The following is a 115,343-nucleotide window of genomic DNA, read 5'->3' on the forward strand; positions in this document are numbered from 1 at the left end:
CTTGACCGAAACCCTTGCTGGCAAAGAGCTCCAGCACCTTGTCCCGGTATTCGGCGAAGCGTGAGCACCGCTCAGGCATAGGCATGGAAGCCACGCCCCGTTTTGCGTCCCAGGTAACCGGCGGCGACCATTTCCTTGAGCAGCGGAGCGGGGCGGTATTTGCTGTCGTTGAAGCCGTCATAGAAGGCTTCAAGGATTGCCAGCACGGTGTCCAGGCCAATCAGGTCCGCCAACGCCAGCGGGCCGATCGGCTGATTGCAGCCCAGGCGCATGCCGGCATCGATGTCGTCGACGCTGGCCAGGCCTTCCTGAAACACCAGGATCGCTTCATTGATCATCGGCACCAGAATCCGGTTGACCACGAAACCCGGACGGTTGCCGGCGGTGATCGCGGTTTTACCGAGTGTGGTCGCCATGTCCAGCGCCAGGGCGTGGGTGGCATCGCTGGTTTGCAGGCCACGAATCACTTCGATCAGGCCCATCACCGGCACCGGATTGAAAAAGTGCAGACCGATGAAACGTTCAGGCTGGCTCACGCTGGCGGCGAGCTGGGTAATGGACAGCGACGACGTGTTGGAGGCGATCACGCAGTCAGCGCTGACTTGCGCGGCGATTTGTTGCAGCAAGCGCAGTTTCAGGTCGAGGTTTTCGGTGGCGGCTTCGATCACCAGTTGCACGTTTTGCAGGCTGTTGTAGTCGGTGCTGGTGCGAATCTTGTCGAGGGCAGCGAGCTTTTGCTCAGGCGTCAGCGTGTTTTTGGCGACCTGCCGATCAAGGTTTTTATCGACGGTCGCGATTGCCTTTTGCAAGGCACTCTCGGCAATGTCGATCAAAGTCACGTTGAAACCGGCCAGGGCGCAGACTTGCGCGATGCCATTGCCCATGGTGCCGGCGCCGATGACGCCAATGTTCTGAAGATTCATGCGCATGTCCTTATCAAACCCGCTCGAACAACACGGCGATGCCTTGGCCGCCGCCGATGCACATGGTCGCCAGGGCATAACGGCCTTGGCAGCGATGCAGTTCGTGAATCGCTTTGGTGGCGATGATCGCGCCAGTGGCGCCCACCGGATGGCCCAGCGAGATGCCCGAACCGTTGGGGTTGACCTTCTGTGGATCGAAGCCCAGTTCTTGCGCTACGGCACAGGCTTGGGCCGCGAAGGCTTCGTTGGACTCGATCACATCAAGGTCGGCAACGGTCAGGCCGGCGCGCTTGAGCACCAGGCGGGTGGCGGGAATCGGTCCCAGTCCCATCATCGACGGTTCAACGCCTGCGTGGGCATAACCGACCAGTCGGGCCATAGGCTTGAGGCCTTGTTCCTGAACAGTCTGGCCCGTGGCCATGATCAGTGCGCCGGCACCATCATTGAGGCCGGACGCGTTGCCGGCGGTGACGCTACCGTCCTTTTTGAAGGCGGGTTTCATACGGCTCAATTGCTCGGCATTGACCTCGGCCCGCACATGCTCATCCGTCGCAAACGTAACCGTTCCTTTGCGGGTTTCAATTTCGATCGGCACGATCTGCCCGGCAAAACGCCCTTCGGCAATCGCCCGGGCAGCACGCTGCTGGCTGAGCAGCGCCAATTCATCCTGGGCCTGACGCGTGATGCCATAGTGCTCGGCGATATTTTCAGCGGTGATACCCATGTGGAAACCGGCAAACGGGTCTTGCAGTACCCCAAGCATGTAGTCGATGGCCTGCATGTCGCCCATGCGTGCGCCCCAGCGCGCCTGCGGCAACAAGTACGCGCCTCGGCTCATGGACTCGACGCCGCCTGCCAGTGCAGCGCCCGCATCCCCCAGCATCAAACTTTGCGCGGCACTGACAATCGCCTGCAAACCCGAACCGCACAGGCGGTTGACGTTGAAGGCAGGCGTCTCTTTCGTCAGGCCGGCATTGATCGCTACGGCTCGGGAGATGTAGGCATCGCGTGCCTCGGTCGGGATCACATGTCCCATCACTGCATGACCGATGTGCTCGGGCGCCAGGCCTGAACGTTCGATGGCGGCGCGGCAAACGTCAGTTGCCAACTGAATAGGTGGCACATCCTTGAGTGAACCGCCAAAACTGCCGATGGCAGAACGAACGGCGCTCACTACAAAAATATCGGAATGGTTCATGTTGGCTCTCTGAATAGGTCTTTTTTGTTGGGCACGAGTCTAGAATCAGCAGCGCCACTGGCCTATGCCAAAACTGTTCAAGGGTGATGGCGTTTTTTGCCATATTCAGATGTGACGAGAGAGGCATTCAAATGCGGGAAACGGATTCGGTGGCGGTTTACTTCATGTACCCCATGATCCATGCACTACGTGAAGAACCGCAGCGTCTGCGGTCAGTGCTTGAACAAGTGGGAATTGATCCGGCACTGATGGACCAGCCGACGGCACGGGTGCCGGCCACGGCTTTCGCCGCGTTGTGGCTGGTGCAGATTCGTGAGTTGAACGACGAATTTTTCCAGTTGGACTCCCATGGAATGCCGCCGGGCAGTTTTGCCTTGATCTGTCGGGCATTGATTCAGGAGCCAACGCTGGAAAAAGCCATGCGTCAGTGCCTGGCCAATTTCGCCCTGTTCCTGAGTGATTTTCGCGGCACGTTGAGCGTGCGTGGCAAGCGTGCGGTCATCAGCTTGCAGACCCGTGCGCAGAACAGCGAGGTCAGCCGGTTGGGCGAAGAAACGTTTCTGGTGTTGATGATCAGCCTGCTGTGCTGGCTGGGTGGGCGGCGCATTCCGATCGATCGTGCGGACTTTCGTCATCAGCGTTTGTCGCTGCGTGATGATGCCATGCTCTGGGGGCCCAACCTGACCTTTGGCACCGAACGCACTGAAATCGAGTTCGCCAGTCACTACCTGCGCCTGCCGGTGATTCAAGACCTTGCTTCGCTGAAAGTGTTTTTACGCACCGCACCGCAATGGCTGGTGATCCGCTTCCGCAACCAGCATGGGCTGACCTCGCAGGTTCATCAGCGTCTGCGCCACAGTCATTACAGCGAATGGCCGACCTTACAAGCCTTCGCCCTGGAACAGCACCTGAGCCCCAGCACCTTTCGCCGCAAACTGGGACGTGAAGGCTGTTCGTATCAGGAGATCAAGGATGAAGTGCGGCGCGCGGTGGCGTTTGAACGGTTGCGCCAGAGCAAGGCGAGCATCAGCGATATTGCCGAGCAGTTGGGGTTTCAGGAGCCGAGTGCGTTCCATCGCGCGTTCAAGAAGTGGACAGGGGAGAGCCCGGGGCGGTATCGGGCGCGGTTTCAGACATCGGAGGCAACTGATTCATGAATTGCGCTCAGCAGTCCATGCGGATTTTTGATCTTAATCGATGTGCTCAGGGCTTGTAGCATGCCTATCAAGAGGTCAGCTTTCAAAGTCCTGTTTTTTAGTGCCGAGCGGCGCAAGGGAAGAGCGCTCAGGCGAGAACATGCGATTGGCTTTGCATCGCTCGTTCAAGAAAGTCGATGAACGCGCGCACCTTTGCATTCAAAGCCGATCGCTCGGTGACGCAGGCATAGATGTGCATCGGCTCAGGCTCCGCGCAAGCTGCGTTGCGACTGCCCGGCTCGAACAACGGTAGAAGGCGGCCGCTGTCGATCAATGGTTGAGCGATAAAGCTCGCCAGACGTGCGATCCCGCCGCCGTTTACAACAATCTGCGCGATAGTGTCGATGTCATCGCAGATGAAGCCCGGGTTGACTTTGGCCTCGAAGCGGCTGCCGTTGAGTACAAAGGTCCAGGGCAGAAAACGACCATCCGTTGGATAGCGAAAGACAAGGCAAGTGTGTTGCTTCAGTTCCTCAGGTGTTGTCGGTATGCCCGCGCGGTCGAAATACGCGGGCGCCGCGCAGAAAACGAAAGGAAACGAAGCGATTCGCCGGACAATGAGCTGATCGTTCAGCTGCGCTTCGATGCGGATACTGACGTCGACGCCCTCCAGCCGATGATCAACGCTGCGATCTGTATTGATCAGTTCGATGTCGATGCGCGGATAGGCGTCCTTGAACGCGGGCATTAATGGCGCGAGTACATGCCGACCAAATGCCGCGGTGGTGGCGATGCAAAGCGGCCCCTGCGGTTTGGTGGCGACCGTGGCAGCTTGCGAGGCCAGATCGATATCGCCCGGGATGTGACGCACTTTCTCGAAATAGCGAGTGCCGCTTTCGGTGAGCGCCATACTTCGGGTTGTACGAGAGAGCAGGCGCACGCCCAAGTGGGCTTCGAGTCGCGTGATGCTCTGGCTGACCGCTGCGGCGCTCATGCCTTGGGCACGGGCCGCCGCCACGATGCTGCCGTTTTCTACCACACGGATATAGGTATTGATCAAACCAAGAATATCCATCGGGCCCTCATACTCGATTCGTTGATTTTTCTTAAGAAAGATTCAAGCGCAACGCGTCTACCGGCGCGTTTGGCAGCTTGCTAGGTTAGCCGCTCTTTCGCCACTCAAGATTGACAAGGCTTAAATCGATGTCCGACAGAACAGCTAAAAATACCGTGCGTTTTCGCTTGCCTAAACATGCCACGCCTTACGTCTTTGCTCTTTACATGGCAACGATCATGGCGTTTCTCATGTGTCTCGTCATTACCCTAGCGGAATTCGGAATAGGTGAACATTACATGGAAAATGTGATGAATGCGTACCGGGTGGCAATGCCTTCGGCATTCATCTGCGTGCTCGTCGTGCGCCCATTGGTTGCCCGACTTGTAGCGTGGACCGTGCAGGGGCACTGAGGGAAAGTCACTGCCATAAGGAGGTTGAGCGCAAGTGATCGTATGACTATGGTTGAACCCGGTACCTTGCCGTCATACCGGGAAATTGAAGGTCCATCGGCCAGCGTTCCCCTGGTTCTCTTGATTTAATCCTGATAGTGGCCGGTGTCTCTTTGAGACAGACGGCCATTTTTCAGATTGACAGCGGGGTAGGGGTATCGATATAAAAAGCCAAGTTGTACGACGACAGACGATCAATCGGCTGCTCAACCCTTAACAATAAAAAAGTGTCGGCCCCTATCATGAACTCAGCCTGTTTTCTCACCTCCCTAAACGCCCCTTCCAAAGATGCAATCCTGGTTGCCGGCACCTGCGCGCAGCACTCCGATTGCACGTGCATCGTTGCACCAGTTAATCGCAAACACCCAGAAGTCTGAATGGCCTTGGCGCGGACCCGTCGCGTTGTGGCGATGCTCTACGACAATTGATCTCGCTTAAAACCGAGACTTCATCACCCTAATCCAACAATAAAGTGATGCCATGAATCTGAACGAGCCCATCAACGCTCAGCGAATCGGCCAGGCCGTCGGCAACTATCGCTGGACTATCTGGCGCGCTGTTGTTCTTTGCCACTACCGTCAATTACCTCGACCGCCAGGTATTGAGCCTGTTGGCGCCGGATCTATCGACGCAATTTGGCTGGAGCAATAGCGATTACGCCAACATCGCCTCTGTTTTCCAGTTTGTGTACGCTATTTCCATGCTGTTCGCCGGTCGCGTGGTCGACAAGATCGGCACCAAGACCGCCTATGTGGTAGCGATCTGCATCTGGTCGACCGGCGCGGTCATGCACGCCTTTGCGGAGCCGATGGGTGAGGGTATTGCCGGCATCAGCAGCGCCTTGGGCCTTGCCGTCATCCCTGTTTCGATAGCAGGTTTCATGCTGTCGCGCGCCGTGCTGGCGATAGGCGAAGCGGGCAACTTCCCGATCGCAATCAAGGCCACCGCAGAATACTTCCCGAAGAAAGAGCGTTCCATTGCCACCGGCATTTTCAATTCCGGTGCCAATGTGGGCGCGATCCTGGCGCCGATCTGCGTGCCGCTGATCGCCAGTCTATGGGGCTGGGAAGCGGCTTTCATCGTGATCGGTATGTTGGGCTTCGTTTGGGTGGGCGTATGGATTGCGCTGTACGAGAAGCCGGAGCAGCAAAAACGCCTCTCGGCGCAGGAACTGGCCTACATCCGCAGCGACCAGGTCGTGCAGGCGGTCACTCGCCCGGTACCGGGTGTTGCCGACAAAAAAGTATCCTGGTTCAAATTGCTGACCTACCGCCAGACGTGGGCTTTTGCTTTCGGTAAATTCATGACCGACGGCGTGTGGTGGTTCTTCCTGTTTTGGCTTCCCACCTATTTGTCGGCGCAATACGGCATGAAAGGCCAGGCCATCGTGATGCCGCTGGCCGTGCTGTACAGCATGACCATGATCGGCAGTATCGGCGGCGGCTGGTTCCCCAGCTATTTCATGTCACGCGGTGACGCGCCGTATGACGGTCGCATGAAAGCCATGCTGGTGATCGCATTCTTTCCGTTGCTGGTGTTACTGGCGCAGCCATTGGGTTACATCAGTTTCTGGGTGCCGGTGCTGCTGATTGGCGTGGGCGCGTCGGCGCACCAGGCATGGTCGTGCAACATTTTCACCACGGTGTCTGACATGTTTCCGCAAAAATCCATCGCTTCGGTGGTCGGTATCGGCGGTTTGGCAGGTGGCTTGGGCGGCGTAGTGATGACCAAGATCGGCGGTTGGGTGATCGATCACTACAAACTGATCGGCGATATTCATACCGGCTACATGATCATGTTTGCCATCTGCGCCTTGGCCTATCTGGTGGCATGGAGCGTCATGAAGGCGCTGGTACCACGCCATAAGGAAATCACCGATCTGTAAACGGCTGGCACCCGTCAGCCAGCGAGGGATACGCACTGCGACGCATTTTGTCGCAGTGCGTGACTTGACCGCCTTCCTCTGAGCCTGCGCCACTCATGTGAACAGGTTGATCGGGTCGACGAAGTCCGGCCTGTCGGTGCCGACTATCGGATTGCCATAAGCGAAGGAGGGCGCACGACGCGTGTGCCTGGCGATCCGCTATTTGGCCAATAACCTGCACCAGAAACCTCTCCCAGCCCGTGATAAGGGCGACAGCTCGTCATAGCGCGTCCTGGCCTCATCGCCGATACCTTGCGCTCCTCACCGCCGGGTCGTTGCAGGGGGGAGGCGATCCGGCCGATTGCTACACACAGTCGTTCGGCATGATCTAAGCTCCAGAAGATGGTTTTTGCGAGCAGGGGTTTCAATGCGAAGCACACCTGAAAACAGCCTGAAAAATGCGTTGAAAGCCTGTAGAGATAGCTTTATTTCTGTTGGTTTTTTCAGCTTTTTCATCAACGCGCTCATGCTCGTTCCCACCTTCTATATGCTTCAGGTGTATGGGCGCGTGATGGCCAGCGGAAGCCTGACAACCCTGGCAATGCTGACGCTGATCATGACCGGGCTGATCATCACGCTCGGCTCCCTGGAATGGATCCGTTCGCGCATCATGGTTCGGGTCAGTACCCGACTGGATGTGTTGCTGAGTCGCCAGGTCTATAAGGCCAGTTTCAAACGGGCGCTGGACAGCGGTGGTATGGATGCCTCGGCCCAGTCGCTCAACGACCTGACGGGTTTGAGACAGTTTCTCTCCGGTAATGGTTTGTTCGCCTTTTTCGATGCGCCCTGGTTGCCTATCTACATCGCTGTGATGTTCATGTTTCACCCCTGGTTTGGCTGGGTAGCGACGGGCAGTGCACTGCTGTTGTTATTGCTCGCGTTTATCAATGAGAGGCTGACGGGGCCAACTCTGGCTCAGGCGAACAAGGAACATATCGGCGCGACGCTCTACACCACGAAAAATCTGCGCAACGCTGAAGTCATCGAGTCCATGGGCATGCTTGAAACCCTGATGGATCGTTGGGGGCATCGGCAAAGAAATGTTCTGTTGCTACAGGCCCAAGCCAGCGATAGAGGTGCCATCGTCAGCACGCTGTCCAGGACGTTCCGGATCCTGGTGCAATCATTGATCCTGGGGCTGGGGGCGTACCTGGCCGTGGATCATCAAGTGGGGGCAGGCTTGGTGTTTGCCGGGGCCGTGCTGCTAGGGCGTGCATTGGCCCCCATCGATCTGATCATCGGCAGTTGGAGAGGCTTTATTGCGGCTCGCTCGCAATACGGCCGTCTCAACGACATCCTCGACAAACAACAGGCTCAGCCCGAGCGTATGTCATTGCCTGCGCCTCAGGGGCACGTGCAGGTAGAGAATCTGGTGGTTGCGGCACCTGGTTCGAGAACCCCGATCATCAACAACATGAGTTTCAACGTACCTGCCGGCTGCGTTGTCGGCATCATCGGTCCCAGTGCCGCGGGCAAATCGACCCTGGCCAGGGCGTTGATGGGGGTATGGGCACCGCTGCATGGCGTGGTCCGGCTCGATGGCGCGGACATCAGCGCGTGGGATAAAGATGAACTTGGACCGTATATAGGTTACTTGCCCCAGGACATTGAGCTGTTCGAAGGCAGCATCAGCGAGAACATTGCCCGCTTCGCCGAGGTCGACTCGGTAAAAGTCATTCAGGCTGCCAGGACCGCTGGCGTTCACGAAATGATTTTGCAGTTGCCCGATGGCTACGACACCGTCATTGGCAGTGAGGGCCTCACGCTGTCCGGAGGGCAGCGCCAGCGCATTGGACTGGCCCGCGCCCTGTATGGCAGCCCGCGCCTGATTATTCTCGACGAGCCCAACTCCAACCTTGACGAAGTCGGCGATCGCGCCCTGGTGGCAGCCATCCAGCAGATCAAACAGAGCGGCGCGACCCTGTTTGTCATTACCCACCGAACCAACATCGTGTCGCAACTGGACCGGCTCATGGTGATGAACGCAGGGGCTATCAGTCTCTACGGGCCACGCGAGCAAGTGCTCGCCGAACTCGCGCAGAAACAGCAGGCACAAAAGCACGCCATGTCGGCAGGCGCCACCATGGCTTCGGTCAAAACCAGCAAGGGCGATGCCGATGAACCCTACGATGCCCAGTCGTCAAATTGAAAGCTTCGCCGGCCTGCCGATATCTGATCGTAAAGCACGCCGCCTGGGCATTGGTATTATCGGGGTGACCTTCGGCCTGTTCGGCACCTGGGCGGCGCTCGCGCCCCTGGACGGTGCCGCTTTCGCGCCGGGGGTGGTCACCGTGCAGACTTACCGCAAAACGGTCCAGCATCCTGAAGGCGGCATCGTCAAAGAGGTACTGGTCCATGACGGTGACATCGTCAAGCGTGGTGATCCGCTGATCATTCTTGATGATGCCCAGTTGCGCTTCGAATACGAGATAAGCCGAGGTCAGTTGGTCGCAACCAGAGCCATGGAGGCAAGACTCAGGGCTGAGCGCGACACACTGTCGGCGATCAGCTTTGGCGAGATAGCCGATCCAGACAGTCTGCGCGGAGTGGAGGCGCGCCAGGGCGAGACCCAGGTATTCAACGCCCGGCAGGGCTCGCGGCTGGGTCAGATCTCGGTGTTGCGCGAGCGCATTGGCCAGTTGAGTCAACAGATCAAGGGACTGGAGTCGATGATTGCTGCCAAGGTTCATCTGGAGAAATCCTACAGCGGTGAAATCGTTGAATTGACCGACCTGCTCAAGCAAGGGTTCGTTGACAAACAACGTCTGCTCGATCAGGAACGCAAGCTGGGGATGCTCAGGTCGGAGGTGGCTGATCACCGGTCCGCTATTAACAAGACCCGTCTGCAGATCAACGAAACACAGCTGCAGATTCTGCAAATCGACAAGGATTTCAATACCGAGGTGGTCAAGGAGCTGGCCGAGGTGCAGACCCGGATGTACGACTTGCAAGAGAAAACCTCGTCCCTGGAAGACCGGCTCAGTCGTATCGTCATCCGCGCACCCGACGCAGGCATGGTGATTGGCATGACTGTGCACACCATTGGTGGTGTGGTGAGCCCGGCGACGCCGCTGCTGGATATCGTTCCATCGGTTTCCGAGCTGGTCATAGAGGCCCAGGTGGCGCCTGTGGATATTGATCGTGTCGCCATCGGCAAGCGCGCCGATATCCGTTTCGGCGCCTTCAACAGCTCGACCACTCCCGTGATTGAAGGCGAGGTCAGCAGCGTATCGGCTGACCGGCTGGTCAACGAAAAGGCCGGGACGGCCTATTACCTGGCGCGGGTGCGGGTAACCGAGGAGGGCGTGCGCACCTTGGGTGAGCGCAAGTTGTTGCCGGGGATGCCGGCGGACGTATTAATCATCACCGGGCAACGCACGTTGTTGCAGTACTTGATGCAGCCGGCTCGCGATGCCATGGCTCAATCGATGATCGAGGAATAACCATGAGCGCGTCGGCAGTTTTGCTGGGCGGTGTGTTCATGCTTGCAGCGGGTGCCGCCCTGGCGCAAACCACTGCAGCCACGCCTGCCGGGGTCAGTGCCTCGACGTTTTCCACCGACCTCATGCAGTTGTACCGTGAGTCACGGCTGGAAGATCCGAGGGTATTGGCCTCCTATGCACAAGCGCAGGCGGGTAAGGAGCATCAGCGCGAGGCTATGGGTGCGCTGTTCCCGCAGGTATCGCTCAACGCCGGGACGAACCGGATTCATCAGGAGAGCGACCTGGTGCAGCAAAGTTACGATAGCGAAAACTACAGTCTGGTGCTGCGTCAGTACCTCTACAACAAGACCGCGTGGGAGAACTACCAAAAATTCAAAAGCCTGGCCAGGCAGTCCGAATCGCAAGCGCTGGATGCCCAGGCCGAGGCCACAGTGGACTTGGCGCAGCGTTACTTCACTGCGTTGGCGGCCGAAGATGAACTGGAGTTGGTGAGGGCGGAGCGTCGAACCACGCAAAAGAGTCTGGACCGGGTCAATGCGTTGTACGAAAAGCAGCTGGCAATGATTACTGATCAGCTCGACCTCAAGGCCCGGGTCGATTTGCTGGCGGCGCAGGAGCTGGATGCCCAGAACCAGGCCAGTATCAGTCGTGAGGCACTGGCGGAGATCGTCGGCCGTCCGGTCAAGGAGAAGCTCAACCGGATTCGCGATGACGTGCAACTACGGGTTTCGGCGCAGAGTCTGGAATCCTGGGTGCGCGAGGGTATAGCGCTAAACCCGGCGCTCAAGGCCAACGAGAGCGGTGTGGAAGCCGCGGGCGCAGCCTTGCGCAGCGGCAAGGGCGGGCACTATCCGACCTTGAGCCTTACGCTGAGCGCGCAGCAGACCAACGAGGGCTACAACAACGCCCTGGCGCCGCGCACCGACAGTTATGTCGCCGGTATTGGCGTGCAGGTGCCGCTGTACAGCGGCGGTTCGACCTCGGCGCGGGTCCGTGGGCTTTACCAGGATCAGATTACCGCCGAGCAGGAACTGGAAGCGATCCGGCGCCGGGTGGTCAAGGAGATCACCAGCGCTTACCTGACCGCCAATTCGAGCGGAGAAAAGATCAGTGCGAGCCGAAACGCCCTGGCCTCGGCACAGCTGTCCAGAGTGGCGGCAGAGAAAGCGCTCGATTACGGAATGGTCAATGCCGTCGATGTACTGACCACCGTACGCAACGAATTCCGGGCGCGTCGTGACCTGCTCAAGACGCAATACGAATTCGTCACGAATGTCCTCACGCTCAATCGTTGGGCGGGAAAGCTGCCTGCCGAAAGTGTCGAAAGCGTTAATGGCTGGTTGAGCTCCGGCAGTTCCAGCCAAAACTTCACATCCCCCTGATCCTGCCGCAACACCTACTGTCTCGCCGATAAATTGACGCCAATATCGCGGTTACACCTGTGTGCGAACCATTTGTCGGTTAATTGACGATTTCGATCGCGGTCAGACCTTGATCGCTGGTCGGCCAAGGAGAGCCTAAGGTTTTGATTTTCAAGGGATAAATTGGCATTTTTGACAACAGCCTGGCTATCCGCATGAGGCGTGAGTCGACGACTGGCGGATGGGCGTGCTGGCAGTGTGCTGGTCTGGCCTAGACTCAGTTGAACAGATCGAGGGAGCACGTCATCACGCGCAAGTTATTGATGATTATTCCTATTTATGTTGCCTCGATGGCTTTGCCCGGCTTTCGGAAACGCCCGCAACCCCTGCTTGTGAAGCCAGTGGAAGGGGCTCCAAAAAATGAATACCCGGGCAGGCACCGTTAAGGCCTGTCGGCGTTCGCATCCGTCCTTCGATCACGGTGGGCAGGTGAGCGAGCTGCTGATTCAGGAAGGCCAAGGGAGGGAGGTCATTAATTCTTCAAGGGAGTCAGGAAAATATGACGACCCACAAAAAAACAATACGTGTGATGCTGATCGATTGTCGTCCCCTCGTTCTCATGGGTCTTCAAGACTTGATCAATGCCAGGAAGCCTCAGATGGAAGTGAGCGGCCAGGCCACCACCTATACCAATGCGCTGGATCTTGCCGATCAATTGCGCCCCAATGTGATTTTTTTCAGTTTTTTTCCAGATGCGTTGAACCCTTTGGAAGTCGTTGCGGGACTCACCCGCAACGCCGAAATGAAAGTGCTGGTGCTCAAGGGTTTGTACGAAGCCATCCCCGTTGCCCAGGCAATAGAGGCGGGCGCACGGGGCATCGTGCTGGCGGAAGACCCGACGGAATCGATCATCCAGGCCATCATCACAGTCCATCATCGCGACACCGGACTGGATAGAGCCTGGGCCGGTGGGCTTTCCGGCTATGCCGCGACCGGGAATATCCATTTGAAATGCAATCTGGAGCAGGCAAAACAGGCGCGGCTGACGCTACGCGAGAGGGAATTGATTCGCGCCATTGTCGGGGATCCGTCCGCCAAATACATGAGCATCGCCGGGCGTCTGGGCATCAGTGAGCACACCGTGCACAACCACCTCAGCAACATCTATCAAAAGCTTGATCTGATCAACCGCATCGATTTGCTGATGTATGCGCTGAAGCACGGGCTCACCAACAACGAAAAACCACCCGAGTCCACGTGGGTGGAACTGGATTTGGTTTCACGTCAAAAAAAGACGTTTTGACACCCGTGGGCGCGTCTGCCGCAGGGTGCTGGGGTTGATACGAGCATGCGGATCTGAATATTGGAACTGACAAAAGAATGCGAGGGTGGTTTGCGCCACCCTCGCATTTTTTTACTACGCGCGTTTCTCAGACGCTGCCGTAAACAATGTCGCTACTCAGAAGATCGACCCCGACCAAGGTGATGGTCGTGACTTGTCCGCCCGTTTCAGCAACCGTCACGATGCTGTCGGCGCCGGTGTTGTCGATCGATTGGACAACCGCACTCTGGTCGCCGTTGAGTACCAGTGTGTCTCGCAGGCTTGCGTTCGCATCGAAGCCGGTAACCTGGTACAGGTTCTCATCGACCGACAAATCGACGTTGAAGGCATCACGTTCACCGCCCGTGCCCGCCAGCGAGAAGTCGAAGGTGCCGGACAGGTCGTTGGCGAACAGGTTGGCGTCGAACGTACTCGTCGCCGAGTCCCCATCCTTGTCGGTCAGCGTCGCGTTGAACGTCAGCTGGACATCGCTGGCCAGGCTCTCGCTCTCCTGAATGAACTGGATCGTCGGGATCTTGATCTCGCCTCGGGCCATCGTGAGCTGAACAGCGTCAATCAGATTCGTGCCATCGCTCTCAATGAGGAAGGATACCTGTCCGCCTGCCTCCGGAGTCAGGGTGTTCACTTCGATGAGGTTCGAGAACGTGCCGTCCTCGTAGAAGGCCCTGTAGTACAGGTCCTCGGTCGCCGTGTTGTAACCTCCCACGGAGTTGTCGATGAAGACCCTCATGCCCGTCAGCAAGCTCTCCGGATTGACGACGAAACTTTCATCGGCAGCGCCGATTGCCGCCAGGTTGTCTCCCTGGAACAGGTTATTGGCGACGCCGATACCGGCGGTGCTGACGTTCATGGCCCTCGGGTCGATGTACGAGGGCAGGGGGTTGGTTTGTAGCGTTGTTTCGGTGGGGTCGGGTTCTCCAAGCCCGATTCCGCTCAGGATGTCCGCAGTCGACGCAAGCGCCTTCGCGGTAAAGAACACAATCTCCTCAGATGGCGAAGGAATAGTCGGTGGATCCTGCTCTGGAATTAACAATGTACGCACTGGATCCGGACCGCCGGCACCGAGCGCGCCATCGGCAGTGCTGAGCACGATCTCCGAACTGAAGCCTTGCACCAGATCCAGTGCATAGCGGCCATCGGCATAGGCGGTCAGCGTGTAGTCGACGCTGGTGTCCGCCGTTGCGGCGTTGTTGTCGAAATCACCGGTTAACGTCCCTGCGAATTGGTACGCGCCATTGCCGTCCGGTGAGGGCGACTGCTCGGTGAGCGTGGCGGTCCCGGTGGTGGTCGTGTTGTCTGGCCTGACGAGGGTGAACTGGCTATTCACCGAGATATCCAGACCAGCCGCACCCAGCCCGTCGGCGCCCGCCGAATGGTCCCAGAAGCCGAATTGCGGCAGGACACTACCGGTACCGATCAGGTTGCCGAATGCAAGTGACGGGCCGTCGTCCTTGAACACCAGGTTCTGCCCGATGTTGAGCGTCGCCTGAGCGCTGTCGCCGTCCTTGTCAGTGATGGTTGCCGTCAGCGTCACCAGATTGTCCGCCGATAGCGTCGTCGAATCATCGGGATCGGTGGCGTCGGGATGCACCACGGCGCGCAGCTGATCGAGGGTGACGTCACCGTTGGCGGCGACGCTGACCGTGAACACCAGCAGGTTGGTGGTGGCCGTGCGGCCTTGCACCACGCCACCGTTAAGCGACAGGTTCACTGCCTCGCCGGTGGCCGTATCCGTCAGCCCGGAAGGACCGGCGGTCATGCCCAACGCATAGGTCAGGGTGCCGGCGCCATCAGCGCCAAACGCCGAGCTGAAGTTGGCGGTGAAGCTCTGGGTGGCATCGGTCGCCAGTACCGTTTCGTCTACCGTCAGCGTTGGCTCGTCACCGGTGGTGGTGATGCTTGGCCCGTCGTCCTCGAACACCAGGTTCTGGCCGATGTTGAGGGTCGCCTGGGCACTGTCACCGTCCTTGTCAGTGATGGTTGCCGTCAGCGTTACCAGATCGTCCGAGCTCAGGCTCGTCGCATCATCCGGATCGGTGGCATCGGGATGCACCACGGCGCGCAGCTGGTCGAGGGTGACGTCACCATTGGCGGCGACGCTGACCGTGAACACCAGCAGGTTGGTGGTGGCCGTGCGGCCTTCGACCACGGCGCCGTTGAGCGACAGGTTGACCGCTTCGCCGGTGGCCGTGTCGGTCAGCCCCGAAGGGCCTGCCGTCGCGCCCAGCGCATAGGTCAGCGTGCCAGCGCCATCAGCGCCAAACGCGGAGCTGAAGTTGGCGGTAAAGCTTTGGGTGGCGTCGGTCGTCAGCACCGTTTCGTCCACCGTCAGTATTGGCTCGGTGCCGGTGGTGTGGATGCTCGGTCCATCGTCCTCGAACACCAGGTTCTGGCCGATGTTAAGCGTCGCCTGGGCACTGTCACCGTCCTTGTCGGTGATGGTGGCCGTCAGCGTCACCAGATCGTCCGAGCTCAGGCTCGTCGCGTCATCGGGATCGGTAGCATCGGGATGCACCACAGCGCGCAGCTGGTCGAGGGTGACGTCACCGTTGGCGGCGACGCTGACCGTGAACACCAGCAGGTTGGTGGTGGCCGTGCGGCCTTCGACCACGGTGCCGTTAAGCGACAGGTTGACCGCTTCGCCGGTGGCGGTGTCGGTCAGCCCCGAAGCCCCCGCCGTCACGCCCAGCGCATAGGTCAGCGTACCGGCGCCATCAGCGCCAAACGCCGAGCTGAAGTTGGCGGTAAAGCTCTGGGTGGCGTCGGTTGTCAGCACCGTTTCGTCGACCGTCAGTATTGGCTCGTCACCGGTGGTGTGGATGCTCGGTCCGTCGTCCTCGAACACCAGGTTCTGGCCGATGTTGAGGGTCGCCTGGGCACTGTCACCGTCCTTGTCGGTGATGGTGGCCGTCAGCGTCACCAGATCGTCCGAGCTCAGGCTCGTCGCATCATCGGGATCGGTAGCATCGGGATGCACCACGGCGCGCAGTTGGTCGAGGGTGACGTCACCGTTGGCGGCGACGCTGACCGTGAACACCAGCAGGTTGGTGGTGGCCGTGCGTCCTTCGACCACGGCGCCGTTGAGCGACAGGTTGACTGCCTCGCCGGTGGCCGTATCGGTCAGCCCGGAAGGGCCTGCCGTCGCGCCCAGCGCATAGGTCAGCGTACCGGCGCCATCAGCGCCAAACGCCGAGCTGAAGTTGGCGGTAAAGCTCTGGGTGGCGTCGGTTGTCAGCACCGTTTCGTCGACCGTCAGCGTCGGTTCGTCGCCGGTGGTGTGGATGCTCGGTCCGTCGTCCTCGAACACCAGGTTCTGGCCGATGTTGAGGGTTGCCTGGGCACTGTCACCGTCCTTGTCGGTGATGGTGGCCGTCAGCGTCACCAGATCGTCCGAGCTCAGGCTCGTCGCATCATCGGGATCAGTGGCATCGGGATGCACCACGGCGCGCAGTTGGTCGAGGGTGACGTCACCGTTGGCGGCGACGCTGACCGTGAACACCAGCAGGTTGGTGGTGGCCGTGCGGCCTTCGACTACACCGCCGTTGAGCGACAGGTTGACCGCTTCGCCGGTGGCCGTGTCGGTCAGCCCCGAAGGGCCTGCCGTGACGCCCAGCGCATAGGTCAGCGTACCAGCGCCATCAGCGCCAAACGCGGAGCTGAAGTTGGCGGTGAAGCTCTGGGTGGCGTCGGTTGTCAGCACCGTTTCGTCTACCGTCAGCGTCGGTTCGTCGCCGGTGGTGTGGATGCTCGGTCCGTCGTCCTCGAACACCAGGTTCTGGCCGATGTTGAGGGTTGCCTGGGCACTGTCACCGTCCTTGTCGGTGATGGTGGCCGTCAGCGTCACCAGATCGTCCGAGCTCAGGCTCGTCGCATCATCGGGATCAGTGGCATCGGGATGCACCACAGCGCGGAGTTGGTCGAGGGTGACGTCACCGTTGGCGGCGACGCTGACCGTGAACACCAGCAGGTTGGTGGTGGCCGTGCGGCCTTCGACCACGGTGCCGTTGAGCGACAGGTTGACCGCTTCGCCGGTGGCCGTGTCGGTCAGCCCGGAAGGGCCTGCCGTCGCGCCCAGTGCATAGGTCAGCGTGCCGGCGCCATCAGCGCCAAACGCTGAGCTGAAGTTGGCGGTAAAGCTCTGGGTGGCGTCGGTCGTCAACACCGTTTCGTCTACCGTCAGCGTTGGCTCGTCGCCGGTGGTGTGGATGCTCGGTCCATCGTCCTCGAACACCAGGTTCTGGCCGATGTTGAGGGTCGCCTGAACGCTGTCGCCATCGCCATCGGTTATGGTCGCCGTCAGGGTCACCAGATCGTCCGAGCTCAGGCTCGTCGCATCATCGGGATCAGTGGCATCGGGATGCACCACAGCGCGCAGTTGGTCGAGGGTGACGTCACCGTTGGCGGCGACGCTGACCGTGAACACCAGCAGGTTGGTGGTGGCCGTGCGGCCTTCGACCACGGTGCCGTTGAGCGACAGGTTGACCGCTTCGCCGGTGGCCGTGTCGGTCAGCCCGGAAGGGCCTGCCGTCGCGCCCAGCGCATAGGTCAGCGTGCCAGCGCCATCAGCGCCAAACGCGGAGCTGAAGTTGGCGGTAAAGCTCTGGGTGGCGTCGGTTGTCAGAACCGTTTCGTCTACTGTCAGTATTGGCTCCGTGCCGGTGGCGCTGACGCTTGGTCCGTCATCCTCGAAGATCATCTTGGAGCCGATTTCGGCGATCGTCGTAGAGGTATCGCGCAGCGTGAAGCCACCGATATCAAAATCGGCGTGGTTATCGCCCCTGGCGTCGAGGGCCGCCCCGTTCTCGATGAGCACGCGGTTGTGGTCTGACGTTGTGGTGTATTCAATCTGGTAGCCGGCCAAAACGCCGGTGACGGTTGCAACCCCACCAGTAAAGGTGATGGCAATGGACGGATCATTCACCGAACCGTCTGAATTCTCGATCACCTGCCCGGTGCTGATGTTGGTGACGAGCACATTGGTGATGGCAACCGCCGTATCACCTGTATAGCCGTTGACGAAGTTCACGCCAGGTTCAGCAGCGGTGTTGAATGCGCTGATTTTGACCACTGCACTCTTGCCGCCTTGCAACTGCACGACGTCGAAACTGGCCGACGTCGAATTGAAGACGCCGGTAAAGTCGATGTTGGATTCAACATCTGCTTCGGTCTGACTCAGGTTGGGAACAGTCACATCCTGCCTGGCGCCCGTGACGAACGTAAAGCGGATGCCTTCCTGTTCCGTAATCATCTGGTTGTTGGTGCCGATGGTGGTCGGGCCACCACCCTGGCTGGTATTGATCGTGTCGCCAGTGTTGATATTGGCGCCGCTCGATTGGTCTGCGGGGTTCTTGCCGGTGGCGATGATGGTGGTATCGGTGATCCGCACGACACCATCGACCGTTTCAGTTGTCGGGTTCGCTTTCGTGAACATCAAAAAGAGGTTCTGACCGGAGGGCGCACCGGCGAGACTGAATCCCTGGTCCTGGGTAGCTCCGATGAACACCTTATCCAGCAGATTGAGCGAATCATCGGGGTTTGTAGCATCTGGGTGCTTGAGCGGTTGGTATTCCACGGTCCAGATCTTGCCGCCGGTGACCGGCGATCCGGTTTCTTCAATGTAGGCAGCGAACACGATCGCGCCATCTGCGCCCCCGGCTCGGCCCAGAAGAATGTTGTTGTTCGTATCGGTATAGAGAAGGATGCTGGTGCCATCGAGGGTATCCAGTCCACTGTCCAGACCATCGAGTGGTGCACCAGCGCTGTCGACGAAGCTGATGTCGCTAGTGCTTCCTCCACCGGTGATAGTGAACGCATTGGTGCCCGTGGTGCCCGCGGCACCGGTATAGCCACTCAAGGCCGCACCCGTTGCGGTACCGGCTCCAAGTGCGGTCAAGCGGGTAGAGAAGGAAGCGGGCAGGGATGCCACAAGAATGTCGTTGTCGTCAGCGTCTCCTGCAGGGGTTGGCGTGGCGGTGGCGTTCTGTAACCCGGCCGTCTCGTCCAGCACAACGTCCTCGCCTGTGATTGCAATAGCCATGATTTTTCTCCCGAGCAATTGCGGTCATTGAGGTCTGACCATTGACCTCTACAACTATGACCAAGCGCCGGAAATTGCGCATCGGCCGAAACTCCCAAGTGGGATGGGAGTTTCGGCCTAGTCGTCCTCGTCGGTAGTCTGTCGCAGGGCGCCCAGGTTGATGTGAGCGTGCGGATCGCCTATTGGAAGTGCAAAAAAATGCGAGGGTGGCTTGCGCCACCCTCGCATCCTTTCACGCGCGTTTCTCAGACGCTGCCGTAAACAATGTCGCTACTCAGAAGATCGACCCCGACCAAGGTGATGGTCGTGACTTGTCCGCCCGTTTCGGTGACCGACACAATGCTGTCTGCGCCAGTGTTGTCGATCTGGACAACCGCGTTCTGGTCGCCGTTGAGCACCAGCGTATCTCGCAGGTCTGCGCCCGCATCGAAGCCGGTGACCTGGTACAGGTTCTCGGTGAATGACAAATCGACGTTGAAGGCATCCTGCTCACCACCCGTGCCCACCAGCGTGTAGTCGAAGGAGCCGGTCAAGTCGTTGGCGAACAGGTTGGCGTCGAACGTACTCGTCGCCGAGTCCCCATCCTCGTCCGTCACCGTCGCGTTGAATGTCAGCTGGATATCACTGGCCAGGCTCTCGGTCTCCTGAATGAACTGGATCACCGGGATCTTGATCGTGCCCAGGCCCATCGTGAGCTGAACAGCGTCGATCAGCGTCGCGTCCGCCTTCTCGATAACGAAGGACGTCTGTCCTCCGGCCTCCGCGGTCAGATCAGCGGCAAGAACCTTCGTCGGCGAACCCGACGTGGTGCCGTCCGCGTAGAAGATCGTGTAGTACAGCTCTTCCGTTGCCGGGTTGTACCCCTGCACCGAGTTGTCGATGAACACTTTCATGCTCGACAACAAAGACTCGGGATTGATGACGAAACTCTCGTCACCCACGGATTTGGAGTCATTGGGGTCAGCGCCATTGATGCCTGGTACTGTGTTTCCATCCAGGTTGTTGTTGCCAATACCGATGCCGGACGTGCTGACGTTCATGTTCGCGGCGCCGATGAACGCAAACCCGCCACTTTCTATCTGTGCTTCGGTGAGGTCGGGCGCACCCAGCCCGATGGCGGAAAATATGTCGCTGGAGGAAGTGGTTGCGTTAACACCAAAAAAAACAATCTCCTCAGATGGCGAAGGAATAGTTGGTGGATCCTGCTCTGGAATCAACAATGTGCGCACTGGATCCGGGCCGCCGGCACCGAGCGCGCCATCGGCACTGCTGAGCACGACCGTCGAACTGAAGCCTTGCACCAGATCCAGTACATAGCTGCCATCGGCCAAGGCACTCAGCGTATAGTCGATGGTGGTATCCGTCGTGGCGGCGTTGTTGTCGAAATCGCCGGTCAAGGTCCCGGCGAATTGGTACGTGCCATTGCCATCCGGTGAGGGTGACTGCTCGGTGAGTGTGGCGGTCCCGGTTGTGGTGGTGTTGTCTGGCCTGACGAGGGTGAACGAGCTATTCACCGAAATATCCAGACCGTCCGCATCCAGCCCGTCGGCGCCGGCCGAATGACTCCAATATCCGGTTTGTGGCAGGACGCTACCGCTGCCGATCAGGTTACCAAAGGCGAGTGCTGGGCCATCATCTTCGAAAAGCATCTTGGAGCCGATTTCGGCGGTCGAAACAGCGGTTTGGAGCAGCGTGAAACCACCGATATCAAAGTCGGCGTGGGTATTGCCCCTGGCGTCGAGGGCCGCACCGTTCTCGACGAGCACGCGGTTGTGATCCGACGCTGTGGTGTATTCAATCTGGTAGCCGGCCAAAACGCCGGTGATGGTAGCAACCCCACCGGAAAAGGTGATGCCAATGGCCGGATCATTCACCGATCCGTTTGAATTCTCGATCACCACCCCGGCGCTGTTGAAGACGCGCACATTGGTGATGGCAACCGGCGTATCGTTCGCATAGCCGTTGATGAAGTTCACGCCAGGTTCAGCAGCGGTGGTGAATGCGCTGATTTTTACCACGGCACTCTTGCCGCTTTGCAACTGCACGACCTCGAAGCTGGCCATCTTCGCGTTGAAGACGGCGGTAAAGTCGATGTTGGATTCAACATCTGCTTCGGTCGGACTCAGGTTGGGAATGGTCACATCCTGCCTGGCACCGGTGACGAACGAAAAGCGGATGCCATCCTGTTCCGTAATCATCTGACTGTTGGTGCCGAAGGTGGTCGGGTTAGCCGCCTGGCTGGTAATGATCGTGTCGCCAGTGTTGATATTGGCGCCGCTTGACTCGTCTGCGGGGTCCTTGCCGGTGGCGATGATGGTGGGATCCGTGATCCGCAAGACACCACTGTCGTCGACAACTGTCGGGTTCGTCTTCGTGAACATCAGGAAGAGGTTCGCACCGGAAGGCACACCGGCCAGGCTGAATTCCAGGTCCTGACTGGTTCCGACGAATACCTTATCCAGCAGATTGAGTGAATCATCGGGGTTCGTATCATCTGGATGCTGGAGCGGTTGATACTCCACGGTCCAGATCTTGCCGCCCGAGACCGGCGATCCGGTTTCTTCGATATAGGCGGCGAACACGATCGCGCCGGTAGCGCTCCCGGCCCGGCCCAGAAGGATGTTGTTGTTCGTATCCGTGTAGAGAAGGATGCTGGTGCCATCGAGGGTAAACAGTCCGCTTTCCAGACCATCAAGCGGTGCGCCATTGCTGTCGACGAAGCTGATATCGGTAATGCCGGACGCGTCGGTGAGAGTGAATGCATTGCTGCCCGTGTCGCCCACGTCACCGGTATAGCCACTCAAGGCCGCACCCGTTGCGGTACCGGCATTCAGTTCGGTCAAACGGGTTGAGAAGTCCGAGGGCAGGGACGCCACCAGAATGTCGTTGTCGTCAGCGTCTCCCGCAGGGCTTGGCGTGGCGGTGGCGTTCTGTAAACCGGCCGTTTCGTCCAGCGTAACGTCCACGCCGGTGATTCCAATAGCCATGGTTTTTCTCCCGAGCAATTGCGGTCATCGAGGCCTGACCGTTGACCTATCGCTGCAACTATGGCTAAGCGCCGGGGATCGCGCATCGGCCGATACTCCCAAGCGGGATGGGAGTTTCAGACTACCTGGATGGGGGAACAGCACGAGGGCGTTAAGGAACGGTGCCGCCTATTCCGTTTGTGAATGAGGACATGCCGCAAGGCTCGCAGTGGCCATAAAAAACGGCCTGGTCCCTTGCGGGAGCCAGGCCGTGTACCTGCAGCGGTTTTCAGACAATGTCAGTGCTTGCGATGTCGGTCACCGGATCAAAGCACCAAATCTGTCGGTGCCAAGTTAGTCACTCCCACCAGTTCGACCACGACAGGATTTTCGATATCAATCGTCTGTACAGCGGTGAAATCGCTATCGCTATCGACGACTTTGAAATCCAGCGTTAGATCAAGGGTAGCGGGTGTAGTCGTGGTGGTGGAGAAACCAGCATCGATGATCTTCAGCGGATTCGTACTCGTATCCTCCGCAATCGTGTTTCCAGGCCCGACGAGACCAACGACCGGCTGTGCGGCAGTGCTGCTTGCGCCATCGGCACCGACATCGCGATTCAGATTTATCGCGCTGCCCGTAAGGCCAGCATCATTCGAAAGAATCTGAATACCCTTGATGAGCCAGTTATCACCGGTCTGAATGTTGAAGTCATTGCTTTCAACAATCAATAGAGCATCATTATTGTCCAGGAACGGGTCGTTCGGATCGGCCGGGTCGTTGACGATAAGGGCCTCGTACTTGGTTCCAACAAGATCGGTGTTGACCGTATCGTTCTCGTACACATCGCCTTGGTCGACGTAGATGGCCCGTGTTGTAGTGATGGAGGGATCATTTGCATCAGCAAGGCTGACTATAAGCAAAAGATCATCGCTTTCAGTCTCATAGCCATCGAACTTGATAAAGAAATCGGTCGCGTAACTAAAATCGTCGGCGCCCAGATCTCCTTTCGGATCAGTCTGGAAGAAGTTGATGTTGGCCGCTTCACCCGCCTGGATCGTATTTCCGGAGACGCCCAGAGCAGTGCTGGACAAGGTTACAGGGGCCTGCGTGCCGCTCACCAGCTCACCCGCCGCCACGGCAGTATTGCCGCCGGCACTAAGTGGTGCCTCGAAGCCCGTGATCTGGATGTAGAAACCTTCCCCAAGCTTCCCGGTAGCCACAGGTGATGGGCCACTGGAAGGGCTCGTGCCACCCACGTCATACGTTTCGTATCCAGTGCCTTCGCCCAGCGTGACGTCTTGCGTCGTTTGCAGCGCATCCATCTCGAAGGTGTAGGTGTCATTGACTTTGTCAAACACCAGCGTGCCTTCCACCAGTTCAGGATCGGTAGCAGCGTTGCGGTCGTGATCGTATTTGAACGACACATCAAACGTGGCAGCGTCGAGATTCTCTGAATCCCAGGTGACCGTTGGATCAACGATCGCAACATCGTTCGCCGAACCAGAGAGGGCGAGTTCGGCAAAATCGCTGTCCGCTGCCGAAGAGTAGGTCGGCCCGCGCTTGTCCGCACCTATCGAGTAGGCGAAGTCACCCGAAAAGGTCCATGACGTCGCACCCAAAGTGGGATCGACATCCTGCACAGGGGCTGTCTCGATAACGGGGGTATCGTCATCGACGTTGATCCCCAGCGTGCCGTCGGCCGTATCGCCATCACCATCGGTCACCCGGTAGCTGATGGTGAACGCCTGGTTGTTCTCGTTCAGACCCGCCGCATGAGCGATCGGATTGTTTTGCACCACCGAGTAGGCACCTGTTGCCGCAACCATCGTCAGGGTCAGCACCGTGGTCGTGCCCTGCTTGACCAACAAGCTGGTGCCATCGGCCACATAGGTGAAGCCTGTGGGTGCGCCGCTGGTCAGATAGGCCACCGTGCCGGCCCCGTCCTGACCAAAGTCGTGGCCCAGCGTGCCGCTTGCGTTAGCCGCGTTTACATCGTCGTCCGTACCGCCGGGATTGCCACCGGTTAGTGCATCGTCGTCGAGCAGCACCGTGCTGTTGGCTGACACCGTAGGCCCATCGTCGTCGAAGTTGATGTCGCCGCCGATACCGACGCTGTCGATGCTGGTGTCGCCGTCGCCGTCGGTCACCGTCACCACTGCGTTGATCAGGCCGGCCAGATTGACCTGATCGTCATGGGCCGCCGCCGAGCTGCCGGCGATAGGGTGCGTGAGCGAGACATACTGCGCCACTGCCACGTTGCCGTCCTGCAGCAGCGCAATCGCGAACGCCGCCGGATCGGCTCCCGTGACCGTGCCATTGGCTACGTCATAGCGGCCGATAATCAGATCGCCTTCCTTGAACAGCTTGATGTCCTTGCCATCGGTGGTGTTGAGCAGCGAGTCGGTGCCGTCGCCGCCCACAATCGCCAGTGACAACACTTTCGTCGCACCCTCCTGGTCCTGGCCAAAGCTGCTGAGCGCCGTAGTGGCCAAAGGCGTGGTGCTGATCGCGAACTCCGCTGGACTCAAGTCCGTGCCCTTGTTCAGCACTTCCGTGTCGAACAGCGCCAGAACTGCCGCCGCATCGCTGTCGTTATCCTGGTTGCCTGCCGTCTCGTCGATTGTTACTGAACCGCCGCCATCGGCCACGTCCGCGCTCGGCCCGTCGTCGTCGAAGTTGATGTCGTCGCCGATGCCGACGCTATCGGTGCTGGTGTCGCCGTCGCCGTCGGTCACCGTCACCACCGCATTGACCAGGCCGGCCAGATCGACCCGGTCGTCATGATCCGCTGCCGAACTACCGGCGACAGGGTGCGTGAGCGAGACATACTGCGCCACCGCCACGTTGCCGTCCTGTTGCAGTGCAATCGCAAACGCCGCCGGATCATCCGCCGTGACCGTGCCATTGGCCACGTCATAGCGGCCGACAATCAGATTGCCTTCCTTGAACAGCTTGATGTCCTTGCCATCGGTGGTGTTGAGCAACGAGTCGGTGCCATCACCGCCCACAATCGCCAGCGACAGCACTTTCGTCCCGCCCGCGGCGTCCTGGCCAAAGCTGCTGAGTGTTGTGGTGGCCAAAGGCGTGGTGCTGATCGCGAACTCGGTTGGATTCAAGTCCGTGCCTTTGTTCGTTACTTCTGTGTCGAACAGTGCGAGAACCGCTGCCAGGTCGCTGTCGTTATCCTGGTTACCAGCCGTCTCGTCGATCGTCACCACGCCGCCGCCATCAACCACGTCCGCGCTAGGACCATCGTCGTCGAAGATCATCTTGGAACCGATTTCGATGGCCGAGGTACTGGTCTGCAGCACCTCAAAGCCGCCGATGTCGAAGTCGGCGTGCGTCTTGTCGCTGTTCTTGGCGGTCAGTAACCCGGCGTTCTCGATCAGCACACGGTTGTGGTCGGTCGCCGTGCCGTAGGTGATCTGCGAATCGGTCGGAATGCCGGTGATCAGCACCGTGCCGTCGGCGTTGTAGGTGATGACGGCGCTGCTGATAGTGACACCCGCGAACGTCTTCACGGTAACACTGCCAACGGTGATATCGACCTTTTCGGTGCCGTCGTCGGCGTAGCTGTCGATGAAGTTGACGCCGCTCTGCGACCCGTTGAGGTCGTTGTCGACGTTCTTGAAGGCGGTGAGCAAGATCTTCGCGGTCGTGCCACCCGTCTCCTGCACGACCTGGAAGGTCGCGGCGCGGGCGCCGAAGTACTGGGTGAAGTCGATGTTCGCTTCGATACCTGCTTCGCCTGGGCTCAGGTTGGGGATCGTGACGTCCGCCCTGGCACCAGTGACGAAGCTGAAACGCAGGCCTTCCTGTTCGGTGATCGCCTGATTGTTGGTGCCCAGGGTCGTGTTGCCGCCGCCCTGGCTGCTATTGACCGTGTCGGCGCTAGTGATGGCAGCGTCGCTTGCCGACTGATTCAGCGGATTCTTGCCGGTGACGATGATCGAGACACCGGGAATCCGCCCGTCCACATCGGCCGTCGCGCCCTCGGTGGTGAACATCAGGAATAACTGCTGGCCAGATGGTGCCCCGGCCAGGCTAAAATTCGCGTCCTGAGTGGCTCCGATGAAAACCTTACCGGCCAGATTGAGCGAATCATCGGCGTTCGTCACAACTGGATGCTTGAGCGGTTGGTACTCAACGGTCCAGATCTTGCCGCCGGTGACCGGCGATCCAGTTTCTTCGATGTAGGCTGCGAACACGATCGCGCCAGTTGGCCCCCCGGCTCGGCCCAGAAGAATGTTGTTGTTCGTGTCCGTATAGAGAAGGATGCTGGTGCCATCGAGGGTATCCAGCCCGCTATCCAGGCCATTGAGCGGTGCGCCTTCACTGTCGACGAAGCTGATATCGGTAATGCCTGCTCCGGGGTCAGATGTGAGGGTGAACGCATTGCTGCCCGTGTCGTTTACGTCACCGGTATAGCCACTTAAGGCCGCACCCGTTGCGGTCCCGGCACCCAGTGCGGTCAAACGGGTAGCGAAGGTCGAGGGCAGGGAGGCCACCAGAATGTCATTGTCGTCAGCGTCTCCCGTAGGGGTTGGCGTGGCGGTGAGATTCTGTAACCCGGACGTTTCGTCCAGCGAAACGTTCACACCGGTGGTTCCAATAGCCATGATTTTTCTCCAGAGCAATTGCGGTCATCTTGGCCTGACCGTTGACCATTGGCCGCAACTATGGATAAGCGCCGGGTATTGCGCATCGGCCGATACTCCCAAACGGGGTGGGAGTTTCAGACTACTTGGAAGGGGGAGACGGGATGAGGACGCGAAGGAGCGGCGCGATGAGTACAGGGTCCATGGATCAACCATAAGCCCTGATCAGAGAGGGTGTTGGGGACTCGATTCCGTTTGGCCGCCGACATTGGATACCGGGAGGTAGACCGGAAATGGAAAGCCCCGCTGCCTTGTGGGCCGCGAGGCTAACCAATAAACACCTCCTGAAGAAGTCATGCAAATTAAGGGGTCAGACGTAGTCTCCCGGTGCAACTTCGGTTGCAAGATTGACACCGACCAATACGATCACCGTGTCGCCAGCATTACCGCGCGCGACAGGTTTTACATCCTGTCGCGCGCGTACTCTTCCTGGCGGATCAAAGCACCAAATCTGTCGGTGCCAGGTTAGTCACTCCTACCAGTTCGACCACGACAGGATTTTCGATATCAATCGTCTGGACATCGGTGAAATCGCTATCCCTATCGACGACCTTGAAATCCAGCGTCAGATCAAGGGTAGCGGGTGTAGTCGTGGTGGTGGAAAAACCAGCATCGATGATCTTCAGCGGATTCGTACTCGTATCCTCCGCAATCGTATTTCCAGGCCCGACGAGACCACTGACCGGCTGCGCGGAAGTGCTGCTTGCGCCATCGGCACCGACATTGCGATTCAGATTTATCGCGCTGCCCGTAAGGCCAGCATCATTCGAAAGAATCTGAATACCCTTGATGAGCCAGTTATCACCGGTCTGAATGTTGAAGTCATTACTTTCAACAATCAACAGAGCATCATTATTGTCCAGGAACGGGTCGTTCGGATCGGTTAGGTCATCGAGGATAAGGGCCTCGTACTTGGTTCCAACAAGATCGGTGTTGACCGTATCGCTCTCGTACACATCGCCCTGGTCGACGTAGATGGCCCGTGTTGTAGTGATGGAGGGATCATCTGCATCAGCAAGACTGACTATAAGCAAAAGATCATCGCTTTCAGTCTCGTAGCCATCGAACTTGATAAAGAAATCGGTCGCGTAACTAAAATCGTCGGCGCCCAAATCTCCTTTCGGATCAGTCTGGAAGAAGTTGATGTTGGCCGCTTCACCTGCCTGGATCGTATTTCCGGAGACGCCCAGAGCAGTGCTGGACAAGGTTACAGGGGCCTGCGTGCCGCTCACCAGCTCACCCGCCGCCACGGCAGTATTGCCGCCGGCACTAAGGGGGGCCTCGAAGCCCGTGATCTGGATGTAGAAACCTTCCCCAAGCTTCCCGGTAGCCACAGGTGATGGGCCACTGGAAGGGCTCGTGCCACCCACGTCATACGTTTCGTATCCAGTGCCTTCGCCCAGCGTGACGTCTTGCGTCGTTTGCAGCGCATCCATCTCGAAGGTGTAGGTGTCATTGACTTTGTCGAACACCAGCGTGCCTTCCACCAGTTCAGTCGCGGTGGCAGCATTGCGATCGTGATCGTATTCGAACGACACGTTAAACGTGGCAGCGTTGAGATTCTCCGAATCCCAGGTGACCGTTGGATCAACGACCGCAACATCGTTCGCCGTACCAGAGAGGGCGAGTTCGGCAAAATCGCTGTCCGCTGCCGAAGAGTAGGTCGGCCCGCGCTGGTCCGCACCTAGCGAGTAGACGAAGTCACCCGAAAAGGTCCATGACGTCGCACCCAAAGTGGGATCGACATCCTGCACAGGGGCGGTCCCTATAACGGGCGTGTCGTCGTCGACGGTGATGACCAGTTTGTCGGCCGCGGTCGTCACCGTGTCGCCGTCCTTGTCGGTGGCTTGCAGCAGCGAGCCCAGGTTGATGGTGATGTCGTTCTCGTCGTTGCCAGCCGCGTGATCCAGCGGCTTGAGCAGCGTGAAGGTGTAGGCACCCGCTGTGGTGAGGCTGAACGTGAAGACGTCGGCACCGGCTACGCCGGCCTTGGCGGTGAGCGTGCCGCCCGCGACGCTGTACACCAGCGCCACCCCGCCCGAGCTCAGCACCGGCAAGCCGCTGGTATCACTCGACAAGGCATAGCTCAGCGGCGTGTCGGCGCCGGACTGGAAGATGCCGGTCACGCTGCCGGTGGCCGTAGTCGCCACGCCATCCACATCGCCCACACCACCGGCAATGCCATTGGCCAGGCCGTCCTCGTCGACGGTTCCCGTCACGGCGGTACCGGTCGCGGTCGGCGTGTCGTCGTCGACAGTGATGACCAATTTCTCGGCCGCGGCTGTCACCGTGTCACCGTCCTTGTCGGTGGCCTGCAGCAGCGAGCCCAGGTTGAGGGTGATGTCATTCTCGTTGTTGCCTGCCGCGTGATCCAGCGGCTTGAGCAGCGTGAAGGTGTAGGCACCCGCTGCGGTGAGGCTGAAGGTGAACACATCGGTCGCCCCGGCCGTGGCGGTGAGCGTGCCGCCCGCGACGCTGTACACCAGCGCCACTCCGCCCGAGTTCAGCGCCGGCAAGCCGCTGGTGTCACTCGACAAGGCATAGCTCAGCGGCGTGTCGGCGCCGGACTGGAAGATACCGGTCACGCTGCCGCTGGCGGTGGTCGCCTCGCCAGCCACGTCGCCCGTACCCCCGGCAATGCCATTGGCCAGACCGTCCTCGTCGACGGTTCCCGTTGCGGCGGTGCCGGTCGCCGTCGGCGTGTCGTCGTCGACGGTGATGACCAGTTTCTCGGCTGCGGCCGTCACCGTGTCGCCGTCCTTGTCGGTGGCTTGCAGCAGTGAGCCCAGGTTGAGGGTGATGTCGTTCTCGTTGTTGCCGGCCGCGTGATCCAGCGGCTTGAGCAGGGTGAAGCTGTACACGCCCGCGGCGGTGAGGCTGAAGGTGAACACGTCGGCACCGGCTACGCCAGCCTTGGCGGTGAGCGTGCCGCCCACGACGCTGTACACCAGCGCCACTCCGCCCGAGCTCAGCGCCGGCAAGCCGCTGGTGTCACTCGACAAGGCATAGGTCAGCGGCGTGTCGGCGCCGGACTGGAAAATGCCGGTCACGCTGCCGCTGGCGGTGGTCGTCTCGCCGGTCACGTCGCCCGTACCGCCGGCAATGCCGTTGGCCAGGCCGTCCTCGTCGACGGTTCCCGTTGCGGCGGTGCCGGTCGCCGTCGGCGTGTCGTCGTCGACGGTGATGACCAGTTTCTCGGCCGCGGCCGTCACCGTGTCGCCGTCCTTGTCGGTGGCTTGCAGCAGCGAGCCCAGGTTGAGGGTGATGTCGTTCTCGTTGTTACCGGCCGCGTGATCCAGCGGCTTGAGCAGCGTGAAGGTGTAGGCGCCCGCTGCGGTGAGGCTGAAGGTGAACACGTCGATCGCGCCGGCCTTGGCGGTGAGTGTGTCGCCCGCGACGCTGTACACCAGCGCCACTCCGCCCGAGTTCAGCGCCGGCAAGCCGCTGGTATCACTCAACAAGGCATAGCTCAGCGGCGTGTCGGCACCGGACTGGAAGATGCCGGTCACGCTGCCGCTGGCGGTGGTCGCCTCGCCGGTCACGTCGCCCGTGCCACCGGCAATGCCATTGGCCAGGCCGTCTTCGTCGACGGTTCCCGTTGCGGCGGTCCCGGCCGCGGTCGGCGTGTCGTCGTCGACGGTGATGACCAGTTTCTCGGCCGCGGCCGTCACCGTGTCGCCGTCCTTGTCGGTGGCTTGCAGCAGCGACCCCAGGTTGAGGGTGATGTCGTTCTCGTTGTTACCGGCCGCGTGATCCAGCGGCTTGAGCAGCGTGAAGGTGTAGGCACCCGCTGTGGTGAGGCTGAACGTGAACACATCGGTCGCGCCGGCCGTGGCGGTGAGCGTGCCGCCCACGACGCTGTACACCAGCGCCACCCCGCCCGAGTTCAGCGCCGGCAAGCCGCTGGTGTCACTCGACAAGGCATAGGTCAGCGGCGTGTCGGCGCCGGACTGGAAGATACCGGTTACGCTGCCGCTGGCCGTAGTCGCCTCGCCAGCCACGTCGCCCGTACCCCCGGCAATGCCGTTGGCCAGGCCGTCCTCGTCGACGGTTCCCGTTGCGGCAGTGCCGGTTGCCGTCGGCGTGTCGTCGTCGACGGTGATGACCAGTTTCTCGGCCGCGGCCGTCACCGTGTCACCGTCCTTGTCGGTGGCTTGCAGCAGCGAGCCCAGGTTGAGGGTGATGTCGTTCTCGTTGTTGCCAGCCGCGTGATCCAGCGGTTTGAGCAGCGTGAAGGTGTAGGCACCCGCTGCGGTGAGGCTGAACGTGAAGACGTCGGCACCGGCTACGCCGGCCTTGGCGGTGAGCGTGCCGCCCACGACGCTGTACACCAGCGCCACCCCGCCCGAGCTCAGCGCCGGCAAGCCACTGGTGTCACTCGACAAGGCATAGCTCAGCGGCGTGTCGGCGCCGGACTGGAAGATGCCGGTCACGCTGCCGCTGGCCGTGGTCGCCTCGCCGGTCACGTCGCCCGTACCCCCGGCAATGCCATTGGCCAGGCCGTCCTCGTCGACGGTTCCCGTCACGGCGGTACCGGTCGCCGTCGGCGTGTCGTCGTCGACGGTGATGACCAGTTTGTCGGCCGCGGCCGTCACCGTGTCGCCGTCCTTGTCGGTGGCTTGCAGCAGCGAGCCCAGGTTGAGGGTGATGTCGTTCTCGTTGTTGCCTGCCGCGTGATCCAGCGGCTTGAGCAGCGTGAAGGTGTAGGCACCCGCTGTGGTGAGGCTGAACGTGAACACGTCGGCACCGGCTACGCCGGCCTTGGCGGTGAGCGTGCCGCCCGCGACGCTGTACACCAGCGCCACTCCGCCCGAGTTCAGCACCGGCAAGCCGCTGGTATCACTCGACAAGGCATAGCTCAGCGGCGTGTCGGCGCCGGACTGGAAGATACCGGTCACGCTGCCGCTGGCCGTGGTCGCCTCGCCAGCCGCGTCGCCCGTACCCCCGGCAATGCCGTTGGCCAGGCCGTCCTCGTCGACGGTTCCCGTTGCGGCAGTACCGGTCGCCGTCGGCGTGTCGTCGTCGACGGTGATGACCAGTTTTTCGGCCGCGGCTGTCACCGTGTCACCGTCCTTGTCGGTGGCTTGCAGCAGCGAGCCCAGGTTGAGGGTGATGTCGTTCTCGTTGTTACCTGCCGCGTGATCCAGCGGCTTGAGCAGCGTGAAGGTGTAGGCACCCGCTGCGGTGAGGCTGAACGTGAACACATCGGTCGCGCCGGCCGTGGCGGTGAGCGTGCCGCCCACGACGCTGTACACCAGCGCCACCCCGCCCGAGCTCAGCGCCGGCAAGCCGCTGGTGTTACTCGACAAGGCATAGCTCAGCGGCGTGTCGGCGCCGGACTGGAAGATACCGGTCACGCTGCCGCTGGCGGTGGTCGCCTCGCCAGCCACGTCGCCCGTACCACCGGCAATGCCATTGGCCAGGCCGTCCTCGTCGACGGTTCCCGTTGCGGCAGTGCCGGTCGCCGTCGGCGTGTCGTCGTCGACGGTGATGACCAGTTTTTCGGCCGCGGCTGTCACCGTGTCACCGTCCTTGTCGGTGGCTTGCAGCAGCGAGCCCAGGTTGAGGGTGATGTCGTTCTCGTTGTTACCTGCCGCGTGATCCAGCGGCTTGAGCAGCGTAAAGGTGTAGGCACCCGCTGCGGTGAGGCTGAAGGTGAACACATCGGTGGCGCCGGCCGTGGCGGTGAGCGTATTGCCCACGACGCTGTACACCAGCGCCACCCCGCCCGAGCTCAGCGCCGGCAAGCCGCTGGTATCACTCGACAAGGCATAGCTCAGCGGCGTGTCGGCGCCGGACTGGAAGATGCCGGTCACGCTGCCGCTGGCCGTAGTCGCCACGCCATCCACATCGCCCACACCACCGGCAATGCCATTGGCCAGGCCGTCCTCGTCGACGGTTCCCGTCAAGGCGGTTCCGGTCGCCGTCGGCGTGTCATCGTCGACGGTGATGACCAGTTTTTCGGCCGCGGCTGTCACCGTGTCGCCGTCCTTGTCGGTGGCTTGCAGCAGCGAGCCCAGGTTGAGGGTGATGTCGTTCTCGTTGTTGCCTGCCGCGTGATCCAGCGGCTTGAGCAGCGTGAAGGTGTAGGCACCCGCTGTGGTGAGGCTGAACGTGAACACGTCGGCACCGGCTACGCCGGCCTTGGCGGTGAGCGTGCCGCCCGCGACGCTGTACACCAGCGCCACTCCGCCCGAGTTCAGCACCGGCAAGCCGCTGGTATCACTCGACAAGGCATAGCTCAGCGGCGTGTCGGCGCCGGACTGGAAGATACCGGTCACGCTGCCGCTGGCCGTGGTCGCCTCGCCAGCCGCGTCGCCCGTACCCCCGGCAATGCCGTTGGCCAGGCCGTCCTCGTCGACGGTTCCCGTTGCGGCAGTACCGGTCGCCGTCGGCGTGTCGTCGTCGACGGTGATGACCAGTTTTTCGGCCGCGGCTGTCACCGTGTCACCGTCCTTGTCGGTGGCTTGCAGCAGCGAGCCCAGGTTGAGGGTGATGTCGTTCTCGTTGTTACCTGCCGCGTGATCCAGCGGCTTGAGCAGCGTGAAGGTGTAGGCACCCGCTGCGGTGAGGCTGAACGTGAACACATCGGTCGCGCCGGCCGTGGCGGTGAGCGTGCCGCCCACGACGCTGTACACCAGCGCCACCCCGCCCGAGCTCAGCGCCGGCAAGCCGCTGGTGTTACTCGACAAGGCATAGCTCAGCGGCGTGTCGGCGCCGGACTGGAAGATACCGGTCACGCTGCCGCTGGCGGTGGTCGCCTCGCCAGCCACGTCGCCCGTACCACCGGCAATGCCATTGGCCAGGCCGTCCTCGTCGACGGTTCCCGTTGCGGCAGTGCCGGTCGCCGTCGGCGTGTCGTCGTCGACGGTGATGACCAGTTTTTCGGCCGCGGCTGTCACCGTGTCACCGTCCTTGTCGGTGGCTTGCAGCAGCGAGCCCAGGTTGAGGGTGATGTCGTTCTCGTTGTTACCTGCCGCGTGATCCAGCGGCTTGAGCAGCGTAAAGGTGTAGGCACCCGCTGTGGTGAGGCTGAACGTGAACACGTCGGCACCGGCTATGCCGGCCTTGGCGGTGAGCGTGCCGCCCGCGACGCTGTACACCAGCGCCACCCCGCCCGAGCTCAGCGCCGGCAAGCCGCTGGTGTTACTCGACAAGGCATAGCTCAGCGGCGTGTCGGCGCCGGACTGGAAGATACCGGTCACGCTGCCGCTGGCCGTGGTCGCCTCGCCAGCCACGTCGCCCGTACCCCCGGCAATGCCATTGGCCAGGCCGTCCTCGTCGACGGTTCCCGTTGCGGCAGTGCCGGTCGCCGTCGGCCCGTCGTCCTCGAAGATCATCTTGGAGCCGATTTCGGTTTTCGAAATGGAGGCCTGGACCAGCGTGAAACCACCGATATCAAAATCGGCATGGGCAGTGCCCTTGGCATCGAGGGCCGCTCCGTTCTCGATGAGCACGCGGTTGTGATCCGACGTTGTGGTGTATTCAATCTGATAGCCGGCTTTAACGCCGGTGATGGTTGCAACCCCACCGGAAAAGGTGATCAAAATGGTCGAATCATTCACCGATCCGTTTGAATTCTCGATCACCACCCCGGCGCTGTTGAAGACGCGAACATTGGTGATGGCAACCGGCGTATCACCCGCATAGCCGTCGATGAAAGCCGCTCCAGATTCAACAGCGGTGCTGAATGCGCTGATTTTTACCACAGCACTCTTGCCGCTTTGCAACTGCACCACATCGAAATTGGCCATCTTCGCATTGAAGACGCCGGTAAAGTCGATGTTGGATTCAACATCTGCTTCGTTCTGATCCAGGTTAGGAATGGTCATATCCTGCCTGGCACCTGTGACGAACGAATAACGGATGCCTTCCTGTTCCGTAATCATCTGGCTGTTGGTGCCGAAGGTGGTAGGGCCACCCGCCTGGCTGGTATTGATCGTGTCGCCAGTCGTTATACTGGCGCCAGTTGACTGATTCGCCGGATCTTTGCCGGTGGCGATGATGACGGGATCCGTGATCCGCACGACACCATCGACCGTTGCAGTTGCCGGGTTCGCTTTGGTGAACATCAGGAACAGGTTCTGCCCGGAGGGGGCATTGGCCAAATTGAATTCCAGGTCCTGACTGGCTCCGATGAACACCTTATTCAGCAGATTGAGCGAATCATCGGCGTTCGTAGCATCTGGATGCTTGAGCGGTTGGTACTCCACGGTCCAGATCTTGCCGCCCGAGACCGGCGATCCGGTTTCTTCAATATAGGCAGCGAACACGATCGCGCCGGTCGAGCCACCGGCCCGGCCCAGAACGATGTTGTCGTTGTTCGCATCCGTGTAGAGAAGGATGCTGGTGCCATTGAGGGTATCCAGGCCGCTGTCCACGCCATTGAGCGGTACGCCATTGCTGTCGACGAAGCTGATATTGGTAATAGTGGCTCCGGGGTCCGCGGTGACGGTGAACGCATTGCTGCCCGTATTGCCCACGGCACCGGTATAGCCACTCAACGCTGCCCCCGTTGCGGTCCCGGCACCCAGTGCGGTCAAACGGGTAGCGAAGGTCGAGGGCAGGGAGGTCACCAGAATGTCGTTGTCGTCAGCGTCTCCCGTAGGGGTTGGCGTGGCGGTGGCGTTCTGCAAACCGGACGTTTCGTCCAGCGAAACGTTCGCGCCGCTCGCCACGACGCTCATAGCGTTCGTCAGCAATGAATTTTGCTCAATAGTCATGACTTTTTCCTGGGTAATTGCGGTCATCAAGGCCTGACCGTTGACCATTGGTCGCAACTATGGATAAGCGCCGAGGATCGCGCATCGGCGGATACTCCCAGACGGTGTGGGAGTTTCGGACTACTCGGGAGGGGGAGGCGGGATGAGGCGTGAGGGCGCGGCGTGGCAGCGATCATGAACAAAGGTCATCATGCTGGGGGAATTGGCGGTGAATCGAATGCCGGATAACTTCGTTCCGCTCAAGTAAACACTCAGCCCTTTACCGAGCGCTGGCCCTCGGTAAAGGGTTTTGATAACTCACAACGACGTTCTGATTACCAATGGACAATCAACCGGCTGGGCACCCTCTACCTCAAGGGCCTCGATCAGGTGCCGGGCCGCATTGCGACCGATCTCGTAGTACGGCAATTGCACCGTGGTCAGCGGCGGTATGAACAGTTCGGCGATGCCGATCATGTTGTCATAGCCGAGCACGGCGACATCGGCGGGAATTTTCAGGCCTCGGCCCAACAACAACTGATAGGCACAAAAGGCAATCCGGTCGTTGCCACAGATCAGGATGTCGAATTGCGGGCGACCCTCGATGATGTGCCGGTCGAGGATGGCTGCGGTTTCACCATAGGCATCATGATCGGAAAGGTCGTATTGCAGAAGTGCCTCAGGCGCAAGGCCAAATGCCTGGCAGGCACGCTGCAGGCCTTTTTGTCGCAGGCCCCAGGCCAGGCTCTGTTTGGGCAGATTGATACACAGAGGGCGCCGATAGCCTTGGCTCAACGCGTGATGTACGGCTCGATACTGCCCCGTTTCGTCATCTGGCACATAACTGACCAGGCGACTGTCATCTGCCAGGCAATTGGCGAGCACCAGGGGTTTGCTCTTCAAGCGTTCGGGAATGCATACCTGGCGAAACCCCATGGCGCTGAAGATCAACCCGTCGGGACGGTGCGACAGCATCAGGTCAATGTTCTGGTCGGTCGGCGGGTTGCTCAACAGGTTGAGGATGAACACATTCCAGCCCGCCTGCTGCGCGGTCTGTTCGATGGACAGCAGCAACTCGACCGCGAACGGTGTGGTCGCGGTGTCCAGTGCGAACACCCCGATAGTGCGCGACTGGAGGTTGTCGCCGCGCATCTTGCGCGCCGACAGGCTCGGTACGAATTGCAGTTCGTCAATGGCGCGACGCACCCGCTGAAGGGTTTCGGGGCTCAGTTTTTCCGGATTATTGAGCGCTCGAGAAACCGTCATCAGGGACACGCCGGCCAGCTGTGCAACGTCTTTCACTGAAGTCATGCGAGGCGAGGCCGGTCAGGTTGACGCAGGATCATGACACAGCGCCCGGGTTTCTCGCGACTCGAATGACGCCGCTCACAGCCATCCCGAGGCCAGAGGCCACGCCTTGGGAATCGAGACACGGCCGCCACTCCCATTGGCAAACAGCTTCACGCCCAGGCTGTCGGGTCGTGGATAGAACCGACTGCTGAGACTGAAGCGCCCGTTTTCGTCGAACACCTCGATGGACGAGCGATCGAGAAATACGCGCAGTTCCAGTCGCTCTTGTGTCGGGTCAATCGCCACGCTGCGCTGACCGGTGACTTGCGCACCCGAGCGGCTGCGGTCAAGCACCAGACGCTGTAGCGACGCATCGTAGTAAAGCAGGGTTTCTTCGTGGTCATCGTCGCTGCAACGCAAGGCGATTCCGAGGTGGCCGTTGGTGCAGCCACGCAAATCCAGATGCACATGGATTTCGAGCATCTCGCCATTCACTTCCGGCACGCACCGGGTTCCCGAACCCTCCCACCAAGGCACGCCCGGCAATGGTGCCTGGCGCAGAGCGGTGAGCTCCCGTGCGGGATACACGAAAAGGCGATCGGCGTGCAGTTCAAGTTCGCGCGGCACACCGAGCATGCCGCACCAATGATGGGCCTGGCTCGGCATCGGGCTTTCCCACATGTCGAGCCACGCCCACACAAGGCGCCGGCCATCGGCGGCCAGAAGCGTTTGCGCGGCATAGAAATCGTGGCCGTTATCCAGCTCGATAAAAGGCCCGCCGGTGAAGTGCCATTCGCTATCGAGTCGGCCCACTCGATAACCGGTCTGGTACTTGTTGAGCCAATCGTAACCCTGGGGCTGCATGCCTTGAGGGGAGTAGAGCAGCACATCGCGCCCGTTAAGCCGGAACAGGTCCGGGCACTCCCACATATAGCCATCGCCCTCGTTGCCGCTGGCTACATAATCGAGGAACTCCCAGGTGTGCAGATCGGTGGAGCGGTACAGCGGCAGCAGCGGTTTATCGCCCAGACGTGCGCCGGCAATCAGGTACCAGCCGTCATCCTCCTGCCATACCTTGGGGTCACGAAAGTGCATGATCGAATCGTGCGGCGCGGTCTCGATGACGGCGCCATGCTTGACGAACCGGATGCCGTCGCTGCTGGTGGCCAGGCACTGGACTTGACGGATCGAGCGCTCGTCACCCACTTCCCCCAGCCAGGTGTGCCCGGTGTAGATCAGTGCCAGGGTATCGCCACACACCACCGCGCTACCGGAAAAACAACCGTCTCGGTCGAAGTCATCGCCTGGCGCTAGCGCAATGGGCAGATGCTGCCAATGGACCAGATCGGCGCTCTTGGCATGCCCCCAATACATCGGGCCCCATTTCGCGTCGAAGGGATGGTGTTGATAGAACACGTGGTATTCGCCACGAAAGTACACCACCCCGTTAGGGTCGTTCATCCAGCCCGCGGGGGGGGCAAGATGATAACCGGGACGATAATCATCGATGACGCGAGACAGGCCATCACTCAGCGCATATTGCGCAAGCTCAATTGCAGCGGACATTGGAACACTCATGGAATTCAAAGACACAGTCATAGGGCGCTTGCTCGTGCCGAGCGCAGAGGGACGCCAGCCGGCAGCGTTTCAATGGCGTGTGGGTGACGGCTCAAGGCCGCGCCGTCGGCGTCGAACAGGTGCAGGTTGTCGATGTCCAGTTGCAGCTCAACCCGATCGCCCGCTTGCCATCCGGCGCTGACCTCGCAACGACAGATCAGTGGCTCGTCCTGACCTGTCTCGAGGTGCACATAGGTTTCGCTGCCCAGGTATTCGACCGCGGTCACCACGACGCCGGCGGTTCCATCCACCGCTTTGAGCGACACGTGTTCCGGACGAATCCCCAGAGTCAGCTGCGTGCCTGCCGCCAGCTTCGAGCTGTCGAAGGGCAGGGATGTGATACCCCAAACGAGGGTATCGACCAGGCTGGTTTCGCCTGGCGTCTGCAGGCGCGCCGACAGAAAATTCATTCTGGGCGAACCGAGAAAACCGGCGACAAAGCGGCTGGCCGGGCGCTCATAGAGTTCGCGCGGTGAGCCGACCTGTTCTACGCGACCACCATTGAGCACGACAATTTTGTCGGCCAGGGTCATCGCTTCAACCTGATCGTGGGTGACGTAGATCATCGTCGAGCCGAGTCGATCATGCAGTCGGGCGATTTCGTTGCGCATCTGCACCCGCAAGGATGCATCCAGGTTGGAAAGCGGTTCGTCGAACAACAGAATGTCCGGCTCCCGCGCCATGGCTCTGCCCATGGCCACACGCTGACGCTGCCCTCCGGACAGTTCCTTTGGCTTGCGTTGCAGCAGTTTGTCCAACTGCAGGATTTGCGCAGTTTTCAGCACGCGCTCGCGCAGGCTGGTCTTTTCAGTCTTGGCCAGTTTGAGACCAAAACTGATGTTGTCGTAGACGCTCATGTGCGGGTACAGCGCATAAGACTGAAATACCATGCCGACGCCACGCTCGCGCGGCTCCAGGTCGTTGACCCGACGCCCGTCGATCAGCAGGTCGCCGCCGCAGATCGAATCCAGGCCGGCGATCAGTCGCAGCAGGGTCGATTTTCCGCAGCCCGACGGGCCAACGAATACAACGAATTCACCCGCCGCGATTTCCAGGCTGACGTCGCGAAGAATCCGCATGCCGCCCAATTGCTTGTTTACATTGTCCAGTTTCAATTTGATCACGATGCTGTTCCTTGTCTTTGTTGGGCATCAACCCTTTAACGCGCCGGCAGTGAGACCGGAAACGATTCGGCGCTGGAAGATCAGCACCAGAATCACCAGTGGGACGGTGACCACCACCGAGGCGGCCATCAACAACCCCCAAGGCAACTCATGGGGGCTGCCGCCGGAAATCAAGGCGATGGCGACCGGCACCGTGCGTTGCGTGTCGGTGAGGGTGAAGGTCAGGGCAAACAGGAACTCGTTCCACGCGGCGATGAAAGCCAATAAGCCAGTGGTGACCAGTGCGGGCCAGAGCAGCGGCAACAGCACGCGGGTCAGCGTGACCCAGGGTGAGGCGCCATCCATGATTGCCGCTTCTTCCAGTTCATGGGGCAGTTGCCCCATAAACGTGGTCAGCACCCAGACGGTGAAGGGCAGGGTGAAAATCGTGTAGCTGAGGATCAACGCCCAGGAGGTGTTGTACAGGCCGAGCGCGCGGATCACTTCGAACAGCCCCGACAGCACCGCGACCTGAGGAAACATCGACACACCAAGGACCATCATCAAGACCGTGCCACGCCCGCGAAACTTCACCCGGCCCAAGGCATAGGCGGCGGTCAGGCTGAGGAACAGCGCCAGGGTCACCACGCACAGCGCAACCACCAGCGAGTTGCCGATCGCCCGCAGGAATGAGGCTTGATTGAGCACCGCCGCGTAATTGGAGAAATCGGGGTTGTCGATCCAGTAACTCACCTCGAACAAGGCGCTGGACGGCTTCAGCGACGTCACGATGGCGTAGTAGAAAGGGAAGACCGCATACAGCAGCAACACCCCGATCAGACACCAGAATCCGAGGCGCAACAGGGCTTTTTTCAGTAGGCGCAGGTTCATGACCGGACCTCCAGTTGACGGCGTCCGAGGTAGAGATAAAGCAGGGCGATGACCGCAACCACCAAAAACAACAGCGTCGAGGCTGCGCTGCCGTAACCGACGTCCTGGAATTCCACGAGATGCTGGCGGGCATACACCGACATGCTCATGGTGCTCGACGAGTTTGAGGTCAGCACATAGATCACGTCGAACACCCGCAGCGAGTCGAGAATGCGGAAGATCGCCGCCACCAGCAATGCGGGCATCAGCAGGGGCAGCGTGACACGCCAGAACACCTTCAGCGGATGAATGCCATCGACCCTGGCGGCTTCGTAGCAATCGCTCGGTAACATCTGCAACGCGGCCAGCATCAGCAGCGTGACAAAAGGCACGGTCTTCCAGACGTCGACGATGATCACCGCCCACATCGACAGATCCGCATCGGCCGTCCAGGCCAGAGGGGCGTCAATCAGGCCCAGGCTCAGCATCAGGTGATTGATGATGCCGAACTGGTCGTTAAGCATCCATGACCAGATCTTCGCCGAAACAATGGTCGGAATCGCCCAGGGAATCAGAATCAACGCACGCACCAGAGCACGTCCGGTGAACTTGATGTTCAGCAGCAACGCCACCAGCAGCCCCAGTACGACTTCCAGTCCCACCGACACCACGGTGAAATACAAGGTGTTGCGCACCGCGTTCCACCATTGCGGGTCGACCAGAATGCCCGACCAGCTGGAACCGTTGTGGAACAGATAATTGCCAAAGCCTATGAAGGTTCCGCCACTGGTGTCCGCCAGGTTGGCGTCGGTCAGGCTGAACCAGAATGTGCGCAGTAGCGGCCAGGCTGCCACCAGGGCCAGACACAGCAACATCGGCGTCAGAAACAGCCAGGCGGCGCGCACTCGGCGACGTTGTACGGGCGTTTCCCTGGTGAGCAGCAGCTCATCACAGGGGGCATGGGTAGAAGAGACAGACATGGTGATTTCCTTCCTTGTGGCTTACCAGTTCCGGCGTTTGATGCGCGTGAGTTCGCTTTCCAGTTCCACCAGCGCCTGATCGACAGGCAACTCGCCCGCCAGCACGCCATGCACTCGATCGAAGAACGCATTGGAGACCCGTGGATAGCGATCGGCGGTGATGGAGGCGGGGCGCATGACCCCATCGTTGAGAATGCTGTGCAGCTGGGCGTAATAGGGCATGGCCGCGAGCAGTTCGGGGTCTTGATACAGCGACTCGATAACCGGGTTATAGGCGCCTATCAGGGCACGGTGTTTTTGCTCTTGGGCACTGGTCAGGTAGCTCACCAGTTCTGCGGCCAGTTTTGGGTGGGCGCTGTAACGCGATACCGCCAGGCCCCAGCCACCGAGGGTGGATGCATGGGTGCCGGTTTCGCCGCCACGGGGTAGGGGAGCGACCCCGACCTTGTCTTTTACGGCACTGTCCTGACCTTGGACCAGGGCCCAGACATACGGCCAGTTACGCATGAACAGCGCATTGCCCGACTGGAATACGCCACGGCCTTCTTCCTCGGTGTAATTGAGTACGCCGCGCGGGGAGATATCGCCTACCCAGCTTTTCGCCAGGGTCAGCGCTGTTCTTGAGGCCTGACTGTTGACCACAATGTCGCCTTGTGAATTGACCAGTCCGCCTTGCGGTTGACTGCTGATCCACTCCAGTGCATTGCACGTCAGGCCCTCGTAGGCGCGCCCCTGAAAAATGTAGCCCCAGGCATTAGGGTTTCCGGCGGTGCGCTCAGCCTGTTGAATAGTTTTGGCGGTAGCGGTCATTTCCTCCCAGGTCCGGGGAACCTGCTGGTTGTACTTCTCCAGCAAGTCCTTGCGGTAATACAGCAGGCCCGAGTCGGTGAACCACGGCATTGTCACCAGCCGTCCGTTTACGGTGGCGTTATCCACCTGTGCCTGGAAATAGCCCTGGGTCGCGTTGGCGGGAAGCACCTCGCGCAGATCCAGCAAATGTTTGGCCAACATCCCCGGCCACACCATATCGATTTGAATGATGTCGATGTCGCTGGACTGCGCACTGAGGATCTGTTGGTAGAACGACAATCGCTCGGTGGCCGAGTTAGGCGTGGAAACCACCTCGACGTTGTTGCCGGTCTGTTTTGACCACGCCTGGACAGCCTCTTTGCAGAGTTGTAACTCCGCACCTACCGCCCCACACGAGATCGTCAAATCAGCTGCGATCGAGAGGGATGGAAGCCCGGCGCAGAGGGTAAGCAGTGCTGCTGGAAGAAGAGATTTGAGGTGTTTCATAAAGCCCTCTTTATTTTTGTTTTTAGAAAAGTTAACGTTAACATCGCCAAATGTAGCAGCGTATTTGCGATGAGGCATCCTTTTTTTCATGGATTTTGACAATTAACAATTCACGAAAAAAAGGTCGGTCGCAGGACAGAAAAATAAAAACAAAACAGGAAATCCCCCATGCAGAAAGCATCAAGCTGGCTACTCGCAGGCGTACTCGGCACCTCGGCGGCCACCTCTCAGGCCGCGACCCTGGAACAACGAATGGCCGCGTTTGAAGCGCGTGCCGCCGCTGCGGAAAAGCGCGCCGCCGCAGCCGAGCAGCAAACCCAGGCACTCGCCAGGGAATTGCAGCAGATCAAACTGGCGACTCCCGCCTTGCAGCCGGCGGCGTCCACTGCAGCCGCCACTGCGGCACCTACTTTGGACACTCGACTGGCAAAACTCGAAGCCCGTCAGCAAAGCATGGAAAAGCAAGACAGTAGCGGACACCTGACTGACGGTTTCAGCTTCAAGGGCTACGCCCGCTCTGGATTGCTGATCAACGATGGGCTGGGCGGTGGTCGTGGCGGCCCTTATACAACGCCTGCCGGTTCAGTCGGTGGCGCCGTCGGGCGACTTGGTAACGAAGACGACACCTACATGCGCATAGACCTGTCGAAAGAAATCTATGCGCAAAACGGCACCCGTTCCAAATTCACGGTGTCCATCGCCGACGGTGTGGAAAGCTCCAACGACTGGACCGCCGACGAGAGCAATCTGAACGTGCGTCAGGTGTTTACCGAGCTCGATCATCTCGCCGCCTTCAAGGGCAATTCAGTGTTCGAGAACTCCACCCTGTGGGCTGGCAAACGATTTGACAGAGACAACTTCGATATCCACTGGCTGGACTCGGACGTGGTCTTTCTGGCCGGCACCGGGGGTGGTATCTACGATGTGCAGATGAACAAGGACTGGCGCTCGAATTACTCCTTGATGGGGCGTAACTATGGGGATTTCAGTAAGGGCGGTGTCAATGCCGATGTGGAAAGCTACATCCTGACCTCCAACCAGTTCTTCGATAATGGTCAGTGGCAGTGGATGTTCAATGGCATTGGCTCAAAGAAAAACGACTTTGGCGCTCGTACCAATGAAGCGGGCCTGACGCCTGCGGATTCCGGCTTGCACAGCATGCTGGCCAATCATCAGAAAAACTTTTTCGGCCGCGAAGGCTTCTTTAAAACAGCGCTGCTCTACGGGCAAGGTCTGGGGGCAGAGGTCAAGAACATCGGTTCGGATGGCGAACTGATCGACGACGCCCGGGCTCTGCGTCTGGCGCTTTACGGCGAGACACCCATTGCGCCGGGCTGGCGCATCGGCCCCAGCTTGTTGGCCGAACAAAGCAAGGACAGGTACGTCAAGGGTGACGACTACCGCTGGATGACGTTGAACGTGCGGTTGGCCAATGAAATCAACAGCAATTTCGAGATGGCCTACGAGATGAGTTGGCAAACCATGGACCTCGACCCCAAGGGTTACCTGCAACGTAATGCGGTCGATGGTAACTTCTGGAAATTCACGATTGCCCCGACATTCAAACCTGACGTTGGAGACCTGCTCACTCGTCCAGAATTGCGAGTTTTCGCAAGCCTGATGAACTGGTCTTCGGATCTGGACGGATACAGTTCCACAGATAACTTCGGCAAGTCGGACTTCAACGCCGGCGGTGTATGGCAGTACGGCATACAGATGGAAACCTGGTTTTGATATCTGCTTCATCTGTGTAGGCGCCAGGCTTGCCGGCGAAGGTGTCTTTGAAAGCGCCTTCGCCGGCAAGCCTGACTCCTACGAAGCGTTCATGGGGCGGTTCTTCCACGTTGAATCACGATGGGCGGCTCGATCAGTTGCAGTTCGAGATCACCCGAGGCTGGCACGAATCGCGGGCCAGTGCTTTCAGGCGTTGCCCGCAACCTCCAGGTGCGTTGCACCTTCGCCAGTTTGGCGACTCCCGATCCCAGGGACCAGCGCCGGCAGACCTTCTCCAGCTTGAGTGGGTAAATGGTCAGTTGGTCGCCTTTGAAGTGCATGCGCAGGAAACACTTGTGGTCGGCGATGCACTGCGAGGAAAAAACCGCCTCGCTGTGTAGCCCCCAGAAGGTATTGCCCATCACCATCCAGGCACCGAACAACAGGCCTCCCAAACTGCCGCCGAGCACCAGCGTTTCCGCCAGGAACAACACAACCTGGTGCAGGTTTTCTACCTCCAACTGCAGGTAGTGGATGTTGACACGGCCCATCAGCCACAGCAGTCCGATCGCCAGTCCCAGATGAAGGACCCCGTGAACAGCTCCAATGGCATAGGCGAGCTTTCGGGTGCGCTTGACCCCGGCGGCTGAGAACACGGCGCAACCCAGCACAATGATCACGGCGAACATCACCGACGAAGGACTGTGTGACAAGACCAGGAGCAGATGTCGCCAGACTTCACTGATGTTGGGAATAGACGCTTGGAGGCCAGACAGTACGTCCATCAGGCTGCGGTTGCCTCGTGCCAGGTGGGGCACCGTGCTGGCGCTTTGTACCATCCAGTCAAACAGCAAGTACAAGATGGCCAGCATGGCGCAGAACGAGAAATTGCGGGTAGGTAGCCGCCATGCCCGATTACGCAGTTGCTCGGAGGTCTTTTTGGCCGGGTAGACCGCCGCCAGCTCGTAGTGCTGCCGGGTTCCGCCAACGTTGATCGGCTTGGGCGGATCGGGAAGGTGATGGGTGGCATTCAAGAAGGCGCCACCGCCTCCGCAGGTGATGCGCTGCGGCGCCTGGGTGCCCGCTTTTGGCTGGTAGCGCGCGTAGTGGTGTGAGTCTCCGGCCAAGACTACCGCGAGGTGGTCACCCAAGAGTTCCTCGATCTCGCGCAGGCTGCGAAAGCGCGGCGTCTGGGTTTCGATCGAGGGCAAGGCCTTGCTGTCCTCCCGTGCCAGCCGCTCGGCCTCGTCCACCCAGCTCGGCTCGGGTGTGCAGAGGATCACGCGATCGCCTGGTTGCAGTTTGGCGTGCATCTGCTGGAAGTATTGCTTCTGCTGGCGGTCGATCATGGATTCAAACTGCAGATCCAGGCCCCAGACCCACCAGCCATTGGGCAACTGCAGCACGTAGTAACCGGTGCGCTGGCGGGTGTCCCAGGCGCCGATGGGCTTCTGCTCGCAAAACAGTTGGGAGAAACCGCGCAGACCGTCATACCAATCGTGGTTGCCGGGCGTCGCCAATATCCACGGCGCACCCGGCTGCCGTACGGGCTGGGCCTGGTCACCAAGGCGCTCCTTGGGTACCGGCGCGGGAAATGCGGCGCGGAAGGGATCAAGAAAACGGGTGCGATAGCCATTGCGGGCCGGTGTGGGATAGACCTGATCGCCGCCGAGCAGCAGCACGTCGCCGCGCGGCAGTGAGAGCTGGTGTTCCGGCAACTCGACAGCATGGCTGACACACAGCGCCATCGAGTAGGTAGAGTCCCAGCCATCGCCGGTATCGGCCAGATAATCGATCCACACGTCACCGTCGGCAACCACCTGGATAGGCGGGTTAGAGTCCCGAGGGTTGAGCATCGCCAGCACTTCGCGCGGGTCTGCGAAGGCTCCCATCGTGGTGGCGACAGCTGTTTGTAAGCCCGTGCGCATCAGCTGCAACGGGCCTAGCCAGTTGACCATCGCCTCCTGGGTGTAAAGCTCGATGCGGCTATTGAGCGCGGGAGATTGGATGGGACGGGTCATGGCGAGGGGCGAAGCGTGCGGCGTATGCGCCTCTCCAGCGCGAAATTCAATCGAATGCTCCTTCATCATCCAGCCTCCATTGCTGTAACGAGTTCAGGTACCTCAAAAGGATGATCTTTTGTCGGTCGATTCAGAATAGGTCAGTTATGCGATGGTTGCCGATTCATAGCCTGAAGGAGAGGCTGTCGTGAACACTTCCCGAAAACGTTGTCTCTACCGGCCCGATGAGAAAGACAGGTCCCACGCCATCCCATTGAACCGTTACAGTGCCGCCATCACATTCAACCTCAACGCAATGATCTAACAAACCACGACGAATGCCGTTAACAGCGGCGCCACAAGAGCAGGAGCCTGAGCCGAGTGGAATCCCGCCCCCGCGCTCCCAAATGCGCAATCGAATGTGCTTTCGATTAATGATCTGGACGAAATGCACATTCGTCTTGAGGGGGAATAGAGGGTTGGTTTCAATGGTCGGTCCGAGGGTTGCTATATCAACGGCGGTTAGATCATCGACGAAATAGGTGCAGTGCGGATTGCCCATACTGGTCGCGGCTGGGTCACCCGCCAGCGGTAAAACAGCCGTATCCAGTTCCAGCGCGAGGGGAATTTCCGACCAGCCGAAAAGCGGCTCCCCCATGTTGACGGAAATTGCGCCGCTTGAGGTTCGCTCACACGTGAGTAGGCCACGGTTGGTTCGCAGTGTTATCGACGTAGTATTTGATTCGCGCATCAGCATATCCGCGGCCCCCCGTGTTGCGCTGCCACACGCATCCAGGGTGGAACCATCGGCATTCCAGAACATCAGGCGCGCAACGGCATCATCACAATTGAGCACCACCGCGAGTTGATTGAACCCGATTCCTCGGTGCCGATCACCCATTCGCCGAGCCATGGTGCTTGTCATTGGATTGGCCGAATTTCGCGAGTCCACAATGACGAAGTCATCGCCATTGGCGTGCATTTTATGAAAACTCAGCGGCATAAAGGGATCCTGTCGACCAGGCATGGGAGGCCACCCAGCCCCAATCGCATAAAAATGGACCCGCCAGAATAGCGGGTCCGAAAGGAGGGATCAGAGTTTTGGCATCTGCCCGATGCGCCCGAACATTTCGGTCACGATCTGCAGGTCCAGCAGGAACTGGTCGACGGTCTTGAACTCGTTGTCGTTATGGCCGGTGTACTTGACCTCGGGCCTGGCCAGGCCGAACTGCACGCCATTGGGCAACTCATGGACCGAAGTAGCGCCGGCAGAGGTGCCGAACTTGTGTTCCATGCCGAGGTTTTCGCTGGCCACGGCCAGCAGGGCCTTGACCCATTCACCCTCCGGGTTGCGGTGCATCGGCTCGGCGATCGAGTAGTCAAAGGCCGCCGCAATGTGGGTCTTCTTGCTCCAGACGCCAAGCTTGTCGGCGATTTCGGTCTTGAGCACTTCCGGGGATTTGCCCTTGGGCACCCGCAGGTTGACCGCCAGCTTGAAGGTTTTTTCATCCATCCCGACGTAGGTCAGGGATGCGGTCAGCGGTCCCATGAAGTCATCGGAAAAGCCGACCCCCAATTTGCCACCCAGGTAGTCCAGTCCCCAGTTGTCGGCGGCGTAGCGGGCGGCGTCGGTCATGTGGTTGTGCTTGAGCGCGACCTTCCCGTCGAGGCTGTTGATGAAGTCCAGCATCCTTGCCACCGGGTTGACGCCTGATTCGGGTTCGGAGGAATGGGCGGAAACGCCGGTGACCGTCAGTTTGACGTCCTTGCCGACGACCTTGGCGCTCACCTCGAAGTTGCCGCCATTGCGCTTGGCATAATCGCTACCTGCTTTCTGCAGGCTGGCAGCCAATTCGGCGGGTTTGGCAGTCACCAGGGTGGCGACCGAAGTCGATGGAATCTGGTTGGTTGCCAAGCCGCCCGTCATTGCAGTGATTTCGGCGCCTTTGCCCTGTGCGGCGCGCCGAGGAAAACTGGCCATGACGGTGCCGTAGCCTTTCTCGGCAATCACCACCGGATAGCCGCCATCCAGTGCCAGGTTGTAGTTGGGCGTCGGGTTGTGTTCGAAGTAATAGGGGATGGCGTCGCCAGTGGTTTCTTCGGTGGTGTCTACCAGCAGCTTGAAATTCCTCGCCAGCGGCAGCTTCTCTTCCTTGATGATCTTCATGGCGTAGAGCGCCACCACGATACCGTTCTTGTCATCCTCGGTGCCGCGGCCATACAGGCGGTCACCGACCAGAGTGACCTTGAACGGATCGAGTCGGGTGCCGTCTTTCAGGACCCAGTTCTCCGGCGTTACGGGCACCACATCGGCATGCGCGTGAATGCCTACGACTTCGTCGCCATTGCCTGCGAGGGATATTTCATAGACGCGGTTGTCGATGTTTCGAAAATTCAGATTGAACGCTTGGGCGAGGCCCTTGAGCTTGTCGGCGATCTTGATGAATTCGGGATTGTCGTGCTGAGCAACGCCGTCCACGCGGAAGGTCGGGATTGCCACCAGCTCGCGCAGGGTCTCGGTGGCCGCGTTGCCGTATTTCACCCGTGCATAGAGGCCAAGCAGGCGATGGATCTCGTTCTGTTGTTCAGCGGTAAGCGGCTTGTTGCCCTGGAAGGCACTGATTGCCGGGCCGAGATCGCTGGTGTGGGCAAGGTCGCTCTTGGCCAGGCGTCCCAGGAATTGCCTGAAATCGGTGACCGATGTGTCACTGAAGGTCTTGAGGATGGTCGCGCTCTGTTGCGGGGTGATGTTGGCGTGCGCTGACGTGGTGAACGACGAAAGGCTGGCCAGCATCAGGGTTGTCGCGGCCAGGTGCTTGAGTGAAAAATCCATTGTTGGGGGCATTCCTTTGCAGGCAGGTTGTAAGAAATATCTGGTCGATGAGTCAGAAACTTTTCCAAACTAACACCACATGGGAGTGGTACGGGAGTCCCTGAAGTGGGATCTGTCGCACAAAAATGCAAAAGCGACGCAGAAACGAAAAAAACCGGGAAGGTTCCCTAGGCTGTTCATTCAAGAAAGTCTTGAGTCAGTAGAAACCCCTGTGGCGAGGGAGCTTGCTCCCGCTTGAGTGCGTAGCACTCACAAAAATCGGCGATTGTTGTCAGATTTTTGGGGCCGCTCCGCAGCCCAGCGCGAGCAAGCTCGCTCGCCACAAAAGTAGGGTTTTACCAACGCAACTCGAAGGTATTTTTCGCAACCGGCTGGATGCTGCCGCCCAAGCGTGCGCACTCGCGAGAAAGGGTGTCGTGCAGCCATTGACGGTCATCCCCTTCGGCGCGACAGATGCGAAAGCCACGCAGGTGAGTGGGGACCAGATCCAGCGACTGCAGGTGCCCGTTCGGGTCCAGCGAGGCAAAGTACAGAAGCCCCAGGTCGCCGCGAAAGGCTGTGTGGCCCTCGATGCCTTCATAATCGTTCAGCAGGTCGCCGCAGCCATAGAGAATCAGGCGTTCGCGGTACACCTCGATGCCCTTGATGTGGTGTGAGGAATGCCCGTGCACCAGGTCAACTCCGGCTTCGTCGATCAAGGCATGGGCGAACCGGACCTGCTCGCGCGGGATATCGAACCCCCAGTTGCCGCCCCAGTGAATGGAGGCGACCACCAGGTCCTGCGGTTTTTTGCTCTGGAGAATCCGTTCGGCCACAGGGCGCAGGCTGTGCATCGACAGATCCTCAAGGCGCGCAACGCCTGCGCGCCTGTCCGTGGCGGCCCAGTCCGGCGGTATGCCACTGTCTGGTGCGCCGAGGCCAAACACCAGCAAGCGCCGCCCGCCAGGCTGCGGCAGCACGGCGTGCGCTTCGGCCGATAGCCTGTCGTGCCCGGCGCCGGCGCTGCACATGCCGTTGCTCGACAAGGTATCCAGCGTATCGGCCAGGCCGGTTGCTCCCCAGTCCAGCACATGGTTGTTGGCCAGCACGCAGCAGTCGATGCCGGCGGCGCTGATGGCCGGGAAGTTCTCCGGGCTCATGCGGTAATTGATGCCTTTTGGCGCCGGTCGTCCGCGGCGCGACACCGCTGTTTCCAGATTGATGATGCGTGCGTGTGGCTGGCGATGTTCAAACTCATCCAATGCAGCGCCCCAGACATAGGTGAAATCGACGGGGAGGGGAATCGGGCCATTGAGTCTTTCTGCCAGTCGGACGTAAACGCCGGCACTCTTGACGTAGTCTTCGTAAAGCTGCGGATCGCCAGGATGCGGCAGTACTGCGTCGATGCCACGGGCGGTCATGACATCGCCGGCGAGAAACAGCTTCAGTGTATCGGTAACAGCCGCCATGGCACCCTCCAGCATCAAGAGTAAGCATCTGTTTTAAAACAAATATATTTTTGTGTTGGCCTTCCCAGACGAAGAGAAAGTTGATAAATTGCCGCCCGTTCTTGCAGCGGCCCTTACAGGGCTTGTCGCGCAAGGGCACTCGCTACAGATACAGGGGCGTCGCCAAGCGGTAAGGCAGCAGGTTTTGATCCTGCCATGCGTTGGTTCGAATCCAGCCGCCCCTGCCATTTTCCTGATACTCATCCAAGTATGACCCCGCCGGCAGGCAGTGCGGGAGTCCTGGAGAGTCGTCATACAGAAAACGCCAACGCCGATCCGGCCTGGCGTTTTTTTATGCCTGCAAATCCCTCTGAGTGACGCCTTTAACATTCAACCGTCTTGCGAGCGCAGCGAGCGCGGCGCCGTAGCGGCGCGCTCGCCAGTCACTCAGTGGGGCGCGCGAGGGATGGTCTTGAGCAGCTCTTCAGGGCTGATGTGGCCGACGACCTGCTGGGCCACGCTGCCCGGTTGCGGCAGGTCAAGGATGTGCCCCTTCATCTTGCCGATCACGTGCATCTCGCAAGGCTTGCAGTCGAACTTCAGCGTCAGCACCTCATCACCGTGCACCAGTTGCATCGGCGCGACTTTGGTACGCACACCGGTGACGCCCTTGGCCTGTTTGGGGCAGAGGTTGAAGGAGAAACGCAGGCAGTGCTTGGTGATCATCACTGGCACCTCGCCGGTCTCCTCGTGAGCCTCATAGGCCGCGTCGATCAGCTTGACGCCGTGGCGGTGATAGAAGTCGCGGGCTTTCTGGTTGTAGACGTTGGCCAGGAACGACAGGTGCGACTCCGGGTACACCGGTGGCGGCTCGGTCTCGGCTTTGCGACCACCACGAGGGTGGGCTTTGATGCGGGCCGCGGTCAGCGCTTCGATGACTTCGCGGCGCAAGGCCTTGAGCTGCGAGTTGGGAATGAAATACGCCTGCGGTGCATCCAGTTCGATCGCCGTGGCGTGGTACTGCGTGGTGCCCAGTTGGCCGAGCAGGTCGTGCAGCTGTTCCAGGGCCTGTTCCGGCTTGTTGGCCAGACCGAACGGACCTTCCAGGATGACACTGACGCTGACACCTTCCTCGCTAGTTGCCGTCAGCTCCAGGCGATCCTCACGCAGGCGAGCGACCCAGGCAACACCGATCCGGCGCTCGGCGGAGGTCTTGAGCAGGGCTTGGTGCCAGTTGTGGTCGAGGTTGCGGCTCAGCGGGTGATTCGGTCGCAGCTGATGCAGCCCCTTAGGCATCTCATTGGGCTCCACACGATAGCGGTAGCGCTTTTCCCCGTCCTCTTCGAACTCGCCCTTCGGCTCGGCGATGTTGGTACGCCAGCCCACGACTTCACGCTTGACCAGCACATTGAGGCCGTCGCCGTTGGACAGCGGTTCGTGGGTGACCACCAGCAGATCGCGCTTGCCGACTTTCTCCACCACGCCCACTGGCAGGCCGGTGAAGGTCGGTGTGTCGAAGGCGCCGATGTCGATCTTGCGGTCGCTGACGAAGTAGTCGGTGCTGCCACGGTGGAAGGTTTTGTCCGGATCGGGCACGAAGAAGTGCGCGGTGCGGCCGCTGGACGCGCGGGCCAGGTCCGGGCGGTCTTCGAGGACATCGTCCAGGCGCTGGCGATACCAGGCGGTGATGTTCTTCACATAGCCCATGTCTTTGTAGCGACCCTCGATCTTGAACGAGCGCACGCCGGCTTCCACCAGCGCGCGGATGTTGGCGCTCTGGTTGTTGTCCTTCATCGACAGCAAGTGTTTTTCGTAAGCGATGACACCGCCTTTTTCGTCCTTGAGGGTGTAGGGCAGGCGGCAAGCCTGGGAGCAGTCGCCTCGGTTGGCGCTGCGGCCGGTCTGCGCATGGGAAATATTGCACTGGCCGGAGAACGCCACGCACAGCGCGCCGTGGATGAAGAATTCGATCGCCGCATCGGTTTCGTCGGCGATGGCACGGATCTCCTGGAGGTTCAGCTCGCGGGCCAGTACCAATTGGGAGAAGCCAGCCTGGTCGAGGAACTTCGCCCGCGCCAGGGTGCGGATGTCGGTCTGGGTGCTGGCGTGCAGCTCGATCGGCGGAATGTCCAGTTCCATCACGCCCAGGTCCTGGACGATCAGCGCGTCGACGCCTGCGTCGTACAACTGGTGGATCAGCTTGCGGGCCGGCTCCAGCTCGTTGTCGTGCAGGATCGTGTTGATGGTGGTGAACACCCGGGCGTGGTAGCGACGGGCGAATTCCACCAATTGGGCGATATCGCTCACCTCGTTACAGGCGTTGTGGCGGGCGCCGAAACTCGGGCCCCCGATGTACACGGCGTCGGCGCCATGCAGAATGGCCTCGCGGGCGATGGCCACGTCGCGGGCGGGGCTGAGCAGTTCCAGGTGATGTTTGGGCAGGGACATATTTTTTAGTCTGGCTTGTCACGGTCAAGGTGCGCATTGTAGCGACGAAATGTTTGATCGGCACCCATAGGCCCCTCCGGCGACGAGCGGGGCGACCGGATGAAGCTGTGGTTAGCCTCTGCCAGGCATGTCGATGTCATGCTGATGCACCCGTCGATACAGCGTTGCCCGTGAGATGCCCAAGGCCTTGGCCGCGGCATTGGGTTTCCAGCGATGACGCACGAGGGCATCGATGAGTGCCTGGCGTTCCGGACTGGCGCAGCGTTCCACGGTGTCAGCTGAAGCCGGATCATTGAGTCGATGGCCGAGCAGTTGCTCAGGCAAGTCACTCAACAGAATCAAATGGGTCTCGCACACCGCACATGCGTAACGCAGCACATGCCGCAGTTCGCGCACATTTCCCGGCCAGCGATAGCCGAGCAGGCATTCCAGCGCGGCGCTTCCCAGCTGCACCGCTATCCCACAGGCCGACGATTCTTCTTCGAGTATCCGGTTGATCAAGGCCAGCCGATCGCTGCGCTCGCGCAACGGCGGTAACTGGAATCGCGCACCTCTGAGGCGAAAGTACAGGTCCTCGCGAAACGCCCCAGAGGTCACCAGCGATTCCAGATCGCGGTGGCTCGCGCAGACGACCTGAATGTCTATCGCTTTGCTGCGCGACGCTCCCAGGGGCGCCACTTCGCCCTCGGCTAAAACCCGCAACAGGCGGGTTTGCAGGGGCAGGGGCATGTCACCGATTTCATCGAGAAACAGAGTGCCGCCATCGGCCTGTTCCAGCAGCCCTTGCATGCCTTTGCTCGAGGCACCGGTGAAAGCGCCGGCCACATAACCAAACAGCTCACTTTCGATCAGGTTTTCGGGAATCGCTGCGCAGTTCACCGCGATAAAAGGTCGCTCACGGCGCAGGCTGGCCTGGTGCAGCTGGCGGGCGAAGACTTCCTTGCCAGAACCGGTTTCCCCCTGGATCAGCACCGGTAGATTGCGGTCTTTGACCCGCACCGCAAGGCGCAGGCTTTCTTCCAGTCGCGGGTCGAGTTCTGCGGGTGACAGCACCCGGCGCGCCGGGGTGCGTTTGACCCGCCGTGGCGCGCTGAGTCGTCCATGCAAGGCGTGGCGGCCACCCTGGCAGTGAAGCAGGCAAAGCGATTCGTCCCTGGCCCGATGCAATAACTGCTGATCGAACACTTGGTCGATGTGTTCCGGCAGTTGACCAAAGCTGTGCGACAGCCACTGCCGTGCCGCAGGGTTCAGCGCCTGTAGTCGTCCGTCATCGTCCCAGGCGAGCAGGTAATCGGGTTGGCTGTCGACATAGCCCGGGCTGTTGTGAGCCCGCAGCACCCAGTAGCCCTGGGCGCTGCTCATGAAAAACGCCTGTTCTATTTCCCGCGCGCTCTGCACCACCATCTGCCGGATCAGGTGTTGCGAACGGCGGTCATCCGCAGAGCGCACCGCGGACACATCAAGCACTCCGAGCAGTTCACCCCGAGGGTCAAAGACGGGAGCAGCAGAGCAGGTGAGCCCGATAAAAGCGGCGCGGAAGTGATCTCGCTTATGCACCGTGACCGGTGTTCGTGCGGTCAGCACCGCGGCCACGCCACAGGTGCCTTCCTCACCTTCTGACCAGCAGGTGCCCAGGTACAGGCCGGCTTTGCGGCAGTCATTTCGGATAGTGCTTTCCACGCGGTAGTCGATGGTCTGGCCCTGGGCATCGGTAAGCAATACGCAGTAATCGGCATCGCGCACGCGACCATGGAGGCGGGCGACTTCTTCGCTGGCGATGCGCAGGAACAGTTCGGAGCGTTCTTGACACTCCTGCAGCACGTTTTGCGAAAGGATGCGTGGCCCTTGTAATGAGCCGGGGTCCAGGTGGTGTTGCTCCATGGAGCGGCGCCAGGAGTCCAATATCAAGTCCGGCACAGGCAGTTGCGGCAGGTGCGCCGCGTTCTTCAAAACACGGCTGACGCAATCCACGTGCGCCTTCGAGTGGGCGGAAAGCATTTAAGGTCTCCGGTTCGATGTTCTTTTAGTTGTGCGGCCATTAAGCGCCGTTCAGGAACGCTCGACAAGCATCGGTTCACTCCCCGCGACGGTGAGACGCAACGTCTCAAGGTCTCACCACAAACCCGTGCTGGCTGACATGGGACGTCTCAATCGAGCGTGATCCCAACCCTCATGGGCTCAAGTCGGAGCCGCTCTGGAACAGGCATCCTGGCGCTTTTTTGCAAATCTGGCACCGGCCTTGCTCTAGTCCCTGAAACGTAGCCCCTGAAACGTAGCCCCTGCAACCTAGTCCCAGCAACCAGTGCGCTGCCAACCTGATAATAAAAAGAGGTGCCCTATGTCCTCCTGCCGAGGCCTTTTCCCTGTTCTACCTGTGGTGCTGGCATGAGTCGCTTGCCATTGACCGTCGGCATCATTGCCAACCCGGCGTCCGGCCGGGATGTACGGCGCCTGACGGCGAATGCCGGGTTGTTTTCCAGCACCGACAAGGTCTCGGTGATCCAGCGGCTGCTGGCAGCTTTTGGTGCCACCGGTGTCGAGCGGGTGCTGATGCCCACCGACATGACCGGCATCGCCGCTGCGGTGCTGAAGAACAGTCATGGCCGCCAGGCGCGTGACAGCCACTGGCCCACCCTGGAGTTCCTCGACCTCACCTTGCGCCAGAGCGTGGCGGACACCCGCCAGGCTGCGCGCTGGATGGCTGAACGCGGCGTGTCGCTGATCGCCGTACTCGGCGGTGACGGTACCCACAAAGCGGTGGCTGCAGAAGTCGGCGACATTCCACTGCTGACGCTGTCGACGGGGACCAACAATGCCTTCCCGGAACTGCGTGAGGCCACCAGTGCCGGGCTGGCCGGCGGGTTGTTCGCCAGCGGGCGGATTCCACCCGAAATCGCTTTGCGCCGCAATAAACGTCTGCTGGTGCGGATTGCGAACCGCGACCTGTGCGAAGTGGCCCTGGTGGACGTGGCGGTGTCCTCGCTGCCCTTTACCGGCGCCCGCGCCATCAGCCGTGGGATCGATCTGGCGGAGGTGTTTGTAACCTTCGCCGAACCTCAGTCCATTGGCCTTTCGGCGCTCTGTGGCTTGTGGTTTCCGGTATCGCGCCAAGCCCCCAATGGCGCCTGGATGCGCCTTGATCCGCACTCTTGCGAAGCGTTGCTGGTGCCACTGGCGCCCGGCCTGTTGCAAGGCTGCGGCGTACTCGCCGCCGCCAGCCTTGACCCCGGCGTTGCCCATCGTCTGTGCCTGACCAGCGGCACCCTGGCCCTGGATGGCGAGCGGGAAATCGAATTCAACGCCCATGACTTACCCACCGTTACCCTCGATGCCGGCGGTCCGCTGAGCATCGATGTCAATGCGGCGCTGGCCTATGCAGCGCGAGAGCGGCTGCTGGCCATCGGCCGTGAACATCCGCAACACCCTTTGAACCTTGAACCTTGCACCTTGAAACCTGAGCCTCAAGACACCCTGGAGAATAAAAATGTCGACACAGCTGACCGCTGATCAATTGCTGCATGCCTATCGGGTGATGCGCACCATCCGCGTTTTTGAAGAGCGCTTGCACGTGGAGTTCGCCACCGGCGAGATTCCCGGTTTTGTCCATCTTTATGCCGGCGAAGAGGCCTCGGCCGCCGGTGTCATGGCTCACCTGGGGGATGATGATTGCATCGCCTCCAATCATCGTGGCCACGGCCATTGCATCGCCAAGGGCGTTGATGTGTACGGGATGATGGCCGAGATCTACGGCAAGAAAACCGGGGTTTGTCAGGGCAAGGGCGGCTCCATGCACATTGCCGATTTCGAGAAGGGCATGCTCGGCGCCAATGGCATCGTCGGCGCCGGCGCACCGCTGGTTGTGGGCGCAGCTCTGGCCGCCCGACTCAAAGGTACCGACAGCGTCGCGGTGGTGTTCTTCGGCGACGGCGGCTCCAATGAAGGTGCGGTGTTCGAAGCAATGAACATGGCTTCGGTGTGGAACCTGCCGTGCCTGTTCGTTGCCGAGAACAATGGTTATGCCGAGGCCACGGCCTCCAACTGGTCTGTGGCGTGCGATCACATCGCCGACCGCGCGGCCGGCTTCGGCATGCCTGGGGTCACCGTCGACGGCTTCGATTTTTTCGCTGTTCACGAAGCCGCCGGTGCCGCCGTGGAACGGGCTCGAGCGGGTGAAGGACCGTCGCTGATCGAGGTCAAGCTCACCCGCTATTACGGTCACTTCGAGGGCGACGCCCAGACCTACCGGGCACCGGACGAGGTCAAGTATTTCCGCGAGCACAACGACTGCCTGATGCAGTTTCGCGAACGCACCACCCGGACCGGTTTGATTAATGCCAGCCAGTTGGACCAGATCGATAGCGAAGTGGACCTGCTGATCGAAAATGCCGTGCGCAAGGCCAAGTCCGACCCCAAGCCGAGTGCGGCCGACCTGCTGACCGACGTCTACGTTTCCTATCCCTGAACGCCCCCTATAACAAGAATCGAGACCTTCATCATGGCGAGAAAAATCAGTTATCAGCAGGCAATCAATGAAGCTCTGGCCCAGGAAATGCGCCGCGATCCCACCGTGTTCATCATGGGGGAAGACGTCGCTGGCGGCGCCGGTGCTCCCGGTGAAAACGACGCTTGGGGCGGGGTGCTGGGCGTGACCAAGGGCCTCTATCACCAATTCCCCGGACGCGTGCTGGACACGCCGCTGTCTGAGTTGGGTTATGTCGGTGCCGCGGTAGGCGCAGCGACCTGCGGCGTACGCCCGGTGTGTGAATTGATGTTTGTCGACTTTGCCGGTTGCTGCCTGGACCAGATCCTCAATCAGGCGGCCAAGTTTCGCTACATGTTCGGTGGCAAGGCCTCCACTCCGTTGGTAATTCGCACCATGGTCGGCGCGGGCCTGCGGGCAGCGGCCCAACACTCGCAAATGCTCACATCGCTGTGGACCCACATCCCCGGGCTGAAAGTCGTCTGCCCGTCGTCCCCTTATGACGCCAAGGGCCTGTTGATCCAGGCTATCCGCGATAACGACCCGGTGATCTTCTGTGAGCACAAACTGCTCTACAGCATGCAGGGTGAGGTACCGGAAGAGCTCTATACCATCCCGTTCGGAGAAGCCAACTTCCTGCGCGATGGCAAGGACGTGACGCTGGTCTCCTATGGGCGCACGGTGAATACGGCGATGGAGGCAGCCCGCAGCCTGGCCGCGCGAGGCATTGACTGCGAGGTCATCGACCTGCGCACCACCAGCCCGCTGGACGAAGACAGCATTCTCGAAAGCGTGGAAAAGACCGGGCGCCTGGTGGTGATCGACGAAGCCAACCCGCGCTGTTCCATGGCCACTGATATCTCGGCCCTGGTGGCGCAAAAAGCGTTCGCCTCGCTCAAGGCGCCCATCGAGATGGTGACTGCGCCGCACACACCAGTGCCATTCTCCGACGCCCTGGAAGACCTCTATATCCCTGATGCGGCGAAGATCGAAAACGCCGTGCTCAAGTTGATCGAGTGGAGCAAGCGCTCATGAGCCAGATTCATACCCTGACGATGCCCAAGTGGGGCTTGTCGATGACAGAAGGCCGGGTCGATGTCTGGCTCAAGGAGGAGGGCCAGGCGATCGCCAAGGGCGATGAAGTACTCGATGTGGAAACCGACAAAATTTCCAGCAGCGTCGAGACGCCATTTTCCGGTGTGTTGCGTCGGCAGATCGCGCGCCAGGATGAAACCCTTGCGGTCGGTGCGTTGCTCGGCATTGTGGTCGACGGCGAAGCCAGCGAGGCCGAAATCGATGCGGTGATCGAGCAGTTTCAGGCCGCGTTCGTGCCGGGTGACGGAGCCGAGGAAGACCGTGGGCCGAAGCCGCAGAAGGTCGAACTGGACGGGCGGCTGATCCGTTACTTCGAGCGAGGCGAAGGCGGGGTGCCTCTGGTGCTGGTGCACGGGTTTGGCGGTGATCTGAACAATTGGATGTTCAATCATGAAGCACTGGCTGCCGAGCAACGGGTGATTGCTCTGGATCTGCCGGGCCATGGCGAATCAACCAAACAGCTGGAGCACGGAAACCTGGATGAACTGAGCGGCGTGGTGCTGGCATTGCTCGATCACCTGGACATTCCCGCAGCGCATCTGGTGGGTCATTCCATGGGCGGTGCGGTATCGCTGAACACCGCACGTCTGGCTCCACAACGGGTACGTTCCCTGACCTTGATCGGCAGCGCCGGTCTGGGCGCGGAAATCAACGGCGATTACCTGCAAGGTTTTGTCGAGGCGGCCAGCCGCAATGCCCTCAAGCCACAGCTGATGCAACTGTTCTCCGACCCCGAACTGGTCAATCGGCAGATGCTCGAAGACATGCTCAAGTACAAGCGCCTGGAAGGGGTGGACGCGGCCCTGCGCCAGCTGGTTTCGGGATTGTTCAAAGAAGGACGGCAACAGTTCGATCTGCGCGGCGTGGTGCAAGAAAGCCGGCAGCCGGTGTTGCTGATCTGGGGCGGTGACGACGCGATCATTCCTGCGGCCCACAGTGTCGGCCTGACAGCCCGGATCGAAATCCTGCCGGGCCAGGCGCACATGGTGCAGATGGAAGCGGCCGAGCAGGTCAACCGGCTGATTCTGGACTTTGTGCAACAACACTGATGCTCCCATGGCGACCTTTTTGCGGGTCGCCCTGGCCAACGACTTCAAGGAGATTTCAACATGAGCCTTTCAATTGATCCGACCCGCCGCATGCGTGCCGCTGTCTGGCATGGCCGTCACGATATCCGTGTCGAAGACGTTCCGCTGCCCGTGTCGCCACCTGCGGGTTGGGTCCAGATTCGCGTGCAATGGTGCGGTATTTGCGGCTCCGACCTGCACGAATACGTGGCCGGGCCGGTGTTCATCCCGGTGGATGCGCCACACCCGCTGACCGGTATCAAGGGGCAGTGCATTCTCGGTCATGAGTTCTGTGGCGAAATCGTCGAACTTGGAGCCGGTGTTGAGGAGTTCAGTGTGGGCGAGCCGGTGGCAGCCGATGCCTGTCAGCACTGTGGCACCTGTTATTACTGCACCCATGGGTTGTACAACATTTGCGAGAACCTGGCCTTCACCGGGCTGATGAACAATGGTGCATTCGCCGAGTTGGTCAACGTGCCGGCCAATCTGCTGTACAAGTTGCCGGCCAACTTTCCCGCCGAGGCCGGGGCGCTGATCGAACCGCTGGCCGTGGGCATGCACGCGGTAAAAAAGGCCGGGAGTGTACTGGGGAAAAATGTAGTGGTGGTTGGCGCGGGAACCATCGGCCTGTGCACCATCATGTGTGCCAAGGCTGCTGGTGCGGCCCAGGTCATCGCCCTGGAAATGTCGGGAGCGCGCAAGGCCAAGGCTCTGGAGGTTGGGGCGAGCCATGTGCTGGACCCCAATGAATGTGACGCTCTGGCAGAGGTGCGGCGGCTGACCGGCGGACTTGGGGCGGATGTCAGCTTCGAATGCATCGGCAACAAACACACGGCCAAGCTCGCTATCGACCTCATCCGCAAGGCCGGCATGTGCGTGTTGGTGGGCATCTTCGAGGAACCCAGCGAGTTCAATTTCTTCGAGTTGGTCTCCACCGAAAAACAGGTGCTGGGTGCGCTCGCCTACAACGGCGAGTTCGCTGACGTGATTGCTTTTATCGCTGATGGCCGGCTGGACATCACACCCCTGGTAACCGGGCGCATTCAGCTGGAACAGATCGTCGGGCAGGGCTTTGAGGAATTGGTCAACAACAAGGAACACAACGTGAAAATCATCGTTTCACCCGCTAGAGTCTGAGGCCACCTGAGGCGTGCGGCCACGAAACATCCGTGTGAGGCCCACTCTGGACTACGCTTTGGAATCCAGGCTGGACGATCAGGTTCTTTCAGAACTTTGAAAAAACCTGATCGTCCGCCAAGTACTACAGGGAGTTATCGCCATGACGTTTTTGCATTGCACGCAATCTTCCTCACGTCCCCGTTGGAAGACTCGGATGCACCGCGACAGGGGCATTCTCGCCCGTGTCGGCATCCTGAGCGTTTTTACCCTCAGCCTGCTGCCCACTCTGGCCATTTCAGCGACTTCCACTGCGACCTTCACCGTCTCCGCAAGCATTGTGGCCGGCTGCGGGATCACCGCCTCTCCTTTGGCTTTCGGTGCCTATACAGGTGTGCAAGCCGATGCTGAGTCCAGTCTGTCGGTCAACTGCACCAACACGACTGCCTATAGTGTGGGCCTCGGTGCCGGGACGAGCGGCGGCACCGCGACCGCCCGGCAGATGTCCGGCACTCCGGCAGGTATCCTGTTTTATGCGCTGTACTCGGACGTCACGCGGGCGACCAATTGGGGCGACACCGGTGGCACCGGGCTCATCACTGGAACCGGCAGTGGCTCCGTTCAGGTGATCCCTGTCTATGGTCGAGTAGCGGCGGGGCAGCTTAGTCCGCCAGGCACCTATGCCGACACAATGACGGCCACTGTCACCTTTTGACCTTAAAGACCGTGGTCAAGCACGGTTCCTTCCTTCAGAAATTCAGCCGATGCCCTGATACACACCCAATATGCCCCTTCGTCGCAAAGGTGCGGATTTGACGTGTTGTTTCCCACTTCGATGCTAACCTCAGCCTGCGAATAACCCCTTAAAGGGAATGGGAATTTGAATGGGCTCGGGGTTTTGGCGGTCATGAGCACGATGCTCAGTACGACAGCATTGGCGGCGCAGTTTCAGGTTGAGGTCCGGGTCAATGTGCAGCGCGGTTGCCAGTTGGTTGGCCAACAGCGTGAAGCAGGTATCGAGCAATTGGGCGTCCTCGACTTCGGCACCACCGCCCGCCTGGACGATCCTTCAGGGCCATTGAGTGCAGCATTGCTTGACACACGGCTGCCACGCCTGGAATGCAATCCCGATACCCCTTACCAATTACAGGTCGACGGCGGACTGCATGGCGGCGTCGGCGAGGTCCGTTATCTGGCGGGCAGTGCAGAGCACAGCAAACCCATTCCTTATCGCCTCTATCAAGACGCCGCACGGCAGATTCCGCTGCCGGTGAATGTGCTCTTGAGTGGGCGGGTGCCGGATTCAGGTACGGTGGATTTGCCTCTGTATGGCCGTATCGAGCGGTTGGCCGAGATTCCCCGCGTCAGCCGTTATTCCGATCTCTTGAAAGTGACCGTGAGCTGGTAGCAGGCATTGAGTGACACCTGTCCGATGGATTCGGGCAGTACAAGGAAACGTCGTTCGCAAATGGACGGCCACTGTTTGAATCCTGATGGAACTGGGATCGGTGCAAGACGATGAAAAGTTGGGTGGTGATGACCCTTGGCACAGTTTTACTACTGGCCGAGGAGGCGCAAGCGGCGATCAGCGGGCAGATTGATGCGCGGCTGATCATCATCGCCAGTTGTGCAGTGACCAATGACATAACCAATAGCGACGGCAGTCCGATCGGTGATGTCGGCCTGTTGGATTTCGGCTCGCAAGGTCCGACCTGGACCAAGCCGATCAATGCCAACCTGAGCGATGCCGGCAACGGCACGCTGGAAGTCTCCTGCAACTCTTCGGTGACCGGTTTCACGGTGACCATCGACGGCGGCACCCATGGCGACGGCACCACGCGGCGCCTGAGCAATGGTACCCAGACCATCCCTTATCGATTGTTCCTCGATGCTTCCGGTGGCGACAGCTACAGCATCGGGCAACAACGCAATTTCGCTGTAACCAATGGGGGCCAGGTACCAATCCCGGTATTTGGCTCGGTGGTCGCGAATACCGGCGCGGTTCCGGCAGGGGTCTATACCGACACCTTGACGGTCACGCTGGATTGGTAAACCCAGAGGATGGACATCATGCATATGCTCGTATCAAGGATTGGATTTTCAGTGCTCGTTCTGGCGCTGGTCAGCAGTGCTCAGGCAGCCACGACGACCGGCCAGTTCACTTCCAGCATGACGCTCAGTAGCAGCTGTCAGATCAACGGTGCCGGCGAAACCAGCGGGGTGAACTTCGGTACGCTGGACTTCGGTTCCACCGGCAGTTTGTTTACTACAGCAAACGGGGAGGTGCTCGCCGGCGGCGGTGGCGCGCTGTCGATTCTGTGCTCCAGCGGCACCTTACCGACTGTCACAGTCGGTGCCGGCAACAATGATGGCGGATCTGTCGGCGGCACTCGCGCACTGACCGATGGCAGCACCAACTTCGTGCCTTACGACCTGTATACCGACTCCGGTCGTACGCAGGTCTTGGCGATCGGCGGGGTGATCGCACTTGCAGAAAGTACCGGGGTGGCGCAGACGGTGAATATCTACGGCAAGGCCGTGGGCAAGGCCGGCTTGCCCGCAGGCACCTACTCGGACTCTGTCGCCGTTGAATTGACTTTCTAGTGCAATGGAGTCTTGCCGCGCTGATCCTGATCGGCGCGACTGGTTTGCCTCTGCCGCTGGCGGCGGGCACCAGTCAGAGTTTTCAGGTCAGCGCGACAGTGACAGCGGCATGTCTGGTGATGGGCGGGGTTTCCACTTACGGCAACCTCGATTTCGGCACTCAATCGGCGTTGGCGACCAACACTGTTCCAGTGCAATTGAGCGACGGCGTGCAGTTGCAATGCACGCCGGGCGTGAGCCTGAGCCTGAGCGTCGATGGCGGCCAGTACAACAGCAACGGGCGGCACCTGCAGCTTGATGACGGCAGTGCCCGTGTGCCCTATCAATTATTCAGTGACGCAGCCTTCAGTGAAAGCCTGGGCATCGGTCAGAGCGTGGCCGTGGCCTACAGCGATGCGAACAACATCCGATTGCCTATCTACGCACAAGTACAGTTACCGGGTGATCAGCCCGGAGGAATTTATAGCGATGTGCTGCAGGTGCAGCTGTCGTGGTAGCTCGGTAGTTCGGGCATAAGGAGCAGGCATATGTATTCACCTTTGCGCAGATTACCAGCCGCGCGTTGCGCTGTGCTGGCAATGGCATTGCTGGGCGGGGTCAAGGTGCAGGCGGCCAGTTCGGTGTTGATCTGGCCGATTGATCCAGTGCTGGAGGCCGATCAACAAGCGAGTGCGTTGTGGCTGGAAAATCGCGGCAACGAGACGGCGAATCTGCAGATCCGCGTGTTTGCCTGGAGCCAGAGTGGTTTCAGCGATCAGTATCAAAACCAGCGCGATGTCATTGGCAGCCCGCCGGTTGCGAAAATCGAACCCGGGCAGAAGCAACTCGTACGCCTGACCCGTACCCGCGATGTACCGCCGGGGCAGGAGTTGGCCTATCGCATCATTATCGATGAAATTCCCGCGGCCAGACCCGTGACGGCTGAAGACGGCAAAACCGCTGCCGCTATCCGGTTTCAAATGCGTTATTCGGTGCCGCTGTTTGCCTACGGTGCCGGTCTGTGGAGCAAGGAAGACACGACCCGTAAACGCGACCCCAAAGGCGCGGGTGCGCCTGATCTGAGCTGGCGCAAAGTGGCAGTCGATGGCCGTTCCTACATGGAAGTGCGCAATCAGGGCGCGGTGCATGCCCGGTTGACCGATGTCGCGTTCAAGCAGGGTGGTCAGACACGGCCGCTAGTTGAGGGACTGCTCGGCTATGTGCTGCCGGGGGCGATCATGCGGTGGCCGACACCGGAGCCGATCAGTGCGGACCAGGCCTTGCAAGTGCGGGTCAATGGCGCGCCGCAGGTTCAGAATATTGCACCGGGACGGTGATAGCCCGGTGATAGGAACAGTGTGACGAGGGCGCTTGCTCCCGCTCGGCTGCGAAGCAGTCGTAAAATCGGCAGCCGCGTTCTACCCGATAAAACGATGTCGCTGATTTTAGGGCCGCTCCGTGACCCAGCGGGAGCAAGCCCCCTCATCACAAGTGTTGTGCGCATCTCTTGATCGCCACAGTAAGGAAATGTCCATTGACGGACGTAAAACGGTGATGAGCCAGGATTGGGCTCGCAGTATCAAGCGTCCGCTGTGGGCCGCGATTGGCCTCCACTGTCTGGTATTCGCCCACCCCGGCCTGGGGGCAGAGCTGCCGCCAGCGCCCAGCGGCATGGAGGTGATTGCCGACGCGCAATTGTTTCTGGAACTGATCGTCAATCAAATGGAGACCGGGCGTGTGGTGGCACTGGAGCAGCGTGGCGGGCGCTTCTTTGTGCCGGTCGCGGCGTTACGCGAAATCGGTATGAAATTGCCGCAAGCACTCAACGCTGAGGTCGCCCTCGACAGTCTGCAAGGTTTGACAAGCGACTATGACAGACAGGGGCAGCGGCTTTTGTTGACCGTCCCGCCGGACTGGTTGCCGGAGCAATTTGTCGGCAGCCAAGAGGCGTATCCGCGCACCGCGGCGTTGAGCAGTTTTGGTGCCTTGCTCAACTACGACTTGTACCTCAATGACACCGACGACAGCGGCAGCTACCTTGCGGCCTGGAACGAAGTGCGGCTGTTTGACAGTTGGGGCACGCTGTCCAACACCGGGCAATACCGGCGCACGATTTCCGGAATCAGCAACGACACACTGAACAATGGTTATCGACGTTACGACACCACCTGGCGTTATTCCGATGATGAACGCCTGCTGACTTACGAGGCGGGCGACCTGATCAGTGGTGCCTTGCCCTGGAGCAGTTCGGTGCGCCTGGGCGGTGTGCAAGTGTCGCGCGATTTCGGCGTGCGCCCGGACCTTGTGACCTACCCGTTGCCGCAGTTCGCCGGGGAGGCGGCGGTACCTTCATCGGTCGACCTGTTCATCAACGGCTACAAGTCCAGCAGTGCCGAGTTGCAGCCCGGTCCCTACACGCTGACCAACGTTCCGTTCATCAACGGTGCGGGCGAAGCAGTGGTGGTCACGACCGATGCCCTCGGTCGACAGGTCTCGACCACCGTGCCGTTTTATGTCACCAGCAACCTGCTGCAAAAAGGCCTGATGGATTTCTCGGTGGCCGCCGGTACCCTGCGTCGTGACTTCGGGATCCGCGATTTCGGTTACGGTCCGGGTGTGACCTCCGGCAGCCTGCGTTACGGTCTGAACGACAGTCTGACCCTCGAAACCCATGCCGAAGCCTCGGACGCGCTGGCCCTTGGTGGCGTTGGCGGCAACCTGCGCGTGGGCAATTTCGGCGTGCTCAACACGGCGATCAGTCAAAGCCGGTTCGACGACAATAGCGGTCAGCAAGTCAGCCTCGGTTATCAATACAGCAGTCAGCACTACAGCGTTGCCTATCAGCGTATGCAGCGCCGCGACCAGTACGCCGACCTGACCGTGGTCGACAGCCCCTATGTCAGCCTCAGCCGGCGCAGCGAGCAGTTGACCCTGAGCGTCAGTCTCAACGGCTGGGGCAGCCTTGGCGCAGGCTATTTCGATGTGCGAGCGGCGGATGATTCGCGCACCCGGTTACTCAATCTGACCTGGAGCAAGCCACTGTGGCGCAATACCAGTTTTTACGTGTCGGCCAATCGCGAGATCGGCGATAGCGACTGGGCGATGCAGGCGCAACTGGTCATCCCGTTCGACCTGCGTGGCACTCTGAGCATGAGTGGCGAGCGCAGCAAGACCGGCATAAGCCGCCAGCGCGTCAACTACAGTCGTGCGGTGCCTAGTGCAGGCGGCGTGGGCTTCAACCTCGGTTATGCCCACGACGAAGGCCCGGATTATCGTCAGGCCGACCTGACCTGGCGCCTGCAGTCGGTGCAATTGCAGGCAGGGATTTACGGACGCAGTGATGCCGAGACTCGTTGGGCCGATGCCAGCGGCTCGCTGGTGTGGATGGACCATCAAGTGTTCGTTGCCAATCGTATCGATGATGCTTTCGTCGTGGTCAGTACCGGTGGCTTTGCCGATATTCCGGTGCGTTACGAAAATCAACGGGTGGGCCAAACGGATAAAAACGGTCATCTGCTGGTGCCATGGAGCAGCGCTTATTACCGCGGCAAATATGAAATCGATCCACTGAATTTGCCGACCAATGTGCAGAGTTCGAATGTTGAACAACGAGTCGCGGTGCGCCGTGGCAGTGGTTACCTGCTGGAGTTTCCACTGAGCAGGATCATTGCCGCGAGTGTTGTGTTGGTGGACGCGCAGCAGCACCCATTGCCCTTGGGCAGCGGCGTGCGGCACGAGCAGAGCGGGACGCACGCCGTGGTCGGTTGGGACGGGCTGGTTTATCTGGAAAACCTGGAAGAGCACAACAGTTTGCAGGTGACCTTGGACGATGGCCGGACTTGCCAGGCGCAGTTCACGCTGGACATGCAACAGGACCAGGTGCCGTTGATCGGGCCGCTGCTGTGTCAATGAAACCGCATTGAATAGAACAGGGAGGTGGGTGTGCAATTTTTTGACCTATGGCCGGGTAGAGTGATCAGGCTGATGGCGATTTTTCTGCCGTGTCAGGCCTTTGCCTTGTGCGAGGTGGCCAGTACTTCACCGGCGGGCTTTGGCTCGCTCAGTTCGATCGCGGTGCGTACCACTTTGCAAACCAGTTCCACCACCCATGCCGGCTTGAGTTGCACCGGTTCGCTGGTATCGCCGTTGGCCAGCGATGATCATTTTTACGTCACCATTACATCGGCAACCGCAGGGGTGGTCGGGCCAACCAGTGATGTGATTGGTTACACGCTGTTTGCCAACAACAGCAGCAGCTATCCGATCACTCGCGGCGTAGCGTTCGATTTCGCCCGACACTCAATCATCGATGACCTCGGCTTGCTTTCCAATCCAACGGTTGCCAAGGCTGTACCGATCTATCTGAATACGATCATCGGCAGCAACGTGGCGGCCGGGATTTACTCTGAAACCCTCAACATTTTCTGGAGTTGGGATTATTGCCATGACTATGGTGGCGGTGGCAGCTGTCAGGGGCGAGACATCAACAGCGGTTCCACGAGTCTGACTGTCAATATGACCGTGGACAACGATTGCACGATCACTGCGCCGAACATCAGTTTTGGCAGTGCCTCGGCAATCAGCTCCTTCTCCACCGTCACTGGCCAGACGATCAACCTGGTCTGCACCAAGGGCAGTGCCTACACGGTGGGGCTGGATGACGGACAGCATGCTGTCGGCGTGGGCGGGCGCAGGCGAATGATCTCAGGCGGCAATTATTTGGATTACGACATTTTCAAGAGTGCCGGAAGCACTCGTTGGGGCAGTGTCAGCACGGCGCGTCGCACAAGTTCCGATGCCGAGGTCAACCCCGGCAACGGCTTGGGCACTGGCAGTCAGATCTTCAACTACAACGCCAAAATCTACCTCGACCAGAGCACGCCGCCACCGGGAACCTACATGGACAGTGTGGTGCTGGATGTGGGGTTCTAGTACGAGCTTCCAGGCATAAAAAAAGGACCTCTGAAAAGAGGTCCTTTTGTTTTTCCATGCTTCAGCGCAACGATTACTCAGTTCTTCACCGTTTCCTCAAGAGAGAAACGCCCCAGTGGATTCTGCTGGAAGTTTTCGATGTTCTTGCGCGAAATGTTGATGTAAGGGCTGTAGTAAAGGTCGATCCAGTTAACGTCATTTTTGGCGATCTTCTGCAGGTCGACGTACATCTGTTCACGCTTGGCCGGGGCCGCTTCAATGCGGGCAGCCGATACCAGATCCTTGACCTTGTCGTTCTTGTAGCGGGTCATGTAGTTCATGTTGGTGTCGTGGCCCAGAACGAAGGTGGTCTTCTGGTCCGGGTCGAGGATGTCGTTGGTCCAATACATCACGGACAGGTCGTAGTCACCGTCGACCAGCATCTGCCAGCTCTGGGTGGGGTCAACTTTTTGCAGGGTGGCAGTCACACCGACAGCCGCCAGTTGCTGCTGAACCAGCACGGCAATCTGTTCATCGGCTTCGTTGCCGGCGTTGACCACGTAATTCAGCTTCATGCCCGCTGCGCCGGCATCGCTCAGCATCTGCTTGGCTTTGGCCGGGTCGAATGGACGCTTCAAGTTGTTGGCGTAGTGGTAAAGCGAGCCCTTGGGAATGTAGGAGTAAGCCTCCTGGCCATGGCCGAAGGTGACGGTATCGACTACCGATTTTTTGTTGATCGCCATGTCCAATGCCTGACGTACTTCAGGCTTGGCCAGCAGGCCGTGCTCATGGTTGATCAACAGATGATCTTCCCGAGTGGAAGGGTCGGAGTGGATGGTCAGGTTGGGATCCTTGCGCAGCGCATCGACTCGCGAAAACGGTACGAAGATCGCGGTGTCCAGCTCACCGGCCTGCACCTTGAGCATCCGGGTGTTGTCGTCGGGAATGGAAATCCACTCCACGCCATCCAGGCTGACCTTGTTGGCCTGCCAGAAATGAGGGTTCTTCTCCAGCTTCACGCGATCGCCGCGCAGCCACTCTTTGACAAAAAATGCGCCTGACACCACAGGCTCCTGAGCATAGGCATCTTCGCCCATGCGGGTCATGGCCTTCTGCGAGAGCACCGACACGGTCGGCGAGGCCAATTGCGAGAGGAACGGTACCGACGGGGTAGTCAGGGTGACCACCAGGGTCTGCGGATCGGCTGCTTTCGCCGTGTCGATCAGTTTGTAGGCATCGCTCCACAGCGAGGCCTTGTTATCGCGAGTGCGCAACAGACTGAATGCCGCATCATCGGCCGTGATCGGCGAGCCGTCGGAGAATTTCGCCGCGCGCATTTTGAAGGTGTAGGTCAGGCCATCGTCGGAGACTTTCCAGCTTTCAGCCAGGCCAGGTTCCATCTTGCTGCCGGCCTTGTCGACCCGGATCAGCGTATCGTAGACATTGGAAAACACCCAGGTATCGCGGTTTTGCGCGCTTTTGATCGGGTCGAACGTGGTGCTTTCTTCACGGCAACCGATGGTGAGTACACCCGCCGCCTGGGCAATGCCGCTGGCAAGGGTGCAAGCGGTCAATGTGGCTGCGGCGAGCAATTTCAAATGCCTGGATCTCATGGTCAAACTCCTTCTTGATGAGTACGTGGTTTTTTAAAACAGTGGCTCCTCGAGCACGCAGTCGTAACGGCGAGCGTCGAGTTGACGGGTAGGGGGCGCCACCTGGCTACAAGTGGCACGAACGTAGCGACAGCGTGGGTGAAAGGCGCAACCGGATGGCAACTGCAAAGGGCTGGGCGGTTCACCGGGCAAAGGGTCGGTGGGTAGCGCCCGGGCCGGATCGATTTCTGGAATCGACTGGATCAGCGCGGCGGTATAGGGATGTCGCGGGGAGCGAAATACTTCTTCCACCGGTCCTTCTTCGACGATCTTGCCCAGGTACATCACCGCCACCCGATCACAGAGCCGGCGAACGATCGCCAGATCATGGGCAATGAACACAATCGCCAGGTTCATGCGCTGACGCAGCTCCAGCAGCAGGTTGATGATCTGCCCCTGGATGGACACGTCCAGCGCGGCCACGCATTCATCGGCGACGATCAGGCGCGGTTCCACGGCCAGCGCGCGGGCGATCCCGACACGCTGGCACTGGCCGCCGCTCAAGGCGTGCGGTTTGCGGGCGGCCAATTCGGGGCGCAGACCAACCAAAGTCAACAGTTCATCGACACGGGCGGCAATCAGCGATTCCGGCACCTTGCGTTGTACCCGGAGCACTTCTGCCAGGGTCTGGCCGATGCTCAGGCGCGGATTGAGCGCGGCATAGGGGTCTTGAAAAACCATCGCCGTCTCATGACGCAGTCTCTCGATATCGATCTTCCCGGCATGGGCCATGTCGATGCCATCGAACAGCACCTGCCCGGCGTAAATCTCGTTAAGGTGCAGGATCGCCCGCCCCAAGCTGCTTTTACCGCTGCCCGACTCGCCGACCAGCCCGAGTGTTTCACCCGCCGAGAGGGTCAGCGAAACGCCGTTGACCGCCGTCAGCCATTGCCGGTTCATGCCCAGCAAACCAGTGCCTGGCGCGGCGAAGCGCACATGCAAATCCTTGACCTTGAGCAGGGTCATGAGCGGTCTCCGGCGGCCAATGGGTAATGGCAAGCGATGCGGTGTCCATGGCTGACCGGCTGCAAACCCGGCATCAGTGTTGTGCATTGGCTGCCGATTTGCTGGCAACGCGGATTGAAGCGGCAACCCTGGGGCAGGGCGTCGAGCAGGGGCGGTTGCCCGGCGATGGTTTTGAGCAATGCGTGACCGTGACTGGTGGCCGGCTGACAGTCGATCAACCCCGCGGTGTAAGGGTGGCGTGGATGGGCCAGCACCTCGTGCTTGTTGCCGTGCTCGCACAAGCGTCCGGCGTACATCACCGCAATCGAGTCGCAGGTCTGCGCAACGACCCCCAGGTCATGGGTGATCAAGATGATTGACAGGCCACGCTGGTCACGCAGATCGAGCAGCAGGCGCAGGATCTGCGCTTGCACCGTGACATCGAGGGCGGTGGTCGGTTCGTCGGCGATCAGCACGTTCGGGTTGCAACCCAGTGCCACGGCGATCATCGCTCGCTGGCGCATGCCGCCGGAGAATTCGTGAGGGTAACTGTCGACTCGTCGCTGCGGATCGGGAATGCCCACTTGACGAAGGACGTCGATGGCTTGAGCGCGGGCTTCACGCGTGCTGGCGCCTTGGTGTAGACGAATACCTTCGCCAATCTGCTCGCCGATGCGCATCAACGGGTCGAGATGGCTGCTGGGGTTCTGGAAAATCATCCCCAATTGACGCCCACGCATGCGGCGCATGCCGGCCTCGTCCAGGTGCAATAGATTTTCCCCGGCCAGTTGCACGGCGGTGCCTTCGACACGCAGGTTCGGCGACGGCAACAGTCTCATTAAACCGCGACAGGCCATGGTTTTACCGGAGCCGCTTTCCCCCACCAGCCCAAGCACTTCACCCTCGGCCAGGTCAAAGGACAAGCGATCCACCAGCGTCACCTCGTGCTCACCCTTACGGGCGATAACGCTGAGCTCTTCGACCTTCAGCACAGGCGCACTCACGAGCGTTCACCCAAGTGCTCGGCAACAGCATCGGCCAACAGGCTGAAGCCCATGGCCAGGGTGACGATCGCCAATCCCGGAAAGGTGCAGATCCACCAGGCGGAAGTAATGAAACTCTGGCCTTCGGCGACCATCGTGCCCCACTCGGCAGTCGGTGGTTGAACCCCGAGGCCGAGGTAACTGACCGCTGCGCCGTTGAGCAATACCAGTACCGCATCGGACATGGAAAACACGATCGAACCGAACATCGCGTTCGGCAGCAGGTGCCTGAACAGAATGCGCCCATGACCGAAGCCGAGGCTTTTGGCGGCCAGGGCAAAATCGCTTTCCTTGAGGATCAGGATCTGTGAGCGGATCAATCGTGCGTAGGACACCCAGCCCACCAGTGCCATGGCGATATAAAAACTCATCAGGCCAGGACCGAGAATCGCCATGATCGCCAGCATCAACACCAGGAACGGGAAGGCCAGGATGATATCGATCAGGCGCATACAGAACGTGTCGAAACGCCCGCCGATGTAGCCGGACAAAGCCCCGACACACGTGCCGATCAGAAACGGGAAAATCACCCCGATGACCGCCAGTTGCAAGTCGATGCGGGCCGACCAGATCACTCGGGACAAGACGTCGCGGCCAAAATTGTCGGTGCCGAACGGGTGGGCCAGATGGGGCGCCAGCAAGCGAATGTCAGTGTTCTGGGCGATCGGATCGAAGGGCGCGATCCAGGGCGCGAAGATCGCCAGCACCAGCCAGCCGAGCAGGATTGCCAAGCCTAATCCTATTGCCAGTCGAGGGTTGCGCAAACCCAGGCGCAGGTTCAGTCGAGGAACCGTCGTTGCCTGGCTGCTCATCGGATTTTCACCCGTGGATCGATGGCGACTGTCACCACATCGGCGAGAAAGTTTACCGCCACAGTGGCGCAGGCCAGCACCATCGCCACGCCCTGGACCACCATATAGTCACGGGTGAAGATGCCTCGGACCAATAACTGGCCGATCCCGGGAATGGCGAACAGACTCTCGATGACTACCGTGCCGCTGATCAGCCAGCCGATGTTCACCGCCAGCAGGTTGACGGCGGGTACGAGCGAATTGGGCAGCACATGGCGACGAAACACCGCGTCTTCAGACAGGCCGCGAGCCCGGGCTGCCGTGACATGGTCGGCTTGCAATTCCATCAGCATGCTTGCCCTCAGGTTACGTATCAATACCGCCGATAACGCCAGGGCAATGGTCAGGCAGGGCAGGACCATGTGGTGCAGTTTGTCCGGCCAGGAACGGCCGTAGCCGGAAACCGGAAACCAGCCCAGTTGTACGCTGAAGAGCAGGATCAACATGATCCCCAGCCAAAATGCCGGCATACCGAGGCCGGCGGTGGTGAACAGGCGGATCAGGTTGTCGCCCCAACCGCCCTTGTTACGGGCCGCAACGGTGGCCAGCGGCACCGCGATCAACATGGCCAGCAGCACACTGCCGAGCACCAGAAACAGCGTGGGCTCGATGCGCGTGCTGATCAGCTTCAAGGCGTCGACCTTGTACAGCAATGACTGGCCGAGGTCGCCGTTGAACAGGTTTTTCAGGAAGTAGAAGTACTGCATCCACAGTGGCTGATCGAGGCCGAACTGAGCGCGAACCCTGAGCAGCCCCTCTGGTGTGCTGCGCGAGCCAAGCAGGGCGCGCGCCGGGTCGCCGGGAATCGAGCGTACCAGCACAAACGTGATGAGACTGATGCCGAACAGCACCGGCAGCAGCTGCAGGGGGCGTGACAGGATGAAACGGTAACGCGACAGATTCATCGACTAACCTCGGTGCCGCTGGAGGAAATCCAGCAACACCGGAAAGTAGGCGTGGGGTTCTTCGTAGAAGGGCATGTGGCTGCTGTTGGGGAACACATGCAGTGCCGCATCCTTGAGCGCCATTTTCATGCGCATGGCACAGGCCGGCGTCAGTTCGTCGTGCTGGCCGGTGGTAATCAATACCGGCATGGTGAAGTCGGCCATTTCCTGGAGACGGTTCCAGTTTTTCAGGTTGCCGACGTAGAGAAACTCATTGGGCCCCTGCATGGTTGTGTAGGGCCCCATGTTCCAGTCGCCCAGAGAGCGCGTGACCGGTGCCGGCCACTCGTCCAGGCGGCAGACGTGGCGATAGTTGAGGAGGGTGATTGCCGCTTGGTATTGAGGGTGATCGAGGGTGCCCATGGCTTCATGGCGCTGCATCATGGCCACGGTTTCGCTGCCAAGCGCACCCCGCAGACGCTCCAGTTCCTGAGACAGGTGCGGGATATCGCCTACGGTATTTTCCAGAATCAGGGTTTTGAGTGCATGAGGGTGGTAAATGGCATATTCGATCGCCAGCCAGCCGCCCCAGGAGTGCCCCAGCAAATGCACCCGGCCCAGGTCGAGGGCCTGCCGGACGGTTTCCACCTCAGCGACATAACGGGAAATATCCCACAGGGATGGGTCTTGAGGTCTGTCAGACGCGCCGGTGCCGAGTTGGTCAAAGGCGACCACGCGCAACCCCTTGTCCTTGAGCCAGCCATGGGCGTCACGCAGATAATCGCAGGGAAGCCCCGGGCCTCCATTGAGGCACAGCAGGACCTCATCGCCCTCGCCAAAGCTATAAACCACCAGATTGTGGCCATCGACCTCGACGTTATAGTGCTGGTCCGGCTCGATTTCACGCCACATCGCAATTCTCCCTTTATGATGCTGACCGGTTCGGAGGCTAACTAAATGGCCTACCTTACTGAGTAAGTCTTACGCCCAAAAGCTAGTATTTCTAATAGGTTTTGTCTGGCAGTCCCTCGCCGAGGCGTGGCATTCTACGTGCTGAATTTCAGGATTGAAATTAATTAGGGAGGGCAATGGATGCAGACGAAGCTATCAGACCTCAATCCCCGTCTGTTGTCGGGCAAGAGCCTGGATGAGCAGATGGACAACGCCTTGCTGTTGGCCCAGGAGCTGGGCTTCGATGCGTTGGTGTACGACTACAGCCCGGTGCCGCTGGACCATGAAGGCAAGTTGATTACGCCCTCGGTGCTCAAACTGCGCAACACGCCAGCCGATTGGCATGCGCGTTGGTGTGCAGAGGGTTACTACCAGATCGACCCTGTCCAGCAGGTAGCACTCAATTGTGTTTCACCCTTTGTCTGGTCTTACAAACCCGGGACTGACACCCTGCTGGAGCCGGTCATCAGTCAGTGCCATGCGCCAGTGGTGAATTATCTGGAAGACGCGCAGATGACCTGTGGTGTGTCGGTCCCGATTCATCTGCCCAGAGGCGGCTTTGCCTCCTTGACCGGGCTGCGTACCAGCAGCAGCAGTGTCCTGTGCGATGCCCGGCGGACCCTCGCCGATTTCAGCCTGATTTCCCATGCCTTGCAGGAAGCGGCCTATCCGTTGCTTGGCAAGGAGGCTCACACGCCTCCCGTTCATCTGACCAAACGTGAACGCGAGTGCCTTAAATGGGCGGCTGAGGGGCTGACCGCCGCCGAGATTGCCAACCAACTGAATCGTTCATTGGCCACCATCAGCCTCCATCTGACCTCGGCCATGCATAAACTCGGGGCCAAGAATCGGGTCCAGGCCGTGGTGCGGGCCACCCACTATCGATTGCTCGATAGCTGAAACAGGGCAAAAACCTATCTATTTCTCTAGTTATTTTGAAGGTCTGATCCCGCTATCGTGTGCCGTACGGTTTTTCAGGGGCGGCACGAAGAAATGGAATCTATCGGAATACGCGAAGGCTTCGCACCTTTTGGTCCTTATCAGACCTGGTATCGCGTCACAGGTCACTTTGACGGCAAGAACACGCCGCTGGTGATTCTGCATGGCGGCCCGGGCTGCACGCATGATTACGTCGATGCCTATAAGGACATCGCCGCGAGTGGGCGGGCGGTGGTGCATTACGATCAATTGGGTAACGGTCGCTCGACCCACCTGCCGGAAAAAGACACCTCGTTCTGGAACGTAGCGCTGTTTCTCGAGGAGCTGGACAACCTGCTGGATCATCTCGGTATCAGCGACAATTACGCACTCCTGGGGCAATCCTGGGGTGGCATGCTCGCTAGCGAGCACGCGGTACGGCAACCTGCGGGACTACGGGCCTTGATCCTCGCTAATTCCCCGTCGGACATGCGCGTCTGGGTTCAGGAAGCCAACCGTTTACGTCAACTGCTGCCTGCTGGGGTCCATGAAACGTTGCTTGAGTACGAACGGGCAGGGGATTTTCAAGCGGCCGCCTATCAGGACGCTTCCAGGGTTTTTTACGACAACCATGTGTGTCGCGTCATTCCCTGGCCCGAAGAAGTCGCGCGTACGTTTGCCCAGGTCGATGCCGATCCCACCGTTTACCATGCGATGAGCGGGCCGACGGAGTTTCATGTGATAGGTAGCCTGAAAGACTGGACCATCGTCGACCGTTTGCCGCAGGTCAACGTGCCGACGCTGGTGATCTCCGGTCGCTACGATGAAGCAACACCGACGGTGGTCAGACCCTTTCTGCAGCAGATCCCGAATGTGCGTTGGGCGTTGTTCGAGAACTCCAGCCATATGCCCCATGTCGAGGAGCGGGTCGGCTGCATGGGGACGGTGGTGAGGTTCCTGGATGAGTGCTTGAACGGGGCGATGGCTGGCGATCGCAAGCTTGAAGAGCTCCCACTCTGACCCGTGTCTTTCCTGTTCCGTGGCATGAAGAATCCACCGTCGCTGACGAGCACACCTCGACCGTTGGATTCCGCTGCCAGGGTCATATCGGTCACGGCCACCCCCAAACTTGTTTCGTTTTCACGCCGCCGGCATTTGCTGGCGGTGGTAGAGGAACTCGAGGACCGTCGTGCGATAGCGGTGGTACTCGGGGTCGTTGGCCAGTACCAGGCGATTGCGCGGTTTTGCCAGGCCAACGCTAAGGATCTCACCGACGGTGGCCGCCGGCCCGTTGGTCATCATCACGATGCGGTCGGAGAGCAATACGGCCTCATCGACATCATGGGTGACCATCACCACGGTGCTCTGAGTAGCGGCAACGATACGCAGCAGCTCGTCCTGAAGGTGCGCGCGGGTGAGGGCGTCGAGCGCGCCGAAGGGTTCGTCCATCAGCAGTATTTTCGGCTCCATGGCCAGCGCGCGAGCGATGCCGACACGCTGCTTCATGCCCCCGGAAATCTCGCTGGGATGCTTGTGCATGGCATGCTCAAGACCGACCATTGCCAGCGCCGCCTCGGTACGCGCCTTCAGCGCGGCCTTGTTTTCGCGTTTGCCGAATACCTTCTCCACGGCCAGGTGCACGTTACCGAAGCAAGTCAGCCAGGGCAGCAGGCTGTGGTTTTGAAACACCACTGCGCGCTCAGGGCCGGGACCGTCGATCTCGCGACCGTTGCATATCAAGCCGCCGCCATTGGCTTCAAGCAGACCGGCGATCAGGTTCAGCACCGTCGACTTGCCGCATCCGGAATGACCGATCAACGAGACGAACTCGCCACGTGCGATGCTCAGGTTGACGTTGCTGAGGGCCTGGAAGCGGCCTTTTTTAGTGTCGAAGTGCTTGCTGACCTGGGTCAGCTCGACGAATTTAGTCATCTCGGTTCTCCTGCATCGGGTAAGCGTCAGGTGCGGGCAACCCAAACACCCGCACGGGCGTAGGTTCAGTTGGTGTAGTCGAAGCGTTTGGCGATCCACAACAGGCCCTGCTCGAGCAGCAGGCCGACCAGACCGACGATGATGATGGCGATGAGAATGTGCTCGACATTGAGGTTGTTCCATTCGTCCCACACCCAGAAGCCCAGACCGACACCGCCGGTGAGCATTTCTGCGGCGACGATCACCAGCCACGCCACGCCGATGGACAGGCGAATGCCGGTCATCAGATGCGGCAGCACCGAAGGAAACAGGATGTGGGTGAACACCTTCCACTCGCTGAGCTTGAGCACCCGCGCGACGTTCAAATAGTCCTGCGGCACGCTGGCGACCCCTGCTGCGGTGTTGAGAATGATCGGCCAGATCGAGCTGATGAAAATCACCCAGATCGATGCCGGGCCGGCGGCCTTGAACACCAGCAGGCCGATCGGCAACCACGCCAGCGGCGAGACCGGACGTAGCAGGCTGATGATCGGCGCGAACATACCGCCTAGGAAGGCGAAGCGGCCGATGGCGAAGCCCAGCGGAATACCGAGCAGGGCGGCGAGGCCGAAGCCGATGCCGACCCGGCCAAGGGAGGCCAACACGTTCCAGCCAATGCCCATGTCGTTTGGACCGTTGTCGTAGAAGGGGGCGCTGAACAGCTCCAGGGCTGAATACCAAGTAGCGAGCGGGCCGGGCAGGCCCTCACTGCGTGCGGCTATAAACGCCCAGACGGCGAGAAACAGGGCGATACCCAATGCTGGGGCAATGCCATCCCTGGCGCGTTGACGCAACCCGCTCAGGAGGGGAGAGCGACGCTCTGGCTGGGTACTCGCCGTAGTGGTGGGCGGCGCTGGCAACTTGAGGGGGGCGTTCATGGCGGGTTACTCCGGTCAGGCTTTGATGGTGAAGGAGTTGGCATAGGCGGCCGGATTGGAGCCGTCCCAGACCTTGCCGTCGATCAGGGTGCTACTGCGCAGCGGACTGCCCGGTACAGTCAGGCCAAGCTGGCTGGCGGCTTCGCCGTAGAGTTTTGTCTGGTTGATAGACTTGGCCACACCGGCGTAGTCCACATCCTCCTTGAGCAGGCCCCAGCGACGGAACTGAGTGAGGAACCACATACCGTCCGACAGGTAGGGGTAGTTGACGCTGCCATCCTTGCAGAAGGACATCGCATGCTCGTCCGTCCATTGGTTGCCTGCCCCGTCGTCGTAGTGGCCGAGGAAGCGTTGTTCGATCACTTCGACGGGCGCATTCACGTAGGCCTTGCCGGCAATCAGTTGGGCGGTGCTTTTTTTGTTCTCTACGCTGGCCTCGATGAACCGGCTGGCGTCGAGCACCGCCATGGTCAACGCCCGGGCGGTGTTGGGGTATTGCTCGACGAAGGCACGGGTGGTGCCAAGGATTTTCTCCGGGTGATCGGGCCAGAGTTTCTGGGTGGTAACGGCGGTGAAGCCGATGTTGTCGGCAATCGCCCGGGCTCCCCAAGGCTCGCCGACACAGAAGCCGTCCATGTTGCCCACGCGCATGTTGGCGACCATCTGTGGCGGTGGCACCACGATGGTCTTCACATCGGTCAGCGGGTTAATGCCGAGGCTGGCGAGCCAGTAATTGAGCCACATGGCATGGGTGCCGGTGGGGAACGTCTGGGCGAAGGTCAGTGGCGTACCACCTTGCTTGACCTTGGCGGCCAGTTGCTCGCCATTGGTCACGCCCGCTTGCTGCAGCTGTTTGGAGAGGGTGATCGCCTGGCCGTTCTGGTTCAGTCCCATGAGCATGGCCATATCTCTCTGCGGCCCGCCGATGCCCAGTTGCACGCCATAGATCAGGCCGTAGAGCACATGGGCAGCATCCAGTTCGCCGTTGAGCAGTTTGTCGCGCACACCGGCCCAGGACGCCTCTTTGCTCGGCGTGATAGTAAGGCCGTATTTTTCGCCGAAACCCTGGGTTGCCGCCACCACGACTGATGCGCAGTCGGTGAGGGGAATGAAACCGACCTTCAGTGCAGCTTTCTCCGGCGCGTCGCTGCCGGCAGCCCAGACTGCGCTACGCAGAAAGCCCGGCGCGACAACATTGAGGGCGGCGATCCCGGCGACAGTACCTGCCGTCACCAGGGATTGCTTCAGAAAGGTGCGCCGACCGGGGTGTACCGGATGTTGCGAGTCACGCTCATCAGTCATAACCACATCCTTTTTTTAGGGGCAAAAAAAAAACGGCGTGCGCCAGGCACCCTCGATAGAGGGACCTGACGGACGCCGTTGTCCGGAAAGTGCAGCACGCCGCCATTGGCGTGCCGCATGAGTCTGTTAGTCAGTAGTAGCAAAGGGCTTGCCAAGTTTATGTCCGAGTTTTTTTATGCGAAAAAAATCAATTGGTACAAAGGCTTGAAGTGGTTTTGTGATGTTTTCTAAAAAGATATCGAAGGGGGCGTAGAGCCGGGGGAGAGCGAAGCACTGATCACTTTTTGGGCAGCGTGGGTGCGAGGTGAACTAAAACAGCTCTCCTGCGCACCGCTGCGAAGTCGAATGGAGGTAAGCCTTAGCCCAGATCCCGGCGGATGGCGTCGAGGCGCTCGTCGAGCAATGGGGTGAGCAGGGCGTAGCACTGCGCCGGGGAGATGGACACTGTCGTTGTACCGATCAGGCAGCGTTGCAGTCGTTCGAGCGCGTTGTGCAGCGAGTGGGGGGCATGCCTGAGCAAGCGCTCGTGCAGGTACTGCAATTGAACAAGCATTTGCAGTGGGCAATTCTGATGGGCGGCGGCGCGCACCGACAGGCCGCGCAGCCGCCCCAGGTCTTCCAGCTCCCAACAGCGCTCGGCGATACTCGGGGGCTGCAGATTAAGCGCGCAGCGCCGCAGTTCGAGGTTCTGGATGGCGCCGAGCAAGTCTTGCAGCAACCGGCAATGGCCCTCGAAATCCGCAGGTTCGCGGCGTAATGCGTTCCAGGCCTGGCACTGTGCGCTATACGGCCATTCTTTCCAGCGTTGGTCGAGCGAATGACCCAGTGCCTGGCAACGTTGCTGTGCCTCGCGGGTGGTCTGTCCGCCGAGACCGCGATGCTGCTGCAGGCCTTGCAACAGGTCGAGACCCAGCAAAAGCATCTGTCTGAGTCCCGCGTCGTTTTGTGGCAGACGGGTTCGTCGGGATTGCCCACCATCGAGTGCGGCGGCGAATTGTAGGTTCATGGGCGGTTTCCGACGGTGAGCTGGTTGAGATAATGGGTCAGGTCGTGCAGCGCATGGGTCCGCGTACTCTGCTCTTGCACCGTGGCATTGACCTGTTGCAACTGTTCGCTGAGGTCATGATTGGCTTGCTGATGCTCGCTGAGCGCCTGCTGCATGGCGCCGAGGTGTTGCAGATTGATCTGGCTATGTTGAGCCAGGTCGTCGAGGTTGGCGGCGAGTTGCTCGCTCTGTTGGCTACCGGCAGCCAGCAGGTCGCGGTGTTCCTTGACCTCGCCATCCACTTGGCGCACGGCCATGGCGATCGCCGTCGCGGCTGTGGTGATTTCATGGGTAGCCCGGTCCGTGGCTTGGGCCAGGCTGCGGACCTCATCGGCGACCACTGCGAAACCGCGACCGTGCTCGCCGGCACGGGCCGCTTCGATGGAGGCATTGAGTGCCAACAACTGGGTCTGTTTGGCCAGTGCCTGAATGCTATTGACGGTGCTTTCTACTGCGCTAGTGCGCTGCAGCAATGCTTCCACGGCGTGTGCGGTATTGCCCAGGCTGTGCTGAATGGCGCGCATGCTGTCACCCACTGAGCGCGCCTCCAGACAACCGGTTTCGCTCATGGTATGGGCGTTGGCGAAGGCTGCCAGCGCGCCCTGGGCCAAGGCATCGATGCTGTGTAGGGTCTGATCGATTTGCTCGCTGGCGGCGGCGATCATGGCGATTCGTTGGCTCTGTTCCTCACCTTGGTCGCGGGCCTGTTGAGACATTTGCTCCAGCGCACGACTGGCGAACTGTACTTCGCTGCGCAAGCGTTCGTTGTTGCGCAGTTGCATGCTGGCGGCCACCAGTAGCGTCGCTGGGTCGGCATCCCGGGAGCTGCGCAGCAGTTGTGCAAGTTCAGTGTCCCAGAATATCTGTAGATGGCGTTGATGACGCTCACGAAGATGCCACGCGCACCCCAGATAGAGGACGCCAGGTATCAGGGCCAGTGCGCTTGCTGGCTGTTCGGCCAGTGCGAGACCGCAGGCGCCGAGGGCCAACCCGAGTGGTAACCAGAGGCCGATCCTGGTGCGTTCGAGCAGGGCCATGCCAGGGTCGAACAATGACCGCAGTGCAATGCCACCAGGGCGTGACTTGCCGACACCGCTGTGTGAAGGCGCGATGGCGTGACCCTGGGGGAGCATTCCTTGAGCAGGCATGAGGATTTCCTTTTATGCCGGGGTGAAAGCAAAAACGGCGCACGCCCACCTGTCGCAATGCGCAGGGGAGCGGACGCCGTTGTCCGTGATGTTTGCGAAGCCATCGTCGTTGATGGCTCAAGCCTGATCAGACCTAAGCAAGTTGTTTGCCAGCCGTGCCATCGACAACTTGTCAGCCTGTCGCTCGCGCAGTGGGAGGGGGTCCATTCGATGGCTATAGGGGGGCGAAGGCAGAAAAGGCGATCAACGCACCAGTCGCGGGAACTTCCGAGCCGCGGTGCTCTGTTCTGGTTCGCGCAGGGCGTTAAGCATGTTTTCCAGAACGGTCGATCCGGCATCCCTGTGGCTCATGTATTGAGTTCTGCGCAGAGAAGAGATGGACAGGGTATTCAGCCATGATCAATCGCAAGTGTTCGATAGCTTCCAGGTATTTAAGATCGGCCTGCCGTCTTTTCCTTTGATACTGGGTGAACTTTTCCGCGTCCATGTTGGGCTGATCGAGAAGATCAAGGGCGGCGTGGCTCAAGTGATAGGCGTCGCTGAACAGTTGTTTGTTACGTTCAAGCGCCAGATTCAGGCAGGCTATCGCTTGATCGGAAGTCATCGTACCGTTCATTGTTGCGACCTCTTTTATGGGGGATTCCTGGAGTTGGAGTAATGCCTGGCGCCGGTGAAAAACGGTGGGAGCCTTTCAAGAAAAACGGTCGACGACTATCTACCGCGACGCCACACCTTGAGGTAGTCCACGTTGAAGGTGGAGGGCAGGTCGGCGTCGTCGACTACCCCGAACCACTGCCACATGGCCTCGCTGTCAAAGAGGATATGCATGGGGAAGAACCAGTGGGTGTTCTTTGCCTCGCGCACCAGTACGCCGTCGACGTACCAGCGCAATGTGTCGGGCTGCCAGTCAAAACCGTAGACATGGAAGGCACTGGCCAGCCGCCATGGGCTGACCCAACTGCTGCCATCGCTCAAATGCTCGGTGCTGTGCGGCGTGGCCCAAACGTGGGCGTTCATGTTGTACCGACGGTCGAAGGAGGCGTTTTTGGTTTTGCCACCGATTTCGAAGATGTCGATTTCCGTGGCATTGTCGGCAAGCCCCGTAAACGCGAGCCAGAAGGCGCTGGAGCCGGCCGAGTCCATCGGTTTGGCGCGGGCTTCGTAGTAGCCGTAAAAACTGCGCTCGATCGTTCGGACCATCGCCGAGCTGTAACCTTCAAAGCCGAGTTTTACGTACTTTTGCGGCAAGGTTTGCTTGCGGAAAACAATGTTCAGATGGCCGTCGCTCAGGTAAGCGTTGTCCGGCATGAACAGTGCCGGTTTGCGCCCGAGCGAGTCGGTGCCCGTGGCGTTGTTGACGTGCCAGCGGCTGTGGTCAAGGGTCGCGCCATCGAAGTCGTCGGAGAATTGTGTGTCCAGCATCCACTGGCCGGCATTGCCCTGATCGGACAGCGGCAGTCCGGTGTTGGTCCGTTCCGGTACCTTTCCCAGCGGGCCGACGCGGGTCCAGGAATTGGCCGCCTTGGGGAGGGCGACGGACCACTTGACCGCCAGGTACTGAAAGATGCGCTGCCGTTCCTCCAGGGAGGCGAGGTGCCGGTCGTACATCAGTATTTCGGCGATGTCGCCGCGCAAATGTTCGACGCTGCCGACTACATTCCGCCCCACCGCATACGGGCCGATGGGCACTTCGTTGAGTTCCAGGACGAAGAGGGTCGGATCGTAGGCCGTGCGCTGTTGCACGCTGATCGCGAAGTTCGGTGGCACGTTGTCGTTATCGGCGATTATCGGGCGCGAACTGAACAGTCGCTGCCAGGTCTCGCCGCCGCTTTGCCCGTTTAGTCTGCGTGACACGATCAATAGGGTAACAGGGCCTTTTGCCGTACGAATGGCCTTGCCAAGGAAGGCTGAAGTACCACTCAAGCGCACCACCGGATGGCCATTCATGGCGTTCTCCACACGCTGCGGAAGTGCGGCGTCTGCGCCATTGTCTACGGTAACGTCATTGGCTTCGCCGGACTTGTCGTGCCACCGCAGGAGGTGGTTCTGGGCATCGAGGGTCATTGTCGACGCGTCGGTGGCGTCGAGCCACAGCACCAGGCCGTTGCCCTGCGGCGAGGGAGTGCCACCCGACGCGTTGCAAACGACCGATAGCAGGGCCGCCAAAAGAATGAACCTGCTCATATCCATTGCTTCAACGCAGTCGATGCCGCCAATCCGGGTTGGGAGTGGTACCCATGCGGGTTACACAATTGCCATCGCCAGGTGTCGATGATCATTTGCATCAGGTCGCGCTGTGCGTACCAGCCTAGATCACGCCCTGCCTTGGTGGGGTCGGCCCAGCATTCGGCGATATCGCCGTCGCGGCGCGGTGCGAACCGGAAGGGGATGGTAATACCGGTAATGTTCTCGAAGCTGTGGATGATCTGCAGCACGCTATGGCCAATGCCTGTTCCCAGGTTCCAGACGTGGATGCCGTTTGTGTTCTGCAACGCCCGCAACGCTTTGAGATGGCCATCGGCAACGTCGAGCACATGGACGTAATCGCGCACGCACGTTCCGTCGACAGTGGGGTAGTCGCTGCCGTACACCATGAGTTCGGGCACTTGCCTCATCGCGACCCGTGTCAGGCAAGGCAGCAGGTTGTTGGGCCTGCCATTGGGGTTTTCTCCGATCAGCCCGCTTGCGTGAGCACCAATCGGGTTGAAGTAGCGCAACACCGCAATGCTCCATTGCGGATCGGACAGGCACAGGTCGGTGAGCAACTCTTCGATCAGCAGCTTGGTGCGGCCGTAGGGATTGATCGGTTTGCCTGCGCCCATGTCTTCGATGAGCGGTATCTGCCGGGGGGCGCCATACACGGTGGCCGACGAGCTGAACACCAGTTTGAAGACCTCAGACCGGGCCATCGCATGGCAGAGGTTGAGCGTGCCAACCACGTTGTTGGCGTAATAATCCAGCGGCTTGCGAACGCTTTCCTCGACGGACTTGAGGCCGGCAAAATGCATCACGGCGTCGATGTCGTAGCGGCTGAAAATATCGTCGAGCAGCTGACTATCGCGAATATCACCTTCAATGAAATCGACTCGCTTGCGAGTCAGATACTCCAGGCGCGTGAGCGATTCGCGGCAGCTGTTACACAGGTTATCGAGGACCAGCACCTGTCGACCGGCGTCAATCAGGGTCAGGGTGGTATGGGAGCCGATGTATCCGGCCCCGCCGGTAATCAACGTGGTTTTGTGCATGATGAGGCGTTCCTGTCACAAGGAAATTGCACGAGTCAGGAGAATGGGGTCCGGGAAGGGAAAAGGTTGTCGGGTGCGTCCTCTCAGCGGATGGTGAAAACCGATTTGAATTCTTGCGGCCAGCGCGGATGCATCACGCTATACGCCACGGCATAGCTCAGCGCGCCAACCACGATGCTGCAGATCAGGTGCAAGTAGCCCTGAACACCCAGGCGGGGAGAAACCATCAGGACGATCGCTGCCATGACGAACGAAGCAATCACGCTGCGATAGTTGGTTTCGAAAAATCGCCGCCAGCCATAGCCGATTGCACTGTTCAACCCGCGGATTTGCAGTGGCGTGATGACCGCCATCCGGACCAGCAGGGCGAGAGCGGCGGCCATGCCGCCATAGAGGCTGCCGAAGCCATAGACCAGCGCCAGTGCCAATACGGTGGTTGCCACTTCGGCCTTGATGGTCAGGTGGCTGCAATTGACCGCGACCAGTGCGGTCGTGGCGTACATGGCGGTATTACCGATGGCTGCCGTGCACGCAAGCACTTGCAGCAGCACAATGGCCTCGGTCCATTTGGCGCCGAAGATCAACAGGATCAGGTCGTGCGCCGTGAGTGCGATGCCGATGAACAGGGGCGTCAGCAGGAAGCAGCTGACGGCGGTCGAATCGCTGACGATCGTACGCAACCGCGATGGATCGGCGCTGCGTCGGGCAAACACCGGCAGCGCATAGCTGATCAGGCCGTGATAGATCGCCGTGCGCGGCAGATCGATGATGCGCATCGCCATGTTGAACATGCCAACCGCGTTGGTGCCGGCCGTCATGCCCAGGATGACGGTGACCCCGCGCTGTAGCGTTTGCGAACTCAGCGCATTGACGGCAACCGGTGCGCCGGCCCTCAACAGTTCGCGCAAGAGCGGGCCGTCAATGTAAAAGGCAATGCGGCGCGGGTCTGCGCGCATCAATACGATAATGGACACGAACTCCATGATCAGTGCCTGAGCAATGACCGCCCAGGCACCCAATCCCCAGAGCGCGACAGCGATGCCGCCCACGCCACCACATACCTTGCCCAGTAGCGTGCGCGACGCCAGCATCCTGAAGTTGCCGCTACGGCGCATTTGCGCCACATAGACCCGCGCCATCATGGTGAACAGGATTTTTACCGAGGCCACCGCCGTCATCCATTGCAGCATCGGGTCAGGCGTGTACAGCATCGCCGCGCCCGAGATGACGACGATGGACGCCAGGCTGACGAGTACCGACGCCCAGAAGGCTGTGGCGATGTGTTTGTCTTCCAGCCGCTCGAGTCGTACCAGCGGGTCTTCCAGAACCGAGGAATACATCATGCCGATCAACTCGACGATGGCAATGATGACCGTGCCCACACCCAACTCTGTGGGCGACAGCAGCCTGGCATACGCGACAAAGGTAATCATCGACAGGAAAATCAGGCCGAATTTCTCGGTGAAAATCCAGATCAATTTAACCAGACGGTGATTGGCCATGGCGGATACCGGCTCAATGAGCGGTGGTTGACGCTACTGCCTTGCGCAATGACTGGACGCATGCATAGAGCAAGCGCAAGGTCGGTTTGCCGTTCCTGAAGATCAGCGTTTGCCAGGAGTACTCCAGCATTCGCCGGTACACATCGATCACCTGGGCATGCTCGCCTCTGCGGGAAAACAGTTCGAGAAAGTCGGAGTGGGCGCCCAGCGCGAAATCGATCCGTTGCTGCTTGCTCAACTGCGGGCCAAAGTGGGAGAGGAACGCTTCGATGAACCTGATCTTGTACGGGTAATACCTTGTCGGTTGCGCGGTCATATTGCCGCTGTTGACCATGCGCTGCAGCAGCACCTCTGGCACGGTGTGAACCTCCCAGTGTTCGGCGATCCGGGTCCACATGAAGCGGTCCTCGGAGTAACGCAGGCTGGGATTGAAGCCGCCGAGTTGCATGATCACGTCACGTCTGACCATCGCGGAGGACACACCATTGAGGACGTTGGCGCGGATGAAATCGTCGAAATGCCTGCCGTTTTTTAGCCGGTTTTCCAGTATTTGCGTACCGTCGCTGTAGTCGTTGTGCACGTAGCAATCTATCAGCGCCACCGGCCGCCCCTGACGACTCAGTTCCTCAAATAGTGCCAGTTGTTGCTCCAGCTTTTGTGGATACCATCTGTCATCGGCATCGAGAAACGCCACATAAGTCTCTTCAGTGTGCTGCAGTCCGTGGTTGCGGGCGCTGGCCTGGCCTTCGTTGGCTTGATGCAACAGCGTCAGGCGAAACGGCGCCGCGAAGTCCTTGACGCGTTGTGGTCCATCATCGGTGGAACCATCGTCGATGACGATGACGTGATCGGGCAGTCGGGTTTGCCCGGCCACGGACGCCAGTGTTTGCTCGATGCTGTCGGCGCCGTTGTACATCGCGATCACGACGCATACTGTGGGAGGTGAAGAGGGGGCTTGGTCTGGCATGGTTATTTCTCCTTCTGTTACGCATTGGCTGAGTCGCGTGGTAATGCCTTGCCAGGCGAACGCTGACCCAGGGTTGGCCGTGACCACTCGGGGTATGTCGCGTGGTGATGCCGAAAGGACAGGGCGAGGACGCAGAACACCAGAAACTCTGCGCAGCGGTAGTTGGGAACGACATACGCCACATAGTTGGTGAGCATGAACGCTGCGATGATGACCATAGCGCTGGCGTGAAACCGCGCCGACTGATCCGCTACCACGGCCCGGTAGTGTTTGATCAACGCCTCGATCAGCATCAGGATCAGCGCTGTCAGCTGGATGACACCGCCGTTGAGCAAGGTCTCCATGTAGCCGCTGTGGGCATTGCCTATGTAACCCCAGCGGTTGATGAATGCCTCGGCGCCCGGGCTGGACCAGAAAGCGCCGAAGCCGTAACCCTTGAGGAATTCGGCGTCGATCAGCGGTGTGAGCAAGCCCCAGATCAACGTGCGGTCGGTGAGTGAAGCGTCACGCCCCATCAGTTCCAGCAGCAGGGTGTAATTGCCGTATAGAAACAGGCAGATCAGCACATAGATGAATGTGGTAACGAGGAATGCTGTCAGTGAGCGGTTGATGTGCAAGCGAATCAGCGTGAGGAAGTACCAATAGCTCACGGTGCCGGCAACAATCAGTGCGATTGCCGTGGCAGATTGGGCCAGCGCAATCGCGATCAGCGAGAATAATGAGTAGACGATGGCCCAGGGATTGCGCTGACGGATCATCGGCAGCAGTAACAGAATGGCGATCGCGTTGAGCCGGGCAGCGGCATTTTTTTCCGGGAAAATCCCCTTGAACGCACCGTCACGAATGCCGCCATCGATGAAGACGATGTCGGGCCTTATCAACGCGAATATCAAACCGAACAGCGCTATTGCGCCGATGGTGCAGCCGAGCATGAAAGCGATTTTCTCGAGGCTGTAGTTGTAGGCAATGAAACCGGCAAAGAACACCACGCTGATCAGCGCCACAAACCGTTTGAAGCTCAACATCGGGTCGTAGGACCAACTGATCGATACGGCCAAGCTAAGCATGAATATCAGCAGGAAGGTGTTGTTCCTGTAAAAGCTTTTGCTGATGAAGACCTTGTTGCGGATGAAGAAGAACAGCGGAACCAGCAGGGTGATCAGGCCGCAGATCTGGTTGACCACGTTGCCTTCGAGGTCTCTTTCGGCGGCGTCCAGATTCGAGGTATCAGCCAACCCGAAAAAAAATCCGATGACCTGGGTATAGAACAGCACGCCGAACAATGTGAAAGCGTCGCGCAGGGTGGTGTACCTGACTTCCAGTTTGTTCATCACGATTGATTCCCTAGCAAGGCATCGAGATAAGTCTTCGCCGCGCACGCACTCACAAAACGGGCAGCGGCATCGATGCGCGCCTGGCGGTTTGCATCACGCGGCAACGTCAGTTCCACGTTGATCGCCCGGGCCAGTGCGTCAGGGTCGTCGACCGCCACCAGCGGGGCGATCGCGCCATTGTCGAGAATCTCTTGCGGGCCATAGGGGCAGCGGGTCGATACCACTGGGGTGCCCGTGGACAGGGCCTCGACCAGCGCGTTGGGACTGCCCTCGAAACGCGACGACAGCACAAAGCAATCGGCCGCTGCCACCTCGGCCAATGGATCGCTGGTATAGCCCGGCAGATCGAAGCGGTCGGCCACGCCCAGGGCGATGGCCTGCTCGAGCAACTCGGCTCTGAGCGCGCCTTCGCCGAAAATGATCAATCGAACACTGGGATCGGCTAATCGGGCAAAGGCATCGAGTAATACGTCAAAGCCTTTTTGCTGTGCCAGGCGACCTACAGCGACAATCACCGGGGCGGTTTTTTTCGACAGCCAGCGGTGGTTTGGACGTCCCGGCGTCTTGTCGCGAAAATCGTTGTCGAGCACCGGGTTGTCAGCGATGGTGACATCCTGGGGGCGCGTGATGGTGGTGTCGACCAAGTCCTGAGCAACACCGCGCGAGACGCAGATCACCGGATTGGGTATGAGCCGATACAGCAGCGGTGCCAACAGATAGGCGATACGCACCATCAACGCGGGATTGACGTGTCTGTCATGGGAAAACGCATTGCGTTCGCTGACATGCAGGCGCGCCAGCGTACCTGACAGCGCAGCCGCGGCGATGGCTACGACATTGACATGGGTAAGGGCGGCCAGTTGTGCGTCAAAGCGATTGTGGCGAAGAAAGCGTGCCAGCGCCGGCACTGCTCTGGAGCTGCGCGCACTGTGCAACTGCACCTGTTTGACCCGAGGGTCGAGGTATGCCGAGTTCACACCCATGCCGGTGAGCATCAACAAGGTCACGTCATTGCCTGCGTCAGTCAGCGCGCCGGCGAGGCGCGCCATCATTTTTTCAGCGCCGCCCCCGCTCAAGTCCTGCAGAATAATCAGCAGTCTTTTCATTGATTCCAAACCTGGTAGTACGCTTGCGCGGCATGTTGACTGGTGTACTGCCGGACGGCTTCAGCGGCCACTTCCCGGCTTGGCGTCGCCTGGCTGTGCGAGATCAGGCTGCGCAACATCCCTTCGGCCAGCGCCGGTACATCATTGACCTTGACCAGATCGCCAAGGCGGCCGTTATCAAGCAGTTCACGGGGCCCGGTTTCACAGTCGCAGGCCAACACTGGGGTGCCCAGCGCCAGGGCTTCGATCAGCACGGTCGGCAAGCCCTCATGAAACGAACTCAGGATCAGCAGTCTCGCCTGTCTGATAAAAGGGTAGGGATTGCTCAGGAAACCGGTGAAATGCACACGGTCCTGGATGCCCAGGCGGCTGGCCTGTGAGGTCAGCGCGGCGAGTTGCGGGCCATCGCCGATGATCACCAGATCCGGCAGCGCAGCGCTGCGCAAGGCCATGGCATAGGCATCGAGCAGCAGGTGGAAACCTTTCGGTTCTATCAGCCGTCCCACTGCCAGCCAGAACTGCGCCGGCAAACCGGTGGACATGGGCGTCTGTGCGGCACTGAGCAGTTGTTCGGTGACCACAGCATTGGGGCAATAACGAATGCGTTCGCGACCCCAGGGCACCAGGTCAGAGAGGGACTGGCGCAAGCCGTTGGAAACCGTCACTACCTGGCCGTTGCCGCAGAGGTACAACGCATAGAGCAGGCGCAGGGTGGCGGGGCTGATTTTTTGTTCACCGCAATCCAGTGCTGCATGACGGCTATAGATGACCTTGCAGGGGCTACCCAAGGTGGCAAACCAGGTGCAGAGGTTGGCTTGTTCTTTGGCTGCGATGAGGTGAGTCACTTGTTCGCGACGAATGATCCGGCGCAGCAATACGATGGACTTGAACAGGCCGACAATTCCATTGCCGCCGCCATTGAGCGTGGCCGTTCCTTCATCGTCTGGCGTGTCGCCATTCATGACGAAATAACTGACACGCTGACCATCTTTCAGAAACTGTCTGGCCAGGCGTTGCTGGACACGCTCGAGGCCACCATCGGGCTTGAAGTCCTTGAGGGTGAACAGGATATGCATGGTCGTGGCTCGGTACTGGATGTTCAGGGATGAGTGATATTGATGGTCACTTTTCGCCGGATGATCATCACCAACAGATGAACAAAATTGGTCGGGTAATCGATCAGGTAGCGTTTGATGGTGTGCGGTTCGCGGTACATCCGATAGAACGCGCGCAGATGCAGGCGGTTGATCAGTACAGGGTAATAATCATGCGTCGCCGTGGCTTCTTGGCGAATGAAACCGCCACAGGTGAATGCCACACCGTTGAAGCCGGCACGCAGGGCATCCTGCTCGAACTGTTCCTGAAGCCCTGCGCCCAGGCCTACGATCAGGATGTTCGCTTCACTGCGGCAGATGTCTGCCAGGATGCACGCGGCCTGCGCTGCATCGAAATAGCCATTGTGATGCCCGGCAATAATCAGCGTGGGATAGCGAGCCCTGATCTTATCGAGGAACAGGTCCAATTCGGCTTGCCGGGCACCGACAAAATAGAGGCGCTTGCCGCGTTTCTCGGCATAGCTGAATACAGAATCGGCGATGGACGTGAAGTCGAAGCTGACCCGGCCGATCGTGCGCCCGGTGATGCGCGACATGAAGGTCGACATCAGCATGCCGTCGCAAAAATAGGCGATGGAAGTCGGGGGGCGGTCGAGCAGACCGCCGATGGACGCAAAATTGATGAAGGAAAATGCCTTGTTGGCGTCCAGCAGATTGGGTGCGTAATGCCCGATTAATTCCAGGTCGATCATTGGCTGGGCCTCAGGGTCAACCGACCCTATTAATAGATGTCTTTTGAGAACAACGTAAAAGGCGTCTTGACCAGAATCTTGATGTCCAGCCACAGCGACCATTGGTTGATGTAGTTGAGGTCCTGGGCGACGCGCTGTTGCATTTTTTCCAGCGTCTGGGTTTCACCTCGATGCCCGGTGATTTGGGCCAGACCGGTGATGCCCGGCTTGAGGCGATGACGGGCCATGTAGGCGCGGACTTTGCCGGTGTAGTAAATGTTGTGCGTGACGGCGTGCGGTCGCGGGCCGACCAGGGCCATTTCGCCGAAGAGCACGTTGAACAGTTGTGGTAGTTCATCGATGGAACTACGGCGCAAAAAGCGCCCAAGCGGAGTGATGCGCTCATCATCGCGGGTGGCCTGACGCACTTCGTTGTCGTCGTGCACACGCATCGTCCGGAACTTCCAGACCTTGATCACCTCAGCGTTGCAGCCGTAGCGATTTTGTTTGAACAGCACCGGGCCGGGCGAAGACAGCTTCACGGCGGCCGCCACGATCAGCAGCAAGGGGGTTAGCACGATGATGCCCATGGCGGCGAGGCTACGTTCGAATAGTTCTTTGCAGAGCAGGCTGCCGGGGTGCGAACTGATCAGGCTTTCATTGAGGTAGATGGCGGGCATTCGCTCTATTTCCGAGATCGAATGATTGAGCAGCACCATGCTGCCGAAATCCGGGATCCAGACCACGTCGACATTCACGTCCAGAAGATCGATGTACAGCGCCTCGATGATGGCGGCTTGTGCCATCGGCAAAACGATATAGACGCGGCGTACGTGCAGGCGGGTGATGATTTCGCGAACCTCGTCGATACGTCCCAGCAGCGGCAGAATGCTCGGGGCCGGGCCGGTATGGTCGGCGGTTGCGATAAAACCCAGCAGCGGTACGCGATTGCGCCTGGACAGTTTTCTGGCCAGCGTATGTGCGGTCGGACAGGTCCCGATGATCACCGCGCGGCGCTCGTTGCACAGCTTTTGCGAATACAGTCGGGCCAGGTAATGCAGCGGCAAAAAGCTCGCCGCCTGGATCAGGTAACCCAATACGGCCCAGACGATGATCACCTGACGGGAGAAAATCACGCTGGTCTGGGTGACGAAGGCAATGCTGATCAGCACGGCCAGCAAGATCATCCAGGCCGCCAGCAGCCGAGCGAGTCCTGATAACCACTCATGACGCTTGTGGTAAACCTGCATGACGCTGTAGATCGGCACCGAACCGAGCACGGTGAGAATCATCAGCATACGGTATTCACTGGTCAGGCTGCCAACGCGCCAATACACCAGCAACATCAGCAGCAGGTTGACCAGACTGAGCGCGCACAGCCATTGGCCCCAGAAGGTCAGACCTCGGCGGCGCGTCATTTGAGCGGTGTAGAGCGATGTCATCGGCGTAACCTCCGGGCATGGGTTGGACATCGGCGCCAAAAATTGCACGCCCTCGTTCCCGCACGCTGGTATAGCTCGACTGGGATGAAGCAGTTTTTAGTAGATATTTGAAGGGGACTACGGGTGAGGCAGGCGCAAGGTTCTACCTGGGCAAGTAGTCATAATTCTGGAACGTATCGGAATGGCTGTAGCCTTGTTTGCGGGCCTTGCTCAGATCAACCTGGTTAAGCACCACACCGAACACCGGCGCATGGCACTGCTGCAGGTTCGCAAGGCACTTCTGTACCTCACTGACAGGCGTGCTTTCGGCCTTGATCACGTAGATCACCGCGTCTGAATGCTTGGCCAGCAACAATGCATCGCTGACCATTTGTGCCGGCGGGGAATCGATGATGATGCGTTGATACCGCGACTTCAGCGCCTCAAGCATCGGGGCCAGGCGCGTCGAACCCAGCAGATCCAGCGGTGGCGGCGACAGTTTTCCGGCCGGCAGCATGTCGAGGTTGCCGACAGAACGGATACAGTCCTCCAGCCGCGCAGTGCCCGCCAGGACGTTGGCCAACCCCGGGCTGTCCGCCGGGAAATCGAAGTTGAGCGAAAGGCTGGGTCTGCGCATATCGGCATCGATCAACAGGACCCGTTCCAGCTTGGCAAGGGAGTAGGCCAGGTTATTGGCGATGGTGCTTTTGCCTTCTTCGGCCATGGTCGAGGCAACAAGTACCACCTGTGACGGCATGTCGCCGCCGTGCAGCATCAACCAGGTGCGCAGGTTGCGAATGGTCTCGCAAAAGCGCGGATGGTCGTTGTCGTCGAACAGTCGCGCCAGTTGCCGGCGGCTTTTCCTCGTGACCAGCGGCACTACGCTGAGCAGGGGAACGTCAAGCGTACTTTCAATGGCTTCGTCGCTCTTGAAGGTTTTGTTCAGGGTTTCGGACAGCAATGCCAGCGCTACCCCGATCAGCGCAGCCACGACAGCGACAATCGCCAGAATCAGTTTTTTACGTGGTTTGCTGGGTTCCAGAGGAACAATTGCGGGGTCGACGATGCGCGCCTTGGTGGAGTCCATGTCTGAGGTGGCCGCGGTTTCTTTCAAACGGGTGATAAAGGTCTCATACAGCGCACGGCTGCTGTCGACTTCACGCTGGAACTCTCGCAGTTGAAACTCCTTGCGCGAAATATCCTGTAGCTGCGCCTTGTTGCTGTTGAAGGATTTGCGCAGTGAGTTTTCATTGGCTTGTGATAGCTGATATTCACGCTCGATACCGGCAACCACCTGCTGAACCTGCAAGCGCAAACTGTCGGTAGCCGTCCGCAACTCGGCACGGGCGGCAGCAAGGGTCGGATGTTTTGGACCATAGCGCCCGGACAGCTCCTCGACCTTGGCTTGGGCCTTGGCCTGTTGCGCCTGGAATTTCTGCACCAAAGGGTTACTCAACACAGCCGGCACACTGGACAGCTTGCTCAGGTTGCCGTTGCTCAGGGCCTGTACCTGGCGGAACTGGCTCTCGGCCTCTGCCAGATTACGACGGGCATCGATCATGCGATTGCCGGTCAATTCCAGTTCATTGGCGCTGATGGTGGCGACACCACCGACGTCGACCAGGCCTTGCGCTTCCCGGTAAGCCTGAAGTTTGTCTTCGGCACTGCGCAGGTTATTGCGCAACTCGATCAGGCGTGAGTTCATCCAGCTGGTATTGGTCAGCGAGGACTTCAGGCTGTTATCGAGCTGGCTGTCGATGAAACCCTGGGCAATCGCATTGGCGGTAGCGGCCGCCAAACCAGGGTCGGGCAGCTCCACTTCTATTTTGATCAGCTGGCTCTTGCCGACGAATTTGACGCGGGTCCGTCGCATGAGGTTCTGCGTGACCTGATTGAACACCTCGGCCTCAGAGGGCACCACCGGCATCGGCGTCAAACGACCCAGTACTGGCAGCCATTGGTCAAGTTCAAGCGTTGCCAACCATTTGCGCGGCGCAAACCATGACTGCGGTTGCTGGCGTGGATCCGTTACCGGGTGCGTGGTCAGGTTCAGTTTTCTGACGGCGCGTTCAGCGAGATCGCGCGATTGCAAGAGCGCCAATTGCGTCTGCAAATAATCGACGGTACCGGCGCTCGAATCCGTGACTTGCTGGAAGGCCAGCAACGGTGGTGTTTTCTCTTTGATCAGCAACGTGGTGCTGCCGATGTACTGCGAGGGAATGAACGACAGCGTAACCACCGCCAACACACAGCCAAACACTACCCACCAGCAGATTTTCCAATGGGCGCGCCAGATCACCCTCCAGTATTTGAGCAGGTCAATGGTGTCCTTTTCCTCGCTGTACTGCTGATATTGCGGCACATGCGGCTGGATCGGACGTTCGACATATAGGCTAGGGCTGTTGTCCATGATTAGAAAAAGCCTTGTGCAATGGAGATGGTGTCACCGGGCCCGATGGCAGTGCTGCGCGTGATCTTGTCGGTCAGCGGTGGGGAGCCATCGCCGCGCACGATGGTCACCCGCTTGATCGAGGCTCGTTCGGTCAGGCCGCCGCCCAGGGCGATGGCTTTCTCCAGCGTCAACCCGGGCTCGAATGGATAGCTGCCGGGTTTCTGGACCTCTCCATTGATGTAGAACGAGCGGTAGGCGATCAGGTTGAGGCTGACCTTGGGGTCGACCAGATAACCTTGCTTGAGCCCGTCGACGATGAGTTTTTCTACCTGCCGGGGCGTGAGTCCCTTGGCGGCAATGTCACCTAGAAATGGATAGGAGAACATTCCGGCATCGTTGAGACGGATTTTTTCGAAGCTCAGGTCCCGCTCACCGAACACAGTGATACGCAATACATCGCCGGCTGCCAGTTTGTACTGGGCACCGGTGTCTGCTGCAAACGTCACGGGCAACAGCCACGGCACGAACAACAAGCCAAGCATTCGCGAGTTCATGGGGAAAACCTCTTCTCTTAGAGACTTACATTGAAGCTGAGCAAGAAGATGTTGCGTTCAAAACTCTGATTGTCGACATCGGAGTCATCATTGCGGTAGCGATAGCCCAGCTCGATATCCAGCCAGCGGCGCATGGCGTATTCCACGCCGAGGTTGTAGTCACGAAGGTCGTCGGTGCGGTCCTGCCCTTCGTACTCGTAACGGCCAAGGCCGACTTCGGCCACTGTGGTGATGCGTTCGGTCCAGCCATGACGCCAGCCGACCATCGCCGTGGTGGTCTTGACGGCATCAGCACCGTCGTCGCCCTCGGCCATCGCCTGGCGGGCAACAAAGGAGAAGGTCGAATAGGTGCGTGGTTTCCAGCGCAGATCCACTTGCCAGGTCGGGTTACTGAGGTCATCGACATCGCTGTCGTCGAAGTTCTTGCGCTCATAACCAACACGGACTTTGCCGGTGGTGCGTGCGGTGAAATCCCATTCGGCACCGGCGAGGACCGCATCGGATGTGCTGTTGAGACGGCTGTTGGACTCGTAATCAAAGACGGTATGGTCGTACTCGAGTAATCCACGTGTATTGCTGCCGATGCGGTGGTACCAGGTAGTGGTCAGGCCAGTGGTATCGCGCTCTTTGTCATCGTTGATGCCGCCTGAGTTGTTGTAGCGAAGTTGGGCATAACTGGCGCCCAGATCAATCTGGTTGGCAGCGCTCCTGGCGCCGTAGGTATAGAGACCGTTGACGCGATTAGTGCGAATCTTGTCATTGACGCCGTCGACAGCGGTCGACGTCGTACGCTCGTATTTACGTGTTTCCGCATCAAGCTTCAGTCGATGGCGGTCGGTAAATTCCATGATGCTATTGAGGCGCAAGCGTTGTGCCGTATTCGAGGCATCCGAGTCGTCATGATAGATGTACCGGGTAGGCTGCCAGATGAGTCGGGTAGCACTGTTGCGGTCTTCAGCCTTGAGTTCGAAAGTGGGCGCCACTTTTGTCACCATCGAAGACTGCGCCCGCTCCAGTTCGCGGAAGTTGTCATCATAACTTTCTGAAAACAGCAGGGTAGGGGTGAAGTCGAACCCATAAATATCAATGGACTGGGGATCAAGACTCCAGGCCGTTCCGGGACACAAATAGATCATGAACAGTGCGAAAGGGCCGCGGGTCTTGAGAGTCATATCATTGCTCCAAGGGGTGAGTTCAATGACTATAGACCGGAAAAACAGTGGGTGAGTCGGGGCTGTGTAATGCCGGTGGCAATCAATAATTAATTGGTTGAGGAAGAATGTATAAGTTCAATTGTGGTTGCGCTGGTGCTGGCAATAACAGGCCTTAATTTGAATTGTGCAGTTTGTTGTAAGATGCATAAGTTAGAAACGACTATGATTTGTTTATAGACAAGGCCGAGATCGCGCAATGTCAGTTAATGGCACGCGGACCTGATGCTCTCTATTCAAAAAGTGAAGAAGAATCATGACTCGTTCATCACCTAACATGCTCAGGAAAATACCTTCCAGTGTCGACAGTGGTCCTCGGGTTATTTGCAGCGTTTCCCCGGGTTTGAACGGTTGAGAGGCCTGCATTACGGGTGGCTTAAAACACCGGGTACGCAGATGCTCGATGACATCGTCCGGGACAATTGCCGGGCCGTGGTTGAAGTCAACGAGACGGCTGACGCCGCGGGTAGAACGCAGGGGCGCCCATTTGTCGTCACGGCTCAGCTGGATGAAAAGATAACCCGGGAAGAGAGGTTCGAGGGATTGATGGGGTTTGCCATGAATCACGCGCTCACTAATAATTTGCGGACAAAATATAACGTAGTTTTGTCGCAATAGATTGATTTGTGCCCGTTCATCCTGACGCGGCTTGCACTGCAAAAGATACCAATTGGAACCTTGGGTACTCGTCAGCATTCTGGCAAGCTCCGGAATATGGGTTAAGCATGCCTGTTCACGCATCAGCAATGCCACTGCCCCTCCGATGAACGCTTTAGAGTAGGTGGAATTGCGAAAGTGTTAAGTCACTGGAACAGGTGTGTCAATAATGAAACATGTAATGGGCAAGTAACGATAGAGCACCCAAGTCAATAATTTGGCGTGAGAGCCGCGCAGCTAGTTCGCTTTGTCGGACGGCGCTCAAATAGAACTCTTGATCGAAAAGTGTAAAGGTTACTTAACGCTATCAGTGATATCGATGTGTCATCAGATCGTTGCGATGGGCAAAGCTACCGCAGGGTCCGAACTCTCGGTCCTATAAAAAATAAACACTGTCTATCGTGAACTTAATCGCTGGGGGCTGACGTATATCTATTAAAGGAAAAGCATCTTTTTATACGTCGACCCAGTTAGGTATCGACCACTCCAGACGGCCTGTCAAATGTCACTAGTCAAAAATATAGCCTTCTGTCCAATAATCTATTAAAAGCCCTCAAGCCGTTGTTTTAACGGGCCATTTTTTTTGACGCACACAGAGTACTTGCTGAAACCGATCGGCAGACAACACACAAAACCCTCCTAAATCAAAAGCGGGCAGATGGCCGTCAAGGGTATTTACTGAAAATAGATCGCACAATACAATGAGAATCGTTACCACAAACTCATCGAGTGCGACGTCTTGAGCCAGCCCCACCCCTTTGCCCGCCGCAAGGTCTTCATGAAACACGCGTTGCCGACGCTCTCCTGCGTTATGTTTGCCAGTCCTCTGTGGGCACAGGCCCCCCTCGAACTGCCGACCACGGATATTCAGGCAAACCGCGTCAGCCAGGACACGAGCTACACCACCTCTCAAGCCAGCACCGCGAGCAAGAGCAATGTGCCGATCAAGGAAGAGGCGCAATCGATCAATGTGGTCACCCAACAGACCCTGGCTGACTATCAGGTGCGCTCGCTGGACGACGCCATGAAGTTCGTCAGTGGTGTCAGCCAGGGCAATACCTTGGGCAACTCGCGGGACTCCCTGGTCAAGCGCGGTTTTGGCACCAACGACGACGGCTCGATCCTGCGCGATGGCGTGCGTTCCAATATGGGCCACAACTTCAGCGCCACCACGGATCGTGTGGAAGTGCTCAAAGGGCCTGCTTCAATGCTGTACGGCGCGCTGGAGCCCGGCGGATTGATCAACGTGATCAGCAAGAAACCTGAATACACCCAGAGCACAACGCTGAGTGGCTCGGCCTATAGCGAAGGCGGCGGCACCCTGGCCGTGGACACCACCGGGCCTTTGGGAGACACGGGCCTGGCCTATCGCCTGATTGCCGAACGCGGCCATGAAGATTACTGGCGCAACTATGGCGTGAATGAGAGCACTCTGGTCGCGCCATCGCTGAGCTGGACCGGTGACCGCGCCAGTCTGACCCTGAGTTACGAATACAACGATTATTCCAGCCCCTTCGACCGCGGCACCGTGTTCACCAACGGTCACCCGGCGGACATCGACTACGACAAGCGCCTCGACGAACGCTGGGCGAAAAGCGTCGGTATCCGTGAAGTGGCTACCGCGCGTTTCGAGTATCAGTTGAGTGACGATTGGAAAACCCGCGTCACCTACGGCTGGAACAACGACCGCTACAGCCTCTCGATTGCCCAGCCGAATGCGTTGACCGGCAACAATCTGCGACGTGCTGCCAACGGCGCTCATTACGACGATGAAACCCGCTACGCCAGTTGGGATTTCATCGGCCAGCAGGAGCTGTTCGGCCAACGCCATGACCTGCTGATCGGCGCGGATACTGAAGCGTCCGACCAATTCCGTGGCAAAACCTACCGTAATACCCCGCGGTCAGGCTTCGACATCACCGCGCCAGTTTATGGGCGTTTGGCTGAACCCAGTCTGGTAAGTGCCACGCAAAGTGATCTGAGCAATCAGCTGACCTCAAGCTCCGTGTACTTCAAGGATAACTGGCACCTCGATGACCGCTGGATCCTGGTCCTCGGCGGTCGTCAGCAGCACTACGATCAGTACAGCGATCAGGGCCGAGGCAGCCGCTATACCGTCAACCGCGACGATAACGGCAATGCCTTCGTGCCATTTCTGGGCCTGGTCTACAAAGCCACCGATACCTTGTCGCTGTATGGCAACTACAGCCGTTCGTTCAAGCCCAATACCGAAGTCGACGACGCCGGCCACACCTTCGATCCGGAGGAGGGCCGCAGCTACGAGGTCGGTGCGAAGTACGATCCGCTGCCGGGGCTGAACATCAACCTTGCGCTGTTCGACATCGTCAAGAAAAACGTCGTGACGAGCCAGTCGATCGGTGGCGTCAGCCTTTCGGAGGCGGCGGGCAAGGTCGGTTCACAGGGCCTGGAACTGGACATCACCGGGCGTGTGGCCGAGCGCTGGGACCTGATCGGCACCTACGCTTACACCCACACGGAAATCCTCGACGATCCGGATGACGAAGGTCATCGCCTTGCCGATGCGCCCAAGCACACCGCGAGCCTGTACCTCACCCATCACCTGAACATTCCAACGGAATTCGGGGCCTGGCATACCGGCGCTGGCGCACGTTACGTCGGCGAGCGCGCGGCCAACAACGCCAACGATTTCTGGCTGAGCAGCTACACCGTGGCCGATGCCTTCGTGCGTTGGGAAACGCCGATGTTCGGCTACAAGACTTCGCTGCAATTCAACGTCGACAACCTGTTCGACAAACAGTACTACCCGTCCTCTACCGGCACCCAACTGGCAGTCAATGTCGGCGAGCCGCGCACGGCACGCCTCAGCGCCAGTGTGACGTTCTGATTCGTTGACGCGCTGTCCCCGTTTCGCCGGTATTTGTACCGGTCGGAACGGGGGGGCGCCTCATGGTAACCCCGACGAAATCTCTATCGTTCGCCGCCAAACCCAATGATTGCTTTGGTTTCCAGATATTCCTCGAAACCATAGACACCATACTCTCGACCGTTTCCCGATCGTTTGTAGCCGCCGAATGGAGCCATTGGATCCCAGGCAGGGTAATTCAGATGCACTTGTCCGGCGCGGATACGAGCGGCAACGGCGCGTCCAAGATCAAGGTTCTGAGCCTGAACATGGGCACCCAGCCCGTATACCGTGTCGTTTGCGATTGCGATCGCTTCATCGACGGTCTCATAGGGAATGATGCACAGCACTGGACCAAAAATTTCTTCCTGGGCGATCCGCATGGCGGAATTCACCTCGGAGAAAACAGTGGGTCGGGTGTAGAAGCCCTTTTCATAGCCCTGTACGCGCCCTGGTCCGCCGCAAACGAGTTTTGCGCCCTCGTTCAGACCTGCCTCGATCATTGATTGCACGCGATTGAACTGTGCTTCGTTGGCAATGGGGCCCAGCACCGTCTCTTCCAAACGCGGGTCACCCACGATGATTGCATTGGCAGTTGCCGCGGCCAGCGACTCGACCTGGGCCAGTCTGTCCTTTGGAACGATCATTCTTGTCGGCGCGCTGCACGATTGTCCTACGTTGCGAAACGCAGACATCACTCCCAGCGGGACGGCTTTGGCGAAATCGGCGTCGGGCAGCAGGACGTTCGGGGACTTGCCCCCCAACTCTTGCGTGACGCGTTTCACCGTATGGGCGGCCGCCTGGGCGACCAGCGCGCCCGCGCGGTTTGAGCCGGTGATCGAAATCATATCGACATCCGGGTGCGCCGCCATGGCTGCGCCGACCTCGGAACCACTTCCATTCACAAGGTTGAACACGCCCGGTGGAAGGCCTGCGTCATGCACCAGTTGTGCGAAAAGAAGGGCGCTCAATGGCGACAGTTCGCTGGGTTTCAAGACCACTGTGCAGCCGGCAGCAATAGCCGGGGCGACTTTTGCGGTGATTTGATAAAGCGGCCAGTTCCACGGAGTGATGAGACCGCAGATGCCAATGGGTTCGCGTTCAATCGCGGTACTGCCTTCAATGGTTTGGAAACGATAGCTGGACAGCAGATCCCGTGCGACCCGAACGTGTTCGGCCGCGAGGGGCACTTGCATTGCCCGTGCGGAACCGATGGCCGCGCCCATCTCGAGAGAGATCGCCTGGGCAAGCACTTCTTTTCGTTCAAGGATCAGGTCATAGATCTTTCCAAGGAAAAGCGCGCGCGCTGCTGCCGAGGTGGCAGACCAGCCAGGAAACGCTGCACGAGCTGCAGCGACTGCCCGATCAACATCCTCGGCGGAGCCCTGCGCGACGTGCGCAACAACCTCTTCAGTTGCCGGATTGACCACCGGCAAACTGGCCGGGATTGCCGGGGAGGACCAACAGCCATTGATATAAAACGTGTGAGACGTTTGCGGATCAACGCTGTAGCTATACGAAGATTGTGTGGTCATCCAACTAGCTCCTTAGAGCGGTAATTAGGCACTGCGAGCAGCAGAGGGTGGTTATCAATAAGCTAACAAAGCGGCCCAGACAAAATGTGCCGTTCTTTAAGTTTGCAAGGGATAATCTGCTGTATCTGCAAGGCTAACTTTGCATCAATGTGATGGGGTGCAAAGCCTGGCGATCATGGAGCAGCTGATCGTCCCACAAAGTCTGCTGGGCAAGCCGCGTAAAACAGTGGTTTGTACCAGACAGCCTATGTTTTTAGCCGTTTATGCGTGGTCGCATGGTGTTGTAATAAATCCGTGATGCAGCATTGCGCCGATGTTTCTGGAACGGAGCAACTGCTTGCCCTGGTCGCAATCTTCCGCGAATGGCCGGCGCACCAGCGACCCCGGCCCTCAATGGACATCCTGGAAATGCCTGCACCTTTAACTTCCGTAGAGACGAATTCTGAACTTCCGACGGACGCTGACGTTGTCGTGATTGGCGGCGGCATTGTCGGGACTTTTGCTGCCTATTACCTGGCCAAGCGCGGCATGAAGGTCGCATTGGTGGAAAAAGGACGTGTCGGTGCTGAGCAATCGAGTCGAAACTGGGGCTGGTGCCGTCAGCAGAATCGAGACGCTCGTGAGCTGCCGATGTCGACCAAAAGCCTGGATCTGTGGGAGCAGTTCGCCGCAGAGACCGGTGAGGACACGGGATTCAAAAGATGCGGCTTGCTCTATCTCAGCAACAACGAGAAGGAACTGGCCGGCTGGGCACGGTGGGGTGAATTTGCCCGCACTGTCAATGTAACAACCCATATGCTGACCGCGGAACAGGCCGCTCAACGCGGCCGGGTGACTGGTAAGCCCTGGAAAGGCGGGGTCTTTTCACCGAGCGACGGTATCGCGGACCCATCCCGTGCGGCCCCGGCGGTCGCACGGGCCATCATCAAGCTTGGGGGCACCGTGCACCAGGGGTGCGCAGCACGTGGCCTCGAGACCGAAGGTGGCCGGTTGTCTGCAGTCGTTACCGAGAAGGGCACCATTCGCACGAAGCACGCGGTGCTCGCCGGGGGAGCGTGGGCGTCCTCTTTCTGCCGTCAGTACGACATTCGATTTCCCCAGGCGACCATTCGCCAGACGGTGATGTCGGTTTCCAAGGGCAGCAAAGAAATACCGGATGCGCTCCACACAAATGACATCTCCATGACCCGTCGTTCTAATGGAGGGTTCACGCTGTCCATCAGTGGCAGTGGACGCGTTGACCCCACCCTGCAACTTCTGCGCTTCGCCCCGCAGTTCCTGCCGATGTTCCAGCGTAGATGGCGCAAGCTTGCGCCCGGCGGACTGCAAGGCTTCCAGTCGGGTCATGAAGGCCTGGGTCGTTGGCAGCTGGATCAGCCAACGCCGATGGAGAGAATGCGAGTTCTTGATCCGAGGGCAGACGCCAAGATCGTTGAATTGACTTACAAGCGCGCGCTGGACCTGGTCCCGCTGCTGAAGGCGTCGACAGTCACCGGTGCCTGGGCAGGCTACGTGGACAGCACGCCTGACGGCGTCCCGGGGATCGGCGAGATGGCGACCCTCCCTGGCCTGGTGCTGGCGGCGGGGTTCAGTGGCCATGGCTTCGGCATCGGCCCTGGGGCTGGCCACTTGATCGCCGACATTATCAGCGGTACCGAGCCCCTGGTTGATCCTCGTCCCTATCATCCGGATCGGTTCCGGTCTTCGGCGTGGGGCAAGGTCGCGGAATTCTGAGGAAAGGCCGCGTCACTCACTCGTAAAAACAATAAACGGGCGCATTCCTCAGGGGGATGCGCCCGTTCTCGTTGCGCAGGCAGATTCTGCCGCATGTCGGGTTCCGAGTCGCTCGCCGGTGCGCTATAACGGCCCACAAAGCTCAGAAAAAGGGGGGCTGCGCCCGAGTCTGGAGCGTCCCGCACAGTCTGCTGAGCAAGCCCTGCAAAACGGTGGTTTGTGCCACACAACCTATACTTTTAACGATTTATGCAGGGTCTCTTGGTGTTGTAATAATTTCGTGATGCAGCGTTACCCCGATGCTTCTCGAACGGAGTAACTGCTTGCCCCGTCATGACCTCAACCATCATTCAGGACTGCACTCATGAGCTTTCTTCGACCCAAGTTTATTACCTTTGACTGCTACGGCACGTTGACCAACTTTCAAATGGGAAACATGACGCGCGAGCTGTTCGCCGATCGTGTCCCTGCCGGGCAGATGGATCAGTTCGTCAAGGACTTCTCCGCCTATCGTCTGGATCAGGTGATGGGTGACTGGCGGCCGTATGATGAGATTATCAAGACCTCTCTGGCGCGGGTCTGCAAGCGTTGGGGCATCGAGTACAAAGGCGAAGGCCAACTCTACTATGACGCCGTACCGACGTGGGGCCCACATGCCGACGTGCCGGCCGGCCTGGCGAAAATCGCCGACAAGATTCCGCTGGTGATTTTCTCCAACGCGATGGACGAGCAGATCATGTCCAACGTCGACAAGCTCGGCGCGCCCTTCCACAAGGTCTTCACCGCCCAGCAAGCCCAGGCCTACAAGCCACGCCTGGCTGCCTTCGAGTTCATGCTCGATAACCTCGGCTGCGGGCCGGAGGACGTTCTGCACGTGTCCTCGAGCTTCCGTTATGACCTGATGTCGGCCCACGACATGAAGATCAAGCACAAGGCCTTCGTTGCTCGTGGTCATGAACAGCCGGCGAATGCCGTCTATGGCTACCACCAGATCCCGGATATCGGCGGATTGGCCGGTTTAGTCGGTCTCTGAGTCTCAGGGCACTCTTCAAGGCAAAAGGGGATAGACATGGGCAGTGAGTCCTATTGGCTCGATACCGCACCGGTATTCACCGGTGCTCAGCTCGGTGCGTTGCCCGAGCAGGTCGATGTGGCCATCGTCGGTGGTGGCTTCACCGGCCTGGCGGCGGCCCGGGCCCTGGCCTTGAAGGGGGCCAGTGTGGTGGTGCTGGAAGGTGGGCGAGTGATTGGCGAAGCGTCAGGGCGCAATGGCGGTCAGTGCAACACCGGCGTTGCCCAGGATTACGCGGCACTCAGCGCCAGCCTCGGCGCTGATAAAGCGCGAGCCTATTACCTGGCCTATGAAAGCGCCGTGCAGAGTGTCGTCTCGCTGGTAGAGCAGGAGCAGATTGCCTGCGACCTCAAGCGCAATGGCAAGCTCAAGCTGGCCGCCAAACCGATGCATTACGAAGGCTTGGCGCGCACCTGCGAACTGATTCGGCGGGAGGTCGATGCCGAGGTCGAGTTGCTGTCTGCACAAGAGGTCCGTGCTGAAGTCAACTCGGCTCAGTTCCATGGCGGTTTGCTGCAGCGCAACGGGGTGCAGATGCATGTCGGGCGCTTCGGTGTCGGTCTGGCCGAGGCGGCCGCACGTCACGGTGCGTTGATCTTCCAGGGCGTGTCGGTGACGGACTGGAAAGCCCGCGCCGGCGGCTATCAGGTCAATACCACCAAGGGTTCGTTGCACGCCAAACAGGTCCTGCTGGCTACCGGCACGTGCCAGCAGGGCGGATTGGGTTGGTATCGGCGGCGGATCGTGCCGGTGGGCAGTTTCGTGATCGCCACTGAGGTGCTACCACAGGCCTTGATCGACAGCTTGCTGCCGGCACACCGTTCCTATGTCACCAGCCGCATGATCGGTAACTACTTCCGCCTGACGCCGGACAACCGCTTGCTGTTTGGCGGCCGTGCGCGGTTTGCCATGTCTGACAGCGTGTCCGACGCCAAGAGCGGCAAAGTGTTGCAAGCGGCGATGGTGCAGATGTTCCCGCAGTTGGCTGGTGTGAAGATCGATTACTGCTGGGGTGGGTTGGTGGACATGACCTCCGATCGGTTGCCCCGGGCCGGCCAGCATGGAGGTGTTTATTACTCCATGGGTTACAGCGGTCATGGCGTACAGATGTCGGTACACATGGGGCAAGTCATGGCCGAGGTCATGGCCGGCAAGGTCGAAGCCAATCCCTGGCGCGAACTCGACTGGCCAGCCATTCCCGGGCATTTCGGCAAGCCCTGGTTCCTGCCCTTGGTGGGTGCGTATTACCGCCTGCAGGACTACCTACACTGAGTTCAAGGTATTTGCTTTACGTTTCAACCACACACGATTAATCGCGAGCACTCGAGCCTTATCATTTTTCGAAAGGTAGAACTGACATGACTGACAACAAAAACAGTATCGACTCCCAGTTGATCACAGGGAAAGAAAGTCTGCGCATTTTCGAAGGGCTCAATCGCGGCATGTCACGCCGCAATGCATTGCAAATGTTGGGGTTGGCAGGGGTGGCCGTCGCGGGCGCCGGCAGCCTGTTCGGCGCCGCCGGCAAGCTGTTTGCCGATGATGAAGCCGCAAGCCCTGGCAAAGGCAAACCTGGCGGTCGTATCCGCGTCGCAGGCTCGTCCAGTTCCACCGCCGATACGCTGGATCCGGCCAAAGGTTCGTCGTCCACCGACTACGTGCGCCATTACATGTTCTACAACGGGCTGACGCGTTTCGACAGCCATATGGTGCCGCAACTCGAGTTGGCCGAGCGTATCGACACCACTGACGCTACGCTCTGGGTGATCACCCTGCGCAAGGAAGTGGTCTTCCACAATGGCAAGCCTCTGACAGCGGCCGACGTGGTGTTTTCTCTGTTGCGGCACAAGGATCCAATCACCGGTTCCAAGGTCCTGCCGCTGGCGTCGCAGTTCGCCGAAGTCAAGGCCAACGGCACCCATGAAGTGCAGATACAGTTGAGCGGCCCAAATGCTGAACTGCCATCGGTGCTTGCCATCTCTCACATGTTGATCGTTCCCGAGGGGACGAGCGATTTCAGCCAGGGCATCGGCACCGGTCCGTTCAAGGCCAAGGAGTTCAAGCCCGGGGTGCGTTCGATTGGTGTGCGCAATACCGATTACTGGAAACCCGGTTTGCCCTATCTGGATGAAATCGAATTTATTGCCATTGCCGACGAGCCGTCGCGAATCAACGCCCTGTTGTCGGGCGACGTACAGATCTGCAACGAAGTTAACCCGCGCTCAACGATCCGTATCAAGGCCAGTCCCAAGCATCGAGTCGTGGACTCGCCGTCGGGTAACTACACCGACCTGATCATTCGTCAGGACCAGTTGCCAGGCAAAAGCCCGGAGTTCACCGAGGCCATGAAGTTGCTGCTGGACCGGGAGCAGATCAAGTCGGCGATATTCCGTGGCTTCGCCAGGGTCGGCAACGATCACCCGATCGCACCCGGTGCGCGCTTCTACAACGCCGACCTGCCGCAACGTGCCTACGACCCGGAAAAAGCCAGGTTCCTGCTAAAAAAGGCCGGTATGGAAAGCATCACCATGCCGCTGATGTGCTCGCCTGCCGCGACCGGATCGGTGGACATCGCCGTGCTGCTGCAGCAGTCAGCCAAACAGGCCGGGCTCAAGCTCGACGTCAACCGCCTGCCGAGCGATGGCTACTGGTCCAACCATTGGGCGAAGCACCCGCTGAGTTTCGGCAACATCAACCCGCGGCCCAATGCCGACATGCTTTTCTCGCAGTTCTTCCAGTCGACAGCACCCTGGAACGAGTCAGGCTGGAAAAACGATCAGTTCGACCAGTTGCTGGTACAAGCCCGAGGTGAAACCGACGAGGCCAAGCGCGGCAAGATGTACGCAGACATGCAAACCTTGGTGCATGAGCACAGCGGTATCGGCGTGCCGGTGTTCATCAGCAACATCGATGGTGCCGATCAGCGAGTCAAAGGCTACGGCACCAACCCTCTGGGCGGTTTCATGGGCTACATGTTTGCCGAGCAGATCTGGCTGGATGCTTGATGAACGTCGGGTTTTTGCTGCAGCGACATTGCATGAGGATAGGGTGATGAATAGCAACACACTGTGGTTGATCGGCCGGCGCCTGGGCGCGGCGATCGTGACCTTGTTGATGGTGTCCATGGTGGTTTTCGCCATCACGGCGGTGCTGCCGGGAGACGCGGCACAACAGTCTCTGGGGCAGTTCGCCACACCGGAACAAGTGGCAGCCTTGCGCTTGAAAATGGGGCTGGATCAGCCGGGTGTGTTGCGTTACCTGCACTGGTTGATGAACTTGCTCAGTGGTGACATGGGGCAGTCCGTTTCCAACGCCATGCCGGTCAGCGAGTTGATGGCCGGGCGGGTGCCTAACACCCTGATGCTGGCGGCCGCCACGGCGCTGGTATCAGTACCGGTGGCGTTGATCCTGGGCATCGGTTCGGCGATGGGGCGGGGCGGGCGCATCGACGGTTTCCTCAGCTTTTTGACCTTGACCATGGTAGCGGTGCCGGAGTTTCTGGTGGCGACCCTGGCGGTGCTGATATTCGCGGTGAACCTGGGCTGGTTGTCGGCGCTGTCGTACGCCAGTGACATCACTTCACCCTGGCAATTCATGCGCACTTACGCGTTGCCGGTGATGACGCTGTGCTGCGTCATCGTCGCGCAAATGGCACGCATGACCCGGGCGGCGGTGATCGATCAGCTCGACAGCCCTTACGTGGAAATGGCCCGGCTCAAAGGCGTGAGCAAGATTCGAATCGTCCTGCGCCATGCCTTGCCCAATGCCATCGGGCCGATTGCCAATGCCATCGCCCTGAGTCTTTCCTACCTGTTGGGCGGGGTGGTGATCGTCGAGACGATCTTCAACTACCCCGGCATCGCCAGCCTCATGGTCGATGCAGTGACCAACCGCGACATGGCACTGGTTCAAGCCTGCACCATGTTGTTTTGTACGGCGTATCTGACGTTGGTGCTGATTGCCGACCTGTGCGCGATTCTTTCCAATCCGAGGCTGAGAAATCAATGAACAATCTCATTGTGAAATCGCCGGCTACTACAAAATTAGCGCTGGGCAAGGTTTCCCACGGATCGTCCTGGCTCGGCCTGATCGGTGCCGCGATGTGTGTGATCTGGTTGCTGGTGGCCATCTTCGGCCCGTGGCTGGCGCCACATCCGGTTGGGGAAGTGGTCTCTGATAATGTCTTCGACAACCTGAGTGCTGCTTACCCGTTCGGCACCGATTACTTGGGCCGCGACATGCTCAGCCGGATCCTCGTCGGTGCACGATTCACTGTCGGCCTGGCGTTGATAGCCGCAGTATTGGCCAGCGGGTTGGGGACCAGTTTTGCGTTGCTGTCGGTGGTTTCACCAAAGTGGCTGGATGAGCTGATCAGTCGCCTGATGGACGCCTTCATTTCGATCCCCAGCAAGATGCTGGCACTGATCATGGTCTCGGCCTTCGGCTCCTCGGTCATCTTGCTGATCTGCACGGCGGTATTGAGCTTCACCCCGGGCGCGTTCCGTATCGCCCGCAGCATGGCGGTGAATATCGAAGCGCTGGAATACGTGCAAGTGGCCCGTACTCGCGGCGAGCGTCGGCTGTACATCGCCTGCGTGGAAATCCTGCCGAACATGCTCAATCCGGTGCTGACGGACCTGGGCTTGCGCTTCGGTTTCATCGTTCTGCTGCTCAGCGGCATGAGCTTTCTGGGCCTGGGTGTGCAACCGCCGGATGCCGACCTCGGCTCGCTGGTGCGCGAGAACATCGGTGGCCTCAATCAGGGAGCACCGGCCATCGTGATTCCGGCCCTGGCCATCGGCACACTGACCATCGGTGTGAATCTGTTTATCGACCGGCTGTCGTCGCGACGTAGTCGACGTTCGGGAGGCCATTGAAATGAGCGAATTGATTCGAGTCCAGGACCTGCGAGTAGTCGCCTGTGGCGAACTCGGCGAGGTGGAAATCGTCAAGGGCGTCAGCTTCTCCCTGCAAAAGGGTGAAGTGCTGGCATTGATCGGTGAGTCTGGTTCCGGCAAGACCACCATCGCCCTGGCATTGCTCGGTTATGCCCGGCGCGGTTGTCGGCTGGCAGGTGGCGTGGTGCAAATCGGCGAACACGACATGCTGGCGTTGAGCGAAAGCGAACTGCAAGGCTTGCGCGGCAATCGGGTGTCATACATCGCGCAAAGCGCGGCGGCGGCGTTCAACCCGGCGAAAAAACTCATCGACCAAGTGGTGGAAGGCGCGTTGATTCATGGCCTGGGTAGCCGGGCGGAGCTTGACGCCAAGGCCATCGAGTTGTTCCGCGATCTCGCCCTGCCAGACCCCGATCGCATCGGCCAACGCTATCCCCATCAAGTCTCCGGCGGGCAACTGCAACGGGTGATGGCGGCCATGGCACTGATCAGCGATCCACTGCTGGTGGTGCTCGACGAACCGACCACGGCACTCGATGTGACGACCCAGATCGACGTGCTGCGTGCCTTCAAACGGGTGGTGCGTGAACGTGGTGCGACGGCGGTCTATGTATCCCATGACCTGGCCGTGGTCGCGCAGATGGCTGACCAGATCGTGGTGCTCAATGGCGGCCAGATCTTCGAACAGAGCGCCACCGGACCTTTGCTCAACGGCCCGGCTCATGAGTACACCCGCAGCCTGCTGGCGGCGGCGCGGCCGGACACGACGATTCGTCCGCCTTGCGGCATCGCCGAAGAGACGCCGCTGCTGACCATCCAGGGCCTGACCGCCGGTTACGGCAACAAGAACGCGCAAGGCATGCCGGCCATTCGCGTGCTGGAAGACATTGACCTGACGGTTCGCAGAGGCCAGGCCATCGGCGTGATCGGTGAATCGGGCTCTGGCAAGTCAACCCTGGCACGGGTGGTGGCCGGATTGCTGGAGCCCGCTCTCGGTGGTCTGACCTTCGATGGCCAACCCTTGGGTGGCAGCCTGTCGTCGCGCACCGACGAGCAGTTCCGACGCATTCAAATGGTTTTCCAGAATGCCGACACCGCACTCAACCCGATGCACAGCGTCAGTACCATTCTGAGTCGGCCGCTGAAGATGTATTTCGGCCTTAAGGGGGCCGCGTTGCGCGAGCGCATCGGCGAGCTACTGGATTTGGTGCGCTTGCCGCGAACCATGGCCGAACGCCGCCCGAACGAACTGTCCGGCGGGCAAAAGCAACGGGTCAATCTGGCCCGGGCCCTGGCCGCCAAGCCGGATCTGATTCTGTGCGATGAAGTGACCTCGGCGCTGGATACCGTGGTCGGTGCGGCGATTCTCGAACTGTTGCGCGACCTGCGTCAGCAACTGGGCGTGTCCTATCTGTTCATCAGCCATGACATCTCCACCGTGCGAGCGCTGTGCGACGACATTGTGGTGATGTACAGCGGCCACAAGATTCAGGCCGGCACTCGCCAGTCGTACGCCCAGGCGCCGTTCCATCCCTACACCGACCTGTTGATCCATTCGGTGCCGGAGTTGCGCCAGGGCTGGCTGGAGGGCTGTGGAACAACCACCTGCGGCACGCTGCCGCCCATTGGTGCAAAAGCCAATGTGCCTGGGCTGTGCACTTTCCTCAATCGTTGTCCGGTGCGGGTTGACGGCCTGTGCAATTGCGTCCCGCCGGACCGTCGGTTGATTGTTGGCGGCAGTGAAGTCCTTTGTCATCACGACAGTGCCGAGTTGCTGAAAACCCAGAAGGATGCCAACAGCTTGACCACGGGAGCCTATGCATGAACGGGCGTTTCGTAAGGCTGGCCGAACAGGGCCGGCCCACCGTCAAACTTCAGGTAGACGGCAAGCCCATCGAGGCGCTGCAGGGCGATACGCTGATGGTCGCGTTGCTGACTCAGGGCTCGGCGCTGCGCCAATCGGAATTCGATTCGGGCCGGCGCGCCGGTTTTTGCCTGATGGGCGCGTGCCAGGACTGTTGGGTCTGGACTCGCAGCGGCGAACGTCTACGCGCCTGTTCCAATGAGGTCCGTGAAGGCCTGGACATCGTCACCACACAACCGGAGGCGATATGGCCACTGCGCGGATAGCCATTATCGGTGCCGGGCCGGCCGGCATACGTTGTGCCGAAACCCTGGTCGCCGCGGGTTTCAAGCCCATCCTGATTGACGAGAATCGTCGGGATGGCGGGCAAATCTACCGTCGCCAACCCGAAGGTTTTACCCGCGATTACGCCACGCTGTATGGCACTGAAGCCGCCAAGGCCAACGACCTGCACCAGAGCTTCGACCGCTTGCGCCGGCAGATCGACTATCGCCCGGACACGCTGGTATGGAACCTGACGCCGGGGCAACTGTGCTGCGTCAGCCAGGGCAAGCACTCGACGGTGGATTACGACGCGCTGATCCTGTGCACCGGCGCCACTGATCGCTTGATGCCGATCGAAGGCTGGCAATTGGCGGGCACTTACAGCCTCGGCGGGGCGCAGATTGCGCTCAAGTCCCAGGCCGTGTCCATCGGCCACCGCGTGGTATTCATGGGCAGCGGGCCGTTGCTTTATTTGGTTGCCAGTCAGTATGTGAAAGCCGGGGCCAAGGTCGCGGCGGTACTCGACACCTCGCCATTGAGCAAGCGAGTCGGCGCATTGCCCAAGCTGTTGGCACGCCCCGGCTTGCTGTTCACCGGGATGAAACTGCTGGCGCAGCTCTATCGAGCGAAAATTCCGGTGCACCTGGGCATTTCGCCGCTTCAAGTGCTGGGCGATGCGGCCAACGGTGTCAGTGGCGTACGCGTGCGCACGGCGAGCGGTGAGACTTTGACGGTGGATTGCGATGCCGTGGCGCTGGGTTATCACTTGCGCCCGGAAACCCAACTGGCCGACCTGGCCGGTTGCCGTATGCGCTTTGACGAGGCTTCCAGCCAATGGTGGCTGGCCGTCGATGAAGACGGCCGAACCTCGGTCAGCGGTGTGTATGCCGCCGGCGACGGTTCGAAAATTCGCGGTGCCGATGCCGCCGAGCACGCCGGAAGGCTAGTGGCCATGGCGCTGTTGGAGGATCTTCAGCAGCCGGTGAACATCGGGTTGCGCGACGAACAACGGCATGCGCTGGCGGTAATGGATCAGTTTCGTCTCGGCCTGGCCCAAGCGTTTCCCTGGCCGGCGGCGCAAGCCAAAGCGTTGCCGGACACGGCCATCGTCTGCCGCTGCGAAATGATCAGCGCGGGCGAATTGCGTGCCGTGGTCCGGGAAAAAGGCGCTTGTGAAGTCAACCGGGCCAAGGCATTCAGCCGGGTCGGCATGGGCCGCTGCCAGGGGCGTTATTGCTCCCAGGCGGGGGCTGAAGTGATTGCCGCGGCCGCCGGCGTTTGCGTGGAACAGGTCGGTCGTCAGCGCGGTCAGGCACCGGTCAAACCCCTTTCGATGCTCACCGAGGAGGTGTCGCCATGACGGTACAGAAAGCCGATGTCGTGATTGTCGGCGGTGGCATCATGGGTTCGGCGGCGGCATTTTTCCTGCGCCAGCGCGGGCAGTCGGTGATTCTGCTGGAGCGCGACCAGATTGGTCAGTACGCCAGTGGCGTGAACTTCGGCAACGTGCGGCGTCAGGGTCGTTACCTCGGGCAGCTTGAGTTGGCCAATCGCTCGTATGGGTTATGGAAACGTCTGCCGGAGCTGATCGATGACGACCTGGAATTCATCGCCAGCGGGCATTTGCGCGTGTGTTACCGCGAAGACGAGATCGCCGAGTTGCAAGCCTACGCAGACGCCCCTGAGGCGGAGCAGCTGGACTTGAAGATCTTTCGTGGCGACGAGTTGCACCAGCGTTTTCCGTTCCTCGGCCCGGATGTGAAGGGCGGCTCCTACGCTCCCCACGACGGTCACGCTAATCCGCGTCTGGCGGCCCCGGCGTTTGCCCGGGCAGCACGACGTCTCGGTGCGCGGATTGAAGAGCGTACTGAAGTGGCCGAGGTGCAGAAGGTCGGCGGCGAGTTCAGCATCAGCACCACCGACGGCCGCCAGTTCAGTGCCGAGCGCTTGTTGATTACTGCCGGCGCCTGGGGTCAGAAACTCTCGGCGCAGTTTGGCGAACCGGTGCCGCTTGAGACCAAAGGCCCGCAAATGGCCGTGACCGAACCGGTACCTTACGCCTTGCCGACGGTGATCGGCGTGTACACCAAAATTCCCGAGGAAGTGATCTATTTCCGCCAGATACCCCGGGGCAACATCATCATTGGTGGCGGCTATCGCAGCGAACCGGACATGCTCAACCGCCGGGCCTATGTCGAGCCGCGCAGCATTCTCAATCAGTTCGAGCAAATGCGTCGCCTGCTGCCGGGTGTCGGCAACCTGAACATCATTCGGGTCTGGAGCGGTATCGAAGGTTACCTGCCCGATTCCCTGCCCGTGATGGGGCCAAGCGGCACCGTTGATGGCTTGTTCTATGCCTTCGGTTTCTCCGGCCATGGCTTCCAGCTCGGTCCGGGCGTGGGCGACGTGATGGCCGAACTGATCAGCACCGGTAGCACCAGCACTTCGATTTTACCGTTCTCCATCAACCGGTTCGCTTCTTCAGCCGAGCAACGGACAACTGAGCAAAGGAGCAGGGCCTCATGAAACCCCGCGTGCTGGACATTCTCAAACGGCTGATGGCGTTCGACACCGTTTCTTCGGAGTCGAACATGGCCTTGATCGAGTACGTGCGCGATCTGCTGCTGACCAAGGGCATCGAGTCGTTGATCGTCAAGGATTGCACCGGTAAAAAAGCCAACCTGTTCGCCAGTACCGGTCCACGGGAAGTGCCGGGGATTTTGCTGTCCGGGCACACCGATGTGGTACCGGCGGCGGGGCAGGCCTGGACCTTCCCGGCGTTTCAGGCGACGGTTCAGGACGGGCGGATTTACGGGCGTGGCAGTTGCGATATGAAGGGCTTTATCGCGCTGGCGATCGACGCCATGCTCGATGCCGCCGACCATTCATTGAACCGGCCATTGCAACTGGCACTGTCCCATGATGAAGAGATCGGTTGCGTCGGCGTGCGGCGTTTGCTCGACGTACTGCACCTGGCGCCGGTGCGGCCATTTTTGTGCGTGATTGGCGAACCTACCAACATGCAGTTCGTGCTCGGGCACAAGGGCAAGGGTTCTTATCGCACTTACTGTCGCGGCCTGGAGGCGCATTCCTCGCTGGCACCGCGTTCGGTCAATGCGATTCATGTGGCGTGCGATTTCATCGCGGCACTGCGTCAGAGCCAGCAGCAACTGCAAGAGCAGGGCGCCCAGGATGCCGACTATGACGTGCCCTTCAGTACCGTGCATGTCGGGCAGATTGTCGGCGGCAAGGCGCTGAACATCGTGCCGAACCTCTGCACCCTGGATTTCGAAGTGCGCAA

The 115,343-nt window shown here is 59.7% G+C and carries 81 protein-coding genes, 1 tRNA gene and 1 pseudogene (2 of these 83 cut by a window edge); 36 read left to right on the forward strand and 47 right to left on the reverse strand.

Features of this window, described 5'->3' with window-relative positions; genetic code table 11:
* The 3 genes in view from AB7M26_RS19500 to AB7M26_RS19510 are tightly spaced (at most 13 nt apart) and all read right to left on the reverse strand, a layout consistent with a single transcriptional unit that may run on beyond the window.
* On the reverse strand, positions 1–85 hold the 5' end (the start) of the coding sequence (locus AB7M26_RS19500; RefSeq protein ID WP_123494919.1) for a TetR/AcrR family transcriptional regulator. 569 nt of this gene lie to the left of the window's left edge; the window shows 85 of its 654 coding nt (coding positions 1–85); the start codon lies at positions 83–85; its stop codon lies off the left edge, out of view.
* On the reverse strand, positions 72–923 hold the full coding sequence (locus AB7M26_RS19505) for a 3-hydroxybutyryl-CoA dehydrogenase (protein ID WP_123494918.1): 852 nt from the start codon (positions 921–923) through the stop codon (positions 72–74). The genes AB7M26_RS19500 and AB7M26_RS19505 overlap by 14 nt, the downstream gene beginning before the upstream one ends.
* Before the next feature lie 13 nt (positions 924–936).
* Positions 937–2,121: an acetyl-CoA C-acyltransferase family protein gene (locus AB7M26_RS19510; RefSeq protein ID WP_095631998.1), complete on the reverse strand. Its 1,185-nt coding sequence runs from the start codon at positions 2,119–2,121 to the stop codon at positions 937–939.
* Positions 2,122–2,252: 131 nt separating this feature from the next.
* Here AB7M26_RS19510 and AB7M26_RS19515 point away from each other — a divergent pair, with 131 nt between their 5' ends.
* Positions 2,253–3,278, forward strand: a complete 1,026-nt coding sequence (locus tag AB7M26_RS19515; protein ID WP_123494917.1) for an AraC family transcriptional regulator — start codon at positions 2,253–2,255, stop codon at positions 3,276–3,278.
* A 127-nt stretch (positions 3,279–3,405) separates the two neighbouring features.
* On the opposite strand, the gene AB7M26_RS19520 is transcribed toward AB7M26_RS19515, so the two are convergent.
* Positions 3,406–4,332: a LysR family transcriptional regulator gene (locus tag AB7M26_RS19520; RefSeq protein ID WP_454238990.1), complete on the reverse strand. Its 927-nt coding sequence runs from the start codon at positions 4,330–4,332 to the stop codon at positions 3,406–3,408.
* Between the two features lie 128 nt (positions 4,333–4,460).
* On the opposite strand from AB7M26_RS19520, the gene AB7M26_RS19525 reads away from it, so the two are divergent.
* The 6 genes and pseudogenes from AB7M26_RS19525 (at position 4,461) to AB7M26_RS19550 (ending at position 12,794) form a co-directional block, all read left to right on the forward strand.
* A complete protein-coding gene (locus AB7M26_RS19525; RefSeq protein ID WP_123494915.1) occupies positions 4,461–4,724 on the forward strand; it encodes a DUF2798 domain-containing protein in 264 nt (87 codons plus the stop codon).
* Positions 4,725–5,243: 519 nt separating this feature from the next.
* Positions 5,244–6,648, forward strand: a pseudogene (locus AB7M26_RS19530) (MFS transporter).
* A gap of 406 nt (positions 6,649–7,054) precedes the next feature.
* Positions 7,055–8,836 carry a type I secretion system permease/ATPase gene (locus AB7M26_RS19535; RefSeq protein WP_123494912.1) on the forward strand — a complete coding sequence of 594 codons (1,782 nt, stop codon included), beginning with the start codon at positions 7,055–7,057 and terminating at the stop codon, positions 8,834–8,836.
* Positions 8,817–10,130 carry an HlyD family type I secretion periplasmic adaptor subunit gene (locus tag AB7M26_RS19540; RefSeq protein WP_429385795.1) on the forward strand — a complete coding sequence of 438 codons (1,314 nt, stop codon included), beginning with the start codon at positions 8,817–8,819 and terminating at the stop codon, positions 10,128–10,130. The genes AB7M26_RS19535 and AB7M26_RS19540 overlap by 20 nt, the downstream gene beginning before the upstream one ends.
* A 2-nt stretch (positions 10,131–10,132) precedes the next feature.
* Positions 10,133–11,512, forward strand: coding sequence for a TolC family outer membrane protein (locus AB7M26_RS19545; RefSeq protein WP_429385796.1), 1,380 nt, complete (start codon positions 10,133–10,135; stop codon positions 11,510–11,512).
* Positions 11,513–12,050: 538 nt separating this feature from the next.
* Positions 12,051–12,794, forward strand: a complete 744-nt coding sequence (locus AB7M26_RS19550) for a response regulator transcription factor (protein WP_123494908.1) — start codon at positions 12,051–12,053, stop codon at positions 12,792–12,794.
* 127 nt (positions 12,795–12,921) lie between these two features.
* On the opposite strand, the gene AB7M26_RS19555 is transcribed toward AB7M26_RS19550, so the two are convergent.
* The 10 genes from AB7M26_RS19555 to AB7M26_RS19600 form a co-directional block, all read right to left on the reverse strand.
* Positions 12,922–18,870 (reverse strand): DUF5801 repeats-in-toxin domain-containing protein, encoded by a 5,949-nt coding sequence (locus AB7M26_RS19555; protein WP_429385799.1) that lies wholly within the window; start codon positions 18,868–18,870, stop codon positions 12,922–12,924.
* 245 nt (positions 18,871–19,115) lie between these two features.
* Entirely contained in the window at positions 19,116–21,857 is a 2,742-nt protein-coding gene (locus tag AB7M26_RS19560; RefSeq protein WP_429385801.1) for a DUF5801 repeats-in-toxin domain-containing protein, read from the reverse strand.
* A gap of 305 nt (positions 21,858–22,162) precedes the next feature.
* A complete protein-coding gene (locus AB7M26_RS19565; protein WP_429385802.1) occupies positions 22,163–26,458 on the reverse strand; it encodes a beta strand repeat-containing protein in 4,296 nt (1,431 codons plus the stop codon).
* 476 nt (positions 26,459–26,934) lie between these two features.
* On the reverse strand, positions 26,935–35,220 hold the full coding sequence (locus AB7M26_RS19570) for a T1SS-143 repeat domain-containing protein (RefSeq protein ID WP_429441100.1): 8,286 nt from the start codon (positions 35,218–35,220) through the stop codon (positions 26,935–26,937).
* Between the two features lie 297 nt (positions 35,221–35,517).
* Entirely contained in the window at positions 35,518–36,510 is a 993-nt protein-coding gene (locus AB7M26_RS19575; RefSeq protein WP_123494905.1) for a LacI family DNA-binding transcriptional regulator, read from the reverse strand.
* A gap of 75 nt (positions 36,511–36,585) precedes the next feature.
* The gene (locus AB7M26_RS19580) at positions 36,586–38,088 is read right to left on the reverse strand and encodes a glycoside hydrolase family 32 protein (RefSeq protein ID WP_123494904.1); all 1,503 of its coding nucleotides are present in this window, start codon (positions 38,086–38,088) and stop codon (positions 36,586–36,588) included.
* Complete coding sequence (locus AB7M26_RS19585) at positions 38,085–39,230, reverse strand: ABC transporter ATP-binding protein (RefSeq protein WP_123494903.1); 1,146 nt, start codon at positions 39,228–39,230, stop codon at positions 38,085–38,087. The genes AB7M26_RS19580 and AB7M26_RS19585 overlap by 4 nt, the downstream gene beginning before the upstream one ends.
* Positions 39,231–39,257: 27 nt before the next feature.
* Positions 39,258–40,100, reverse strand: coding sequence for a carbohydrate ABC transporter permease (locus AB7M26_RS19590; protein ID WP_123494902.1), 843 nt, complete (start codon positions 40,098–40,100; stop codon positions 39,258–39,260).
* Entirely contained in the window at positions 40,097–41,059 is a 963-nt protein-coding gene (locus tag AB7M26_RS19595) for a carbohydrate ABC transporter permease (RefSeq protein ID WP_123494900.1), read from the reverse strand. The genes AB7M26_RS19590 and AB7M26_RS19595 overlap by 4 nt, the downstream gene beginning before the upstream one ends.
* A 21-nt stretch (positions 41,060–41,080) precedes the next feature.
* A complete protein-coding gene (locus tag AB7M26_RS19600) occupies positions 41,081–42,355 on the reverse strand; it encodes an ABC transporter substrate-binding protein (RefSeq protein ID WP_123494899.1) in 1,275 nt (424 codons plus the stop codon).
* 168 nt (positions 42,356–42,523) lie between these two features.
* Here AB7M26_RS19600 and AB7M26_RS19605 point away from each other — a divergent pair, with 168 nt between their 5' ends.
* On the forward strand, positions 42,524–44,089 hold the full coding sequence (locus tag AB7M26_RS19605) for a carbohydrate porin (RefSeq protein ID WP_123494898.1): 1,566 nt from the start codon (positions 42,524–42,526) through the stop codon (positions 44,087–44,089).
* An 89-nt stretch (positions 44,090–44,178) separates the two neighbouring features.
* Here AB7M26_RS19605 and AB7M26_RS19610 read toward each other — a convergent pair whose 3' ends face one another.
* The 4 genes from AB7M26_RS19610 to AB7M26_RS19625 all read right to left on the reverse strand — a co-directional run bounded on the left by AB7M26_RS19610 (position 44,179) and on the right by AB7M26_RS19625 (position 50,349).
* Positions 44,179–46,155: a metallophosphoesterase gene (locus AB7M26_RS19610; RefSeq protein ID WP_123494897.1), complete on the reverse strand. Its 1,977-nt coding sequence runs from the start codon at positions 46,153–46,155 to the stop codon at positions 44,179–44,181.
* 97 nt (positions 46,156–46,252) lie between these two features.
* A complete protein-coding gene (gene dapF, locus AB7M26_RS19615) occupies positions 46,253–47,071 on the reverse strand; it encodes a diaminopimelate epimerase (RefSeq protein WP_429385808.1) in 819 nt (272 codons plus the stop codon).
* 90 nt (positions 47,072–47,161) lie between these two features.
* Positions 47,162–48,901 carry a dipeptidase gene (locus tag AB7M26_RS19620; protein WP_123494895.1) on the reverse strand — a complete coding sequence of 580 codons (1,740 nt, stop codon included), beginning with the start codon at positions 48,899–48,901 and terminating at the stop codon, positions 47,162–47,164.
* 335 nt (positions 48,902–49,236) lie between these two features.
* Positions 49,237–50,349 (reverse strand): CapA family protein, encoded by a 1,113-nt coding sequence (locus tag AB7M26_RS19625; RefSeq protein ID WP_429385809.1) that lies wholly within the window; start codon positions 50,347–50,349, stop codon positions 49,237–49,239.
* Between the two features lie 152 nt (positions 50,350–50,501).
* Here AB7M26_RS19625 and AB7M26_RS19630 point away from each other — a divergent pair.
* Positions 50,502–50,576, forward strand: a tRNA-Gln gene (locus AB7M26_RS19630).
* A 199-nt stretch (positions 50,577–50,775) separates the two neighbouring features.
* Here AB7M26_RS19630 and AB7M26_RS19635 read toward each other — a convergent pair.
* Both AB7M26_RS19635 and AB7M26_RS19640 read right to left on the reverse strand, forming a co-directional pair.
* Positions 50,776–52,776: a peptidase U32 family protein gene (locus AB7M26_RS19635; RefSeq protein ID WP_429385811.1), complete on the reverse strand. Its 2,001-nt coding sequence runs from the start codon at positions 52,774–52,776 to the stop codon at positions 50,776–50,778.
* 111 nt (positions 52,777–52,887) lie between these two features.
* On the reverse strand, positions 52,888–54,774 hold the full coding sequence (locus tag AB7M26_RS19640; protein WP_429385813.1) for a sigma-54-dependent Fis family transcriptional regulator: 1,887 nt from the start codon (positions 54,772–54,774) through the stop codon (positions 52,888–52,890).
* A 387-nt stretch (positions 54,775–55,161) separates the two neighbouring features.
* Here AB7M26_RS19640 and AB7M26_RS19645 point away from each other — a divergent pair, with 387 nt between their 5' ends.
* The 13 genes from AB7M26_RS19645 (at position 55,162) to AB7M26_RS19705 (ending at position 68,049) form a co-directional block, all read left to right on the forward strand.
* Complete coding sequence (locus tag AB7M26_RS19645; RefSeq protein ID WP_123494890.1) at positions 55,162–56,283, forward strand: ATP-NAD kinase family protein; 1,122 nt, start codon at positions 55,162–55,164, stop codon at positions 56,281–56,283.
* On the forward strand, positions 56,261–57,238 hold the full coding sequence (locus AB7M26_RS19650; protein ID WP_095631147.1) for a thiamine pyrophosphate-dependent dehydrogenase E1 component subunit alpha: 978 nt from the start codon (positions 56,261–56,263) through the stop codon (positions 57,236–57,238). Before AB7M26_RS19645 ends, AB7M26_RS19650 begins: the two co-directional genes overlap by 23 nt.
* Before the next feature lie 33 nt (positions 57,239–57,271).
* Positions 57,272–58,291 carry an alpha-ketoacid dehydrogenase subunit beta gene (locus AB7M26_RS19655; protein ID WP_123494889.1) on the forward strand — a complete coding sequence of 340 codons (1,020 nt, stop codon included), beginning with the start codon at positions 57,272–57,274 and terminating at the stop codon, positions 58,289–58,291.
* The gene (locus AB7M26_RS19660; RefSeq protein ID WP_429385816.1) at positions 58,288–59,400 is read left to right on the forward strand and encodes an acetoin dehydrogenase dihydrolipoyllysine-residue acetyltransferase subunit; all 1,113 of its coding nucleotides are present in this window, start codon (positions 58,288–58,290) and stop codon (positions 59,398–59,400) included. The genes AB7M26_RS19655 and AB7M26_RS19660 overlap by 4 nt, the downstream gene beginning before the upstream one ends.
* Positions 59,401–59,490: 90 nt before the next feature.
* The gene (locus tag AB7M26_RS19665) at positions 59,491–60,555 is read left to right on the forward strand and encodes a 2,3-butanediol dehydrogenase (protein ID WP_259698680.1); all 1,065 of its coding nucleotides are present in this window, start codon (positions 59,491–59,493) and stop codon (positions 60,553–60,555) included.
* A gap of 142 nt (positions 60,556–60,697) precedes the next feature.
* Positions 60,698–61,249, forward strand: a complete 552-nt coding sequence (locus AB7M26_RS19670) for a Csu type fimbrial protein (protein WP_123494886.1) — start codon at positions 60,698–60,700, stop codon at positions 61,247–61,249.
* A gap of 192 nt (positions 61,250–61,441) precedes the next feature.
* Positions 61,442–61,942: a Csu type fimbrial protein gene (locus tag AB7M26_RS19675; RefSeq protein WP_429376258.1), complete on the forward strand. Its 501-nt coding sequence runs from the start codon at positions 61,442–61,444 to the stop codon at positions 61,940–61,942.
* A gap of 110 nt (positions 61,943–62,052) precedes the next feature.
* A complete protein-coding gene (locus tag AB7M26_RS19680) occupies positions 62,053–62,586 on the forward strand; it encodes a Csu type fimbrial protein (protein WP_123494884.1) in 534 nt (177 codons plus the stop codon).
* Between the two features lie 18 nt (positions 62,587–62,604).
* Positions 62,605–63,138 (forward strand): Csu type fimbrial protein, encoded by a 534-nt coding sequence (locus AB7M26_RS19685; RefSeq protein ID WP_123495399.1) that lies wholly within the window; start codon positions 62,605–62,607, stop codon positions 63,136–63,138.
* Positions 63,138–63,635, forward strand: coding sequence for a Csu type fimbrial protein (locus tag AB7M26_RS19690; RefSeq protein WP_259698664.1), 498 nt, complete (start codon positions 63,138–63,140; stop codon positions 63,633–63,635). The genes AB7M26_RS19685 and AB7M26_RS19690 overlap by 1 nt, the downstream gene beginning before the upstream one ends.
* A gap of 30 nt (positions 63,636–63,665) precedes the next feature.
* Entirely contained in the window at positions 63,666–64,454 is a 789-nt protein-coding gene (locus AB7M26_RS19695; protein WP_123494883.1) for a fimbrial biogenesis chaperone, read from the forward strand.
* Positions 64,455–64,671: 217 nt separating this feature from the next.
* Positions 64,672–67,029 carry a fimbria/pilus outer membrane usher protein gene (locus AB7M26_RS19700; protein WP_123494882.1) on the forward strand — a complete coding sequence of 786 codons (2,358 nt, stop codon included), beginning with the start codon at positions 64,672–64,674 and terminating at the stop codon, positions 67,027–67,029.
* Positions 67,030–67,101: 72 nt separating this feature from the next.
* Positions 67,102–68,049: a Csu type fimbrial protein gene (locus tag AB7M26_RS19705; RefSeq protein WP_123494881.1), complete on the forward strand. Its 948-nt coding sequence runs from the start codon at positions 67,102–67,104 to the stop codon at positions 68,047–68,049.
* Between the two features lie 77 nt (positions 68,050–68,126).
* Here AB7M26_RS19705 and AB7M26_RS19710 read toward each other — a convergent pair whose 3' ends face one another.
* The 6 genes from AB7M26_RS19710 to AB7M26_RS19735 are packed head-to-tail and all read right to left on the reverse strand — an operon-like array spanning position 68,127 to position 74,315.
* Complete coding sequence (locus AB7M26_RS19710) at positions 68,127–69,641, reverse strand: ABC transporter substrate-binding protein (RefSeq protein ID WP_123494880.1); 1,515 nt, start codon at positions 69,639–69,641, stop codon at positions 68,127–68,129.
* A gap of 33 nt (positions 69,642–69,674) precedes the next feature.
* Entirely contained in the window at positions 69,675–70,646 is a 972-nt protein-coding gene (locus tag AB7M26_RS19715) for an ABC transporter ATP-binding protein (protein ID WP_123494879.1), read from the reverse strand.
* Complete coding sequence (locus AB7M26_RS19720; protein WP_123494877.1) at positions 70,643–71,629, reverse strand: ABC transporter ATP-binding protein; 987 nt, start codon at positions 71,627–71,629, stop codon at positions 70,643–70,645. The genes AB7M26_RS19715 and AB7M26_RS19720 overlap by 4 nt, the downstream gene beginning before the upstream one ends.
* The gene (locus tag AB7M26_RS19725) at positions 71,626–72,480 is read right to left on the reverse strand and encodes an ABC transporter permease (RefSeq protein WP_123494876.1); all 855 of its coding nucleotides are present in this window, start codon (positions 72,478–72,480) and stop codon (positions 71,626–71,628) included. The genes AB7M26_RS19720 and AB7M26_RS19725 overlap by 4 nt, the downstream gene beginning before the upstream one ends.
* On the reverse strand, positions 72,477–73,424 hold the full coding sequence (locus AB7M26_RS19730; RefSeq protein ID WP_123494875.1) for an ABC transporter permease: 948 nt from the start codon (positions 73,422–73,424) through the stop codon (positions 72,477–72,479). Before AB7M26_RS19730 ends, AB7M26_RS19725 begins: the two co-directional genes overlap by 4 nt.
* Positions 73,425–73,427: 3 nt before the next feature.
* Complete coding sequence (locus AB7M26_RS19735; RefSeq protein WP_008074303.1) at positions 73,428–74,315, reverse strand: proline iminopeptidase-family hydrolase; 888 nt, start codon at positions 74,313–74,315, stop codon at positions 73,428–73,430.
* Positions 74,316–74,495: 180 nt separating this feature from the next.
* Here AB7M26_RS19735 and AB7M26_RS19740 point away from each other — a divergent pair, with 180 nt between their 5' ends.
* A complete protein-coding gene (locus AB7M26_RS19740) occupies positions 74,496–75,254 on the forward strand; it encodes a LuxR family transcriptional regulator (protein ID WP_123494874.1) in 759 nt (252 codons plus the stop codon).
* A gap of 93 nt (positions 75,255–75,347) precedes the next feature.
* Complete coding sequence (locus AB7M26_RS19745) at positions 75,348–76,292, forward strand: proline iminopeptidase-family hydrolase (RefSeq protein WP_123494873.1); 945 nt, start codon at positions 75,348–75,350, stop codon at positions 76,290–76,292.
* Positions 76,293–76,412: 120 nt separating this feature from the next.
* Here AB7M26_RS19745 and AB7M26_RS19750 read toward each other — a convergent pair whose 3' ends face one another.
* The 20 genes from AB7M26_RS19750 to AB7M26_RS19845 form a co-directional block, all read right to left on the reverse strand.
* Positions 76,413–77,204 (reverse strand): ABC transporter ATP-binding protein, encoded by a 792-nt coding sequence (locus tag AB7M26_RS19750; RefSeq protein WP_008074309.1) that lies wholly within the window; start codon positions 77,202–77,204, stop codon positions 76,413–76,415.
* Positions 77,205–77,269: 65 nt separating this feature from the next.
* Positions 77,270–78,121, reverse strand: coding sequence for a nitrate ABC transporter permease (gene ntrB / locus AB7M26_RS19755; RefSeq protein WP_123494872.1), 852 nt, complete (start codon positions 78,119–78,121; stop codon positions 77,270–77,272).
* 15 nt (positions 78,122–78,136) lie between these two features.
* A complete protein-coding gene (locus AB7M26_RS19760; RefSeq protein ID WP_429376270.1) occupies positions 78,137–79,423 on the reverse strand; it encodes a CmpA/NrtA family ABC transporter substrate-binding protein in 1,287 nt (428 codons plus the stop codon).
* 358 nt (positions 79,424–79,781) lie between these two features.
* The gene (locus AB7M26_RS19765) at positions 79,782–80,429 is read right to left on the reverse strand and encodes a hypothetical protein (protein ID WP_429376272.1); all 648 of its coding nucleotides are present in this window, start codon (positions 80,427–80,429) and stop codon (positions 79,782–79,784) included.
* Positions 80,426–81,616: a methyl-accepting chemotaxis protein gene (locus AB7M26_RS19770; RefSeq protein WP_429376274.1), complete on the reverse strand. Its 1,191-nt coding sequence runs from the start codon at positions 81,614–81,616 to the stop codon at positions 80,426–80,428. The genes AB7M26_RS19765 and AB7M26_RS19770 overlap by 4 nt, the downstream gene beginning before the upstream one ends.
* Positions 81,617–81,920: 304 nt before the next feature.
* Complete coding sequence (locus AB7M26_RS19775) at positions 81,921–82,232, reverse strand: hypothetical protein (protein WP_123494868.1); 312 nt, start codon at positions 82,230–82,232, stop codon at positions 81,921–81,923.
* Between the two features lie 95 nt (positions 82,233–82,327).
* On the reverse strand, positions 82,328–83,800 hold the full coding sequence (locus AB7M26_RS19780; RefSeq protein WP_429376276.1) for a LamG domain-containing protein; glycoside hydrolase family 16 protein: 1,473 nt from the start codon (positions 83,798–83,800) through the stop codon (positions 82,328–82,330).
* Positions 83,797–84,861, reverse strand: coding sequence for a UDP-glucose 4-epimerase GalE (gene galE, locus AB7M26_RS19785; protein WP_123494866.1), 1,065 nt, complete (start codon positions 84,859–84,861; stop codon positions 83,797–83,799). Before galE ends, AB7M26_RS19780 begins: the two co-directional genes overlap by 4 nt.
* Before the next feature lie 83 nt (positions 84,862–84,944).
* Positions 84,945–86,363 (reverse strand): oligosaccharide flippase family protein, encoded by a 1,419-nt coding sequence (locus AB7M26_RS19790; RefSeq protein WP_429385825.1) that lies wholly within the window; start codon positions 86,361–86,363, stop codon positions 84,945–84,947.
* A gap of 13 nt (positions 86,364–86,376) precedes the next feature.
* Positions 86,377–87,330 (reverse strand): glycosyltransferase family 2 protein, encoded by a 954-nt coding sequence (locus tag AB7M26_RS19795; protein WP_429385827.1) that lies wholly within the window; start codon positions 87,328–87,330, stop codon positions 86,377–86,379.
* A gap of 17 nt (positions 87,331–87,347) precedes the next feature.
* Positions 87,348–88,661: an O-antigen ligase family protein gene (locus AB7M26_RS19800; protein WP_429385829.1), complete on the reverse strand. Its 1,314-nt coding sequence runs from the start codon at positions 88,659–88,661 to the stop codon at positions 87,348–87,350.
* Positions 88,661–89,770: a glycosyltransferase gene (locus AB7M26_RS19805; protein WP_429385831.1), complete on the reverse strand. Its 1,110-nt coding sequence runs from the start codon at positions 89,768–89,770 to the stop codon at positions 88,661–88,663. The genes AB7M26_RS19800 and AB7M26_RS19805 overlap by 1 nt, the downstream gene beginning before the upstream one ends.
* On the reverse strand, positions 89,767–90,846 hold the full coding sequence (locus AB7M26_RS19810) for a glycosyltransferase (RefSeq protein WP_429376286.1): 1,080 nt from the start codon (positions 90,844–90,846) through the stop codon (positions 89,767–89,769). Before AB7M26_RS19810 ends, AB7M26_RS19805 begins: the two co-directional genes overlap by 4 nt.
* A 23-nt stretch (positions 90,847–90,869) precedes the next feature.
* Positions 90,870–91,577, reverse strand: a complete 708-nt coding sequence (locus tag AB7M26_RS19815) for a WecB/TagA/CpsF family glycosyltransferase (RefSeq protein ID WP_429376288.1) — start codon at positions 91,575–91,577, stop codon at positions 90,870–90,872.
* Positions 91,578–91,606: 29 nt separating this feature from the next.
* Entirely contained in the window at positions 91,607–92,998 is a 1,392-nt protein-coding gene (locus tag AB7M26_RS19820; protein WP_429376290.1) for an undecaprenyl-phosphate glucose phosphotransferase, read from the reverse strand.
* 142 nt (positions 92,999–93,140) lie between these two features.
* Entirely contained in the window at positions 93,141–95,387 is a 2,247-nt protein-coding gene (locus AB7M26_RS19825) for a GumC family protein (protein ID WP_429376292.1), read from the reverse strand.
* 2 nt (positions 95,388–95,389) lie between these two features.
* Positions 95,390–95,923, reverse strand: a complete 534-nt coding sequence (locus tag AB7M26_RS19830) for a polysaccharide biosynthesis/export family protein (RefSeq protein ID WP_095631111.1) — start codon at positions 95,921–95,923, stop codon at positions 95,390–95,392.
* Between the two features lie 17 nt (positions 95,924–95,940).
* Entirely contained in the window at positions 95,941–97,095 is a 1,155-nt protein-coding gene (locus tag AB7M26_RS19835) for an outer membrane beta-barrel protein (RefSeq protein ID WP_429376295.1), read from the reverse strand.
* A gap of 213 nt (positions 97,096–97,308) precedes the next feature.
* Entirely contained in the window at positions 97,309–97,830 is a 522-nt protein-coding gene (gene rfaH / locus AB7M26_RS19840) for a transcription/translation regulatory transformer protein RfaH (RefSeq protein WP_429388893.1), read from the reverse strand.
* Positions 97,831–98,344: 514 nt separating this feature from the next.
* The gene (locus tag AB7M26_RS19845) at positions 98,345–98,578 is read right to left on the reverse strand and encodes a hypothetical protein (protein WP_429376297.1); all 234 of its coding nucleotides are present in this window, start codon (positions 98,576–98,578) and stop codon (positions 98,345–98,347) included.
* Between AB7M26_RS19845 and AB7M26_RS19850 the strand changes: the two genes are divergently transcribed.
* On the forward strand, positions 98,570–100,657 hold the full coding sequence (locus AB7M26_RS19850) for a TonB-dependent siderophore receptor (protein WP_429385836.1): 2,088 nt from the start codon (positions 98,570–98,572) through the stop codon (positions 100,655–100,657). The two genes, AB7M26_RS19845 and AB7M26_RS19850, sit on opposite strands and share 9 nt — an antisense overlap.
* Positions 100,658–100,740: 83 nt before the next feature.
* On the opposite strand, the gene AB7M26_RS19855 is transcribed toward AB7M26_RS19850, so the two are convergent.
* On the reverse strand, positions 100,741–102,210 hold the full coding sequence (locus tag AB7M26_RS19855) for an aldehyde dehydrogenase family protein (protein WP_429376301.1): 1,470 nt from the start codon (positions 102,208–102,210) through the stop codon (positions 100,741–100,743).
* Positions 102,211–102,618: 408 nt separating this feature from the next.
* Here AB7M26_RS19855 and AB7M26_RS19860 point away from each other — a divergent pair, with 408 nt between their 5' ends.
* The 11 genes from AB7M26_RS19860 to argE form a co-directional block, all read left to right on the forward strand.
* Positions 102,619–103,944 carry an NAD(P)/FAD-dependent oxidoreductase gene (locus AB7M26_RS19860; protein WP_429378171.1) on the forward strand — a complete coding sequence of 442 codons (1,326 nt, stop codon included), beginning with the start codon at positions 102,619–102,621 and terminating at the stop codon, positions 103,942–103,944.
* A gap of 364 nt (positions 103,945–104,308) precedes the next feature.
* Positions 104,309–104,977, forward strand: coding sequence for a haloacid dehalogenase type II (locus tag AB7M26_RS19865; RefSeq protein ID WP_030128895.1), 669 nt, complete (start codon positions 104,309–104,311; stop codon positions 104,975–104,977).
* Between the two features lie 36 nt (positions 104,978–105,013).
* Positions 105,014–106,288, forward strand: a complete 1,275-nt coding sequence (locus tag AB7M26_RS19870; protein WP_123494851.1) for an NAD(P)/FAD-dependent oxidoreductase — start codon at positions 105,014–105,016, stop codon at positions 106,286–106,288.
* A gap of 86 nt (positions 106,289–106,374) precedes the next feature.
* Positions 106,375–108,021 carry an ABC transporter substrate-binding protein gene (locus AB7M26_RS19875; protein ID WP_123494850.1) on the forward strand — a complete coding sequence of 549 codons (1,647 nt, stop codon included), beginning with the start codon at positions 106,375–106,377 and terminating at the stop codon, positions 108,019–108,021.
* A gap of 46 nt (positions 108,022–108,067) precedes the next feature.
* Positions 108,068–109,024 (forward strand): ABC transporter permease, encoded by a 957-nt coding sequence (locus tag AB7M26_RS19880; RefSeq protein WP_123494849.1) that lies wholly within the window; start codon positions 108,068–108,070, stop codon positions 109,022–109,024.
* Complete coding sequence (locus AB7M26_RS19885; RefSeq protein WP_123494848.1) at positions 109,021–109,893, forward strand: ABC transporter permease; 873 nt, start codon at positions 109,021–109,023, stop codon at positions 109,891–109,893. The genes AB7M26_RS19880 and AB7M26_RS19885 overlap by 4 nt, the downstream gene beginning before the upstream one ends.
* Before the next feature lies 1 nt (position 109,894).
* Positions 109,895–111,739, forward strand: coding sequence for an ABC transporter ATP-binding protein (locus tag AB7M26_RS19890; protein WP_123494847.1), 1,845 nt, complete (start codon positions 109,895–109,897; stop codon positions 111,737–111,739).
* On the forward strand, positions 111,736–112,044 hold the full coding sequence (locus tag AB7M26_RS19895; protein ID WP_048393142.1) for a (2Fe-2S)-binding protein: 309 nt from the start codon (positions 111,736–111,738) through the stop codon (positions 112,042–112,044). Before AB7M26_RS19890 ends, AB7M26_RS19895 begins: the two co-directional genes overlap by 4 nt.
* Positions 112,026–113,402 (forward strand): FAD/NAD(P)-dependent oxidoreductase, encoded by a 1,377-nt coding sequence (locus AB7M26_RS19900; RefSeq protein WP_123494846.1) that lies wholly within the window; start codon positions 112,026–112,028, stop codon positions 113,400–113,402. The genes AB7M26_RS19895 and AB7M26_RS19900 overlap by 19 nt, the downstream gene beginning before the upstream one ends.
* Positions 113,399–114,568: an NAD(P)/FAD-dependent oxidoreductase gene (locus tag AB7M26_RS19905; protein WP_429385838.1), complete on the forward strand. Its 1,170-nt coding sequence runs from the start codon at positions 113,399–113,401 to the stop codon at positions 114,566–114,568. The genes AB7M26_RS19900 and AB7M26_RS19905 overlap by 4 nt, the downstream gene beginning before the upstream one ends.
* A protein-coding gene (gene argE, locus AB7M26_RS19910; protein ID WP_123494843.1) for an acetylornithine deacetylase crosses the window boundary here: on the forward strand, positions 114,565–115,343 show its 5' portion. The gene runs 379 nt beyond the window's last position; the window shows 779 of its 1,158 coding nt (coding positions 1–779); it begins with the start codon at positions 114,565–114,567; the stop codon falls past the right edge of the window. Before AB7M26_RS19905 ends, argE begins: the two co-directional genes overlap by 4 nt.

The sequence above is a fragment of the Pseudomonas sp. F-14 TE3482 genome, assembly GCF_053629455.1.

What these genes read in the sequence shown, in the direction of transcription:
- AB7M26_RS19695 (WP_123494883.1), top strand. Translation starts at nt 63,666, where the DNA reads ATGTATTCACCTTTGCGCAGATTACCAGCCGCGCGTTGCGCTGTGCTG.
- AB7M26_RS19660 (WP_429385816.1), top strand. Translation starts at nt 58,288, where the DNA reads ATGAGCCAGATTCATACCCTGACGATGCCCAAGTGGGGCTTGTCGATG.
- AB7M26_RS19520 (WP_454238990.1), bottom strand. Translation starts at nt 4,332, where the DNA reads ATGGATATTCTTGGTTTGATCAATACCTATATCCGTGTGGTAGAAAAC.
- AB7M26_RS19650 (WP_095631147.1), top strand. Translation starts at nt 56,261, where the DNA reads ATGTCGACACAGCTGACCGCTGATCAATTGCTGCATGCCTATCGGGTG.
- AB7M26_RS19780 (WP_429376276.1), bottom strand. Translation starts at nt 83,800, where the DNA reads ATGAGCAGGTTCATTCTTTTGGCGGCCCTGCTATCGGTCGTTTGCAAC.
- AB7M26_RS19655 (WP_123494889.1), top strand. Translation starts at nt 57,272, where the DNA reads ATGGCGAGAAAAATCAGTTATCAGCAGGCAATCAATGAAGCTCTGGCC.
- AB7M26_RS19505 (WP_123494918.1), bottom strand. Translation starts at nt 923, where the DNA reads ATGAATCTTCAGAACATTGGCGTCATCGGCGCCGGCACCATGGGCAAT.
- AB7M26_RS19745 (WP_123494873.1), top strand. Translation starts at nt 75,348, where the DNA reads ATGGAATCTATCGGAATACGCGAAGGCTTCGCACCTTTTGGTCCTTAT.
- AB7M26_RS19825 (WP_429376292.1), bottom strand. Translation starts at nt 95,387, where the DNA reads ATGGACAACAGCCCTAGCCTATATGTCGAACGTCCGATCCAGCCGCAT.
- AB7M26_RS19855 (WP_429376301.1), bottom strand. Translation starts at nt 102,210, where the DNA reads ATGACCACACAATCTTCGTATAGCTACAGCGTTGATCCGCAAACGTCT.
- AB7M26_RS19535 (WP_123494912.1), top strand. Translation starts at nt 7,055, where the DNA reads ATGCGAAGCACACCTGAAAACAGCCTGAAAAATGCGTTGAAAGCCTGT.
- galE (WP_123494866.1), bottom strand. Translation starts at nt 84,861, where the DNA reads ATGCACAAAACCACGTTGATTACCGGCGGGGCCGGATACATCGGCTCC.
- AB7M26_RS19770 (WP_429376274.1), bottom strand. Translation starts at nt 81,616, where the DNA reads ATGCCTGCTCAAGGAATGCTCCCCCAGGGTCACGCCATCGCGCCTTCA.
- AB7M26_RS19875 (WP_123494850.1), top strand. Translation starts at nt 106,375, where the DNA reads ATGACTGACAACAAAAACAGTATCGACTCCCAGTTGATCACAGGGAAA.
- AB7M26_RS19645 (WP_123494890.1), top strand. Translation starts at nt 55,162, where the DNA reads ATGAGTCGCTTGCCATTGACCGTCGGCATCATTGCCAACCCGGCGTCC.
- AB7M26_RS19540 (WP_429385795.1), top strand. Translation starts at nt 8,817, where the DNA reads ATGCCCAGTCGTCAAATTGAAAGCTTCGCCGGCCTGCCGATATCTGAT.
- AB7M26_RS19725 (WP_123494876.1), bottom strand. Translation starts at nt 72,480, where the DNA reads ATGAGCAGCCAGGCAACGACGGTTCCTCGACTGAACCTGCGCCTGGGT.
- AB7M26_RS19850 (WP_429385836.1), top strand. Translation starts at nt 98,570, where the DNA reads ATGAAACACGCGTTGCCGACGCTCTCCTGCGTTATGTTTGCCAGTCCT.
- AB7M26_RS19810 (WP_429376286.1), bottom strand. Translation starts at nt 90,846, where the DNA reads ATGCATATCCTGTTCACCCTCAAGGACTTCAAGCCCGATGGTGGCCTC.
- AB7M26_RS19715 (WP_123494879.1), bottom strand. Translation starts at nt 70,646, where the DNA reads ATGACCCTGCTCAAGGTCAAGGATTTGCATGTGCGCTTCGCCGCGCCA.
- AB7M26_RS19570 (WP_429441100.1), bottom strand. Translation starts at nt 35,220, where the DNA reads ATGACTATTGAGCAAAATTCATTGCTGACGAACGCTATGAGCGTCGTG.
- AB7M26_RS19865 (WP_030128895.1), top strand. Translation starts at nt 104,309, where the DNA reads ATGAGCTTTCTTCGACCCAAGTTTATTACCTTTGACTGCTACGGCACG.
- AB7M26_RS19705 (WP_123494881.1), top strand. Translation starts at nt 67,102, where the DNA reads ATGGCGATTTTTCTGCCGTGTCAGGCCTTTGCCTTGTGCGAGGTGGCC.
- AB7M26_RS19880 (WP_123494849.1), top strand. Translation starts at nt 108,068, where the DNA reads ATGAATAGCAACACACTGTGGTTGATCGGCCGGCGCCTGGGCGCGGCG.
- AB7M26_RS19605 (WP_123494898.1), top strand. Translation starts at nt 42,524, where the DNA reads ATGCAGAAAGCATCAAGCTGGCTACTCGCAGGCGTACTCGGCACCTCG.
- AB7M26_RS19510 (WP_095631998.1), bottom strand. Translation starts at nt 2,121, where the DNA reads ATGAACCATTCCGATATTTTTGTAGTGAGCGCCGTTCGTTCTGCCATC.
- AB7M26_RS19590 (WP_123494902.1), bottom strand. Translation starts at nt 40,100, where the DNA reads ATGAACCTGCGCCTACTGAAAAAAGCCCTGTTGCGCCTCGGATTCTGG.
- AB7M26_RS19565 (WP_429385802.1), bottom strand. Translation starts at nt 26,458, where the DNA reads ATGGCTATTGGAACCACCGGTGTGAACGTTTCGCTGGACGAAACGTCC.
- AB7M26_RS19555 (WP_429385799.1), bottom strand. Translation starts at nt 18,870, where the DNA reads ATGGCTATTGCAATCACAGGCGAGGACGTTGTGCTGGACGAGACGGCC.
- AB7M26_RS19900 (WP_123494846.1), top strand. Translation starts at nt 112,026, where the DNA reads ATGGCCACTGCGCGGATAGCCATTATCGGTGCCGGGCCGGCCGGCATA.
- AB7M26_RS19640 (WP_429385813.1), bottom strand. Translation starts at nt 54,774, where the DNA reads ATGCTTTCCGCCCACTCGAAGGCGCACGTGGATTGCGTCAGCCGTGTT.
- AB7M26_RS19665 (WP_259698680.1), top strand. Translation starts at nt 59,491, where the DNA reads ATGCGTGCCGCTGTCTGGCATGGCCGTCACGATATCCGTGTCGAAGAC.
- AB7M26_RS19670 (WP_123494886.1), top strand. Translation starts at nt 60,698, where the DNA reads ATGACGTTTTTGCATTGCACGCAATCTTCCTCACGTCCCCGTTGGAAG.
- ntrB (WP_123494872.1), bottom strand. Translation starts at nt 78,121, where the DNA reads ATGAACGCCCCCCTCAAGTTGCCAGCGCCGCCCACCACTACGGCGAGT.
- AB7M26_RS19575 (WP_123494905.1), bottom strand. Translation starts at nt 36,510, where the DNA reads ATGACTTCAGTGAAAGACGTTGCACAGCTGGCCGGCGTGTCCCTGATG.
- dapF (WP_429385808.1), bottom strand. Translation starts at nt 47,071, where the DNA reads ATGCCGCTGAGTTTTCATAAAATGCACGCCAATGGCGATGACTTCGTC.
- AB7M26_RS19680 (WP_123494884.1), top strand. Translation starts at nt 62,053, where the DNA reads ATGAAAAGTTGGGTGGTGATGACCCTTGGCACAGTTTTACTACTGGCC.
- AB7M26_RS19800 (WP_429385829.1), bottom strand. Translation starts at nt 88,661, where the DNA reads ATGAACAAACTGGAAGTCAGGTACACCACCCTGCGCGACGCTTTCACA.
- AB7M26_RS19765 (WP_429376272.1), bottom strand. Translation starts at nt 80,429, where the DNA reads ATGAACCTACAATTCGCCGCCGCACTCGATGGTGGGCAATCCCGACGA.
- AB7M26_RS19760 (WP_429376270.1), bottom strand. Translation starts at nt 79,423, where the DNA reads ATGACTGATGAGCGTGACTCGCAACATCCGGTACACCCCGGTCGGCGC.
- AB7M26_RS19835 (WP_429376295.1), bottom strand. Translation starts at nt 97,095, where the DNA reads ATGACTCTCAAGACCCGCGGCCCTTTCGCACTGTTCATGATCTATTTG.
- AB7M26_RS19885 (WP_123494848.1), top strand. Translation starts at nt 109,021, where the DNA reads ATGAACAATCTCATTGTGAAATCGCCGGCTACTACAAAATTAGCGCTG.
- AB7M26_RS19795 (WP_429385827.1), bottom strand. Translation starts at nt 87,330, where the DNA reads ATGCCAGACCAAGCCCCCTCTTCACCTCCCACAGTATGCGTCGTGATC.
- AB7M26_RS19525 (WP_123494915.1), top strand. Translation starts at nt 4,461, where the DNA reads ATGTCCGACAGAACAGCTAAAAATACCGTGCGTTTTCGCTTGCCTAAA.
- AB7M26_RS19905 (WP_429385838.1), top strand. Translation starts at nt 113,399, where the DNA reads ATGACGGTACAGAAAGCCGATGTCGTGATTGTCGGCGGTGGCATCATG.
- AB7M26_RS19580 (WP_123494904.1), bottom strand. Translation starts at nt 38,088, where the DNA reads ATGACTGTGTCTTTGAATTCCATGAGTGTTCCAATGTCCGCTGCAATT.
- rfaH (WP_429388893.1), bottom strand. Translation starts at nt 97,830, where the DNA reads ATGCTGACGAGTACCCAAGGTTCCAATTGGTATCTTTTGCAGTGCAAG.
- AB7M26_RS19620 (WP_123494895.1), bottom strand. Translation starts at nt 48,901, where the DNA reads ATGGATTTTTCACTCAAGCACCTGGCCGCGACAACCCTGATGCTGGCC.
- AB7M26_RS19750 (WP_008074309.1), bottom strand. Translation starts at nt 77,204, where the DNA reads ATGACTAAATTCGTCGAGCTGACCCAGGTCAGCAAGCACTTCGACACT.
- AB7M26_RS19815 (WP_429376288.1), bottom strand. Translation starts at nt 91,577, where the DNA reads ATGATCGACCTGGAATTAATCGGGCATTACGCACCCAATCTGCTGGAC.
- AB7M26_RS19685 (WP_123495399.1), top strand. Translation starts at nt 62,605, where the DNA reads ATGCATATGCTCGTATCAAGGATTGGATTTTCAGTGCTCGTTCTGGCG.
- AB7M26_RS19600 (WP_123494899.1), bottom strand. Translation starts at nt 42,355, where the DNA reads ATGAAACACCTCAAATCTCTTCTTCCAGCAGCACTGCTTACCCTCTGC.
- AB7M26_RS19610 (WP_123494897.1), bottom strand. Translation starts at nt 46,155, where the DNA reads ATGAAGGAGCATTCGATTGAATTTCGCGCTGGAGAGGCGCATACGCCG.
- AB7M26_RS19515 (WP_123494917.1), top strand. Translation starts at nt 2,253, where the DNA reads ATGCGGGAAACGGATTCGGTGGCGGTTTACTTCATGTACCCCATGATC.
- AB7M26_RS19595 (WP_123494900.1), bottom strand. Translation starts at nt 41,059, where the DNA reads ATGTCTGTCTCTTCTACCCATGCCCCCTGTGATGAGCTGCTGCTCACC.
- AB7M26_RS19675 (WP_429376258.1), top strand. Translation starts at nt 61,442, where the DNA reads ATGAGCACGATGCTCAGTACGACAGCATTGGCGGCGCAGTTTCAGGTT.
- AB7M26_RS19735 (WP_008074303.1), bottom strand. Translation starts at nt 74,315, where the DNA reads ATGTGGCGTGAAATCGAGCCGGACCAGCACTATAACGTCGAGGTCGAT.
- AB7M26_RS19710 (WP_123494880.1), bottom strand. Translation starts at nt 69,641, where the DNA reads ATGAGATCCAGGCATTTGAAATTGCTCGCCGCAGCCACATTGACCGCT.
- AB7M26_RS19635 (WP_429385811.1), bottom strand. Translation starts at nt 52,776, where the DNA reads ATGTCCCTGCCCAAACATCACCTGGAACTGCTCAGCCCCGCCCGCGAC.
- AB7M26_RS19560 (WP_429385801.1), bottom strand. Translation starts at nt 21,857, where the DNA reads ATGGCTATTGGAATCACCGGCGTGGACGTTACGCTGGACGAAACGGCC.
- AB7M26_RS19830 (WP_095631111.1), bottom strand. Translation starts at nt 95,923, where the DNA reads ATGAACTCGCGAATGCTTGGCTTGTTGTTCGTGCCGTGGCTGTTGCCC.
- AB7M26_RS19805 (WP_429385831.1), bottom strand. Translation starts at nt 89,770, where the DNA reads ATGAAAAGACTGCTGATTATTCTGCAGGACTTGAGCGGGGGCGGCGCT.
- AB7M26_RS19700 (WP_123494882.1), top strand. Translation starts at nt 64,672, where the DNA reads ATGAGCCAGGATTGGGCTCGCAGTATCAAGCGTCCGCTGTGGGCCGCG.
- AB7M26_RS19625 (WP_429385809.1), bottom strand. Translation starts at nt 50,349, where the DNA reads ATGGCGGCTGTTACCGATACACTGAAGCTGTTTCTCGCCGGCGATGTC.
- AB7M26_RS19730 (WP_123494875.1), bottom strand. Translation starts at nt 73,424, where the DNA reads ATGAATCTGTCGCGTTACCGTTTCATCCTGTCACGCCCCCTGCAGCTG.
- AB7M26_RS19895 (WP_048393142.1), top strand. Translation starts at nt 111,736, where the DNA reads ATGAACGGGCGTTTCGTAAGGCTGGCCGAACAGGGCCGGCCCACCGTC.
- AB7M26_RS19740 (WP_123494874.1), top strand. Translation starts at nt 74,496, where the DNA reads ATGCAGACGAAGCTATCAGACCTCAATCCCCGTCTGTTGTCGGGCAAG.
- AB7M26_RS19775 (WP_123494868.1), bottom strand. Translation starts at nt 82,232, where the DNA reads ATGAACGGTACGATGACTTCCGATCAAGCGATAGCCTGCCTGAATCTG.
- AB7M26_RS19790 (WP_429385825.1), bottom strand. Translation starts at nt 86,363, where the DNA reads ATGGCCAATCACCGTCTGGTTAAATTGATCTGGATTTTCACCGAGAAA.
- AB7M26_RS19870 (WP_123494851.1), top strand. Translation starts at nt 105,014, where the DNA reads ATGGGCAGTGAGTCCTATTGGCTCGATACCGCACCGGTATTCACCGGT.
- AB7M26_RS19860 (WP_429378171.1), top strand. Translation starts at nt 102,619, where the DNA reads ATGCCTGCACCTTTAACTTCCGTAGAGACGAATTCTGAACTTCCGACG.
- AB7M26_RS19550 (WP_123494908.1), top strand. Translation starts at nt 12,051, where the DNA reads ATGACGACCCACAAAAAAACAATACGTGTGATGCTGATCGATTGTCGT.
- AB7M26_RS19820 (WP_429376290.1), bottom strand. Translation starts at nt 92,998, where the DNA reads ATGACATCGCTCTACACCGCTCAAATGACGCGCCGCCGAGGTCTGACC.
- AB7M26_RS19545 (WP_429385796.1), top strand. Translation starts at nt 10,133, where the DNA reads ATGAGCGCGTCGGCAGTTTTGCTGGGCGGTGTGTTCATGCTTGCAGCG.
- AB7M26_RS19890 (WP_123494847.1), top strand. Translation starts at nt 109,895, where the DNA reads ATGAGCGAATTGATTCGAGTCCAGGACCTGCGAGTAGTCGCCTGTGGC.